Here is a 110,241-nt window from a genome sequence, read left to right on the forward strand (position 1 = left end):
CACCAAAGATTTCAATGAAGAACTGACTTAGAATACCCCTGAACGCTGTACGAATTTGTCTATCAAAATCATTGAAATTGTACGCGTCTCGATAGATGCCGAGATAAGAAGAAACAGAGCGACCGAGCTTAACTACCGTTTCTTGAAAATTGCTTTTCTCGCTAATTCGCTTTTTCAAGGAATATTCATCACGCAAACTATCTAGGATTTTCTTGATCTGACGTGAAGAGACGCGCGCGCGATAGCCATTAGTTTCTGAGTGAAAGATTTCTCTTCCCAAAAAATCCAAAGACCCCTTGGGCCCAATACGTTGCGTTTTACCATCAATTGGTATGGACAAATCATACTTAGAAAGCTGGTCTCTGATGAACTTTTCGCCTTCTTTCATCTCCGCTTCGCTTTTAAAAAATAGAATTAAATCGTCGACGTAACGCACCATTACCATGTTGCGTTTTCTAATTGCGTTATCAAATTTAGAAAGTGCAAGATTGGACAAAATTGGAGAAAGTGGCATCCCTTGGCGCAAGCCACGCTTTTTCTCCAAACCTTGTTTCGCTAATTCCTCTTTTTGGTCGCCACGCTCATAAACCTCACAGTCCACCGCCTTGCAGAGCAAGTGCGTTAAACTATGCCCACGCATCGCCGTTTTAATCTGATTTTTAAGATGCTCCCGGGAAATCCTATCAAAAAAGGATATAATGTCTGCCTTTAGACACCAGTCAAATTGACCTCGGAGTTCTACTGCTTTTTCAATCGCGCGCTTGACGCCACGCTCTTGTATGAACCCAAAAGAATACGGGTCGTAAATGGGCAGGCACTTCTTATTAGTCAGATATTGAACGATCGCGCGCTGCACTAGCCGATCGCGCACGATTGGAATGCAAATCATGCGCTTCTTGTCAGACCCATCCTTTGGAATGAACACAGGCTTAAGCCGAGAAAACCCAAATGATCCGTCTTTAATTGTTCGGACAATAATATCGAGATTGCGATCTAAGCTAGCTTCGAACTGCAACGCAGAAACGTTGTCGATTCCGGCACGCCCCGCATCAATGCTGCTATCACGGCTATTCCGCCAAGCGGTTTTCAAGGCTTGTTTGCCAAGTATTTTGGTAGGCCGACTTATACGGCTACCGGTTCGTCCGGGCTTAGGATCGAGCAATTCGGTACTCCGAAGCCCATCAGAACTGGCTCAACGGAAGCGGAAATCCGCGACCGTTTCGTCCGTGCGCATTGCAGGTGACACGCTGGCGCGCGCAACGCTCTGCTCCGGACAGATCACCTTGGTGAGGTCGCTTCGAGGACGCAAGCCCCCACTCTCGCCAAAGCTTAGTCCCCCCAAAATAGACGCCGCCACAAAGAACAAAACGTGAACAAGGTCTCGGGAAGAGGTCTTGGTGGATCGTACCGGCCCGCTCTGCCTTCCATCACAATAATCCTCTGCTCGGCTCTTTATTTTAAGTACCGCGAGCATGGATGCCTCCATTGACCTTGCTTTCCAACGGAAGCGGAAATCCGCGACCGTTTCGTCCGTGCGCATTGCAGTTGACACGCTGGCGCGCGCAACGCTCTGCTCCGGACAGATCAACTTCGTGAGGTCGCTTCGAGGTCGAAACGTCACCAATATTCCAAAATTTGAAGTCGATTCGGTCTTTTCCAAGGCAAGGGAACATGTATTGACAGGATAATGGATTAGGCTTATATTCGCATTTATATACTTTACTTAGCACTATCGCGCACATATATTCCTAACTGCGTGACAGGCCAGCAAAGTTTGTAAATGCGTCCCGGCTAAATAAGGGGACGCTCTATGAGCGAATACATTCCAGAGCCTACAGCCGCAATGATTGATGCGGGGGTGAGGGTTTTGTCGGGCTGCGTTTCCGACGAACCAACGGTTTTGTCCAAAGATGAGATTGTTCGAATGGTATATCTCGCGATGACCACCATTCAAAATCCATCGCAAAAGCTAATTGGCAAACCGCAAGCTTAGTCGCCGCGATCAGGTCTTGGCAGAGCTGGCGCGTTTCTTTGATTTTGATTGGTTTCAATTCGCGAGTTGCAAGCTCTGGCTCTTTAAAGGCCTGGGGCTTGGAAATTCTGACAATTTTCTTCTGTCTAGTCAGTCTGCCACGCGGCACCTTCCACATGGAATGAATATAAGAATTCCTTCGAGTGCGAAGATCGTTATCGATGGTGTTTAGATTGCCTACCACGGAATCGTACCAACCCGGGTGCTCCTTTCGTTTCAAGAAAGCCAGCGCCTTAACCATCTGGATTTTCTGTTTCATGTCGGCATTGCCAGTTATTGCATCGGCGACGTGCCCCTCCTGCAGGGGGGCTAACGTAGTAACTAGCTCATCAATGACATCTTCAATCCACGCCCAGTAGATGCTTATATATCCAAGCTCCAGCGCGATTTTTTCCAATCGGGGAGAATGTAGGCTTTTAGGCATGGCAAAGAACCCTGTGAAAGACCCTGTATTTCAAAAGACACTCAAGAACCTACTTAACGCGAAGCCGAAGCCGCAATCTGAAATGAAGATTGGGAAAAAGAAAGCAGCAAAGAAAAAGCCTAGTTCTGTGGTGGCCAAACGTTAAATAATTTGGCTCCGGCTTGTGGTGAGAATTCCCCAATTTCCTCGGCAATACCAAAGCTCTTTGCTTCTTCAGAAGATATCCAGACATCAGAGAACTTATGTTGCTCCCATTTAGTTGGTGGGATTTTCGTATGCTCCTTGAGGATCGACTCGGTTCTCGTATCCTCTATGGCTAAATATTCTGCGCTAGCTGCCATCCTATCGGCGTTGGCCGCAACGGGGCTTAAGTAAGAGCGATGAATCATGAAGGCGGAATGTTTGCTGGCTATTCGCCTGGTAGCCCCAAGATATGCGATGACGCCAATGGATGACACAGACCCAACGTTATAAAGATGAATTTCGACGGGCGACGACCGAAACAAATTATACAAGCTGATGCCCTCGCCAATACCGCCCCCTGTGGTTTGGAAAAGCAGATGTATCCGTTTAACGCCAGCATTTGTGGCAACGCTTATGGCGTTATGAAATCGCATAACGGCTTGCTGGTCTATGAAGCCTGCGAAAAGGCCGTAGATGTTGGGAGGCACGATGTCCTCGGCTGGCTGTGGCTCACTCATTTCGCTTCCTCCAAGCTAGGAAGCGTTTAACCGCTTGCTTCCTGTTTTTGAGTTCAGTTAGGCCGTCGATAAGTTAAACGCTTGCCTTCGATGCCTTTCAAGAGTGTTTCAGCGCGCATCGTGTCGTTGATGCCAAGGCCAATGCGGTTATTGAAGCGGAATTCAAACTCCGTGACGTAACGCTGCAAATGTTGTGCATCGCACTTGTGATAGGTGCCAACCATGCCGCGTTTGAAGATGCCAAAGAAGTTCTCGGCAGCGTTCGTAGTCTGGCCGTCCTTGCCAACCCATTCGCCGCGACCGTTCCAAGAATGGTTGACGGTTTTGTGCGACGCGAACTCTTTGCCAACCTCGTCATAGAGGCGGGAATTATCGGTGTGCAGGTCGGATTTGCGTGAGGCGTTAGTAACGAGAATTTCGCGGACTGATTTCTTGGTTGCGGACTTGACGTGAACGGCCTTGGCCTTTCCGCCGGGTTCGACCAAAGCGACGATCTGCTCTTTGTGCGAATGGCCCTTCTTGTAGCCCTTCGCGCGCTTGGATGAGTTGCCGATATAGGTTTCGTCAGCTTGGACCGACTTGCCTTCGCCACCCAGCGGACCGGCCTTCGTGTCGATCATGGCTTCGCGGATGCGATGGGCGAGGAACCAAGCCGACTTGTAGGTAATGCCCAGCATACGGTGAAGCTGATGGGCGCTCATGCCCTTCTTAGAGGCGCTCATGAGGTGGATTGCGAGCAGCCACTTATGAACCGGGATATGCGAACGCTCCATAACCGTGCCAGTGCGGCAGGTGAATTTGTCGCGGCAGTCGTTGCAGAGCCAGTAACCGGCTTGGGTAGCGCCTTCCATCTTTCGGACGGCGAACGAGCCGCAGTGAGGGCAATGAGCGCCAGCGTCGGCCCAGCGGGATTTCTCCAGATGGGCGATTGCGGCGGCTTCGTTCGTGAATTCTGGGGCGTAAATGTCGGCCATGGCTAGCTCCTATCCCCTGAATATGCAGGGAACGGGATGCTAAGTCAAGTATATAAATGCGCTTATATTCCTATTCATCCCACCTCACTTGAGGGGCGTTTCGCGATCGTCACAAACGCGAGGCGGGATGCGGTGGCTGCGCACGGTGTTCGATGCGCGGGCGATTGATCGGGCGCGGAGCAGCAATGTTCCGGGCCTTTTTTGTTGCCCGTACTGACGACAGCATCGCGCGCGGACGGCCCAAGGCGTGTCATCCCGGCGCATCGGCTTCGCGCCAGGGGCCGGACAACGTTGCCACGCCTCGTACAGAGGATGGCGAAAGAGTCCATAAGTCCCCGCATCGGTGGTGTACTCAGCACCGGCCACCGGGGGTCATCACGCAACAAGCCGTTAAAACCATTGCGTGCGGAACGCCGGATGATGCGGCGTAACCGTGGTGACTACGCTCGTGTGCTTTCACTTTTTGCACGCGAGGCTGCGGATGCGTTCGCGCATCCGGCGTTCCGCGCGCCCTCTTGAAAGAGGGTGACGGTTGAACGGTGACGGCGCCCCCGCGCCTTCAAGAACAGGGGCGATCACGCACGTCCGAAGGACCTCAACGCAGCCATGAATTTTTGCAGGGAACGACATCATGCCTCATTCGTTCGCGTCAGGTGCCCCTCCGGGCGCGAAGGAGGCGCATGCTCGTTCACATCCAGATCCTGAGATTTCTCGCCGCCGCCGCCGTGGTGGCGTTTCATGTCTGGGGCATCGCGCCGGACCACATTGATGTACCGGCGGACACGCCCTCGCTCGGCCTCTGGCATTTCGGTCATGGCGTCGATCTGTTCTTCGTCATCTCCGGCTTCATCATCTATTACGCGACGCAGACCTCCATCGCGCGCGGCAAGGAGCTTTCGCCTTCCGCCTTCCTGCGCCGCCGCGTCGAGCGCATCGTGCCGCTCTATGCGTTCGCCATCCTCGCGATGACGGCGCTTGCGGTTCTTCTCCCCGCCACGTTCGGCACGCCGGGCTGGTATAGCCCAAGCCATGTGCTGAAGTCGCTCGCCTTTATCTCCTTCACCGACGGCCAGATGCCTGTGGTGTTTGTCGGCTGGTCGCTCGAATACGAGATGTTTTTCTATCTCACGCTCGCGCTGTTGATGATGCTGACGCAGGATGCATGGCGCGCGGTCGTGGTGGCGTTCTGCGGCCTCGCGATGATCGGCCAGATTCCCGGCGTCGCGGATGCACTCGGCCATTACACCTTCTTCACCGATCCGCTGATTCTGGAATTCATCTTCGGCGTGCTTGCCGGCATCCTGTTCATGAACGGGATGAGCGGAGAGCGGCACACCGGCGCGATGCTGCTCGCTGCCGGCTGCGCCATAACCGTGCTGCTGGTGACGGACCCGGCGAACCGCGCGCTGGTCTATGGCCTGCCGTCCGTTGCGCTGGTGGCCGCGGCAGCCTGGATCAGCCGCCTGCGCACCAACGCATCATGGCCGGAGCGCGTTTGCGAGCGGCTCGGCGATGCGTCGTTCTCGATTTACCTGATACAGGCGCCGCTGGTGGTGTTCGCGGCGCAGGGCATGGCCGCACTGTTTCCGCAAATTCATCCGCTGTCGCTCGTTGCATCGGCGAGCGCGCTCGTGATCGCAGCGGGCCTTGCACTCAACATCGTGCTGGAGCGCCCGCTGCTCGCGCTGTGCCGCCGCATCGGCAGGCCACGCACGGCAAAAAAAAATCATGCGGCTTGCGCCATCCGCACGATAAGGGACCAACATGAAATTTTGTTCACGGAGCCTGCGTCGTCGTCTCGCCATGCTTGGTTCATGCAGCAGTCATCGCACATCAGAAACAATGGCCATGGTGATGATTCATATCGCGCCACGACCTTTCCTTTCATCCACCCAAGGAGATTCACTCATGAAGACGATCGCTTCCGGATTTGCCGCCGCCCTTGTCCTCGGCTTTGCCGCGCTCGCGGCTCCGGCATCCGCTGCACCGGTAGCCGTACCTGCCCCCGGCCTTTCCGCTATCGCGCACCCTGCCGTAACGAAAGCTTATGTCGAGCGCCGTGTCGTCCGCCGCGGTCCGCACTGCACCGTGCGCAAGATTGTACGGCGTGGTCCGTATGGCCGCCGCGTCATCACCACCAAGCGCGTCTGCTACTGATCGCAGCCCCAAAAAAGGAACGCCACGCATTCCGCGTGGCGTTCTTCATGGGTTACGGTCATAGACTCAATCGTCATCATCATCGTCGTCGTCGCGCTGGGGCGACGGTGGGTCATAATACCGCTTCGCCGTGCGTGCATTGTGCGCGCGCGAACTTTGCGGATAGAACACCGCATAACAGGCCGGACTGAGCCGTGGCCCCGCCTGCTGCAGGCAGTTTGCAATGCGATCCGCATCCGGGATGTAGCGCCCGCACAGCCTGAAGACATCGGGCGTGCAAGCTTCACGATCGGCCGCCGTTCCCTGTTGCGCCATAGCCCACGAGGGCGCGCATATCAGCATCGAGGCAACCGTCCATCCGGCAACACGGCGAGATCCCAGTCCGAAACCCATGGCGTTCTCCCAAAGCTTGCGACGTTGAGTGCCCTGCCCGACATCGGACCAGCTAACCATGCCGTCCGTCGTCATGAAAAGCCCCACCCTGTGCAAAGTTCCGCACGACGCAGAACTGCGGCGCATCGGTTTGGAGATGCCCTGGCTCAAAATAAATTCAGGATTGAAAATGGTAACGGCCACGAATGGGCCAGGCTGCGCGTACATCCGGCGCTCGCCCGGGGCAGATCAGCGATCCGCCTGTTTTTCGTGGCCGTCTCGGCGATGGTGCGGGAGGAGCAGCGACATCGCCGTTATGATGGAGATGGGGACTCAAACCGGATATTCAAGAGGCCCAACGGCTGCAAGGAACCGCATGGCAAAACAAGGCAGAATTTACATCGGAATCGGCGGCTGGACCTTCGCGCCCTGGCGCGGCGTGTTCTATCCGGAGAAGCTCGCCCAGTCCAAGGAGCTCGGCTACGCTGCCTCCAAACTGACCTCGATCGAAATCAACGGCACCTATTACGGTTCGCAGAAGCCGGCCAGCTTCCGCAAATGGGCCGCCGAAGTGCCGAACGGTTTCGTCTTCTCTCTCAAGGGGCCACGCTTCGCCACCAATCGCCGCGTGCTCGCGGAAGCGGGTGATTCCATCAAGCGGTTCTATGATTCCGGCGTGCTTGAACTCGGCGATAAGCTCGGCCCGGTGCTGTGGCAATTCATGCCGACCAAACAATTCGACGAGGCCGATTTCGGCGCATTCCTCGAACTGCTGCCGCGCGACATCGATGGCCGCAAGCTGCGCCATGTGGTCGAGGTTCGCCACGAGAGCTTCCAGAACGAGGCCTTCGTCGCGCTGCTCAGAAAATTCTCGACCCCGGTCGTTTATGCAGATCACGCGACTTATCCGGCGATTGCCGACATCACCGGCGATTTCGTCTATGCCCGCCTGCAAACCGGGCAGGACAGCGTGAAAACCGCATATCCGCCCAAGCAACTCTCGCAATGGGCGCAAAGGCTCCAGACATGGGCCGACGGCGGCGAGCCTGACGATCTGCCACGCATTGGCAAGAAACTCGCGAAGAAAGAGCCGCGCGACGTGTTCGCCTACATCATCCACGGCGGAAAGGTGCATGCGCCAGCCGGGGCGATGGAGTTGATCAGCCATGTGAGCGGCAAATAAGAAAACCAAAGCCATGGCAAAGACAAAAAAGATTTTCACCATCGGCTATGAACAGGTCAGCTCCCGCGCGGTTCTCGACAAGCTTGAGCAGGCCGGCGTCAAGCTGCTGGTCGATGTGCGCGCCATCACATCGTCACGCCGGGCGGGTTTTTCCAAAAACCAGTTGGCTGCGAGCCTCTATGAGCGCGGCATCGGTTACATCCACTTGCGCGGATTGGGCACGCCGAAGCAAGGCCGCGAGGCAAGACGCAAGGGCGACGCCGCGACGATGAAGATAATATACGACGCACACCTGAAAACGCTGCAGGCGGAAAGGGAAATGGACGAACTCGCTCATCTCGTCAAAACGTCCGGCCCGGTGTGCCTGCTCTGTTTCGAGCGCGACCACACCAACTGCCACCGCCATTTCATCGCCGAGATCATTGAAAAGCGCGATCACGTCACCACGGAAAATCTGGTTGCGCCGCAACTTTAGATTCTTCCATCCGTTCCGTAGACGTTCTCGCCATGCCTCTAGACGGCGGCGGCGCCTGCCGGTTTACTGGTCTCCGTATTTTCACGTAGTCAGTTTCAAAATAGCCCCAGAGTTCAGGGCATGCGTTGCGTTCGCGGCCTCACCGTTGCGTGGATTGGCGTAACCTCGGTTCTTGCAGGGCCGGTGATGGCTGGCTCTTTACCCGACGACTGGTTCGCTGCCTCGCCGCCCAGCAGCCGGGATGCGACCATTCTTTATTTCACTGGCGCCGACCTGTGGCACCAAGGCAGCTCTGCTTATGGCGGCGCAGTATGGTCACCCGCCGGACTGGACAGGGATGGCTTCACGCTGAAGACGCTCCTCGCGGGCGGAGACTACCTCTATCAGTCTGCGGGAACGGATATACGGGGCGCTGATGTGGTGGCCTCCATTCTGCCAGGCTATCGCTTCAAGCGCGGCAACCTCGAAATCAAGATGTACGCCGGTCTCGACATCCAGCATCACTGGACGCTGCCCTCCGATCCATCGAACAAGCTGCGCGGTACGCACGCAGGTGTACGCTTCAATATCGACACGTGGTGGGAGCCTCTCCCGGCCCGGATGATGGTCGCCACCACGCTGACCGGTTCGACCATCGACAACAATTACGGCGTCCGCGCCGCCACCGGATGGCGCATGTTCGAGCGCCTCTGGTTCGGCCCGGAGATCGAGACCTCGGGTGACCGTACCTACCGGCAATATCGCGCGGGCGCACATGTCACCTCGCTGCAATTCGGCGGCTTCGAATGGGTCTTCGGCGCGGGCTATGTTCGCGACAACGACAGACGCTCGGGAATGTACGGCCGCTTCAGCCTTCTGACGCGGCGATAAACCTCAGCCGCGCGCGTCGCAGGCCCAGGCGCGGATCACGCATTCCTTGCCACCATAGGCGTAACACTTCTTGCTGGCCGCATTTAGCGCACTCGAAATCCGCGGCTCCACGGCATAGCCGAACGCACCGCAAGGATTTTTCATGTCGATGGCGAGCGCCGCACAGGCGCGCCGCATCGTGATGACGGTGCAGTCGCCCTTGCACTGCTTACGGGCGGCGGCGATCGCAGCGTTCTGGTGTTTGTAACCGAAAGCCTGTCCATAGGCGCCACACTTGCCGACAGCAAGCGCGCCCGCAGCATAGGATGGCGCAGCAAATACGCCGCAGATCAGGATTGCAGCAAAAAACAATCCGGCAAGATGCCGGATCAAGGTGCAAATCATATCGCTTCCCCCAAGCGGAAGCGACGTTACCGGGAACCGGTTTCAACTTGGTGAATGAAGCCTCACCGTTTCGTCAGCAATCTCGCCAACACATCGGGGGTGTCGACATCGAGGAATGCGCTGACGCCAGTCGCCGGGATCTCAACAACCATTTCGGCATACTTCTGAATGACATGGCGCGCGCCGATGTCGCCTTCGAGCGCCAGCAACTCCTTGAATAATTTACGCGACCACAACACGGGGTTGCCACGGCGGCCATCCGCCACCGGAATTGTTATCAGACCGTCGCGCTCGGGCGCGTAAGCCTCGATCAACCGGTCAATCAACCCGCTACCAACAAGCGGCATATCGCCAAGACAGACAATGGCCGCACCGCTGGAGGCAGGGACTGCGTTAATGCCGGTCTTCAGCGACGTTGCGAGTCCGTCGGCATAATCCGGATTGTGCACGAACCTCACATCGAGGCCCTGCAAGGCCTGTTCGACACGCTCGTGCTGATGGCCGGTCACCACCACAACGGATTCCGCACGCGAGGCCAAGGCCTGTTCGACCGCGATACGCACCAGCGGCTTGCCGTCAATCTCGGCGAGCAGCTTGTTGGGCCCACCCATCCGGGTCGAGCGGCCCGCAGCGAGAATAACGGCAGTCACATCGGTTTCGATCACTGCCTTCTCCGGCTCGCGAGACTGGGGCCGCGAAATGATTTCCATTAGCAGGCCTCCCACACCCATCGCCGTGATCTCCTCGCGCGTCACCTTGAGGTTGGCGAGAAGCCGCATCAGCACCCAGTCAAAGCCGTTCTCCTTCGGCGAGCGCGCGCAGCCAGGCGCACCAAGCACCGGCACATTGCCGATCCGCGCCACCAGAAGCAGATTGCCCGGATCAACCGGCATGCCGAAATGCTCGACCTCGCCACCGGCATTCTCGACCGCCGATGGAATAATGTCGCGACGGTCCGCAATGGCGGATGCGCCGAAAATCAGGACAAGCTCCGAGCCAAGACTCAGCAACTCTTCAACCACCGCCTTGAGCGCGGGCTCGCTGTGCTGGACACGCCGCTCGGCGATGATCGAGGCGCCGGCGCGGGCGAGCCGTTCTCTTGTCACCTGCACCGTCTTGTCGATTACCTTGGGCGCGAGGCCGGGCAGCATCGTCGACACCACGCCAACCCGCTTGACCGCGAATGGCATGATCTTGATCTGGCGCTGCCGCGCGGCTTCCACTGCCTTGTCGTAAATGCCCTGCTCGATTCCAAAGGGAATAAGTTTCACAGTCGCGATCATCTCGCCTTCGGCCACGGCCTTGAACGCCGGCAGCGTGGCGAAAGTGATCGATTCATCGACACGGTTGAGCTGATCGACGGCATCACGGTCGATCACAAGGATTCCAGGATGCGCGGCGAACAGATTGCAACGGCCGGTAAATGCCTTCTCGACGTGAATACCCTCGCCCGCGATTACCCGCGCGATGCCTGCGGCAGCGATATCTTCCGATATGTCACCATCCTCAAGGCGTGCCACCACGATTTGCTTGATCCCGGCCTGTTCGAGCGCCTTGGCTTCGACAGGCGTAATCAGCGTGCCTTTCTTCAGAACAAAGGAGCTCTGCCGGATCGCATGAACGGCGACACCACCGATGGCTTCCTTGGGCGAAACGGGTCCGAATTTCATGCTGGAACACTCACACGTGCGGTATTGATACTCGATGTCGGCAAACGCAAGGCGGCAGTGATCTGCGCCATCACCGCCACGGCAATCTCGGCCGGCGAAACCGCGCCGATATCCATGCCGATCGGCGAGCGGATGCGGGACAGTGAATTGTCGGTCTCCCCCGCCGCCTTCAGACGGTCGAGCCGCCTTCCGTGGGTTTTGCGGGAGCCAAGCGCGCCGATATAGAAACAGTCTCTCTCGAGCGCATGCAGCAGCGCGAAATCGTCGATCTTGGGATCGTGCGTTACGGCCGCCACCGCGGTGTACCGGTCGATGTTCATCGGCGGCAGCACCGTCTCAGGCCAATCCGCGATCACGCGCACATCGGGAAAGCGCTCGGGCGAAGCAAACGCGGTACGCGGGTCGACGACGCAAACATCGTAGCCGAGAGATTGCGCCAGCGGCGCAAGAGTTTGGCTGATGTGAACAGCGCCGATGATGACGAGGCGCGCCGTCGGCGCATAGATGTTCAGGAACAGATTCTCGCCATCGACCTGGATCAGCTCGCTTCGGCCCATGCGCAGATGCTTGTCGAGTTCGACATGCAGCGGGTCTTTCGCAACATCGGCCGCCTTGACGAGCCGCTGTTCTCCAGTCGCGATATTTGTGATCACGACGACAGGACGGCGCGCCAGCCGCTCGGCATTCAGTTGCGCCAGGGTGTCCTGCTTCACGATCAGCCCTTCGCTTCGATCTTCTCGACGAACACACGAATGGTCCCGCCGCACGACAAGCCGACCTTCCATGCCGTCTCGTCAGCGACGCCGAATTCAAGCAGCTTCGGCGTGCCGCTCTCGATCACGTCGAGCGCCTCGGTAATCACCGCGCCTTCGACACATCCGCCCGACACCGAACCAAGAAACACGCCATCGTCCTTGATAACAAGGTTGGATCCCGCCGGACGCGGCGCCGACCCCCAGGTCTGCACCACGGTCGCCAGTGCGGCGCCATGGCCGGCATCAACCCAGCCCTCCGCTGCCTGTAACAGATCCTCATCTCGATCCAACATGATCCGTCCTGCACAAACTTCGGAATATTCCTGTATAAATCCCGCGATGGCCGATCCGGATTTCGAGCATTCGAAAGGCCCGATTATACATGCCTTAAGCCGGATTTGGCACCTCACTCTACGCCCATTTGGCCTGCGCGCTTTCGTCCTGTGAAATAAGGCTGGATTTCTATTATGCCAATGATCGACGCCGATGGCTGCCTGCTCAATGTCTCCGTCGAAGGCCGCGACGGCGGCCCCACACTGATGCTCTCCAATCCGCTCGGGACAACGCTACAGGTCTGGGAGCCGCAGATGGCAGCCCTGACCCGATTCTTTCGCGTCATCCGGTACGACCGGCGCGGTCATGGCAAATCGGGCACGCCCCCGGCCCCTACACCGTCGCGGATTTCGGCCGGGATGCGCTGGCCATCCTCGACGACCTCAACATCGCACGTACGCATTGGTGCGGCCTCTCGATCGGCGGCGCGGTCGGACAATGGCTCGCGGCGAACGCACCGGAGCGGATCGATCGTCTGGTGCTTGCCAACACCACCTGCCACGTTTCCGACCCGGCGCCCTGGCAGGCCCGCATCAAGACCGTGACTGAAAAGGGCCTCGACGCGATCGCCGATGGCGTCATGGCCGGATGGTTCACCGAGGAATTTCGCGATCGTGAACCGCAAACGGTCAACCGCATCCGTACCATGCTGACCTCCAATTCGATCGCCGGTTACACGGCAAGTTGCGGTGCGCTGATCGGGCTCGATTTGCGAGAAGCCCTGCCGCGCATCAAGGCGCAGACGCTGATCATTGCCGGGCGTTATGACGCATCATCGCCATTGCAAATGGCGGCCACGATCCGCGCGGGCATTCCGGGTGCAAGTCTTACGATCCTCGAGGCCGCACACCTGTCCAACGTCGAAGCCCCCTATGGCTTCAACGAAGCGCTGACCGGCTTTCTCACGCAGCGTTAGAGGACGAGATCACACTCGACGGCTGGCGACCGACATACGGCACGTCGGCACGTGTGCGCTCGTGCACGCCGCCCTCGACCAGCAGCACGATGCCTGCCGCAAGCAGCATCAAAAGCTCGGTGGCATGGAGCCGAATTGCGGCGGCCTCACCGACATAAGAGGCCGCAAGCATACTGCCGAAGCTGATGAGGCTGCCGAGCGTCAGCGCGAAGGCAAGCGCCTCCTCTGCACCGCGCCTGCGCCACAGCGCCTCGCGAATCACCAGAAACAGGAATGTGAGAAAAAAAGCCGCCACCAGAAATTTCGACAGCGCGAACAGCCAGGCGAAACGGACGAGCCCAAGCGCCGACCACGACAGATGATCACTCACGAACATCGCGGGCGCGATATTGGCGGGCTCATACATCCCGCGAACCGGCGACATCACGACCTTGAAGGCGGAGATCGTCCAGTTCGGAATGAAATAGCAAGCCAGCATCACACCGTTGAAAATGCCGAGCCGCCATCCCTTCATCGTCTCGCTCCTTCCGCACCCAAAAAGGGCACACCCTCGCGCAGTGCCACGCGAACTCAAGAGCGGCAATCTAAACCGTCTGTTTACGTTAACAGGCTAGGCCAATGGCCGATACCAAGAAAAAAACCCCGCCAAAAGCGGGGTTTTCCTCAAGTTTCTCAGTGAACTTGTCCACAGCCCGCTAGTGGCCGCCCTTCTGGCCACTCTGCTGCTGGCCGCCCTGCTTGGAGCCCTGCTGCTGTTGCTGCTGGCCGGGCTTCTGTCCGCCGCCCTGCTGTTGCTGACCGGGTTTCTGGTTCTGCTGCGACTGCTGGTTCTGGTTCGACATTGGTTTATGTCTCCTGTTGAACGCCCCTTCCAACAGCCGCCCCCGAACCACGTTCCGCTATATCTCCGGTTCCTTTTCAGCATCCCGTGATCCGGCCGGTTCCTCCCCAATCAGGCCGCGCAACTGTCCGCCGCAGTTGCCGCACCCGGTTCCCGCTGATAAAAATTTCCCATTCCAACGTCTTGGCTGCCGGAGCCGGGAACGCCGAACCACAACGCCAACCGCGGCAGCCGATGGATTATTTCGCACAACAGCTCATCAACGGACTGGTGCTCGGCTCGATCTACGGGCTGATCGCGATCGGCTACACGATGGTCTACGGCATCGTCGGCATGATCAATTTCGCCCACGGCGACATCTTCATGATCGGCGGCTTCATCGCCCTGATTTCATTCCTCGTGCTGGTGTCGCTTGGCATCACCGCCGTTCCCGTCGTGCTGCTGCTGGTCGTTCTCGTGGCGATGGCGACCACTGCACTGTACGGCTGGACGGTCGAGCGCATCGCCTACCGGCCGCTGCGTCATTCCTTTCGCCTCGCCCCCATGCTTTCGGCGATCGGTATGTCGTTCGTGCTGTCGAACTTTTCGCAGGTCGCGCAAGGCGCCCGCGTAAAGCCCGTGCCGCCGATCATTACCGGCGGCTATACGCTGTTCGAGCAGGACGGCTTTGTCGTCCGCCTGTCCAACATCCAGATCATCGTCGTTGTGACCACCGTAGTGCTGCTCGCGATCTTCTCGTGGATGGTGACACGCACGCGGCTCGGCCGCGACATGCGCGCCTGCGAGCAGGACCAGACCATGGCGGCGCTGCTCGGCGTCGATGTCGACCGCACGATTTCCATGACCTTCGTAATCGGCGCGTCGCTCGCCGCGGTCGCGGGCATGATGTACCTGCTCTATTACGGCGTGGTCGATTTCTACATGGGGTTTGTGGCGGGCATCAAAGCCTTCACCGCCGCCGTGCTTGGCGGCATCGGCTCGCTCCCCGGCGCCATGCTCGGCGGGCTTGCCATCGGACTCATCGAGACGCTCTGGTCCGCCTATTTCTCCTCCGAATATAAGGACGTCGCCGCCTTCTCGATCCTGATCGTCGTGCTCATCTTCCTGCCGACCGGCCTTCTCGGCCGTCCCGAAGTCGAAAAAGTCTGAGTACCGGCGTGACGGATCAGACATCCTCCACCCCAAAACCGAAACGCGCTCCACAGATGGGCGCCGCCTTCATCCTGAAGAAGTCGCTGCTCAGCGCGTTCGTCGCGCTGGTGCTGTTCTCGCTGATGATCGGCATCCGCACAGAAGCGGGACCGACCGGACAACTGATCTACTGGACGCGCTTCGGCGACCTCGCGATCATGGTCGTCCTTGTCTTTGCTGGCAGCATTCTGACCGAATTGTTCCGGCAGCGGTTCGCGGCGCGGCAGCACGCACCCCTTCTTCCGGAGAGCGCGAAACGCGGATTGTCCACGCTCGGTCGTCTCGTTGTGCCACTGCTGCTGGTGTTCGCCTTCCTCGTGCCGGTGATCTTCTACAAACAACGCTACATGCTCGATCTCGGCATTCTGGTGATGACCTATGTGATGCTCGGCTGGGGATTGAACATCGTGGTCGGCCTCGCGGGCCTGCTCGATCTCGGCTACGTCGCCTTCTATGCCGTCGGCGCCTATTCTTACGCACTATTATCGACGACGTTCGGCCTGTCGTTCTGGATCTGCCTGCCTCTCGCCGGAATCCTCGCCGCATTCTGGGGCATGTTGCTGGGCTTCCCGGTGTTGCGGCTGCGCGGTGACTATCTCGCCATCGTGACGCTGGCGTTCGGTGAGATCATTCGCCTCGTGCTGTTGAACTGGCAGCACGTCACCGGCGGCCCCAACGGCATTTCCGGAATTCCGCGCCCAAGCTTGTTCGGCATTCCGCTGACGGCAGGCCCGAACGGCCTCGCCGCCCATCTCGGCATTCCGTTCTCGCCGACGCACCGGCTCGTGTTACTGTTCTATATCATCCTTGCGCTGGCGCTGCTGACCAACTGGGTCACGTTGCGCCTGCGCCGGCTGCCGATCGGCCGCGCATGGGAAGCCTTGCGCGAAGACGAGATTGCCTGCCGCTCGCTCGGCATCAACACCACCACCACCAAACTCACCGCTTTCGCCACTGGCGCGATGTTCGGCGGATTTGCGGGCGCGTTCTTCGCCACGCGCCAGGGCTTTATTAGCCCCGAGTCGTTCTCGTTTCAGGAATCAGCGCTGGTGCTGGCCATCGTCGTGCTTGGCGGCATGGGCTCCCAGCTTGGCGTCGTGCTCTCCTCGCTCGCGCTAATCGGCGGCTTTGAACTGTTCCGCGGCTTCGAGCAATTCCGCATGCTGGCATTCGGCGGCGCGATGGTGCTCTTGATGATCTGGCGGCCACGCGGCCTGATCGCTCATCGCGAACCGTCCCTGTTTCTCGCGACGCGCACCAAGGTTTCCTCCGACCTCGTCAAGGAGGGCCGATGAACGCGCCGGGCACCATCCTCGACGTCCAGCATCTGTCGATGCGTTTCGGCGGCATCATGGCTGTCAACGATCTGTCGTTCGAGGCACAACGCGGAGACATCACCGCGCTGATCGGTCCCAACGGCGCAGGCAAGACCACGGTGTTCAACTGCATCACCGGATTTTACAAGCCGACCACGGGCATGCTGCGTTTAACCCATGAGAATGGCCGCGCATTCCTGCTGGAGCGACTGCTCGATTATCGAGTCTCGAAGATCGCAAAGGTCGCCCGCACCTTCCAGAACATCCGCCTGTTCTCGGGCATGACGGCGCTCGAGAACTTGATGGTCGCGCAACACAACCGCCTGATGCGGGCATCCGGTTTCAGCTTTCTCGGCCTCATCGGCGCGCCCACTTTTCATACGGCCGAACGGCATGCCATCGAGCTCGCGCGCCATTGGCTTGATCGCATCGGCCTCACCGCCCGCGCCGACGACGCCGCCGGAAATCTTCCCTATGGCGACCAGCGCAGGCTGGAAATCGCACGTGCGATGTGCGCGGAGCCAGCCCTCCTTTGCCTCGACGAACCCGCCGCCGGGTTGAACGCCCGCGAAGGCGAGGCATTGAGCGACCTGCTGCTGTCAATCCGCAAGGATCACGGGACATCGATCCTGCTGATCGAACACGACATGTCGGTGGTGATGGAGATTGCCGACCACATCGTCGTGCTGGACTACGGCGTCAAGATTGCCGAAGGCACGCCACGCGAGATCCGTGACGATCCGAAGGTTATCGCAGCCTATCTCGGCGCCGACGAAAAAACCGCCATCGAAGTGATGGAGCAGGACGCATGAGCGATTCCCTGCTCGAAATTCGCGGTCTGCGTGCCGCGTACGGAAATATCGAAGCACTGAAGGGCATCGATATCGACGTGAAGCGTGGCGAGATCGTCGCGCTGATCGGCGCCAACGGTGCGGGTAAATCCACCTTGATGATGACGATCTTCGGCCGCCCGCGCGCCCGCGCGGGTGAAATCCTGTTCGACGGTGATGACATCACCCATACGCCGACGCACCAACTCGCGCGGCTGCGCATCGCGCAATCGCCAGAGGGACGGCGAATTTTTCCACGCATGAGCGTTGCCGAAAACCTGCAAATGGGCGCGGATGCTGCGGAAGCCAGCGAAAGCGAATGCGCCGCCGATCTGGAGCGTGTCCTCACTTTATTTCCGCGCCTCAAGGAACGACTGACCCAGCGCGGCGGCACGCTGTCGGGCGGTGAACAGCAGATGCTCGCGATTGGCCGCGCGCTGATGAGTCGTCCACGCCTCTTGATGCTGGACGAGCCCTCGCTTGGCCTCGCGCCGCTGATTACCCGCCAGATTTTCGACGCCATCCGCACGCTGAACCAGACGGATGGTCTCACCGTGCTGATCGTCGAGCAGAACGCAAACCATGCGCTGAAGCTCGCCCATCGCGGCTATGTCATGGTCAATGGCCTCATCACCATGTCAGGAGTGGCGAGCGAATTGCTGGAGCGGCCGGAGATCCGCGCAGCCTATCTCGAAGGCGGGCGGCACTGATGCACGATCTTTACGCCAATGAAGCCTGGTGGCAGTCGGTCATTCTTACCCTCATCCTCGGGGGCGGCGGCGCATGGCTCGCCGGAAGCGCCATCGCCCGGACCTGGCGCGGCGTCCATGTCGCGGTGCTCGCTGCCATCCCGATGGCAATGGCCGTGCGCTTCGTGCACTTCGCATTGTTCGAGGAAACGTTGTTTGCAATCCTGCCCTGGATTGCGGAAACGGCAGTCATGCTCGCCGTGATCTGCCTCGCTTTCCAGCACACCCGCGCCAGGCAGATGGTGCAGCAATATTACTGGCTTTATGAAGCCAGTGGCCCGCTTGGCTGGAAGCTGCGACAAGATGCACCGCAGCATGGCTCGTCGCATTAAAACTGCCTGCAACTGTCCCTCCGGCCAACTTTCATGGATGACTCGGCGGCTAATTCGTTCGAGTATCCACTCCCATTTCAGTTCTGATCTTCACCAAGGGATGACACGCATGACCCCTATTCGCTTGCTTGCCGTAACCTGTGCGGCTGCCTTGCTCGGCTTCTCCGCGCAGGCCATGGCACAAACCATTCCGGTCGCCGTCGCCGGCCCCATGACAGGCGGCGAATCCGCCTTCGGACGGCAATTGCGCAACGGCGCCGAACAGGCAGTCGCCGACATCAACGCATCCGGCGGCGTGCTGGGCAAGAAGCTGGCACTGCAAGTCGGAGACGATGCCTGCGACCCGAAACAGGCCCGCTCGATCGCCGAAAAAATCGCCAACAATGGTTCGGTTTTCGTGGCCGGGCATTATTGCTCGTCCTCGTCGATCCCGGCCTCGGAAGTTTACGCCGACGGCAACGTCCTCCAGATCAGCCCAGCTTCGACCAATCCGGTGCTGACGGAGCGCAAATTGTGGAATGTGTTCCGGGTTTGCGGACGCGACGACCAGCAGGGCAGCGCGGCGGCGGCGTATCTGCTGAAGCACTATAAAGGCAAGAACATCGCCATCCTCAACGACAAGACCACCTACGGCAAGGGCCTCGCGGATGAGACCAAGAAAGCGCTCAATGCAGGCGGCATTCAGGAGAAAATGTTCGAGTCCTACAACAAGGGCGACAAGGACTTTAACTCCATCGTCTCTCGCCTGAAGCGCGAGAACATCGATCTCGTCTATGTCGGCGGCTACCATCAGGAAGCCGGATTGATCCTGCGCCAGATGCGCGACCAAGGCCTGAAGACCGTGATGATGGCGGGCGACGCCATGAACGATAAGGAATTCGCCTCCATTACCGGCCCGCTCGCAGCCGGCACGCTGTTTACCTTCGGCCCCGATCCGCGTAACCGGCCGGACGCGAAAGCTATCGTCGACAAGTTCAAGGCCAAGAACGTCGATCCGGAAGGCTACACGCTCTACACCTACGCTGCTTTCCAGGTCTGGTCGCAGGCGGCCGCCAAGGCCAACACCACCGACCCGCAGAAGGTCGCTACCGCCATCAAAGCCGGTGAGTGGAATACGGTGATCGGGCCGCTATCGTTCGATGCCAAGGGCGACATCAAGCAGACCGGTTACGTCGTCTATAAGTGGGACGACAAGGGTGGCTACGCCGAACTGCCAAACTAAGCGCGCAGGCTCTCTCCTTCGGGAGAGAGCCTCACCCGATGCTTTGCAGCGCCGGGAAAGCTTCCAGCAACCAGACCCCGATATTCGACACCGCGCCAGTCAGGAATGCGATGCCGACGAGAACCATTAGCCCGCCCATGACACGCTCGACGGTCGGAAGATAACGCCTCAGCCGCGCGAGTGCTGACGACGAGCGTTCGATCAGAATTGCGGCGAGCATGAACGGAATTCCCAATCCGGCCGAATACACCGCAAGCAGCAGCGCGCCCTTTTGAACGGTATTCTCCGAGGCTGCGATCGACAGGATCGCGGCCAGCACCGGCCCAATGCAGGGCGTCCAGCCGAACGCGAAGGCAAGTCCCATCACATAGGCGCCCCATAACCCGACCGGCTTCGGGATCGGTATCCGTCCCTCACGCATCAGGAAGCGAATGCGTGTCAGGCCGAGGAAGTGCAGACCCATCACGATGATGACGAGTCCGGCGACGATCGACAGTTCAGCCGACCAACGCCGCAGGGCTGAGCCGACCACACTCGCGCTGGCCCCGAGCCCGACGAATACCGTGGAAAAACCCAGCACGAACAGAAGTGCGCACAGCAGCACCGCGCGGCGCGACGCCGCAGGCTTCTCCTCGCTTGCGACATGTTCGACCGTGGCCCCCGTCAGGTACACGAGATAGGCCGGCACCAGAGGCAATACGCAGGGTGACAGGAAACTGACAAAGCCCGCGAACAAGGCTGTGGGGATGGAGATATTCTGAATCATGCGGCTAGTGTCCCGAATCCGAAGTTCGCCTCATCGTGCAGCACCTTCCGTCGCGAACTTCGAATTCGAAAGGACACTAGCAAATTTATGATTCTAGTGTGGTTTAGGTTCGAGAGGTTCACTTGAGAAGCACGCGGAGAAAACCAGCGAACCTCTCGAACCGCCACAGTAAATGCCTCCATCGCTCATCGAAGCGCAAGGCCTCACTTTTACGTGTGATCGTCTCCGCGCCCGTAACACGGGCGGATTGACCACATGCGATGGACGCGCTCATCTGGTACCGGGAGACACCATGAAAAATCTGCTCACAGATATCGAAGGCATTAAAGTCGGCCACGCGCATAACGAGATTCTGGCGTCTGGCGCAACCGCGATCCTGTTCGACACGCCTGCGGTCGCGGCAATCGACATTCGCGGCGGCGGACCCGGCACGCGGGACAGCGCGCTGCTCGATCTCGCCAACACGGTGGAGCGGATCGATGGGCTGGCGCTGTCTGGCGGTTCGGCTTTCGGGTTGGAGACCGGCGGCGGCGTACAGGCCTGCCTTGCCGAACAAGGGCGCGGCTTCGCCATCGGCGACGCGCGCGTGCCGATCGTGCCGGGTGCGGTGGTGTTCGACCTTTTGAATGGCGGCAACAAGAAATGGGGCCGCTTCTCTCCGTACCGCGATCTCGGCTTCGAGGCGGCAATGAGCGCCACGGACGGCACCTTCACGCTGGGCAATGCGGGTGCGGGATATGGCGCGACTACCGCGAATTTCAAAGGCGGCCTCGGCTCCGCGTCGGCGACTACGCTCGGCGGCATCGGCGTCGCAGCACTGGCCGTGGTCAATGCGGTCGGCACTGTCACTGTCGGCGACGGCCCCTGGTTCTGGTCCGCGCCCTTCGAGCAGAACGGCGAATTCGGCGGCCGCGGTCTGCCGCAGATCTTCACGCCTGACATGCTTGCGGCTCGCCTGAAGGGTGCCGATCGTGCCAACGCTGGCGAAAACACCACGCTTGTCGTCGTCGCAACCGATGCGGCCCTGACCAAACCGCAGGCCCGCCGGCTTGCGATCCTCGCGCAGACCGGCTTTGCGCGCGCGACCTATCCGGCCCATGCTCCGCTCGACGGCGACATTGTGTTCGCCGTCTCGCTCGGCGACAAACCGGTTGATCCACTTTACGGTCTGACGCAGCTGGGGATGGAGGCAGCCAACGTAGTTGCGCGCGCCATTGCCCGTGGCGTTTACGAAGGTCGCGCCCTGCCCTTTGCGGACGCGCTTCCCGCATGGCGAGATCGTCACGCTTGATATTTGAATCATCGATACAACACTTCGCAATATTTGTTCTAAAACATATATTTCATTTACATCTTAAATCGGAAGCCGTAAGAGACAATCCTTTTTGCGGAGTCGAACATGGCTTTCACCTTGCGTAGCATTTGCGCCGGACGGCAGCTTTATATCGCTGCCTCTGTGGCAGGCATCGGCATCGGAGCTATCGCCGCTATCGCATTGACGAGACTGCCGCCGCTCACAACCCACCGCATCACCACGCCACTCAACAGTGCCGCGACCATTGCACCCGACCCGATTGGAAGCCTGCCTGATCTACCCAAGCTCCTGACGTCCAAACCACCTCAAAAATGGACCATTCTTGGCGGCGCTCTGCTTGAAAGCGGCTTGCCTTCGCTCGCCGTCCCGGCTCTCGAACAGGCGGTTGCCGACGATCAGGCCAATACGTCTTTGCGCGCAGCCCTCGGCGAAGCTCTCGCACTCTCCGATAATGGGAAAATCAGCGAACGGGCACGAATCGAGTTTGAAGACGTCCTGCAGGCAAACCCGAACGATCTCGTGGCCCGTTTCTATATGGCGCACTGGATGCTGCAGAATGGCAAACCCAAACCTGCACTCGTCAAGTTCGTCGGACTGATGCGTACCGTCGGAAACGATCCATTATGGTACGCGCGGCTGTGGCAAATCATGCCTGAAGCCGCCGAACAGGTTGGCGTCAGTCGACTCGCTCTCGAAGCGTTGTGCGTTGCAGGAATGTGAAACGAAAAACATCGTGGCCCGAAATATTTTATCGGGAGGAATGTTAAAAGATGTATTTTAAATATTGCTTTGAAACAATAACAGTGACAGGGTGCCTCTCATCAAATTCGATTTGGGGATCGATCATGAAACATCCTTCCACATCTTCGGGGGCCTGACAGGGAGCGTCCGGCAACCCTCCTCTCCCTGCCGGACGTTTCCTGTCGCTCTCGCCACAAAACATCTATTATAAATATATCTTAAAGGCTCGCCATGACTGCCTACGGACGACGCTTGCCTATCGCTACCTTCCTCTCTGCCGTTATCGCCTCGGGACTGACGATGTTCGTCTCTCCCGCCATCGCAGAAACCCGCCATTTCTCGATGACGATCGAGGACACCGTCCTCACACTGGTGGATAAGCAGACCTTCCACACATTCTCGTTCAACGGCCAAACACCGGGACCGTTGATTCACGTCAAAGAAGGCGACGATCTCGTCATCGACGTCGAGAACCAGACCACGCTGCCGCATACGATCCATTGGCACGGCATGTTTCAGCGCGGGAGCTGGAAGAACGACGGCGTTCCGGATACGACACAACCCGCGATCGCGCCCGGCGAAACTTTCACCTATCGCTTCAAGGCCGAACCTTCCGGCACGATGTGGTACCACTGCCACGTCAACGTGAATGAACATGTCGCGATGCGCGGCATGTGGGGACCTCTGATCGTCGATCCGAAAGATCCGCCCGCGATCGAGAAGGAAGTCACCAAAGACTACATCATGATGTTCTCAAGCTGGGTCTCCCAGTGGGCGAACAAGCCCGGCCAGGGCGGCATTCCCGGCGACGAGCCAGACTTCTTCACCGTCAACGGCAAGGCATTTCCCGATACCCAGCCACTGCGCATCAAGAAAGGCGACGTCATCCGGATTCGCCTGATCGGCGCCGGCGACGAAATGCACTCCATTCACATCCACGGGCATGACTTCGAAGTCTACGCCAAGGACGGACGGCCACTCGCCAACCCCTATCTTGCCGACACCATCCTGTTCGGCCCCGGCGAACGCTACGACCTGATTCTGCGCGCCGACAATCCAGGCATCTGGATGGTTCACGATCACATCGATCGTCACACCGTAAACGGCAAGTCGCCGATGGGCGGCATCATGACCACCATCGAATACGAAGAGATCCCGGTGAAGGAACAGTCCTTCTACACCTGGAAGAACAAGCAATTCGTGCCCGACTTCTACTACGAGGAATCGCTGAAGAAGCCACTCGGCATGTACGAGAGCTCCGTGTTCAAGGGAGTACCGGCACCATAGTGCCGAACGAGGAAAATCAAGATGAAATACAAACTGCCTTGGGCAACCGCGGTGCTGACCGTGGCTCTGCTCAGCGGGGCTCATGCCGCCGACAAGCTCGACGCCAGTTGCGCCTCCTGCCACGCCCTCACCAAGCCGACCGATACGTCGCTCGAGCGGCTGATGTCCCGCAAGGGACCCGACCTCTGGTACGCCGGCAACAAATTCAATGCCGACTGGCTAGTGGCCTGGCTGCAGGATCCGAAGCCGATCCGTCCGGCGGGCTATCCTTATTTCAAGACGATCAAGGAAGGGCCTGACCACGATGTGCCGGATCCATCCAAAATCACTCCGCATCCCAAGCTCACGAAGGCCGCAGCGGAAAGTGCCGCTGCTGCGCTGATGGCGCTGAAAGCGCCCGACCTCGTACCCGCAGGCACCTTCAAGGGTGATACCGCCGGTGCGCGCATGGGCGCACTTGCCTTCACCAAGTTGCGTGGCTGCGTGACCTGCCATCAGGGCGAGAACGGGCAAGGCGGCTTCTCGGGGCCTGAACTCACCGATGCCGGCGCGCGGCTGCAGCCGGACTTCATCGCCGCCTACACCATCGATCCGCAGCGCTTCGATCCGCACATCTGGATGCCGACTCTCAGCCTGAAGGATCAGGACATCCAGCGGATCACCGCATACCTGTCGGTACAAGGCCGGGGAGACAAAAAATGAGCACCTTCGCGAACCATCCGGCTCCCGCTACACGGACATGGAAAAGCCTCGCGCTTATTCCTGCGCTTGCGGGCGCCGCCCTGCTTCTCACACCGGAAATCAGTCGCGCCGATCCGCCGATTGATCAGGTCTACAACGTCTATTGCGCACAGTGCCACGGTCTCAAGCGCAACGGCACTGGCGTCAATCTTCCCGGCCTCTCGGTTCGGCCGCGCGACCACACCGACAGTAAAGGCATGGGCGATACGCCTGACGACGAACTGTTCAAGGCGATCAAGGAAGGCGGCCTCGCGGTCAACAAGTCCGTGTTGATGCCGAGTTGGGGCGCGGTCCTCTCGGATAAGCAGATCACCGAAATGGTGAAGTACCTCAGAACGGTTTGCCATTGCGGCAAGTGATCCCGCGCGCAACGACACAACGAAATCAGTTTCATAAAGGAGCATACGATGAACAGAACTTTACGGGCCACGCTGATGGCAGGCGGCGTGGTGGCGATGGCAGCCTGTGCGAGCGCCATTGCCAGTGACGCCGAGGCCAAGACCGTCAAGGTCCATCTCACGGCCAAGGAGACCATGGTGCCGATCGACAACGAGGGCCACAAGGCGATTGGCTGGACCTATGACGGCCAGATTCCCGGCCCCGTGGTCCGCGCCACCGAAGGCGACACCATCGAGTTCACGCTGACCAACGATCCGGGCAACAAGAACTCGCATTCGATCGACTTTCACGCAGCACGCGCCGACGTGTTGACGGCCTTCGCTCCGATCAAGCCCGGCGAGACCAAGAGCTTCACCTTCACCGCTGACCATCCCGGCGCATTCTTCTACCATTGCGGCGCCGACCCGATGATCCAGCACATCGCGCGCGGCATGATCGGCGCGATCATTATCGACCCGAAAGATTCGAACGAGATGCCGAAGGCAGATCGGGAATACGTCCTGGTCGAGCACCAGACCTTCGATAATCCGGAAGACGTCAAGGGCATGATGGCCAACAACTGGCAGCACGACGCGTTCAACGCCGTTCCCTTCCAGTATGATCCGGTCCATGACGTCAATGCCACGCAAACGCTCGAGGCCAAGCCCGGCGAGCGCGTGCGCATCTACCTGATCAACGCTGGCCCGAACGAATTCTCCGGCTTCCACCCGATCGCGGGCATCTGGGATCGCGTCTATCCGTCCGGCAATCCAAAGAACGTGCTGGTCGGGATGCAAAACTACACCGTTGCTCCCGGCGATGCCGCGACCTTCGACATCATCTCACCGAAGGAAGGCGCTTATGCACTCGTGAACCACTCGATGCGTGCCGCGCTCTCCGGCTCTATTGCGGTGATCATGTTTAGCAACAAGGCCGATCCCTCGATGGGCCACGGCGACAAGATCCTTCCAAGAATGTAACTGCGTCCCTGGAAGGATCATGGCCCGGCGAGATCTCCGACCCTCCCGCCGGGCCTCTTTTTTGAACTTTCCGTTTGAACTTCGCAACACTCGGCGCGTTATCTCTCCGAGAGGAGAGCGCCAATGTCTTCGACCGCTATCCGCCGCATCATGTACGATCCGATCGATCGCGAATTGTGGGTCACATTCGTATCCGGCCGCCAGTACGTTTATTTCGATGTCCCGCCGGAGAAATTCTCTGCATTCAGTCACGCTGAGTCACGCGGTGGATTTTTCAACCGTGAAATCCGCGACCATTATGGCTGTCGCGAAATCCTCACTCCCCATCGTCAGGCGAGTTAACAAAACAGGTTCCAGATCCCTGCACGGCAGGCGGTAGCGTTCTGACGTCAAATCTGAACGGCATACGCTTCTTTCCGTAGAGTTTAAGGTTAGCTTCCTGTTTCAGTTGGCGCAGCTCTCTCGCCTCTCCACGGTGAGTTGCGTGTGCACATTGCGCACATCAACAGTGGAGCAAACGTCATGAAGAAAATCCTGATCCTCGCCATCGCCGCAACGGCTCTCGCCGTAACCCCGAGCTTTGCGAAAGGTGGCGGTATCGGCATCGGCGCGAACGTGCTGACCGGCAAAAGCGGCGTGCTTGGTCTGCTCAACGGGCGCAGCACCCTCGTCGTCAACACGGCGGTGACCACCGGCAAGGGTGGCGTGCTCGGCGCCGTGCTTGGCCGCGGCGGCATCCTCGGCGGCGGCCATGGCGGCGGTTGCGGCTGCGGTTACTGAGCGTGAGCCTACGATAACGCGGATGGGAGCTTCCCATCCGCACCTATATTTTGCGAGCAACGCTCCCCTTGCCGTCATCTGCCGCCGCGCTAACAAATGGCGAGAATTTCTTGGTGATCGACGATGACAGGATCAACGCATCGGCTTTGTCCCCGGAAATCAGAATGCCGCGCGCATAGGTCAGGTCGACCCCCAGCGCATAATCATTGCCCAGATCGTAGGAACCGCCGAACGCCACCGTCGCGGTCTGCGCATCGAACGGCGAATCGAGATAGCGCGTCGTCGCATATCCGGCAGCCGCACTCAGCGTCAGTTGAGGCGTCACCGTCCACGATAATTTGCCGGTATAGGCTGCATCGATAGTGATCGGCGAAATCGGGAACGTCGTCTCATTGGCCCGCTTCCATGCCGTCAGATCCAGCGTCCACGCATCGCGACGCCAATGCAGATTGCTTTCATAAAGCAACGTCTTCACATTGCTAAAATCGGGATCGTGCCAGGTGCCGCGTAACTGCGACAACGATCCGGTAACGCTGAAATCCTTGTCGGCATATTTAGCGAATACGAACGGCTGGATCCGTTCGTTATCGCGTCGATAACCGAACACATCAAACTCCTGCGCGTAGCGGCGCATCGACAGATTGATTGAAGCCCCCACCTCGAACTTGCCGCGAACATAAGCCATGCCAGGAATGAGTGTCCCGCGCAGATATTGCTGCGCTTCGGGCAGGAAGTCCTGAAAGATGGCGTTGGTCTGGTTCAGGCTGGAGCGCGCGCCCTCACCCGTTGCGAACAGCTTGAATGAGCCGACTTTCGCTTCGCCTTTGATAGATTGGATAAGGTCCGACGAGCGCAGATTATAGGTACTGACGTCGGCAATCGTCGTGACCGAACTGACGTTCAGATCGTCGCTCCCGAGCATGCCGCGCATGATGACCTTGCCGCTTAAGCCAGACGTCGCCTGCGGATTGGCGTATTGGGTCTGGCTCGCCTCCGCCGCAATCCCAAGACTCGTATCGCCATCCTTATGGGCCGCCGCCATGGAGGCATCGGTGCCGATGAAGGCAGAACCACCGATACCACTACCGTTGGAAAATTGAGGATTGGAATCGAACCCACCGCGCAGCCGCAAAGAGGCTGCGAAGTCATCCTCCGCCGACGCAGGATGGATTGCCGCCACAATCAGACTTCCGCACAGCAACGCATTCCGCAACATGCTGCCCCGCCACGCCAACCTCATGGCGATTACGCAGTGGCCATCGTTAGCGAGACATGAAAATCGCCCGATGTCACGTATTGCTACGTAAGCATCGGGCGCACTGGTACCGCGTGTGTGTGCGTACGGGGTGGTGAGCTAGACGCGTATTCTACGCGCTAGACTTTGACAGACGAACTCGCCGCATTGGAGACCGCCTGAGACTGCGACTGGATCAGTTTCTCGATCAGATTGTAGGACGATGCCGCGCTGGATGAGCCGGCGCTCGATGCCGCGCTGGTCGAGGTGACCTTCGAGCCATCGGCATAGGTCAGTGTCGTTGTCACCGATCCATCTGAATTGGTTGTCGTGGCGGTCGTGGCGCCGTCGATCGATTGCGACAGGGCATCGGCAAGGCCGCCGCCCCCACCGCCACCATGTCCACCGTGAGCGTGATGGCTGCCGCCGCTCTTTCTGGTCTGCAGCGCGCTTGTCAGCTCATTGATGCTGACGGAGCCATCTCCGTCCGTATCAAGTTTGGAGAACACGTTATCGGCCGCCGCGACATTGGTACCGCCTGCGCCGAGCTGCTGCTCGAATTCCGATTTGGAGATCGAACCATCGCCATTGACGTCGAGCTGCGAGAACAGGTCCTTCATCGCGTCGGACGACGACGCGGACGTGGTGCTCGCCGATGGAGATTGTGCCGCCAGCAGCGCGCTCCAGGTATCCGGCGACAACGCCCCGCTCTGCCCCCAATTCGCGGCGGTCGAGGACGCCGTCGAACCGGGCGTGCTGGACGTCAGACTGAAAGGATTCGAATTCTGGGTGACCCCGGTCGTCGGCTTCGACGCCGACGATTTCGACGACGTCAGCGACGACAACAGATCGAGCGCTGTGGACGCGGCACCCGCCAAAGCCAGATACATGGCCATACTCCCTCCGCCGCGCATGCGCGGCCCTGCAGGAGTTCCAGCAATTGTCGTGCCGGACCAAAATGCCCGAAAAATCGATATTTTTGGGTGAAACGGCACGCCTTAGTCCGGCAAAAGCTGCCGCAAGGGGCAGAAAATGCCGTGCAGACCGGCCCTTAAAGGCCATTCCCGTTTTGCGCCGAGGCCTGAGGCATGATAGCGAAACGCCATCCGCCACATCCTCCGAAGCAAGCCCTCGTGCCATGTCCCAGCCGTCCGCACACCGTCCGCTGATTATCGCACCATCGGTCCTCGCCTCCGACTATGCCCGGCTGGGTGAGGAAGTCCGCGCCGTCGATACCGCCGGGGCCGACTGGCTGCACATGGACGTGATGGACGGCCATTTCGTGCCGAACATTTCCTACGGGCCGGACGTCATCAAGGCGATGCGCCCTCACAGCAACAAGATCTTCGACGCGCATCTGATGATCGCGCCCTGCGACCCCTATCTCGAGGCCTTCGCCAAGGCGGGTTGCGACCACATCACAGTTCACGCCGAAGCAGGCCCCCATCTGCACCGCTCGCTGCAGGCGATCCGCGCACTCGGCAAAAAGGCCGGCGTCGCGCTCAACCCGGCGACGCCCGCAAATGCCATCGAATATGTGCTCGACCTCGTCGACATCGTGCTGGTGATGTCAGTCAATCCGGGCTTCGGGGGCCAGTCCTTCATTCCCGCCGTGCTGGAGAAGATCACCACCATTCGCGCGATGTGCGCCGGACGCCCGATCGACATCGAGGTGGACGGTGGTGTCACGGCAGGCAACGCCGCGCAGATCGCCGCTGCTGGCGCGAATGCGTTCGTCGCAGGCTCCTCGGTTTTCAAGGGCGGCACGTTCGACCATTACAAGGCCAACATTTCTGCGATCCGCACAGCCGCTGCCACTGCGCGGGGCGAAGCGATCTGATCGAAGCCGGGACAATCCGGCGCGATGCAGGCGCGACAACTGAAGACGATAGGACGTTTCGATGATTTCACGCTATTCCCGCCCCGAAATGACCTCCATCTGGGACCCGCAGACGCGCTTCCAGATCTGGTTCGAGATCGAGGCCCATGCCGCCGACGCGCTGGCCGAGATCGGCACGATCCCGAAGGAGGCAGCGAAGAAGGTCTGGGAAAAGGCCAAGGGCGTAACCTTCAATGTGGATCGCATCGACGAGATCGAGCGCGAGACCAAGCACGACGTCATCGCCTTCCTGACCCATCTGGCGGAAATCGTCGGCCCCGAAGCCCGCTTCGTGCATCAGGGCATGACCTCGTCGGACGTTCTCGACACCTGCCTGAACGTCCAGCTCGCGCGCGCCGCCGACTTGCTGATCGCCGATATCGACCGCGTGCTTGCGGCGCTCAAGACGCGGGCGTTCGAGCACAAGCTCACGCCGGTGATTGGCCGCTCGCACGGCATCCACGCCGAGCCGGTCACTTTCGGCCTCAAGCTCGCTTACGCTTATGCGGAATTCGATCGCAACCGCGCTCGCCTCGTCGCCGCGCGGAAGGAAATCGCAACCTGCGCCATCTCCGGCGCGGTCGGCACCTTCGCTCAAATCGATCCGCGCGTGGAGGCCCACGTCGCCAAGGCGATGGGACTGACCGTGGAGCCGATCTCGACTCAGGTCATTCCACGCGACCGCCACGCCATGTTCTTCGCAACCCTCGGCGTCGTGGCAGCATCGATGGAACGTCTCGCCATCGAAATCCGCCACATGCAGCGCACCGAAGTGCTGGAGGCCGAGGAATTCTTCTCCCAGGGGCAGAAGGGCTCCTCCGCGATGCCGCACAAGCGCAACCCGGTACTGACGGAAAACCTCACCGGCCTGTCGCGCATGGTCCGCGCCTACGTTACGCCTGCGCTGGAGAACGTCGTGCTCTGGCATGAACGCGACATCTCGCACTCCTCCGCCGAGCGGATGATGGGCCCCGACGCCACCGTGACGCTGGACTTCGGACTCAACCGCCTCGCCGGCGTGATCGAGAAGCTGCTGGTCTATCCTGAGAACATGCAGAAGAACCTCGACCGCCTCGGCGGCCTCGTCCACTCGCAGCGGCTGCTGCTGGCGCTCACCCAAAAGGGGGCCTCGCGCGAGGATGCTTACAAGCTCGTGCAGCGCAATGCGATGCCGGTCTGGCGCGGCGAAGGCGACTTCCAGTCGCTTCTGAAAAAGGATGAGGACGTTAAAAAGTACTTGTCCGACAAGGAGATCGAAGAGCAATTTGATCTCGCCTATCACTTTAAGCACGTCGACACGATCTTCAGCCGGGTGTTCGGAAAAGCCTGACGCGGCGCGCGCCATGATCCCGTCCTGCGAGGCCTTCGATTTCCTGATCCTTCCCGGCCTGACCAATTCCGGGGTCGACCACTGGCAGTCGCATTGGTCGATGGCATTCCCGAATGCTTCGCGTGTGCTGCAGGACGACTGGGACACTCCGCAACTGGCCGACTGGCTGGCGCGACTCGATCAGGCCGTCGCGCAAGGCAAGCGCCCCGCCGTCCTGATCGCTCACAGCCTCGGAGTCGCGCTCGCGGTGCACTGGCTCACCTCGCGCGCGCCGGGGCGCGTGAAGGGTGCATTCCTCGTCGCGCCCTCCGATGTGGGGTCGCCCGAGTACACGCCAGACGCGGTTCGGAATTTCGCACCGCTGCCACGCAAGTCCCTTCCCGTGCCGACCATCACGGTTGCGAGCAGCAACGATCCGTTCGTGACGTTGGAGCGTGCCCGCGCGCTCGCCTCGGACTGGCACTCGGCTTTCCATGATGCCGGGGAACTTGGCCACATCAACGGAGCATCGCGCCTGGGGCTTTGGCCGCAGGGGCTGGTGCTACTCGGACGACTGCTCAACCGGGTTTGATGGCGCCTACTGCACCCTGCCGTCGACCATCCGCTCCAGCACACCGTCCTTCTTGATGAAGCGATGGTAGAGCGCTCCGAGGACATGCAGTGCGATCAGCGCCAGCAGCACATAAGCCGCATAGATGTGCCAATGCTCGAAGTCACCCGCATTCTGCCGGTTCTCGACCGTGAACTGCGGCACCCGGAATAGGCCGAAAAAATCCGCATAATCCGGCTTGTGCGCGCCTGAATGCGCCCAGCCGAGCATCACCACAACGAAGGTCAGCACATAGAGCGACCACTGGTTGAGGCGAGCGAACGCCCGCTCCCAGACCGGCGCACCGGCAGGCAACGCAGGCGTCGGATTGAAGAACTTCCAGACCAACCGCAGCGCCGTGAACAGCAGCACGAGATAACCGATATCGGCATGGATCGAGCGATAGAAAAAACGATCCGCCCGCGCCGGAAAATTGTTCATCCACCAGCCATAGGCGATCATGCCGATGATGGCGGCGCCGAGCACCCAATGGAATACCCGCGCCACCGCGCCCCAGGATCGTGTCGTGTTCAGCATCTTGTCCACCGCCGGTTAAACCGAGGAGAAGCCATAGAAGAAAGGCAGGAACAAGCGAGCTGCCGAGTAACGGCTTGGAATTACTCTAAATAAGAGTATAGCGTTATCCTGCGCAGACTGACGCCATCTGCCTGTGCAACTCATTCCTAACCAACGACCAGCTATATTCTTTTCGTGTCGAAGTCGCCCGCCATCCTTGTATTCGATTCCGGCCTCGGCGGCCTGACGGTGCTGCGCGAAATCACCACGGCCCGCCCAGACGCCGCCTATACCTATGTGGCCGACGACGCCTTCTTCCCCTACGGCCGGCATGAGGAAAGCGCGATCATCGCGCGCGTCGTGCCGCTGATCGGCGACCTGATCGGGCGCCACACCCCCGATCTCGTCGTCATCGCCTGCAACACCGCCTCGACGCTGGTGATGGATCACCTGCGCAAGGCCTATTCCGTTCCCTTCGTCGGCACCGTGCCCGCGATCAAGCCCGCCTGCGCCTCCTCGAAGACGAAGCGGGTCTCCGTGCTCGGCACGCGCGGCACGGTGAAGCGCGAGTACACCAAGAAACTGATTGCCGATTTCGCGCACGATTGCGAGGTGACGCTCGTCGGCGCGGGAAACCTCGCCACGCTGGCGGAAGCCGCCTTGCGCGGCGAGAGCGTGAGCGACGACGCTATTCTCGCCGAGATCGCACCCTGCTTCATCGAGGGCTCTCCTCGCACCGATACCGTCGTGCTGGCCTGCACCCATTATCCGCTGCTGCTGGAGCAGATCCGGCGCATCGCGCCCTGGACGGTGGACTGGATCGATCCCGCGCCCGCCATCGCGCGGCGCGTCGAAAGTCTGCTCGACAAATCGGAGAACGAAAATATTCCAGCCCCCGCCAAATTTTTATTCACGTCGGGAAAGTCTCCCTCGCCTGCACTGATGAGAGCGCTGCAACCGTTCTTCGGCGCACAGGCCCTGGATCACGCCTAAGTTCTTTTTCTTCCTTTCACCGCGCTGCTAGCCTTCATGCATCTGCCCCAGGAGAGGGCAGCACGAGGGAGAACGTCCATGTTGAAGGGTACGATACTTTGTTTTTCGATCGCGCTGGCCGGCATGAGCGCGGCCAATGCACAGACAGCTATGGCACCGGCTCCGGCGGCCTCGGCCATCAAACGCACGCCGTTGCGGGATGTTGATCTGCAAGGCAACTATCATGTGGTCGAGGCGATCGCGGAAATTGCCGCGGGAACCGCGAGTGCAGGCCGCCACACCCATCCCGGTTACGACGTCAGCTATGTGCTGGAGGGAGAAGGCACACTCATCGTCGACGGCAAGCCGGATCAGGCGTTGAAACCCGGCATCGTCATCCAGGTGCCTCCCAATGTACCCCATGACGTCAAGGTGGCGCCCGGCAAACCCTTAAAATTGCTAGGGATTTACATTGTTGAGAAAGGCAAGCCGGTCGCTTCCCCGGCTCCCCTGAAGTAAAAATTCAGGCCGGATTTTCCCTGCCGCCAAGGCCTCAAACGTTTGACTTGGCGGCACTTTTTCCTTAAGAACACCCCTGCTCGCGGGCCGTTTCGGCCCGCGTTGTGTTTCGCGACCCGTGGTTTTCCCTGTCATGCTTATGGGGACGACCTGTCGGTATCCGGGATTTCCCGGTTACACAGGAGGGCGCGTTTCCTCAAAACTCAAACCGCGCATGATCCCGAAAAGTGGATACCGGTTTTCGGACCAGATCATGCGCAACAACGCAAAGAGGACGCGATGACTAAGCGCAGTGAGGCGAAGTATAAAATCGATCGCCGTATGGGCCAGAACATCTGGGGCCGCCCGAAGAGCCCCGTCAACAAGCGCGAATACGGTCCCGGCCAGCACGGCCAGCGCCGCAAGGGCAAGCTCTCCGACTTCGGCACGCAGCTCCGCGCCAAGCAGAAGCTCAAGGGCTATTACGCCAACATTTCCGAGCGTCAGTTCTACGCCGTCTACGTCGAGGCGACCCGCCTCAAGGGCGACTCGGGCGAGAACCTGATCGGCCTGCTCGAGCGCCGCCTCGACGCCATCGTCTACCGCGCCAAGTTCGTGCCGACGATGTTCGCCGCGCGCCAGTTCATCAACCACGGCCACATCAAGGTGAACGGCAAGCGCGTCAACATCCCGAGCTACAAGGTCAAGGTCGGCGACGTCATCGAGGTGAAGGACGCCTCCAAGCAGCTCGCCACCGTGCTGGAAGCCAATCAGCTCGCTGAGCGTGACGTGCCGGACTTCATCGAAGTCGATCACGGCAAGCAGACCGCGAAGTTCACGCGCGTTCCGAACCTGTCGGAAGTTCCGTTCCCGGTTCAGATGGAGCCGCACCTCATCATCGAATTCTATTCGCGCTAATTTCCGCACGAACTGCAAAATCAAAAGGCCGCCTCATCGGGCGGCCTTTTTCTTTGCGCCAATCGCCGGCGCGAAACATGAGTTGAGCAGAAACTAGCCCGCCGCCTGGCGTACCGAGACGCCCTTGTCGGAAAACATCTTCTGCAATTCGCCGTTCTGGAACATCTCGCGGACGATATCGCAGCCGCCAACGAATTCACCCTTCACATAAAGCTGGGGAATGGTCGGCCAGTTGGAATATTCCTTGATGCCGTTGCGCAGATCAGTCGAGTCGAGAACGTTCAGGCCCTTGTAGGGGACACCGACGTGATCGAGGATCTGGACGACCTGTCCTGAAAATCCGCACTGCGGAAACTGCGGCGTGCCCTTCATGAACAGCACGACATCGTTCGACTTCACTTCACTTTCGATAAATTGTTCGATGCTCATCGTCATATCCCTTGGCGCGGGTCCAGCCTCCGATGTCAGGATCACGGGCAGGCTGCCGCCTCGCCTATATATGTAGCCAGAATCGCATGTCCATCCAACGAAATCGCACCAAAAAAGCGGGTTTTCTGCGGTCAGAACAGCGCATTTTCCCCAAATCACGCCGAAGTGTGCCGCGCCGGATAACAATCGCCCGTCGCGGGCGTAGATAAATTCATTCCGGAACTTAACTGCCAAAGCACTGTTTCTTTCCCCAAACCGGAGATTTTCGTGACAAATCGAGCTTCTGCCGCCTCCGGCGTGTCCGTTGCGTCGGCACTTCCCGAAACCTCCCTCTCCCGTACGCTTTCAAACGCCTATCGCACGGTTCGCGATGAAACCGAGCGGCGTGCGGCGCACCTGTCCGCCGAGGATCAACTCATCCAGTCGATGCCCGACGCGAGCCCGGCGAAATGGCATCGCGCCCACACCACATGGTTCTTCGAGCAATTTGTGCTCGGCCAGCATGTGCCGGGCTACAAGGTCTTTCATCCCGACTACGCCTTCCTGTTCAACTCCTACTACGTCAGCGCTGGCCCGCGTCACGCCCGCGCGCAGCGCGGCCACCTGACCCGGCCCGGCGTCGAGGCCGTCTCAGCCTATCGGCAATATGTCGATGCGCAGATGCTCGCTTTTCTCGAAAGCGCCAGCGAGGAGAAGCTGCGCGCGATCGCGCCGCTGATGGAGGTCGGTTTCAACCACGAGCAGCAGCATCAGGAGTTGATGCACACCGACATCCTCCATGCCTTCGCGCAGAATCCGATTCCACCCGTCTATGACGAGAACTGGTCGCTTCCCGCCCCCCATCGCGGCGGTGAGCCATGGTTCATGCTCAACGAAGGCATTCACACGATCGGCCATCAGGGCGACAGCTTCCATTTCGACAACGAAAAGCCGCCGCACCGGGTTCTGGTCGGTCCGGTGAAGATCGCGCGCAGCCTCGTCACTAACAAGGAATGGCTCGCCTTCATGAATGACAGCGGCTACCGCACCGCCACGCTGTGGTTGATGGATGGCTTTGCCACTGTCGAGCGAGAGGAATGGAATGCCCCGGGCCATTGGCGCAAGATCGGGGGCGAGTGGCACATCATGACACTCGCCGGATTGAAGCCGGTCGATCCCGATGCCCCGGTGTGCCACGTCAGCTATTATGAGGCGGATGCGTTCGCCCGCTGGAGCGGCAAGCACCTGCCGACCGAAATGGAATGGGAAGTCGCGGCACGGGCCAGCCAGCTCAACGACACCTATGGCATCGTCTGGCAGTGGACACGCTCGTCCTACGCGCCCTATCCCGGCTACCGCGCCATCGAAGGCGCCCTTGGCGAATACAACGGCAAGTTCATGGTCAACCAGTACGTGCTGCGTGGCTCCTCGGTCGCAACCCCGGAGGGCCATGCACGCGTGAGCTACCGCAACTTTTTCTATCCGCATCATCGCTGGCAATTCACCGGATTGCGGCTTGCGGATTATGCCACCTGAGCGCAGCGCGCTTCACATTCAGATCTGCAAACGGGAGTAACGCATGAATATTCATGTATCCGCGCGAACTGAGCGTCGTGAACCCAGTTCTGTCGATCCGGCGTTCGCGCGGGATGCGATTTCCGGGCTGAGCCAATACCCTAAGAAAATTTCACCGAAATATTTCTACGACGAGATCGGATCGCATTTATTCGAGCGGATCACTCTGCTGCCGGAATACTACCCGACACGCACGGAGCTCCGCATTCTGCGCGAGCACGGGACGGATATCGCAGATTCGATTCCCGAAAACGCGGCGCTTGTGGAATTCGGGGCGGGCGCCACCACCAAGGTGCGATTGCTGCTGGAAACTTGCGAGTTCGGCGCTTACGTCCCGGTGGACATTTCGGGCGATTTCCTCACGGAGCAAGCCAGGATACTCCGCTCGGATTATCCGCAACTCAAGGTCTATCCCGTAGCTGCTGATTTCACCACGGCCTTCCCGCTTCCCCACGAAATCCAGAATATGCCGAAGGTCGGATTTTTCCCCGGCTCGACCATCGGCAATTTCGATCCGACAGACGCCGAAGCCTTCCTGCGCAGCGCGCGGGCGATCCTTGGCCGTGGCGCCGCGATGATCATCGGCGTCGATCTTGAAAAAGACGAGGACACGCTGCACGCCGCTTATAACGACGCAACCGGCGTAACTGCGGAATTCAATCTCAACGTGCTGGAGCGAATGAATCGCGAGTTAGGTGCAAATTTCGATCCGGCGACTTTCGATCATCATGCACTCTACAATCACCATCTGCACCGCATCGAGATGCATCTGATCAGTCGAAAAGCCCACGCCGTCCGCATGCTGGGACGCACTTTTTCGTTCGGGGCTGACGAAAGCATCCACACCGAGTCGAGTTATAAATACAGCGTCACTCGCTTTCAGAAGCTGGCGCGCCGCGCCGGGTGGATACCGGACAGAGTGTGGACTGACGCGCGGGACATGTTCTCGGTCCACGCGTTGCGCGCGGGTTAGGCTTCGGCGCGGTCCGCCCCGCCAAGCGAAATCGCTTCCCATACCCCCACAACGATCAGGACGATGGCGACTAGCGCCGCCAGCGTGAGCGGCGTGAGGTATGGCGCGACAGCGAACAGAAGCACCAGCAGCGTTATTCCGACCAAATGCGACAGTTGATAGCTGCCGCGAATGACGTGCTTGAACAAAAGCGTACCGAGAAGAAACAGCAGAGGCCCGCCAATGATGCTGAGCGAACTCTTCGCATCCATGTGCCCCTGCGGATGCGCCAGCAGCACTTCGTCTCCCACCGCCGACACCACGATGCCGAGCACGATCGGCAGATGCAGATAGGTGTAGGCGATGCGCGCAAACCGGCCACTCTCTTCGGAATGGCTGATCTGTTTCGCACCAGCCTCGACACCGAGATGGAAATAAACCCACCACATCGCGATACTGCCGATCAGGCAGACCATGAAGGCCGCAATCGTCACCCCCGACCATGAAATCTCGGAGAAAGTCGCGCCGGTCACCACGATGGATTCGCCGAGCGCGATGATGATAAAGGACGCGCAGCGCTCCGCCATGTGGCCACCTTCGACATCCCAATCCTGAAAAGACGAGGCACCGAGCTCCGGCGTGCGAAAACGCATCGCGGGGCCCGCATATTCGATCGCCAGCGCGATACACCAAAAAATGGGACGTAGCGCACCCTCAAAGAGGCCGCCCGCGATCCAGAACATGCCGCTGCAGGCGAGCCAGATCGCGATGCGCCACAGATTCCTCCGCATCGCGGTTTCCGACGCAGGCACGGCGAACGCGGAATACACCGTGCGGCCAAGCTGCATGGCAACGAAGGCCAGCGCGAAGGCAAGTCCCCTGCTCTCGAATGCTTTCGGAATCGAGGTCGAGAGCAACAGGCCCGCGATCATCATTGCGAACAGCATCAGCCGGGTCGGCGTGCGTTCGGGGTCAAGCCAGTTGGTGATCCAGGAGGTGTAAATCCACACCCACCACACCGCAAAGAACAGGATCAAAACCTGCAGGACGCCCAGCGGGGTGAAATCCGCGAGCAGCGTGTGCGAGATTTGGGTGATCGCGAACACGAAAACGAGGTCGAAGAACAGTTCGACATAGGTGACGCGGTGATGGCCGTGCGGGTTTTTCTGGCGCAGAAAAGAGCGTGGCGCGCTCATGGCCGCGAGCCCGTTCTCAGCGCGTTACTCCGGCACGCCCGTTTGCAGCGCCAGCGCATGCAGCACGCCGCCCATCTGACCCTTCAGTGACTGATAGACGATCTGGTGCTGCTGAACGCGAGACTTGCCGCGAAACGATTCCGAAATCACGGTTGCAGCGTAGTGATCGCCGTCTCCGGCGAGGTCGCGGATCGTGACTGTGGCATCGGGAATCGCCGCCTTGATCATGGTTTCGATATCCCGCGCGTCCATAGGCATTCCAGGGTCTCCTCTTCAGCCTGCAAGCTGTTCGTATCAGATATGCGTGATTCTAGCCCCATCAAGCCACCGCGTCACGCGGGCAATCGCCGCAACCGTCCCTATATCGCCAGCACCCACAGGAGAGTGCTCCATGAAAATCCCGGGTCCGGATCACCCCATCACCATCGCGCTGAACCCCCGGCGCGTGCGTATCACCGCCGGCGGCAAGGTGATCGCCGAGACGGCGAGAGCCCTTGTGCTTCAGGAAGCCTCCTATCCGGCGGTCCAGTACATTCCAAGGGCCGATGCCGACATGACGCTTCTGTCCGCCACCCATCACCACACCCATTGCCCTTACAAGGGCGACGCCGGCTATTTTACCATCCATGCCGGCGGCGAGACGCTCGACAACGCGGTCTGGACCTATGAGACGCCGCATGATGCGGTGAAAGCCATCGCCAGCCATTTGGCGTTCTATCCCGACCGGGTGAAAATCGAGGAATTACCCGCCTGAGAATTGCCCGGAACTTGCCGCGCTGCTATCGGGGACCATGTCCGGACGAAATATCGCCCTCGACTGCGCCCGCACCGCCCTGACGGTGCTCGTCGTCATTCATCACGCGATCATCCCCTACACCTATTATGGGCATGCCGACGCGCAGACATGGCTCGGTTTCGACGGCATCGTTCTCGCCAACGACAGCTTCTTCATGGCGGCATTCTTTTTCCTGTCCGGCCTGTTCGTCTGGCCGAGCCTGCGCCGCAAATCGACAAGCCAGTTTCTGGCCGACCGGGCGCTGCGGCTGGCGCTGCCGTTCGCCGTGGCGGCACTGTTGCTGATGCCGCTCGCCTACTACGCGCTCGAACTGCGCCGCCCCGATCACCTCGGCTTTGCCGCGTTCTGGTGGAAGACAGTGACAGTCGGGCCGTGGCCGAGCGGGCCGGTCTGGTTCGTCTGGGTACTGCTGATGTTCGACGTGCTGGCGGCGATGATCTATCGGGTCGCCCCCGATAGCCCCGCCCCTATCAATCGCCTGTCGCTTTCAGGATATGCGCGGCCAGTGGTGTTTTTCATCGCCTTTGCCGCAGTGACGACGCTGGCTTATGTGCCGATGCGGCTTTGCTTCGGCCCCAGCAAATGGTTCGAGTTCGGGCCGCTATCGGTTCAGGCGAGCCGCGTCCTGCTCTATGCGGCCTGCTTCATGTTCGGTGCGGGTATTGGTTATGGCCATTCCGAACGTGGGCTTCTTGGTGAGGGCAATGCCTTGTCGCGGCAATGGGGCCGCTGGGCGTTGGCCGCGCTCGCGGCCTACAGCGCAATCGTGGCGCTGGTGTATTACCGGCGCGGTATCCTTCCCGATCCCGACATGCTGCCGGAATGGTGGGAGATCGCCTATGCCTTCGCATTTCCGCTATTCAGCGCGGCGATGACCTTCGCGGTGCTCGCGTGGTTCATGGGTTCGAAAAAATCCCGCGCGCCGCTGCTCGACGCCATGCAGCCCTCCGCCTACGGCATTTTCCTGATCCACTACGTTCCGGTGCTGTGGATGCAGCACTGGCTGCTCGGCAAGGACCTCTCAGCCTTCAGCAAGGCAGGACTGTCACTCGTGTTCGGATTGGGCGTGAGCTGGCTCGCAACGCTGGTCTTGCGCAGCCTGCCGGGCGCAAAGCGCGTGCTGTAGGCAAGCTCTTAGTCGCGGCCTGCCATGTAGTTCGGCAGCCAGCTTTCAAAGCCTTCCTGGAGCTTTGAGATCTCAATCGGCGCTTCGCCTTCGATCACGAGCGCATCGCCGCCGGTCTTGCCGATCTCGGCACACGGCACGCCGACCGCCTTGAGCTTGCTCATCACAGTCAGCAGATGATCGACCGGCACGGTCACGATGTAGCGCGCCTGATCCTCACCGAACCACCACGCATGCGGTAGCGTCTGCTCGGGTGCCGCATCCAGCATCGCGCCGATGCCACTGGCCATCGCCATTTCCGCAAGCGCGACCAACAGGCCGCCGTCGGACACGTCGTGAACGGCGGTCGCGGTGCCGCTCTTGATCATGCCGCGCACTACGTCACCGTTGCGCTTCTCGGCGGCAAGATCGACCGGTGGCGGCGCGCCTTCTTCCCGGCCACAGATGTCGCGCAGATAGACCGACTGGCCGAGCCAGCCTTGGGTGTCGCCAATCAGAAGGATCGCCTCGCCCTTAGCCTTGAAGGCCAGCGTCGCCGATTTCTGGAAATCGTCGAGCAAGCCGACACCGCCAATGGACGGCGTCGGGAGGATGCCACGCCCGTTGGTTTCATTGTAAAGCGAGACGTTTCCGGACACGATCGGGAAATCGAGCGCCACGCAGGCCTGCGCAATGCCCTTCAGGCAGCCGACAAGCTGGCCCATGATCTCGGGCCGCTCCGGATTGCCGAAATTGAGGTTGTCGGTGATGGCAAGCGGCTTGCCGCCGACCGCCGTGATATTGCGCCAGGCTTCCGCCACCGCCTGCTTGCCGCCCTCAATGGGATCAGCCTCGCAATAACGCGGCGTCACGTCGACGGTGAGCGCAAGCGCCTTCGGGCCATCGAGCACGCGCACCACCGCCGCATCGCCACCTGGACGCTGCACGGTGTTGCCGCCGATGACATGATCGTATTGTTCCCACACCCAACGCTTCGAGCATAGTTCCGGCGTCGCGATCAGCTTCACCAGCGCGTCCGTCACAGGCATCGGCGCCTTCACGTCGCGCGCATGGATCATCGGCAGCGGCTCGCTCGCGACGTGCGGGCGATCGTAGAGCGGCGCTTCGGATTCCAGCTCCTTGATCGGCAGATCGGCCATCACGTCGCCACCGTGCTTGACGACAAAACGCTGGCTCGGCGTGGTGTAGCCGACGATGGCGAAGTCCAGCCCCCACTTTTTGAAGATCGCCTCGGCCTGTTTCTCCTTCTCGGGCTTGAGCACCATGAGCATGCGCTCTTGGCTCTCCGAGAGCATCATCTCGTAGGCGCTCATGCCGGTTTCGCGCGTCGGCACCGTATCAAGATCGAGATCGACGCCGAGGTCGCCCTTGGCACCCATCTCGACGGCGGAGCATGTCAGACCCGCCGCACCCATATCCTGGATCGCGACGACGCAGCCAGCTTCCATGATCTCAAGGCAGGCTTCCAGCAGCAGCTTTTCCGCGAACGGATCTCCGACCTGCACGGTCGGGCGCTTCTCGTCGCTGGCATCGTCGAACTCGGCTGACGCCATGGTCGCGCCATGGATGCCGTCGCGGCCCGTCTTCGAGCCGAGATAAACGATCGGCATGTTCACGCCGCTTGCCGCCGCATAGAAAATCTTGTCGGCTTCCGCGAGGCCGACCGCCATCGCGTTGACGAGGTTATTGCCGTCGTAGCGGGTATGGAAACGCACCTGCCCGCCGACCGTCGGCACACCAAACGAGTTGCCGTAACCGCCGACACCCGCAACCACTCCGGACACCAGATGCCGGGTCTTGGGATGCTCCGGTGCGCCAAACGACAACGCATTGAGGCAGGCAATAGGCCGCGCGCCCATCGTGAACACGTCGCGCAGGATGCCGCCGACGCCGGTGGTCGCGCCCTGATACGGCTCGATGTAGCTCGGGTGGTTGTGGCTCTCCATCTTGAAGACCACGGCGAGGCCATCACCGATATCGATCACGCCGGCGTTCTCGCCCGGTCCCTGGATCACCCACGGCGCCTTTGTCGGCAGGCCGCGCAGATGGATTCGCGAGGATTTGTATGAGCAATGCTCGTTCCACATCGCCGAGAAAATGCCGAGTTCGGTGAAGGTCGGCGTACGACCCAGCAATTTCAGGATGCGCTCGTGCTCATCCGGCTTGAGGCCGTGAGACGCAATCAGCTCAGGCGTGATGGCAGGCTCGTTACGCAAAGGCTTGGTCACGCCGCTTTCTCCAGATGCGCGGCAAGGCCGGCGAACAGCCCGCGGCCATCGGTGCAGCCCATCACATCTTCAACATGGTTCTCGGGGTGCGGCATCATGCCGAGCACGTTGCCCTTCTCGCTGACGATGCCCGCGATGGACGCCGCCGCGCCGTTGAAATTATGCAGATCTCCGACATCGCCGCTGGCCGAGCAGTAGCGATAGAGCACGCGGCCATCGCCTTCGAGACGCTTCAGCGTTTCGGTGTCGGCGGCGTAGTTGCCCTCGCCGTGCGCCACCGGCACGCGGATCACCTGCCCTGCATTGTAGCCGCGCGTGAACGGCGTATCCGAGCGCTCGACGCGCAGATGCACGTCGCGGCAGACGAATTGCAGCCGCGCATTGCGCATCAGGATGCCTGGCAGAAGCCCGCTCTCGCACAGAATTTGAAAACCGTTGCAGACGCCGAGCACGAGGCCGCCCTTGGCCGCGAAAACGCGCACCGCATCCATCACCGGCGAGCGCGCCGCGATCGCGCCGCAACGCAGATAATCGCCGTAGGAGAAGCCGCCAGGAATGACGACGAGATCGGTACCGGCTGGCAACTCAGTCTCGGCGTGCCAGACCATTTTCGGCTCATGGCCCGAGACGAGCTTCAGCGTGCGCGCCATGTCGCGCTCGCGATTGATGCCGGGAAAAACGAGAACGGCTGATTTCATCGGTCGGCTAGCCCAACACCTCGACGCGATAATTCTCGATCACCGTATTGGCGAGCAGCTTGTCGGCGGCAGCCTTCAGCGCGGCCTCGGCCTTCACCCTGTCGCCACCCTCGACCTCGATGTCGAAAACCTTGCCCTGCCGCACGCTGGCGATGCCATCGACGCCAAGCGATTTCAGCGCGCCTTCAATAGCCTTGCCCTGCGGATCGAGAATTCCGTTCTTCAGCGTAACCGTGACGCGCGCTTTCATTTTGTCCTCGTCATTCCGGACGAGCCGCGCAGCGGGTTGATCCGGAATCTCGTCAATAACTTCAGGATTCCGGGTCCGCGCGTGAAGCACGCGCGTTCCGGAATGACGTGTCTGAAATCAGCTCTTCACCAGCACCGGGCCGGAACCAGCCGGACGCTCGTTCTCGATCAGGATGCCGAGGCGCTTGGCGACTTCGGTATAGGCTTCAAGCAGTCCGCCGAGATCGCGGCGGAAGCGATCCTTGTCCATCTTCTCGTTCGACTTGATGTCCCACAGCCGGCACGAATCCGGCGAGATCTCGTCGGCGACGACGATGCGCATCATCTCGTTTTCGTAGAGGCGGCCGCATTCCATCTTGAAGTCGACGAGACGGATGCCGACGCCGAGGAATACGCCCGAGAGGAAATCGTTCACGCGAATGGCGAGCGCCATGATGTCGTCGATCTCCTGCGGCGTCGCCCAGCCGAACGCGGTGATATGTTCTTCGGACACCATCGGATCGCCGAGCTGGTCGTTCTTGTAATAGAACTCGATGATCGAGCGCGGGAGCTGCGTGCCCTCCTCGATGCCGAGGCGCTGCGACAGCGAGCCTGCGGCGACATTGCGGACCACAACCTCAAGCGGCACGATCTCGACCTCCCGGATCAACTGCTCGCGCATGTTGAGCCGCTTGATGAAATGCGTCGGCACGCCGATCTCGTTCAAATGCTGAAAAACGTATTCCGAGATCCGGTTGTTGAGGACGCCCTTGCCCTCGATGACCTGGTGTTTCTTGGCATTGAACGCGGTGGCGTCATCCTTGAAATGCTGAATCAGGGTGCCAGGCTCCGGTCCTTCATAAAGAACCTTGCCCTTGCCTTCGTAGATGCGACGCCGACGGCTCATTGGGATGTACCGAGTGTTGTTGAAATCCATGGATCGGGATGCTCCGAAACTCTACGCGACACGCGGCGGAGCTGCCGCGAAGCCCTTGATCCACGAAAACAAACCGCGAACCTAGACTCACGGGCAACCTAACCGATCGGTCCCCCTGTTACAACGCAACCCCGGCTATTTTCGGGGGTTTTACCGGCTTCTTATCGGCGTCCTGCGACCTTTCGGGACGTTGCGGGAACCACCCCCGCCTACAATATTCAAATGAGCTCCCAATTCCGGGATTCAACTGGCAGGTCAGATATATGTCGAGTTTCGATAAGCGCGAGGAAGGCTTTGAAAAGAAGTTTGCCGTCGACGAGGAACAAAAGTTCAAGGCGATCGCGCGGCGAAACAAGCTACTTGGCCTGTGGGCGGCCGAAAAGCTCGGCCTGACCGGCGACACAGCCGCCTCCTATGCCAAGGAGGTCGTAGCCGCCGATTTCGAGGTCTCCGGCGACAGCGACGTGTTGGGCAAGGTCACCCGGGACCTTGCGGACAAGGGCGTTTCGGAACAGCAGATTCGCATGAAAATGGATGAACTGGCTGCCGTCGCAGTGGCCCAGATCAAGGCCGGGACGTAGTTTCGCCGCTCATTGATTCGTTATCCTTCGAGAGCGCGAAGGCGCGAGGGCAAAGCCCGAGCCTCGAAGGGTGACGAATCGGCCACCGCTCATTCCTCCTTGTAGCCGAGCGGCGCGTTATTACCGGTCGCGCCGTAATACTTGTACGGCAGGAACTTGCCAGACATCCCGATGCTGACTCGGTCGCCCTTCGGATCGGCCACGCGCTGCATCGTCATGTCGAAATCGATCGCCGACATGATGCCGTCGCCGAACTCCTCCTCGATCAGCGCCTTCCACGCGGGGCCGTTGATCATTACCAGTTCATAGAAGCGATAGATCAGCGGATCGGTCGGCGGCATCGGCACGCCTTCGCCGCGCATCGGCACTTCGTTGAGCAGCGCCTGCTCGACCTTCGAGAGACCGAACAGCTTCGCCGCGACCGCCGCCTGCGGCTTGGTCAGCTTCATCTGCCCGAGAATGGCGCCCACAATCAGCACGTCCGAGTGACCGCCGATCTCGGAGCAGATGTGCTTCCAGCTCCATCCATTCTCGCGCTTGATGTCGAGCAGTTTCTCGGTGAGATCGGATCGCTTCATGAGGCCTCCTGAAAATGTGGATGCCTCATTAAGAGCAACAGTCGTGCCAGCCGCTTTTCGCGGCAGGGAATGCGATTTCACGCGCCAAACGGGTCGCCTTGCTCAACGCCTGCGCCTGCCGCCGCAAAATTGGGCAATGAGAACGCCGCGCAGGAGGCGATCGCATCAGGCGCTTTCGAGACGTTTCAACTCCGCCTCAAGATCGCGCTCTATATCGGCAGCCCGCAGTGCGACCACGCGATAGCCCCGCTCGGCGAGCCATGCGCCCCGGGCAGCACGCTCGCGGACAACAGCGTCACCTTCCTCCGGGTGAACAATCTCAACCGCCATCCGCCGGGGAAACGAGACAAAATCGGGAATGTGGCGGCCGACCGGCGTTTGCCGCTTGAACTGCGCGGCGAAGCGGCGGTCCTTGGTCAGCGCCTGCCACAGGATGCGCTCGGCATCGGTCGGATTGCGGCGTAGGAGCCGCGCCAGTCCTCGCACGGAACTCGATCTACCCTCCGTTGCAGGGGAACCCTGCTCCGCCAACAGCGCCCGTAGCTGCGTGGCCTGAGTTCCATCGAGCACCCCACCCTTGGCCGGACCCTTGCGGCCCTCGGCAATCGCCATGACCACCCCATGCAGAGTGTGCATGTCCTGTTTACTCGGCTCCATCCTACTGAAAATATTACGTAAATTAACCAGCATCACATCGCGCTTCTCGGCCGGACGCAGAAATTCCACCTTGTCGAGTTCCGCGACCAGATTGTCGAAAAACGCCTGCATCTGATGCTGGGAAGCCGGCTCGGAGCGTTCTGGCATTGAAAATGGTATCATGCCACCGGACGCGAGCTTGAACCACTCGTATCCCATCAAAAGCACGGCCTGGGCCAGATTGAGCGAGGCAAATCCGGGATTGACCGGGAAGGTCACGATCCGGTTGGCGAGCGCGACCTCCTCGTTGGTCAAGCCTGAACGCTCTCGTCCGAACAGGATGCCCGCTGTTATGTCCTGCGCGGTCCCCTCGACGATCTCTCGGGCAGCAGCGTCCGGCGCGACCACTGGCTTAGCCTGATCATGTGCGCGGGCGGTAGTGGCGAACAGCAGCGCGCAATCCGCCACCGCCGCCTCGACCGTCTCGAACAACTCCACCCGTTCCAGAATGTGATCGGCGCCCGCCGCCGCCCGCTGGGCCGCCATATTCGGCCAGCCGTCACGCGGCTTCACCAAACGTAAACGTGTCAGTCCGAAATTGCCCATGGCGCGCGCGGCCATGCCGATGTTCTCGCCAAGCTGCGGCTCCACCAGCACCACCACGGGGCCCGGCAGATCGGTGCGCGGCTTGGTCTTGTCGGTCCCCGACATGTCTTCGCTTTCCGATTCAATGGCTGAAGCGTCTGCATCAACCATCGAAGGTGGTGATTCAAGCCCTCAAGGTGCTGAATCAAGCCGTGAAGGCATTGAATCAACCCAATAAGATTTTGATTCAGAAGGCGAACAATCGGAATCAACGTCTGAAGACGATGATTCAAGCGCTTAAGAAGTTGAATCAACTTCTGAAGAAAGCGATTCAACGCCCGCTGGCGGCGGAAAATCGCCGCAAAACGGCGCCCGCTAGGCCTCAAATTCGATTGTAATCGGAATGGGTTACGGAACCCTTTTGAATCGCTGATTCCGCCCCGGCAAAGGCACGCTCCGGCACGACCTATCGCCTCCTGATACCGCCTCGAAAATCCCGTCCGGCATGCTGCTTTGAGCTGCCTTCCGCCGCCGTTCCGCGGGTGCTAAGAGGCGCGCATTCCTCGGTACCACACTCCAAAAACCTCAAAAAAGGCACGCATCCTCATGGCCAAAATTAAGGTAGCCAACCCGGTCGTCGAACTCGACGGCGATGAGATGACCCGGATCATCTGGCAGTACATCAAGGACAAGCTCATCAACCCCTTCCTCGATGTGAAGCTCGAATATTACGACCTCGGGATGGAATACCGCGACAAGACCAACGATCAGGTCACCATCGACGCGGCCAACGCGATCAAGAAGCACGGCGTCGGCGTCAAGTGCGCGACCATCACCCCGGACGAGGCCCGCGTGAAGGAATTCGGCCTCAAGGAGATGTGGAAGTCGCCGAACGGCACCATCCGCAACATCCTCGGCGGCGTCATCTTCCGTGAACCGATCATCTGCAAGAACGTGCCGCGCCTCGTGCCGGGCTGGACCAAGCCGATCATCATCGGCCGCCATGCCTTCGGCGATCAGTATCGCGCCACCGACATCAAATTCCCCGGCAAGGGCGTTCTGACGATGAAGTTCGTCGGCGAGGACGGCTCCGTGATCGAGCGCGAAGTCTTCAAGGCCCCGGGCGCCGGCGTCGCCATGAGCATGTACAATTTGGACGACTCTATCCGCGATTTCGCCCGCGCCTCGATGAATTATGGCCTGTCACGCGGCTATCCGGTGTACCTGTCGACCAAGAACACCATCCTCAAGGTGTATGACGGCCGCTTCAAGGACATCTTCCAGGAGATCTACGACGCCGAGTTCAAGTCGAAGTTCGAGGCCAAGGGTCTGACCTACGAGCACCGCCTGATCGATGACATGGTAGCCTCGGCGCTGAAATGGTCCGGCGGCTATGTCTGGGCCTGCAAGAACTACGACGGCGACGTTCAGTCCGACACCGTGGCGCAGGGCTACGGTTCGCTCGGCCTGATGACCTCGGTGCTGCTGACGCCAGACGGCAGCGTGGTGGAAGCCGAAGCCGCTCACGGCACGGTAACTCGCCACTACCGCGAGCACCAGAAGGGCAAGGAAACCTCGACCAACTCGATCGCGTCGATCTTTGCGTGGACGCAAGGGTTGGCCCACCGCGCCAAGCTCGACAACAACGCCGAACTGGCGAAGTTCGCCAAGACGCTGGAGAAGGTTTGCGTCGATACCGTCGAAAGCGGTTTCATGACCAAGGATCTGGCGCTGCTGGTCGGCCCCGACCAGAAGTGGCTTTCCACCACGGGCTTCCTCGACAAGGTCGCAGAGAACCTCACCAAGGCGATGGCCACCGCCTAACGCGGTTCAGGTACCCAAGGCAGGCTCACAAAATAAAAGGCGCGGATCACTCCGCGCCTTTTCCGTCATGAAAAAGTTTCGTGAATGAAATTGCTGAAACTCGCCGCCCGACCGGCGGTAACCGCGCGCTGCCGCAGCGCCGCATTGATTTCCGGTTTCCTCGACTCATAGAAAGGCATAAACGGTCCATAGGTATCTGGCGCGGTCACAAACGCGCCCTATTCTCCGGCCCCGGGCGAGATCATTGCGGCAAGACAACATCTCACTGGCCCCCGCCGACGCTGACCCGAACGATTCGCTACTGGCAGAAGCCGCCCAGTTACGCGCCTCGCCTACCTTCGCCACCGCCATGCGCGAATACACGGTCGCAATCGCCCGGTTTCGCGAGGCACCGCGCCTGATCAACAAGCTGATGGCTTCGGAAACACGCTTCCGTCTGACCGCTTATGTGTTCTGTTTTGCTGCCTATTATGAAAGACATGGCCCGCATGGCGGCGTCACCTACACCCAGTTGCTCGAACTATGTGCGCAGCGGGAGGAGCTCAGCCCACGTCTCCTCAAGACAACGCTGACCCTGCTGAAGCTGGCAGGCTTCATCAAAACATTGCGACACCCATCCGACCGCCGCTCGAAATCCTATCATCCGACGCCGCGCATGGTGGATTTCGTCAAGAGCTGGATGCCCCATGCGGTGAACGCGCTCGACGCCGTACAGCCGGACATGTGCCGCGCGCAGATGCTTGCGGAAGATCCGGATTTCATCCGGCGTTTCGCCGCCGCCGCCGGACACGAACATGCGACAGGCATCCCGCTGATCGACCGCATGCCCGAATTCACCTGCTTCTTCGGAAAGCGTGAGGGCGCCATCCCTGTCGTGCTAGCGGTCATGCTGTCCGATATTAACGGCACGCCGCTGCCGAGCCGGGCGCAGATCGCCAAACGTTTCGGGCTGTCGAAGACGCAAGTATCGAACATGATCGCCGAGGGCAGCCGCCTCGGCTTTTTCGCCACCGACGAGACAGGAGCTCCACGCGCAACCACCTATCTGCGCGACAGCTACGGACGCTTTATTTCGATCGAACTCGCATTTTACGCACGGCACATGCGGCCGGCCTAAACAAGCCCGCCCTGCTTTACCTTTTTGAACAGAGGCAATTCAGGACGCCAGCGATGGCGCGTCCGCCGCACCGATTTGTGCGATCATCGCCTTGGCGATCTCATGCTCGCCCATGATGACCGAATTCGCACCGTGGTGCTTGAGGTGGGCGATCTCCTCTTCCGAATGCGCCCGCGCGATAATCGGCAATGTCGTGCTGATCGTGCGCGCCTTGGCGACGATCTGGCCTCCCTCGAACGCATCCGGGATCGCGACAAGCAGGCCGTGGGCGACATCCAGATTGGCCGCCTGCAGCATACCTGGCGCAGCCGCGTTGCCGCTAATGACCTCGACGCCCTCCTGCCGCAATCGCTCGACCGCGCCGGGATTATCCTCGATCACCAGGAAGGGCGTATTCGCCGCACGCAACGCCTTGCCGACCACGCTGCCAACCCGGCCGTACCCCACCAGAACGACATGGTTCGAGAGCCTGGTAACCGGCAATTCGACACGCGGCACTGCGGGTTTCTCGTCCGGCGGCAATGGTGGCGTATCCTTCTTCTCCGCCAGGATGCGATCGAGCACCGCGAACCAGAACGGATTAAGCATGATGCTGATGATCGACCCGGCGAGCACGAGGTCGCGCCCGCGCTCGGTCATCAGCGACAGACTGACGCCGAGACCGACGAGGATGAACGAGAATTCGCCGATCTGCGCGAGACTCGCCGAGATCGTCAGCGCCGTGGACTTGGAATATCCGAACACGCGCACGATGCCGTAAGCCGCGAACGACTTGCCGAACAGAATGATGAACAGCGTCGCCAGAAGCGGCAGCGGCTCCTTCACAATGATCGAGGGATCGAACAGCATGCCGACGGAGACGAAGAATAGCACCGCGAACGCATCGCGTAGCGGCAGCGTTTCGCTGGCGGCGCGCTGGCTGAGTTCGGATTCGCTCAGGATCATGCCCGCGAAGAAAGCCCCCAGCGCGAACGACACATCGAACAGGATCGCCGCGCCGAAGGCTACGCCAAGTGAGATCGCGAACACCGCAAGACGGAACAATTCGCGCGAACCCGTATGCGCGACGTAATGCAGAAGCGCCGGAATGACGCGGCGGCCGACCACCAGCATCAGCGCCACGAACGCCGCGACCTTGCCGAGCGTCAGCGCGAGCGGCCACGCCAGCGAGACGATATCCATATCGCCTGCCGCATGGCCTTTCATGAATCCGGCCAGCGGCGGCAACATCACTAGCGTCAGAACGCAGGCGATATCCTCGACGATCAGCCAGCCCACCGCAATACGGCCACGCTCAGTATCGATCAGCCGCCGCTCCTGCATCGCGCGCAACAGCACGACGGTCGAAGCCGTCGAAAGCGCGATGCCGAACATGATGCCCTTGTCGCTGCTCCAGCCGAGAAGCCAGCCAAGGCCCCAGCCCATCACCGTGGCGGCCGAAATCTGGACAACCGCACCAGGCAGCGCGATCGCACGCACCGACCACAAATCCTTCAGGGAGAAATGCAGCCCGACGCCGAACATCAGGAGAATGATGCCGATTTCGGCAAGCTCATTAGCGATGTTCTGATCCGCAACATACCCAGGTGTGAAGGGCCCCATCACCACGCCCGCAAGCAGATAGCCCACGAGCGGCGAGATGCGGACGCGCTGGACCAGCGCGCCGAACACAAAAGCCAGTACAAGGCCAACGACAATTGTAGAGATCAGAGGAGTGTTATGATTCATGCGGCATTTTGCGGCATTCCCGAATGAGAGGCCAGAGCGTTGTCCGGCTACTCATCGCCGCAGTTTCGGCCGGATGAGCATGTGACAGCAACACGTCAACCGGCCTACAAAGCATACTGTTGATATGCCTCAACGCGTTATCATCCCGCCGCGCGATGATCTCTCATCATTTTACCAGCCGATTGGAGGTATTCATGATCAAGGATATCACCCTCAAGCTCGAAACCAACCCGGACCGCGACCGTTCGCTCGATTATGCAGTGTCGATAGCCAAGGCTTTTAACGCGCATATCATCGCGATGGCATCCTGCGATCCGATCAGCTTTTCACAATACCCCATTCCATCAATGCCCGACTCGGTGCTCTCGAACATCAGAGCGGAGAAGGAACGCGATGCACGCGCAGCCCTCGCGCGTTTCGAGGAAATCGCGAAGAGCCATGGCATTTCCTACGAACACGAAATCATCACCCACCGCCTGCCTCAATTGGCACAGGCATTCGCGGTGAAGGCTCGCCGCTCCGATCTCAGCGTCGTTCAGCAGACAGAACACGCCGACGACGACAACGAGATTATCATCGAGACCGCACTGTTCGATTCTGGCCGGCCTGTCCTGATTGTGCCGTACATCCAGAAAGAGGGGCTGAAACTCGACCATGTCGTATGTTGCTGGGACGGCAGCTCCACCGCCGCACGAGCGGTCAACGACGCCCTACCGCTCCTGACTCGGGCCAAAAATATCGACATCCTGATTATCGCCAACGAAAAAACGGAGGATTCCCGTCACCAGGCGAGCGGCGAAGGCATCGTGAATCACCTCACCCGTCATGGCCTGAACACCCGGCTGAAGATGCAGCACGCCCCCGATGTCAGCGTCGCCAACACGATCCTGTCCTACGTCGGCGAACACGGCAGCGATCTCATCGTCATGGGAGGCTACGGACATTCTCGCCTGCGCGAATTCGTCCTCGGCGGCGCGACGCGCAGCATTCTCACTTCGATGACGGCGCCCGTCTTCATGTCACACTGAGGGAAATGACCGGCCACCCATCAGCACTACGCGCGGCCTCCGAGCCATCAGGCCTTTCGGCCTGCGCCATATAGGCGCCGGCGCTCTCAAACGCCCTGCTCGATTACGGGCTTCGGCTTTGAAAGCGCCAGTGCGACCCCGGCCAGCGTAAGTACAATTGCACATATTTCGCGCCAGCCGATGCCATCACCCAGAAAGAGAGCTCCCGCGAGAATGCCGATCACAGGCACGGACAGCATCCCCACCGCCGCGGTCGTTGCGGGAAGACGGCGAATGGTCGCGAACCACGTCAGGTAACATGTCCCCATCGGCACAAGTGTCATGTAGGCCAGCATAAGGCCGCTGTCGATCCTGAGCGCTCCCATGTCCGGATGTTCGAATGCGAGGCCCAGTACGACCATTGGGAGAGATCCCAATCCTATCTGCCAGGCTACAAAGGAAATCGGTGCCACTGGCACAGGCCGGGCATTCAGAAGGCTGCCGAGTGCAAACAGAATAGCGGCGCCGAGTGCCAGAGCGACGCCGACGATCTTGTCGGATGCAAACCCAAGTGGGTGGTCTGAAAAGAGAACGAAGAGTCCTGCGAATCCCAAAATGAGTCCCGCCACGTCTCGCGGTTTCGGGCGCGAACCGAGAACGGGCCACGCAAGAAGCGTCGCCCAGATCGGCATTGTATAAACGAGAAGTGAAGCCTCGCTGATCGACAGCGTCGTCATCGAGATGGTGGTAAAACCCATCCAGGCAAAAACATTGGTGAATGAAGCAAGGAGCAGCGCCCCCCACGTCTTTCGCGGCACAGCCGAGCGTTCGCGGTTCGCCGCCGCAATCGCGAATAAGATGAGCGTCGCTACAACACCGGAAATCCCGCGCGCAAACAAAGGCGGCCAGTCACGCAGGAGAATCTTCATGGCCGGCCAATTCAGTCCCCAGCCAATCGCCGTACAGGCGAGAAAAAGAAGTCCGCCCAATCGGGCCTGATGGGTGGATGCCTCTTTGTCCATTGATAGTTCCGAACGCGCCTGAAACGTCAGGCGCCCATCGCGGCCTCGATCGCCTTCAGCGCCGCATCGGCCTTCGAGCCGTCCGGCCCACCCGCCTGCGCCATGTCCGGCTTGCCGCCGCCGCCCTTGCCGCCCAGCACTTCGCTGGCCTTGCGCACGAGATCGACGGCGCTGAAGCGTGACGTCAAGTCAGGCGTCACGCCGACAACGACGCTGGCCTTGCCATCTTCACTGGTCGCCACCAGCGCGACGACACCGGAGCCGATCTGCTTCTTGCCCTGATCGGCGAGGCTCTTGAGATCCTTAACCTCGACACCCTGCACCGCGCGGGCAAGCAGTTTGACATCGCCGACACTGCGCACGTCCGAAGCAGCTGCCGCCCCGCCGGCGCTGCCTCCCCCGCCCATCGCGAGCTTCTTGCGCGCCTCAGAGAGATCGCGTTCGAGCTTCTTGCGCTCCTCGATCAGCGCCGCGATACGCACCGGCATGTCTTCGAGCGTGGTCTTCAATTCCGCGGCCGCTGTCTTCGCGGTCTGGATGCTGTGGTTGGCGGCCTGACGCGCGGCTCGGCCGGTCAGCGCCTCGATGCGGCGCACCCCGGAGGCCACCGCGCTTTCGCCGGTGATCGAAACAAGACCGATGTCGCCGGTGCGCCTCACATGCGTGCCGCCGCACAGTTCGACCGACCAGCCGAGCGCGTTGCCGCTCCCTTGCCCCATCGACACGACGCGCACTTCGTCGCCGTATTTCTCGCCGAACAGCGCCCGCGCGCCCGAGCTGCGGGCATCCTCGATGCCCATCAGCCGCGTCGTCACTTCGCCGTTCTCGAGCACGATATCGTTGGCGATGTCCTCAATGCGGCTCAATTCGTCCGGCGTGATCGGCTTGGTGTGCGCGAAGTCGAAGCGCAATCGCTCCGGCGATACCAGCGAGCCGCGCTGGGCGATATGGTCGCCGAGCACCTGACGCAGCGCTTCGTGCAGAAGATGCGTTGCCGAGTGGTTGGCACGGATCGCACCGCGACGCGCGTGATCGACTTCGAGCTGCAGCGGCGCGCCCTTCTTCAGGGTGCCCTGCTCAAGCTGGCCGATGTGAACGAACAGATCGCCAGCCTTCTTCTGCGTGTCGGTCACGCGGAAGCGCACACCGCCGTCGCCGGTGAGAACGCCGGTGTCGCCAACCTGACCGCCGGATTCGCCGTAGAACGGTGTCTGGTTCAGTACCACGGAGGCTGCATCGCCCGCCTTCAGGCTCTCGACGCTTGCGCCATCCTTCACCAGTGCCGTCACGACGCCCTCGGCGATCTCGGTGTCGTAGCCGAGGAATTCAGTCGCGCCGAGTTCCTCGCGCAGCGGGAACCAGATCTTCTCCGCCGCGGTGTCGCCCGAGCCCGCCCACGACGCGCGCGCCTTCGCCTTCTGGCGTTCCATCGCGTCGGTAAAGGATGCGAGATCGACACCGATGCCGCGATTGCGCAGCGCGTCCTGCGTCAGATCGAGCGGGAAGCCGTAAGTATCGTACAGCGTGAACGCCGTCTCGCCATCGAACATATCGCCCTTGTGCAGGGCCGCGCTCTTTTCATCGAGAATAGCAAGACCACGATCCAGCGTCTTGCGGAAGCGGGTCTCTTCGAGCTTCAGCGTTTCCTCGATCAGCGCTTCGGCACGCACCAGTTCGGGATACGCCTGCCCCATCTCGCGCACTAGCGCCCAGACGAGGCGATGCATCAGCGGATCCTTTGCGCCGAGCAACTGCGCATGACGCATCGCGCGGCGCATGATCCGGCGCAGCACGTAACCGCGGCCTTCGTTCGAGGGCAGCACACCGTCCGCAATCAGGAACGACGAGGCGCGCAGATGATCGGCGATTACACGCAGCGACGCCTTCTGCGCGCCATGCGGGTCGGCACCGGTGAGATCGGAGATGGCGCGGATCAGCGCCACGAACAGGTCGATGTCGTAATTGTCGTGCTTGCCCTGCAGCACGGCAGCGATGCGCTCGAGGCCCATGCCGGTATCGATCGAAGGGTGCGGCAGCGGGTTGCGATTCCCCGGCGCGATCTGATCGAACTGCATGAAGACGAGATTCCAGATCTCGATGAAGCGGTCGCCATCTTCATCCGGCGATCCGGGAGGGCCGCCCGGCACCTTGTCGCCATGGTCGAAGAAGATTTCCGAGCACGGTCCGCAGGGGCCGGTGTCGCCCATCTGCCAGAAATTGTCGGAGGTCCCGATGCGAACAATCCTGGATTCGGGCAGCCCTGCGATCTTCTTCCACAGCCCGAATGCCTCGTCGTCCTCGGCATAGACCGTCACCAGAAGGCGATCCTTGGGAAGCGCAAAATCCTTGGTAATCAGCGTCCACGCCAGTTCGATCGCTCGATCCTTGAAATAGTTGCCGAACGAGAAGTTGCCCAGCATCTCGAAAAAGGTGTGGTGGCGAGCGGTGTAGCCGACATTGTCGAGGTCGTTGTGCTTGCCGCCGGCGCGGACGCATTTCTGCGAGGTGGTGGCGCGCTGGTAAGGGCGCTTCTCCAGACCCGTGAACACGTTCTTGAACTGCACCATGCCCGCATTGGTGAACATCAATGTCGGATCGTTGCGGGGAACCAGCGGCGAGGACGGGACGATCTCGTGCCCGTTTTTCGCGAAAAAATTGAGAAACCCAGACCTGATCTCGTTAACGCCGCTCATAACCGTCCAATCGACCTTGCGAATCCGTGCCGGACCATGCCGGGCAAAATGCAGATTTTCCAGCCGCTTTTAGACGGGGGATGCCATCCTTGTCCACAAAACGGGCGAAACCAGGCAAACTGTCATTTAACGGAGGGATGACGGCAGACAGCCGCGTTGACAGTCCCAGAATCCCGTGTTTTGCTTTGCAGCATAACGACCCGCACACCGGGAGAGACTGGCCGCTTTTGAAATGGAAAGCAGCCGGCGCCGAAGGAGCAACCGCCCCGGAAACTCTCAGGCAAAAGGACCGTGTGAGGGACGATACATCTGGAAAGAGATACGGCCGGAAACGGTGCGGTATCCGCCGACGGGATAATACTCTCAGGCACAGCGACAGGTGGGGCTTCGGCAGGGTTTCGGGACTTTTCCCGCAAACCCACAGGAGCAACCCATGCTGGCGCAACCCAACACCCCTTCCGAGCTGAAAAACGTACCCCTGCACGCGCTGCACGTCTCTTGCGGCGGCAAAATGGTGCCATTCGCCGGCTATGAGATGCCGGTGCAATACGCGGCTGGGGTATTGAAAGAACACCTCCATACTCGCACTTCCGCCGGCCTGTTCGACGTCTCACACATGGGCCAGATCAGGCTCCGGCCGAAATCGGGCCGGATCGAGGATGCTGCAACCGCGCTGGAGCGTATCGTTCCGCAGGACATTCTTGGCATCGCACCGGGGCGCCAGCGCTATGCGCTATTCACCAATGATGAGGGCGGTATCCTTGATGACCTGATGGTCGCTAATTTCGGCGACGAGTTGTTTCTGGTGGTGAACGCCGCCTGCAAGGCTGCCGACGAGGCGCATCTGCGCGACCATCTGGCCCGCGATTGCGAGATCATCCCCCTGCCCGACCGCGCACTGATCGCCCTGCAGGGCCCGAAGGCCGTGGACGTGCTGGCGAAGTTCGATGCCGCTATCGCATCGATGCGCTTCATGGACAGCGGCCCGCGCACCCTGATGGGCATCCCCTGCTTCGTCTCGCGCTCGGGCTACACCGGCGAGGACGGTTTTGAGATTTCGGTTCCCGCCGCGGACGCGGAGCGGCTGGTGACGACGTTGCTCGCGGACGCCGCGGTGCTTCCCGTGGGTCTTGGCGCGCGCGACAGTCTGCGGCTCGAAGCTGGTCTCTGTCTTTACGGCCACGACATCGACACAACCACGACGCCGATTGAAGCGGCGCTTGAATGGTCGATCCAGAAAGCCCGCCGCAAGGGCGGCGCGCGCGAGGGCAGATTTCCCGGTGCAACCACCATCCTGCGCCAATTGGAAGAAGGCGCCCCGCGCCGTCGCGTCGGCCTGAAGGTGGAAGGACGTGCCCCGGTGCGTGAAGGCGCGCCTTTATTCGCCGACGCATCCTCCACCAACAAGATCGGCCGCGTCACATCCGGCGGTTTCGGCCCGAGCGTCAACGGGCCCGTCGCCATAGGCTATGTGCCCACTCCGCTCGCCACGCCGGGTACCGGACTGTTCACCGAACTACGCGGAAGCCGCCTGCCGATGCAGACCGCCAAACTGCCTTTCGTCGCTCCCACCTATCAACGCTAAGGAAATCCATGACCACGCTTTTCACTTCCGATCATGAATGGCTCCAGATCGACGGCGATACCGCAACCATCGGCATCACCGACTTCGCACAGAACCAGCTCGGCGACGTGGTATTCGTCGAGCTGCCCAAGGCAGGCCGCACCCTGAAGAAGGCCGAAACCGCCGCGACCGTGGAGAGCGTGAAGGCGGCATCGGACGTCTACGCACCGGTGTCCGGCGAAGTCATCGAGTCCAACGACGCGCTCGCCGCCGATCCCTCGCTCATCAATTCCGACCCGCAGGGCAAGGCGTGGTTCTTCAAGCTTAAGCTCGCCGACAAGAGCGAACTGGACGGGCTAATGGATGAAGCGGCCTACAAGGCGCAGACGGAGTGACCCTTTTCGTCATGTCGGGACGCGCTCTGCATGACGAGACCAGACAGATTTCCTTCGAGGATATCCCATGACGATGCATCGCCCATCCAACGAGCCCGCCACCACCTTCGCCCGGCGCCATATCGGCCCTTCGCCGCGTGACATCGATGCGATGCTGAAGACGATTGGCGCATCGAGCCTCGACGCACTGATGGATGAGACATTGCCAGCCAATATCCGGCTCAACCGTCCGCTCGATCTTCCGCCTGCCCTGAGCGAAGCCGACGCGCTCGCGCACATGCGCGAACTCGCGGGGCAGAACCGGGTTTTCACCTCGCTGATCGGACAAGGTTATTACGGCACGCAACTGCCCACGGTGATCCTGCGCAACATTCTGGAAAATCCGGCCTGGTATACTGCTTACACGCCGTATCAGCCGGAAATCAGCCAGGGCCGGCTGGAGGCATTGTTCAATTTCCAGACCATGATCTGCGACCTCACGGGGCTTGATGTCGCCAATGCTTCGCTGCTCGATGAGGCAACCGCGGCAGCCGAAGCGATGGCGCTGGCCGAACGCTCGAGCACCACAAAGAATCGCGCGTTCTTCGTTGACCACAACGTGCTCCCGCAAACGCTCGCGGTGCTGCGCACGCGCGCCGAGCCGCTCGGCTGGACGCTCATCGTCGGCGATCCCGCGCATGACCTCGAGGGCGCGGACGTGTTTGGCGCGCTGTTGCAGTATCCCGGCATGGACGGCGCAATCCGCGATCTCCGCCCCGCCATTGCGGCGCTGCATGCCAAGGGCGGCATCGCCATCGTCGCCGCCGATATTCTGGCGCTGACGTTGCTCGCCTCGCCCGGCGAACTCGGCGCCGATATTGCAATCGGCTCGACCCAGCGTTTCGGCGTGCCGATGGGCTATGGCGGCCCGCATGCCGCCTACATGGCGGCGAAGGATGCGCTCAAGCGCGCCCTGCCCGGCCGCCTCGTCGGGCTGTCGGTGGATTCGCGCGGGCAGCCCGCCTATCGCCTCGCATTGCAGACGCGCGAGCAGCACATCCGCCGCGAGAAGGCGACCTCCAACATCTGCACCGCGCAGGTGCTGCTCGCGATCATCTCCTCGATGTATGCGGTCTATCACGGCCCCGAAGGCCTTATCGACATCGCGCGGACCGTGCATCGCCGCGCGGCGACACTCGCCGGCGGACTGCGGCAGCTTGGCTTCACGCTAGCCAGCGACACCTTCTTCGACACCGTAACGGTAAAGGCGGAAGGCGCCCAGCGGGCCGAGATTCTATCCCTCGCAAAAGCCGAGCGGCTCAATCTGAGGATCGGAAAGAACGAAATCGGCATCGCGCTGGATGAAACCACGACGCCTGCGATCGTCGAGGCGGTGTGGCGCGCGTTCGGCGGCGCGCTCGACTACGCACAGGTCGAGCGTGAGACGCATGACGCACTTCCCTCCGCGCTCTTGCGCACCGCCCCGTTCCTCACCCATCCGGTGTTCCATGCCTATCGCTCGGAAACGGAACTGCTGCGCTACATGCGCAAGCTGTCCGACCGCGACCTCGCGCTCGACCGCGCGATGATCCCGCTCGGCTCCTGCACCATGAAGCTGAACGCGACCACAGAGATGATTCCGCTGACGTGGTCCGAATTCGGCAACGTCCATCCCTTTGCCCCGAAAGAACAGGCCGCCGGCTATCATGCACTGTTCGCACGGCTGGAGACGTGGCTTGCGGAAATCACCGGCTATGACGCGGTGTCTCTACAGCCGAACTCCGGCGCCCAAGGCGAATATGCGGGCCTGCTCGCGATCCGCGCCTATCATGTCTCGCGCAATGAGCCACAGCGCGATGTCTGCCTGATTCCCGCGTCCGCGCACGGCACCAACCCGGCGTCGGCCAGCATGGCGGGTATGAAGGTGGTGGTTGTGGCCTGCGACACGCACGGCAATGTTGATGTCGCCGATTTGCGCAAGAAGGCGGAGGCGCATGCCGACACGCTCGCCGCGATCATGATCACATATCCCTCGACGCATGGCGTGTTCGAGGAAGCGATCCGCGAGATCTGCGATATCGTCCATGCCCATGGCGGGCAGGTCTATCTCGATGGCGCCAACCTCAACGCCCAGGTCGGCCTCGCCCGCCCCGGCGATTACGGCGCCGACGTGAGCCATCTCAACCTGCACAAGACCTTCTGCATTCCGCATGGCGGCGGCGGCCCCGGCATGGGGCCCATCGGCGTGAAGAAGCATCTCGCGCCGTTCCTGCCGCCGGTCAGTCTTGAGACAGGCGCGGTCAGCGCCGCGCCCTACGGCTCGGCCTCGATCCTCACCATTTCCTATCTGTACATCCTGATGATGGGTGCGGACGGGCTGCGCCGAGCCACCGAAGTGGCGATCCTCAACGCCAACTACATAGCAAAGCGCCTGGATGCGCATTTCCCGGTGCTGTATCGCAACCACAACGACCGCGTCGCGCACGAATGCATCATCGATCCTCGCCCGCTGAAAGCCGCGTGCGGCGTCACCGTCGATGACATCGCCAAGCGGCTGATCGATTACGGCTTCCATGCGCCGACCATGAGCTTTCCGGTCCCCGGCACACTGATGATCGAACCGACCGAATCCGAATCGAAGGCGGAGCTGGATCGATTCTGCGAGGCGATGATTGCGATCCGCCGCGAGATCGCCGAGGTGGAAGACGGCAAGTTTCCGATCGATGCCTCGCCGCTGCGCTACGCGCCGCACACCGTTCACGACATCGCCGACGACAACTGGCAGCGGCCTTACTCACGCGTGCAAGGCTGCTTCCCCGACGGCAGCCCGCAGCAGGACAAATACTGGTCGCCGGTCGGCCGCGTCGATAACGTCTATGGCGATCGTAACCTTGTCTGCTCCTGCCCGCCGATCAGCAATTACGCGCAGGCGGCGGAGTAACCGGTTTCCAAAACAAAACGGGCCCTGAGGATGTCGGCAACTCAACATCCGCAGCGCCCGCTTTGCCTTCCAAAGGACGATGGTGTCCGGGCAAGGATTCCCGTCTTGCCCGCATCGCCCGGACCTGAGCAGTTCCCAAGCCCCGGAATTTGTCTGTTCATGCGAGGCGCGCCAAGCGTGATCCCGCACGAGAAGGACGATCAGTCCTCCGCTTCCTCGTCGTCATCGCTCTCCGGCTTGCCGGCTAGAATCTGCTCGGCGATCAGGCCGGAATTCTGCCGGATCGCGGCTTCGATCTTGGCGGTCATGTCCGGGTTGTCGCGCAGAAACGCCTTGGAATTCTCGCGGCCCTGACCGAGGCGCTGGCTGTCATAGGAAAACCAGGCGCCGGACTTCTCGACGATGCCGGCCTTGACGCCAAGATCGAGGATCTCGCCCATCTTGGAGACACCCTCGCCGTACATGATGTCGAATTCGACCTGCTTGAACGGCGGCGCAAGCTTGTTCTTCACCACCTTGACGCGGGTGGAGTTGCCGATCACCTCGTCGCGCTCCTTGATCGCGCCGATGCGGCGAATGTCGAGGCGGACGGAGGCATAGAATTTCAGGGCATTGCCGCCCGTCGTGGTTTCCGGCGAGCCGTACATCACCCCGATCTTCATGCGGATCTGGTTGATGAAGATCACCATGGTGTGGGACTTGTTGATCGAAGCCGTCAGCTTGCGCAGCGCCTGGCTCATCAAGCGCGCCTGCAAACCCGGCAGCGCGTCGCCCATCTCACCCTCGAGTTCGGCGCGCGGCACAAGAGCTGCGACCGAATCGACGATCAGCACGTCCACCGCGCCGGAGCGCACCAGCGTATCGGCGATCTCAAGCGCCTGTTCGCCATGGTCGGGCTGGGAAATCAGCAGTTCATCGACATTGACGCCGAGCTTGCGGGCATAGACCGGGTCCAGTGCATGTTCGGCGTCGATGAAGGCACAGGTGCCGCCCTTCTTCTGGGCCTCGGCCACCGTATGCAGCGCCAGCGTGGTCTTGCCGGAGGATTCAGGACCGTAAATCTCGACCACCCGGCCCTTCGGCAGCCCGCCGACGCCGAGCGCGATGTCGAGCCCGAGGGAGCCCGAGGAGATCACCTCGATGTCCATGGAGCGGTCGGCCTTGCCGAGCCGCATCACCGAGCCTTTACCGAACTGGCGTTCGATCTGCGACAGGGCGGCCGTGAGGGCCTTGGTCTTGTCCATCGACGTTCCTTCAACGATACGCAGGGCGGCTGGGGCCATAGGGGTCACTCCTTATGTACGGGATTCGCCGGCCGGACAAACGGGCTTCCCTGAAGCGGCGGACCGGAATCGCTGAAAACGTCCGATTGAATAAATGTACCCTATTTGTTCCTTGTTCGCAATATGTTCTTGCAGCGAGCGGCCCAAATTTTACAAAACCTGATGGCGCAACAACCGCAGCCGAGGTTCAATTTCGAATGATGATCCTTATACTTATCTCATGAGCGGATGTTGTAGTTCAGATCATTGCTGTGCTCCCGATCCTCACCAAGGAAATCCGGGATACCGCAAAGCCCTGTGGGCTGTTCTGGCAATCAATGGGGCGATGTTCGCCGTTGAGGTCATCGCCGGACTCGCTGCCGGTTCTGCATCGCTCCAAGCAGACGCCCTCGACTTTCTCGGCGATACGGCAAACTACGCGATCAGCCTGATCGTCGTCGGCATGGCTCTCCGCTATCGCGCGCTCGCCGCCACGGCCAAGGGCGCGACCATGGCCATATTCGGGCTATGGGTGATCGCAACCCTCATCTGGCATGTTGTTCAGGGAACGCTTCCCAACGCCTACACCATGGGCGTGGTTGGCTTCACCGCGCTGCTCGCCAACGTAGCCTCGTTCGCATTGCTCTGGGCCTATCGCGATGGCGACGCCAACATGCGCTCGGCGTGGATATGCACACGAAATGACGTACTAGGAAATCTTGCAGTTCTTGCAGCCGCCGCCGGTGTGTTCGGCACCGGAACGGGCTGGCCGGATGTGATTGTGGCGTCGATCATGGCCATGCTTGCATTGCAGGGGGCCTTCATCGTCCTGCGACGATCGTCAGCAGAGTTGCGAGCCAACCCTGCTTAAGACCACCCCAATCCTCCATCCTCTGCTCACGCCATCGTCCGCACCAGATGCATCGCACCGATCAGAGCGCCGAGTGACAGCAGCGCCGAAGCCACCATGTAGGCGGCGGTCGCGGCGAATTCACCGCGCTCGATCAGATAAAAAGAATCAAGCGAGAAGGTCGAGAACGTAGTGTAGCCGCCGCAAAAGCCAACGATGAGAAAGATCCGCACCGCCTGCGGCAGATTCCATCGCATCGCGAACAGGCTCGCAAAGAGCCCAATCACGAACGAGCCGGTGATGTTGATGATGAGCGTCCCCCAAGGAAAATCCGTGCCAAACAGCCTGCCCGCGCCGATGCCGACCAGATAGCGCGTCACCGAACCCAATGCTCCACCGAGCGCCACTGCCAGAATAAAAATCCAGTTCACTTGTCTCGTCCTATCATCATCCATTCAGCCATGCCTGTCAGCAGGCCGAGCATCATCAACGGCACGATCAACTCCGTATCCGCATCGAGCAGATACGCAGCAACCGTCACGGCCCAGATCGAGCCTGTGATCCAAAGTGCGATGGCAAGAGAATGAGGAAGTCTTGAACGAGAAGATCTCTCACGAGGCGACCCAGCCATTGTCATGCACCCTTTCCTGGGCGCATCGCTGGGAGAAATCGCTCCTACCGACGCGAAAGCGCCTGGTAGGAGTCATCAGCCTTGCGGCGGTTATCGGGGGAACTCCATCCCCATCATGGTTCAAGAAGGTTAGCGGCTGCAATCCGCCGAGGCAAGCGCGGCGGCTTCGTTACTGTACGGCGGCGCGGATCATCTCGTACTTGCCGTTCAGCGCCGAGCCAATCCCATTGACCGCCACGAGGATAACGATCGAAAGCCCCGCAGCGATGATGGCATACTCGATCGAGGTCGCGCCGGACTGATCCAGGAAGAAGCGTTTCAAGGTTTTCATGGGGAGGCACCGTACCGGCGAACCCTCAAGGCCCCGTAAATGAAACCGGGCGATTTTACCAGTTTCCGCGAATAAAGTGCCCCCGGGGCAAGCTTTCCCGAACCCAAATCATCCTGATGTTGTGATGCGATATAATGAGCTGCCACCCGGAAGGGCTGGCCGGCCTTGCTAAAATGGCGGAACCGCGCGGGCCACACGCCCCGCCTGCGCTCCTATCTCGTAGATGTCACCGAACAGATAGATTGCGCCTCCGAGCGCAACCATGACCGCAACGATGGCCAGAAGCTGCAGATCGACTGCATCAAAACCGCCCTTGAAGTGAAGATGCATAAGCCGCCTCCACTGGATACGATTTCTGTCTTGCAACGCTCCCTAGTTTATCACCATTCCCTTTAACGGACGATGGTGATGATGTGCCTCAGCACACTTTCCACCCCGTGGATGCCATGGCGGTGGTGGCGCCGCCCGCGCGACCTGCGCTGCGCGGGCTGATCCTCCGCATCCTCGTTACTGGCCTGCTGGCTGCCGGAGCGATCCGGGCCAATGGCTTCGAACTGTGCCTTCTGCTCGTCGCTCAGCGTGCCGTAGAAGTCGTCCAGCGCTGCATGCACCGATTTCACCGCGCCGAGCAGCGCATCGAGGCGCTCGCTCGCCGCCGCAAGCCGAGCGGGCGGGGTCAGCGCGGTGGACGGGCGGCAGGTCGCTTTCAGCGAATCCGCGGCCTTGAAGGTCGCATCCTGCAGTGCGGTCAGCTTCACCTTCTGCGCGTCACTGGGTTGCAGGCGCTTGTTGATCTCATCGGTCGGCCAGGCCACCGCATCCGAGAGCGAGGTGATGCCACAGCTTCCATCGGACGAAGTCGTCCCCTTGCCGCCCTGCTTCTCGCGCGGCGACATCGCAACAAGCCTCGCCTTCTGGTCGTCATTGAGCAGGCCGTAGAACTTCTCCATCGCTGGCTGGATGATACCAATCGCCGACTTCATCGCCTCGATCCGCCGCTCCATCGCCGCAAGCCTTGCGGGCGCGGTGAGCGGAAGCGTCGTCGGACAGGCCTCACGGATGGTCTGCGCCGCCTTCACGGACGCATTGCCAAGCTCATCGAGCGCCGCGCGCTGCGCGTCATCCGGCGAGATTGCCTGCTGGATCTTGTCGATCGGCAGACCGGCGATGTCGCCACTGTCGGCTCCGCACATCTGGGCCAACTGGTCCTCGTCGGACGGTGGCGTCTGCGCGGCCTGACTGCCGGAGCCAGCGGAAGGTGCGCTTCGACGTGACGGCAAATAACCGCTCAGCGAATCGTAGCCGTAGGGTGAGAACAGCCCGGCATAGATGTCGCCATAGCCGTAATCCCAGAAGGCCGGACCGTAATCATAGCCCCACAGACCGTAGTCATAGAGGTCGTAATAAGCGAACGGCCAGAACAGCGGTCCGACCCAGCCATAGCCGCCATGGCCATGGCGCCACCAGCCGTGACGATGCCCCTGCCAGCCGGCCGTCGCCGCGGCTGCGACCAGCGCCGTGCGCGCGACCGGACTGCGCAGCGCGTTGCGATTACGCAGCGCGCCATTGACCGAACGCGAACGCAATCCCTGACGCACCGCAGCCGCCCGGGGCGAATTCACTCGTGCCGCACGGTTCGTCGCAGCGATCCCGGTGCGCTGCGATGCCGTGCGCGCCGCATTCCGGGGCCTGCGGTTGACGGCGCGGCCGGCATTGCGCGTCCCGCTTGGCCTTGCGAACGAACGGGAAGCCCCGACATGACGGTTTCCATGGAATTGGCGCACACCGCCAAAATGGCGTGCGCCTCCAACATGCGCTCCGCCGAAATGACGGGCCCCGCCGCTGAAACGGGCGCCGCCTCCGTGGAAAGCTCGTCCACCACCGATATGGCCGCCGCCAAAATGCGCGCCGCCACCGCGGCCGCCGCCCATATGAACGCCGCCGCCATGTCCTCCGCCTCCGCCACGCGGACGCGCGTCGGTCGTTCCGGACAAGGCTGCTAGGAGAGCAAATGCCACAACGGCGATTTTGAAAAAGTATCGCATGGCTTCACGCCTCGCGTAAAAATAATCATGTGCAAACACATCAATGTTGAATCAAGCTGAAGGTTCCGCCGAATCTGTGCGCTGTTGTCGCAGCCGCACGCTTTACGCTGGGATGCCAGCCATTATCCCGAAATCGTGAGAACGGATTCCAGATGTTTTGCGTGACTGATGTTTTTAGGACTCGCGTTTTGAAAGCACGACGCTCATACTCTTGACATCACCGCTTAGCCTCCAGGCAATTCGCGGTGACTGAGAGACCGTTGAGCTCCCGTCTGTCGTTAGACGTTTTACGGAGACGCTCGCATGAACGACCGTATCTCCATCGCTCCATTAAACTGGAAGACTCTTGTCGCGCAGGCACGCGCGGAAGCGGACGCCGCTCCCGAAGGGCGCGACCGCGACAAAATCCTGGAGCGTGCAGAACTGCTCGAAATGTCGGCGCATATCGAAGGCTGGCTGAATGCTTCCGACTTGCGTCCTCCGATCGGACGCTGACGCCGCATCGAACAGAATGAAAATTAAAAAAGCTGAGCGCTAGTGCGCAGCCTTCGCGGCGCTCTTGCTTGAGCTCTTGGCTTTATGACCGCTCTTTGGCGCGGACGTTTCGGCTGAACGCACGTTCGCCCAGGGATCGTTGCTCGCCTTTTGATCCGGAATCTTGGACTGGGCATCGCGGGCCGCTTTCTCAAGCTTATCCTGCCGCGCCTTTTCCTCTGGCGACATCTGGTTGCCGCCGCCGAGTTGGAAGCCCGGCATCGGCATTCCCTGCGCCATTGCGGCCCCGCCCGGCAAAGCGATCAGTGCGGCGGCCAGACAGGCCGCGAAATAACCCTGTCTTTTCATGGACAAACTCTCCAATCCGGAGCGGCTTATAGCAAAATCGGCAGCGGCGGTCCAAGCCGATCTCGACCTGCATCAAGCCCTTGCAGGATAACGGTTTCCCGCACCATCCGCCTATTCGTGGTTAAAAAGCGGCTAAACCGAGGGCTCGAATTTGGAGCATTGCTCCAAGCCTATCTTGAAATCTCCCCGCTAGGTTCCACCCACCGTCCGCGCACCGTATTGCCGTGCGAGGCGGCTGGGGACTTCGGACGTGACCGACACCATGCATGCCGCCTCTGTTGCAGGCCAGGCCCGCTCGCCGGATTCGGCGAACGCCGCTGCGCAGCCACGTCATGGCGTCCGCGCAATTTCCCTGACCGGCATTTCCCTTCCCGCGTGGCGGTCTCTTGCCGAACGCGCCGCCGAACCGAACGCCTGCTACCTGCCCGAATGGGAATTGGCGGTGAACGCCTTTTCCCCAGGCCGCACCAATGCCAGGGCGCTGAGTTGCCATGCTGACAATGGCGAACTGATCGGCCTGATGCCTACGGTCTCCGCGCTGCGCGCCTACCAGTTGCCGCTGCCCGCTTTTGTAACAGCGGATGCCTTTCCGCCGCTCGGCACCATCCTGATCGACCGCGACAAGGCCGATGAAGCCGTCAGCGGATTGATGCAGCAGGCCCGCGAGAACGGTGCCCGTGCCTTGATCCTGCGCGATACACCGATTGAGGGCGGGGTGATGCAGGCCTTCACCCGCGTGCTCGGCTGGAGCGGCCTGCGCCCGATCGTTCTGAAAGCCCACAAGCGCGCGCTGCTCGACGCGACGCTCGACGCCGACGAATTGCTGCACGAGGCGCTCGGCTCCAAGAAGCTGAAGGAGCTGCGACGCCAGCGCAACCGGCTCGGCGAATCCGGCGAGGTGACGTATCGCATCGCCTCCACCTCCGACGAGGTCATTCCCGCGCTGGAGGTCTTCCTCAAGCTCGAAGCCAGCGGCTGGAAGGGCAAGCGCGGCACCGCGCTGCTGCAGAACGAAGGACACCTCGCCTTCATCCGCCGTGCCGTGCGCGACATGGCGGCGCGCGGGCATGGTCAGGTCATCTCGCTGTATGCCGGCAACACCCCGGTGGCGGCGGCGGTCGTCCTGCGCCACCTCGACCGCGCGATCTATTTCAAGCTCGGCGTCAATGAGCGCTTCGCCAAATACTCACCGGGCGTGCAGATGACGCTCGAACTGACCCGGCAGATGTGCGCCGATCCCGCGATTGCTTCTGTCGACTCCACCGCCGACGCCAACCACTCCATGATCGATCCGATCTGGCGCGAACGCCTCGCCGTCGGTGACATCCTGATTCCGCTCCACCGCAACGATCCGTTCGTGCCGCTGATCCGCGGCGCACTGGCGCTGCGCCGCGCCGCGATGGTGCCTGCGCGCAAGGCCGTGCATCTCATTCGACGCATAAAGGAAAAACGCTCATGAACGCCGCCTCTCATGTCGCTCCCGTGATCATGGCATCGAACGATTCACTGAACCGCGACTTCCCGCTGAAGCCGTTCGCGATCCGTCACATGCTGGCCGGGCATCCGCTGCTGACGCTGCCGCGCATCGCCAAGCTCGCCTCGGATCTTCCGCGCGACCTGATCGAATACAATTCCGGCGCCGCCAATATCAGCCAGGACCCCGACAAGGTGCAGTCGGTCAATCTCGATCCGGTCGAGGTCGTCAACCGCATCGAGACGGCGGGCGCATGGATGGTGCTCAAGCGCATCGAGAAGTCGCCGGAATACCGCGCGCTGCTCGAAGACACCCTGCTGTCGGTCGCCCGCGCCCGCGGCTTCAACAGCCTCGCCGAGGCCGGCTTCTCGCAGATCGAGGGCTTCCTGTTCGTGTCCTCGCCGAATTCCACCACGCCGTTCCATCTCGATGGCGAGGATAATTTCTTCGTCCAGATCCATGGCGACAAGACCTTCGCCATTTTCGACAACCGCGACGGCGCTATCGCCGACAACGCACAGGTCGAATACTGTACAACCAAGCATCGCAACGTGCCCTATAACGACAGCTTCAAGTCGCGCGGCGTGGAATATCATCTGGTCGGCGGCGATGGGTGCTACGTGCCCTACCAGTGGCCGCACTGGGTCAGGACGGCGGACTCTTACTCGATCTCGATGGCGGTGACCTGGAAGACGCCCGAAGTCCGCCGCCTGAACGACCTTCACACTTTCAATTCGATGCTGCGCGGCCTTGGCCTGCCGCAGGCTGCGCCCGGACAAAATCCGGGCTGGGATGCCGTGAAGCTCGCGGTATTCCGCACAAGCCGCAGCATCATCGAGCCGCTGCGCAAATCGGAGACGATGCGCCGTGTGCTTCGTCGCATCGCGCTGGGCAAGAACGCAAATTATTACCTGAAGGCCTGATATCCTTCAGGCTTGGCGGCTTGTCTCCGTCGCAAGTTGACGGATTGCCGCCGCCAGTTGCTCGGGCGGCTGCGCGCCGGAGACGGCGTATTGTTGTGCGAAAACATAGGTCGGCACGCCGCTGATGCCTTTGTTTGAGGCTTCAGTTGCCTGTGCCGAGACGAGATCGATATCGGCATCGGAGCCAAGGCGCTCACGCATCTCGTTGGCATCGAGGCCGATATCGGCCGCAGCCTGCACCAGCACATCCAGTTTCGTGAGATCCCCGCCGTCGCGGAAATAAAGCTCCATCAGCCGTTGCTTCATGGCCGCCGCCGCGCCAGAGGCGCCCGCCCAATGGATCAGCCGATGGCAGTCGATGGTATTGGGCTGGCGCTGCATGCGCTCGGAGTTGTACTGCAACCCCTCCTCCGCCGCCGCTTCCTTGACGCGGCTGGCAATGCCTTTGTAGGCCTCGACTGATCCGAATTTGGTGACGAGATAATCCTCGCGCGACATGCCTTCGCGGGGCACCCACGGATTGAGGAAGAACGGCCGCCAGTTCACCTCGACGGGAATATCCTGCACGAGCGCCAACGCGCGCTCGAAACGGTGCTTACCGATGTAGCACCATGGGCAAACGACATCGGAGACGACATCGATCTGAAGCGGATGGGAAGAAGCCATGACAAACTCTCGCGCGGGAATGATCCCGAGATAAGCGCAAGAGGAGAATAAGCAAGCCTCAGGCGGTGACGCCGCCGCTGCGCAACGCCGTGCCGCGAGATGCGCGCACGGCACCTTCCGCCTGCGGGCCGGGACGCGCGCCGCTGCTGGCCGCCCGCGCGTATTCCGCCGTCCTGCGGCTCGAGGCACGAGCCGTCGTGGAGGCCTTCACACTCTTGCTCTTGGCGTTCTTGGTCTTGGTTGGCTTGGCCTTCGTGGATTTGGCCGCCTTCTTCTGCGCCTTCAGCTTCTCTTTCGCCTTTTCGGCGCGGGCCTCGGCGCGCTGCTTCGCCCGCTTCTTCTCGCAGGCCGCGCACTTGCACCCGATCGGCTTGAGGTATTCCTTGAAATACTCGGTGCCGTAATCGTAGTTGATCTCCTCGCCTGGTGCGATGTTCTTGATGGCGCGGATATAGACCGTGCGCTTGCGGGAATTGACGTCGGATTCCGCATTCGGCCGGCAGGCGTGGTTGATGTAGCGGGCAGTATTCTTGCGGACCGACCCGTCGATGGTCCAGCGGCTGTTGATCTGGAACAGGTACTTGTTCTCGACCGCGTCATCCTCCTTCTTCCGGCAATCCAGCATGGGGCCGAAATAGCGGATGATCTTGGTGCCTTTCTTGATCGGCTTGGTGGCAAACAGACCGAGGCCGGTCTTGGAGCGTCCGATACGATAGGGCTTATTCGACGAGATAACAGGCATGACCGACCACAGGATAGAGTACGCCGCTTAGTAGAGCGATTCCGGCCAGCATGTCATGCCTTTCAGGAAATTACATATGACATTGGCATGACCGTCCCCAATCTATTGAGGCTGTCCACGGGTTCCGGGGAAAGCGCCTATTCTGCAGGCTGCGGCGCAAGAGCGTCACGCCGCAGCGTCACCAAGCTGAGACACAAAGCGCAGCAGGCGCAAGCGGCGATGATCGCCACCATCGGCAGCGGATGGCCATCGAAAAACAGGCTCGCCAGCGCGATCACCGCGCCACCAGCCACCATCTGCAGCGTCCCGGCCAGCGACGAGGCGATTCCCGCAATCGGACCATGCTCCTCCAGGGTCAGCACCATGGTGGTCGGAATGACGAGGCCGAGGAAGGCGAAGCTCATGAACAGCAGCGCGATCAGCACGGCGAGGCTGTCCACCCCGGCCAGCGTCACGCCGAGCAGCAACAGCGCGAAAAACGTGTAGATCGCGGCCGCGGTCATCACCACCCGCGACAGGCCGAACCGCCTGCCGAGCGTGGCGGCGAACTGCGAAGCGCCGATGAAGCCGAACGCGTTGATGGAGAAGCCGAAACTGTATTGCGTCGGCGTCAGGCCGTAATGGCCGATATAGATGAACGAGGAACTGGCGAGAAAGGCGAAGAAGCTCGCCATGCCGAACCCGCCGATGAAGGTCAGGCCGAGAAAACGCGGATCGGCCAGCAAATGGCCGAACCCGCGCAGCACGCTACGCACGTTCGCCTCGAGCCGCTGATGATGCAGCCGCGTCTCCGGCAGAAAGACAAGGATCAGCGCGAACGCCAGCACCGCCGCGATGGTGACGGCGACGAACACCGCGCGCCAGCCGAACGGCACGATCAGCGCGCTGCCGGTCACCGGCGCCAGAATCGGCGAGACGCTGAACACCAGCATCACCAGCGACATCAGCCGCGTCGCCTCATTGCCGGTGTGCAGGTCGCGAATGATGGCGCGCGGAATGACCATCCCCGCCGCAGCGCCGATGCCCTGCACCACGCGCGCCGCGATCAGCCACTCGACACTCGGCGCGAATGCGCAGCCGATCGAACCCACGATGAACAGCGTCAGTCCGGCATAGAGCGGCGGCTTGCGGCCGACCACATCCGACAGAGGCCCGTAAATGAGCTGGCACACGCCGAACGCCATGAAGAACGCCATCAGCGTCATCTGCGTCGCGGCCGTGGAGGCCTTCAGGTCGGCCGCAATCGAGGGCAGCGCCGGCAGATACATGTCGATCGCGAACGGACCGACAGCCGACAACAGGCCCAGGACGATGGCGTTTCTGGCGTAGCTTCGCGCGGACACGGACAAATCTTTCTTGGTGGTTTCCATCAGGGCGGAAATCACGACATGCTTGATACAAAGGATGGATGCTGACCGGCCCCGCTTCTGCGGGGCGATGCACAGCATCTACCTCAAATCGGCACTATTCCCAAATATTCCCAAGGGCGATGACGATTTATTGACCGTCAAAGGCTTTTTGCAGACCGGCGATGTCAAGTTTGACCATCTTCATCATCGCCGTCATCACGCGGTCGGTGGAGGCCTGATCGCCGCTCCACAGCTTCGGGAAAATACGCGGCGCGATTTGCCACGCGACACCGTATTTGTCCGTCAGCCAGCCGCAGGCCATGGTCTGGCCGCCCGCGCCGAGCTTGTCCCAATAGTCGTCGATCTCCGCCTGCGTATCGCACAACGCCACCAGCGAGGTCGCCGGACTGAACTGGAATTGCGGATTGCCGTTCAGCGCAAGCACGCGCTGGCCGTCGAGCAAGGCGGTAACGGAAATCACCGCACCTTTCGAGAACGGTCCTACCTCACCCGCGCGATGGACATTTTCCATGCTCGAATTGCGGATGATGGAAACGTAATACCGCAGCGCCTCTTCGGCTTCCGACTTGAACCACAGACAGGGAAACAGATTCGACATCACTGAACTCCGCTATGCGCCACTTGCAGACATCTGCCGGGCGTATTCTTCGAAACGATCGAAGGTACCAGTCCAGCCGACGCCATGGCCGTCGCGATCGGCGATCGAATGAAAGCCGATCTGACGCAATGTCACCAGCGTGCCTTCGCTGCGCTCCTCGAACGTGATCGCTACCATCATGTCCGCATTTGGAAATTCAACGTATTTGTTGTTGTCCCAGGTGAAGGTGAACACCAGCCGTTCCGGCGGCACGATCTCCTTGAACACGCCGTGCTGCCAGAGATGCGAGCCGTCCTCCGCCGACTGAAGGCAGTGACGCCATTTCCCGCCGACGCGCAGATCCATGTACATCTCGATGGCGGGGCACATCGGCGGGCCCCACCAGTGCTTGGCGTGATACGGATCGGTCCACGCCTTCCAGACAAGCTCGCGCGGCGCTTTGAAGATGCGCGAGACGACAAGCTCCTGCTCGGCGAGCGGCAACGGGCTGGCGGATGCTGACATGTGTCGGGACATGAAAGGCTCTGTCTGCGGCGATTACATCGGCTTGCTGCAGTTGATCATCCAGTTGGTGCCGAACTTGTCCACGAACGCACCGAACCGCTGCGCCCAGAACGTTTCGCCAAGCGGCATGCCGATGGATTGAGCGCCTTCCGACAGCCCTTTGAAAATCCGCTCGGCCTCCTCCACCGTATCGACATTCAGACTGACGTCGAAACCCTGCGGCTTGTTGTAGCGGCCCGGCCCGGCATCGGAGGCCATGATGGCCTGATCGCCGACCGATAGGCGAGCATGCATGATGTGATTGGCGAATTCCGCCGGAACCTTTTCATCGCCCGGCATGTCCTTGTAGGGCATCATCATCTCGATCTTGCCGCCGAGCACCTTTGCATAGAATTTGATTGCTTCTTCGCACTGGCCGTTGAAAAACAAATAGGGATTGATCTTCATGGGTGTGTCCTCCGATTGTGATTGATTGCACTGTGCAGACGCGATGCGTCACTTTTGTGTCGCAAGATAATCGTCGAGTTGGTCGAACGTGCCGCCGAAGCCCTGCTGCATTGAGCCGAACATGCTCTCGAACATCGCCTGCTCTTCCGCGGAGACATTGATCGGCCGGCCGCGCAATTCGAGCCGCGTCTTGCCGCCCTCCTCATGGAAGGTTACGACGTTGCGGATTTCCTTCGGCCAGTTGTCGCTGAACGGCGCGCGGACGATGTCGCCCGATTCATTCGAGAACGAATTGACGAACACGATGCGTTGAGGCTTCACCACCTCCACGTAATGGAAGATGCCCCACCATTTGCTGCCGTCCGGCATGCCCATCGAATAGTGAAATATACCGCCGGGAGACACATCGAGTTGCTCGACTTCGATGGCGCAGCCTTTCGGCCCCCACCATTCTTCCAGCGCCTCGCGCTCCGTCCATGCCTTCCACACCGCATCGCGCGGCGCATTGAATGTGCGCGTGACGGTGAATTCCTGAGCAGTCGTTTCACTTGCGGCCATCGCTCTTTCCTTTCGCTTTCGGCTTTTTCGGTTTTGATCCCTTGCCATCGTCGTCGCCCGCCTGCAGGCGCTGCAGATAGGCGTCGAGGCGATCGAAGCTCGCCTCCCAGAACTTGCGATAGAAATCGATCCAGCCCGCCGCCTCTTTCAACGGCGCGGCTTCGAGCTTGCACGGCCGCCATTGCGCGTTGCGCCCGCGCGTAATCAGCCCTGCCCCTTCCAGCACCTTCAAATGCTTGGAGACTGCGGGAAGGCTCATGTCGAACGGCTCCGCGAGTTCGTTGACCGAGGTTTCGCCGAGCGCGAGCCGTGCCAGAATGGCGCGCCGCGTCGGGTCGGCAAGGGCTGCAAACGTGCTGGAAAGCCGGTCCATTGGGGTATTCTCTTATTTAACTTATGAGTTAAATACGATACAGGAGCCATGACGTCAACCCAACATTTTGCCGGGAGCAGCTTCACCATGACCGTCATCATCACCGCCTTCGAGAAATCGCCGGATGGCGGCAAGGGGCTGGCGCGCGACACCCGCGTTCGCTGGGCGCTTGAGGAGGTCGGACAGCCTTATGAGGTTCGCGCTGTTTCGTTCCGCGCGATGAAGGAGCCCGCGCATCTCGCGCTGCATCCGTTCGGCCAGATTCCGACCTATCAGGACGGCGATCTCACCCTGTTCGAGACAGGATCGATCGTCTTCCACATCGCCGAACGCCATGCGGGGCTGCTGCCGAACGATCCCAATGCGCGGGCACGCGCGATCACATGGATGTTCGCCGCGATCAACACGGTCGAGCCGCCAATCCTTGAACTCGTCACCGCCAAAATTCTGGAGGGTGACAAGCCATGGGCCAAGGAGCGCATGACTCTGGTCGTGGACCGCATCCACACCCGGCTGAAACAGCTATCCACTCGTTTGGGCGATGCCGACTGGCTCGACGGCGCATTCAGCGCCGGCGATCTGATGATGGTGTCGGTGCTGCTCCGGTTGAGACCATCAGGCATTCTGGACGAGCACCGGACTCTCGCCGCCTATGTGGCGCGCGGCGAGGCGCGGCCCGCCTACCAGCGGGCCTTCGACGCCCAGTTCGCGTTTAACAACGGGACCACCTAGCCCAGATTCAATTCCTTGAAGAAGTCGCTGCCCTTGTCATCGATGATGATGAAGGCCGGGAAATCGACAACCTCGATGCGCCAGATCGCTTCCATGCCGAGTTCGGGATATTCCACGACCTCGACCTTCTTGATGCAATGCTCGGCGAGATTCGCAGCCGAACCGCCGACCGAACCGAGATAGAAGCCGCCGTATTTCTTGCACGCATCGCGCACCACAGGCGCGCGGTTGCCCTTGGCGAGCATCACCATCGAACCGCCCGCCGCCTGGAACTGATCGACGAACGAATCCATGCGCCCTGCTGTCGTGGGACCGAACGAACCCGACGCATAGCCTTCCGGCGTCTTGGCGGGGCCTGCGTAATAGATCGGATGGTTCTTGAAGTAATCCGGCAACGGTTCGCCCTTCTCCAGCCGCTCGCGTAGCTTGGCGTGAGCGAGGTCGCGCGCGACGATGATGGTGCCGGTGAGCGCAAGGCGCGTCTTCACCGGATATTGCGACAGCGTCGCCAGAATGTCCTTCATCGGCTTGTTGAGGTCGATCTTCACCGGCTCGCCGCCGAGCGAACCTTCGACCTCCGGCAGATACTGCGCCGGATTGTGCTCAAGCTCCTCGAGATAAACACCGTCCTTGGTGATCTTGCCGAGCACCTGACGGTCCGCCGCGCACGACACGCCAAGCCCGATGGGAAGTGATGCGCCGTGGCGCGGCAGCCGGATCACGCGCACGTCGTGGCAGAAATACTTGCCGCCGAACTGCGCGCCGACGCCCATCGACTGCGTCATCTTCCAGATTTCCTGCTCCATCTCGAGATCCCGGAAGGCATGTGCATCCTCGCTGCCTTGGGTCGGCAGCGCATCGAGATAACGGGCGGAAGCGAGCTTCACCGTCTTCATCGTCAACTCTGCGGAGGTGCCGCCGATGACGATGGCGAGGTGATAGGGCGGACACGCCGCGGTGCCGAGCGTGAGAATCTTTTCTTTCAGGAACGCCAGTAGGCGGTCGCGCGTCAGAAGCGACGGCGTGCCCTGAAACAGGAAGCTCTTGTTGGCCGAGCCGCCGCCCTTGGCCATGAACATGAATTTGTAGGCGTCGTCACCCTCGGCATAAATCTCGCACTGCGCGGGCATGTTGTTGCGCGTGTTCTTTTCCTCGAACATCGAAATCGGCGCGAGTTGCGAGTAGCGCAGGTTGCGCTTGAGATACGCATCGCGCGCGCCTTCCGAGAGCGCGGCCTCATCGTCGCCCTCGGTGAGGACGCGGTTGCCCTTCTTGCCCATGATGATCGCGGTGCCGGTGTCCTGGCACATCGGCAGCACGCCGCCGGCCGCGATGTTAGCGTTCTTCAGAAAGTCGAAGGCCACGAACCTGTCGTTGTCGCTCGCCTCGGGGTCAGCGAGAATTTTCCGCAACTGCGCGAGGTGGCCGGGACGCAGATAATGGTTGATATCGACGAAGGCAGCTTCCGCCAGCGCCTTGAGCGCCTCGCGCGAGACCACCAGCATCTCCCTGCCCAGCACCGTTTCGACCCGCACGCCATCGGCGGAAATCTTCCTGTAGGGCGTCTCGTCCTTGCCGAGCGGAAACAGCGGGGTGTGCTTGTAAGGCGGCACGGCGGGAGCAGCGAAAGGTGCGTTCATCGGAGCCTCTCAGGGCGGCAGGATAATTTCGAAGCGTTCTAATCGCTTTCCCCTGCCCGGCAAAGACCCCGAAAGTCGCGGTACCGGGCGGGACGAAGAACGGCTTGCCGAACAACAGTTCCCACGCTTCAATACCGCCATGGACCTTGTACCCGCGCGCCTGCACCTTGCTACCGCCGCCACGATCCTTTTCGTGTCCGGCGTAGCGTCTCCCGCCATGGCCGACCCCTGCGACGAGCTTGCCCGCTCGCTCTCCCAGCAGATCGACAACCTCAAGGTCGGAAAAACGCGCGGCGGCATCATCTATCTGCAGCACCCCGCCGCCACGCAGGCGTCGCTTGGTTGCCCTAGCCGCAACCGGCAGGGCGATTTCTACGCGGCGACCAACCAGAAGAAGCCATCGGCGGAATTCACCTCATTCGTCGCGAGTGCCGTGGCACAGGTTTTCACCATTCCGAAAAAAGACGCCTTGCGCGGCATCAACCGGTGCCTGGGCCGCATCGGCCTGTTGCGCGGCAAGGACATCAAGACCCGCTACCGCAAGCTCGACGTCCATTGCATCGGTACGAAGACCGGCACCAACATCACGGTGTCGCGGGAACGCGACGACGACTGAGCGCCTTTATTTATACTTCTCGTCCCGTTCCAATATCTCGATCGAGATGCCCTCCGGCCCCTCGATGAATGCGATGCGTATGCCGGGGCGCGGGGTATGAGCCTCCGCCGTGAAGCGAACGCCCTTCGCCTTCAAATGCTCCGCGACCTGATCGACGTCCTTCACCCTGAGACCGAAATGATCGAGCCCGCGGTGCGGATGGGCCGGCGACGGCATGTCGGTGCCGGGTGCTTTCAGCAGAAAGATTTTCTGGCCGCCGAGAACGACATCGACGCGGCCGGGCGCGCGCACCGGCTCCGCCCCGAGCATGGCTTCGAACCATGCAGCCACGGCATCCGGATCGCTGACGCGCAAATGGACGTGGTCCCATAACGCATTGAGCGGCACATTCAGATTCTGCATCGCAACCTCATCACGCCGCCAAGAAAAAGGCCGGGCTCATCACCCGGCCTTATCACAAACTCTTTGTATTTGCTCAGGATGCCACGCAGCTTCGCACGAACAGGCGGCGCTGGCTCGGATGCACATGCCGGTCGATCGCCTGCTTGAGGCATTCGACGCGGGCCTCCGCCACGCACAATTGCATCTTGTCGCGCGCCTCGCGGTGCTTGAGATGCCTGGCGGCGATTTTCTGGCGGCAGGCATCTCGCTTGCTGACGCGAACCGCAGGCTTGGCGGATTTTTGCGCGCCGTCGTTCGGCGCGGCGTAAGCGAGCTTGGTGGGGGCCTGCGCCTCCGGCGCCGGGGGCGTGTACTGGATCGGCGAAGTCTGGGCCAGCGCGGCGTAAATCGAAACCGCGAGCAGTCCGGCATAGACCACAGGGGTAATGATGCGCATGGTGTCTCCGTCCTGAGGGCCGCGTGCTGGAACACGCATTGCGGTGTCGGGCGAATCCATTCACCTGACATTCACAATGAGTCAGGATTGGGGCGCTTGGCAAGAGTTCCAGAGCCCCCGCCCGGTTCACGATCGGTTTATGCGGTGCGCCCCGCATATTCCTCGTCGGTGACCTTCTCGAGCCAGTCGGCGGCGACCCCGTTCTGCAACTCCTGCATCGCCAGATGCACCATGCTGTTGGTCGGCGAAGCGCCATGCCAGTGCTTCTCGCCGGGCGGGATCCAGATCACGTCGCCGGGCTTGATGGTGCGGATGCGATCGCCCTCGCACTGGATCAGCCCGCAACCGGACAGCACATAGAGCGTCTGCCCAAGCGGATGGGTGTGCCACGCCGTCCGCGCGCCGGGCTCGAAGCTCACCTTCGCCACCTGCAGCCGCGCCGGAGCCGGCGCCTGGATCATCGGGTCCATCCAGACCGTGCCGGTGAAATACTCCTCCGGCGGCCGCCGCGAGGGCACGTCTCCGGGATGCGTGATCTTCATGCGCTTCTCCTCATCTCTCGAAGTCAGCCTAGCAAACAACTTCGCCCGGTAAAGCCACTCCCGCCCGGCTATCGGTCGAGCGCGGGATAGTGACGGAAAATACCATCGGTGTTGAACGGAATACGCCGCTCACTTCGCAGATAGGCGGCGATATTCGGCCGCGCGCCGACGCGCTCATGCAACGCGACAAGGCACGGAATATTCCGCTCGAAGCGCTTCATGCGTTTCGGGAAAGCATAGCGCAGCCCCTCCACGATCTGAAATAGGGACAAATCAACATAAGTCACCCGGCGTCCGTCGAGATAAGGCCCGCCGCCGCGCGCCGCGATGTCCTCGAAGTAGCCTAAAAATTTCGGCACGCGCGATTTCCAGAATTCGTCCGAACGCTTCACCGCCTGTGGCCGCTGGTCCTCATAATAGAGCGTCGGCCCGAGCGGATGGTGGGCGTCGTGAATCTCGACCACGAAATCGGTGATCGTGAGTTGCAACTGATGCAGGCGCAGCTGCCCCGCCTCGGACTTCGGCGCAAGGCCGTGACGCGTACCGAGATAAAGCAGGATGTTGGCGACCTGCGCGATGACCTGCTTGTTCGCTTTCAGAAATGGCGGCGCGAACGGCGGCGGATCGAGCCGCCGGTTGTTCATCATCGCCATCATCCGCTTTTCGCCACCCTTGCGGCGGGCGGCATCGACATATTCCGCGCCCGCCTCCTCCAGCGCGAGCCGCACATATTCGCCCCGCCCCTGAATGGTCGGCCAGTAAAACAGTTCGTATTTCATTGCGGGCTCCGTTCCGTTGGCAGTCAACGATACGGAACCGGGATTGTTTCGCCAGCGCGCGCCAATAAAAAAGACGCCGCGCGAACGCGGCGTCTTTCGGTTTCGTCAGGCTGCGATCCTTAGCTGGTCTGCTGGATCGCCGACAATTCCCAGTCAGCACCGGGGCGGCGCACGAAGGTCCAGATTTCGGTGACCTCCTGCGGCGTGTCGCTGCCCTCAATCATGCGGCCGCTGGAACGCTCCATCGTCTTGTCGACCAGCGAGAAGTGCATCGCCACCGTGGCGTAGTCCGTCGAGCCCTCGCGCCAGGCTTCCGCAAGATCGCCCTGCAACAGCTTGACGTTCGTGACCTTGTTGATCACGCCACGCGAGGAATTCGACGCCAGATCCTGCGACATGTACGACACCATCTCGGGGGTCGCGATCGCATGCAGGCGGTTCATGTCCTCGTTCGACCACGCCTCCTGCACCTCGTTCAGGCGGCGCTCGAACACTTCGTAATCGGCGGGCGTGATCTCAAGCGGCGCGCTGCCGCTGCCCGCCCCGAAACCGAAGCCGGTGCGGGCATAGCTCTGCCCCGCATTCGGATTCGGCGGCGGCGCGTTATTGGCATAGGACGGCGCGTTGCGGTTCGCCCACCACGACATCGCGAGCCGCACCACGAAGTAGATCAGCGCGAGCTGGATGACGAGGCCGAGGATCGACGACAGCCCGCCGAGCCCACCGAACAACCCATTGCCGAACAGCATGCCGAACAGGCCCGCGCCGAGGAAGCCGGCGGCGAGACCGCCGAGCAGGCCGCCACGGTTGAAGAAGCCGCCACGGTTCGCCGTGTTGACCGGCGCTGTCGTGTTCGGGGTGATGGTCCGCTGCATCGGCTGAGCCGCGTTCGGCGCGGTCCGCGTCGTCGGCGGCGGCGCGAACGTCCGGCTGCCGCGCGAGCCCGAGCTGAAGCCGCCGCCCACCCGCGCATCCGCGGCGGTCACGGTCAACGTCAGCGGCATCGCCACGGACAGAATAACAACAAGGGTCTTGAGCAAGGCGCGAGCGCGCTGCGAGACGATCATGAACAATCCTCCATCCCCGCCATGGGGACGTAGCACCAAAATGGTGAATTCGGGACAAAAGGGAAGATGGGAACGAGTGCATTCCCTGCGTCGGTCGGTCGCGGCGGGGGCCCTTGCAGCGTCAAATCGTCAGCCGTTCATCGTCTCTTTGACCGCGCCGACAAGCTGACTCAGCGTGAAAGGCTTGGGCAGGAAGGCGAACTGCTCCCCGTCCGGCAGGCTCTTTTCAAAGGCATCCTCGGCATAGCCGGACACGAAGATGATCTTCAGCGCCGGGTTGGTCTTGCGCATCGCCGCCAGCATGGTCGGCCCGTCCATTTCCGGCATCACCACGTCGGAAACGACGAGATCGACAGTGCCGCCCTCGGCCTCGAGGGCTTCCAGCGCATCCAGCCCATTCTCCGCCTCGATCACGGTGTAGCCGCGCGAACGCAGGCCGCGCGCGTTCAGCGAGCGCAGGCCATCCTCGTCCTCGACCAGGAGGATGGTGCCCTGCCCGGTGAGATCGGCAGGCTTGGCCTTCGCCGCTGCTGCCTCGGCCACCGGCGCTTGCGGCTCCGCATCCTTCTCGACGATGTGGCGCGGCAGATAGATGCTGAACATCGTGCCCTGTCCGGGCGTCGAGTCCACATAGATGAAGCCGCCGGTCTGCTTGACGATGCCATAGACGGTCGAAAGGCCAAGGCCGGTGCCCTTGCCGACTTCCTTGGTGGAGAAGAACGGCTCGAAGATCTTGTCCACGATCTCCGCCGTCATGCCGGTGCCGGTGTCGCTGACCTCGATGCGAACGTAATCCGCAGCCGGCATGCCCTTGGCCTGCAGCCGCGCCACGTCCTGCGCCGAAACATTGCTGGTCTTGACCGCGAGCTTGCCGCCTTCGGGCATCGCGTCGCGCGCATTGACCGCGAGATTGACGATCACCTGCTCGAATTGCGAGACGTCCACCTTCACCGGCCACAGATCGCGGCCGTGGACGACATCGAGCTTCACCTTCTCGCCGATCAGGCGCTTCAGCAGCATGGTGAGATCGGACAGCGCGTCGCCAAGATCGAGCACCTGCGGGCGCAACGTCTGGCGGCGAGAGAACGCAAGCAACTGCCGCACCAGCGTCGCCGCGCGCGTGGCGTTCTGCTTGATCTGCATGATGTCCTGGAACGACGGATCGGTCGGCTTGTGCGCGTTCAGCAGGAAATCGTTCGCCATCATGATGGCGGACAGCACGTTGTTGAAGTCGTGGGCGATGCCGCCCGCGAGCTGGCCCACCGCCTGCATCTTCTGCGACTGGGCGAACTGGTTCTCCAGTTGCCGCTTCTCTGTCGTCTCCAGCAGGTAGACGATCGCGACTTCCGCATCGCGCTCGTCATGCTCGACCGACGTGACGAAGAACTGGCCCCAGCGGTCCTTGTCGCCGTCGAGCATCGCCTCGACCGGCGGAATATCGCCCTGCCCTTCGGTGGCGCGGCCGAGGATGGCCGTGACCTCGCCACGGTCGCGTTCGTGCACCACAGCGAAGATCGATTTGTTGGCGCTCGCCTGCGCCGACAGGCCCTGCGTCAGCTTGGCGAAGCGTGCATTGGCGCGAACGATCTGGCCGTCGCGATCCACCGTGGCGATCGCCATCGGCGTGTGATCGAAGAAGCGCATGAAGCGCACTTCGGCCGCGCGCTGCGGATCGGCATGCTCGTCGCGGGCACGGTTGATGACCAGCGTGCGCGAGGCGCCCGGCACGCCGTCGGCGCCGAAGGCGAGCTTGTGGTAGAGCCGCGCGGGCATGGTCTTGCCGCTGCGCATCCGCAGATCGACATCGAACACTTCCGTTTTGACTTCGCCGGGCTCCGGCGTGATCGAGGTGAGCAGCGCCGCGCCGTCGCCCGACAGAATGTCGGTGAGCCTCAACCCGCCGGACCCGATTTCCGCCAGATCGTAGTCGAGCCAGTTCGACAGCGTGGCGTTGACATAGGCAAGGTCGCCGCCCGGCGTCACCGAGAAGAACCCGCACGGCGCATGGTCGAGATATTCGATGGCGTGCTGAAGTTCCTGGAATACGTCCTCCTGCCGCTCGCGGTCGCGGGTGATGTCGGCGACCGACCACACCGCGTAGCGGGATTCACGGCGGCTGTGACCGAGCGGCTGCACCCGCATCCGTAGCCAGCGCGCGCCGCGCTCGGCATCGGTGACGCGGACCTCCTCCTGCTGGCGCTTGCCTTCCTTGGCCGCCTTCAAAAGCCGGAACACCGCCTCTGAAACATCGGGGTTGCCGATGAACACCCGCTCGACCGGACGCACCTCCTGCACGTTCGCGGCGCCCGTGAGGGCCAGATAGGCGTTGTTGTAATAAACGATGTGACCGCGCGCGTCGGTCACCGCGAGCCCGTCGAAGGCGTTATCCGCCATCGGCTTCATGAGCGGGTTTTCTGCGCCCCGGTCAGCGAACCGCACGATCCCGGCGGCGAAGGCAAACAGCGTGAACAGGCCGACCATCGCCAGCAGGGAAATCAGTCCGAGGATGAACGGCTGTGCATGGCTGCGCCCGAGCACCATGAAGGCCACCGCTGCCGCGACCACCGCGACCGCGATGATGAGGACGAGCGCGATGCTGCCGCCCCGCCTCGCGGGCTCGGCAGAGACGAGATGATCCGGCTTGCCGGGGGTCAGGTCTGCCTTCATCGGGTGCCGCCAAAGCGGGTTGAAGCGGGTTGCGACACGAAAAGTCCTGGTCCGAAGTCCTTGAGTCCATGCCGCGAGGTCCGGAAAACCAGCGCAGAATAGGCCCTCAGTGCCTGAATCGGGGTCTGCAATGCAAGCGCCACGTCAGTCCGGTCCTCAGTTTCGCCGCAGGCTTCGCTTCAGCTTCATGACATAGCCGATGACTTCGGCGACCGCATGGTAATGCTCCACCGGAATCTCGTCGTCGATCTCGACGGACGCATGGAGCGCACGCGCCAGCGGCACGTTCTCCACCACCGGAATATCGTGGGCCGCCGCAACTTCGCGGATCTTGAACGCGATCAGGTCGACGCCCTTGGCAACGCAGATCGGCGCGGGCATGCCGCGCTCGTATTTCAGCGCCACCGCGTAGTGGGTCGGGTTGGTGATGACCACAGAGGCGGTCGGCACCGCGGCCATCATGCGCTTGCGCATCCGCGCCACGCGCAGGGCGCGAATGCGGCCCTTGATGTGGGGGTCGCCTTCGGACTGCTTGTATTCGTCCTTCACTTCCTGAAGCGACATCTTCTGCCGCTCGAACCAGCTCCGGTACTGGAACAGATAGTCCAGCGTGGCGACGATCGCGAGCATCGCCACCACCGTGCCCATCAGCTTCAGCGCCATCGAGCGCGTCAGGTCGAGCATCAGGCTGGGATCGATCCGCACCATCACGTCGGCGCGTTCGTGCTCGGGCCACATCACCATCGCCATCACGACGCCGAGGACGATGACCTTGAACAGCCCCTTGGCGAAATTCGCCGCCGCCTGCTTGCCGAACAGCCGCTTCGCGCCCGACATTGGCGACAGTTTGCTGAATTTCGGAGTGATCGGGTCGACCGACCAGACCGGCCGGTGCTGGATGAGATGGCTGCCGACCGCAGCGACGATCAGCAGCGCGAACGGAATGCCGAGCGCCGTCAGCATCACGGTCTCGAGCCGCCCTACCAGAAGCAGCAGGCTTGGCCCGTCGGTTTTCATCCGCCCCGCATGTTCCAGCAGGTTCTTCAACGGCACCGTAAGTTTGTTGGCGATCGATCCGGAGAACGACGACATGATGAAGGTCGCGCCCGCGATCATGAACCATGTGTTGACCTCGATGCTCTTGGCGACGTCGCCGCGTTTGTGAGCATCTTCCAGCCGTTTGGCTGTGGGGTCCTGTGTTTTGTCCTCGTCGCCTTCCTCTGCCACGGCCTACCCTCCGCCGCTCACCGGCGCGAGCTGGTGCATCACGCCGCTGAAATAAGTGAGGAAGGTGCCCATCACGGCGACGAGAACGACGCCGAGCAGCAGGAAGCCCGCAAGAATCGAGAGCGGGACGCCGACGAAATAGACCTGCATCTGCGGCATCATCCGCGCCAGCATGCCGAGGCCGAGGTTGAAGACGAGACCGAAAATGATGAACGGCGCCGACAACTGCACGCCGATCTTGAACGCGACAGTGAACGCCTTCGTTGCCAGCGCCGCGACATCGCCGCTCGGCATCAGTTCACCGGGCGAGAACAGCGTGTAGCTGTCGCTCAGCGCCGCCAGAACGAGATAGTGCGTGTCGGTGGCGAAGATCAGCGCAATGCCGAGGATGGTGAGAAAATTCGCCACGATCACGGATTGCTGGTCCTGCGTGGGATCGACCGCGGTGACGAACCCGAGCCCCACCTGCTGGGCGATGATGGAGCCCGCGACCGACAGGGCCGCGAGCGTAAAGCGCGCGGTCGCGCCAAGCACCACGCCGACGATGATCTCATGGACCATCAGCACCATCACGGACGTCATGGACGACAGATCGACGTGATAGGCCGCGCGATGCAGCGGCAGCATGATGAGCGTGAGCATCAGCGCAATGCCAAGGCGCAGGCGGACCGGGACGTTGGCTTCGCCAAATCCCGGCAACAGCATCATCATCGCGCCGATACGGGCGAAGACCAGCATGAAGGTCGCCGCCAGTGCCGGCAGGAATGAGATGTCGATGCGCATGGCTGCCGCATAATCTGTCTTATCCGCCGATGATTCGCGACGAAATCCGCATCATGTGGCTGTGCATCGCATCCGCCATGAAGGGCAGCGCGACCAGGAGCGTGATGAACACCGCCAGAATTTTCGGCACGAACACCAGTGTCTGTTCCTGGATCTGCGTCAGCGCCTGCACCAGCGAGATCGCGACGCCGACCACGAGGCCGACCAGCAGGACCGGCGCCGAGACCAATACGATGGTCCAGATCGAATCGCGCGCCACTTCGAGAACTTCAGGGCCGGTCATGTCTGTCTTCCTTGGGTAAGAGCGAAACGATCGATCAGATCGGCATCTTCATGATGTCTTCGTAAGACTGGATGACCTTGTCGCGCACGGAAACGAGCGTGGACACCGCGACATCGGTTTCGGCGACCGCCGTGACCACGTCCATCACGTTGGCCTTGCCGGACGCCATCGCCACCGTCTGCGCATCGGATTTGCGCCCGGCGTCGAGTACGCCGTTCATCGCTTCCTTCACCAGAGAACTGAATGAGGGACCACCGCTGGTACCGGCGATCTTCCCTGCCCCGCCGGAGCTCGTGGCGGAGTCCATGATGCGTGACAGGCTTGCATAGGCGTTGGCTGCGACTGAAGGCGTTGCCATGATTGAATCCCTTCCGATCAGGCCTTGAGGATGTCGAGAGTGCGCTGGATCATCCGGCGCGTCGCGCTGATGATGTTGAGGTTGGCCTCGTAGGACCGCTGCGCCTCGCGCATGTCGGTCATTTCGACCAGCGAATTGACGTTTGGATATTTGACATTGCCGTTGGCGTCCGCCGCCGGGTTGCCCGGCTCATGCTTGATGCGGAAGCTCGACGTGGTGTCAGTCTTGACCCGGCCGAGCGACACCACCTGCGCGTCGAGCGTGCGGTCGAGTGTCGAGGAGAAGGTCGGCACCTTGCGCCGGTACGGATCGCCGCCCGCGGTGCTCGCGGTCGAATCGGCGTTGGCGATGTTTTCGGAGATCACCCGCATCCGCCCCGCCTGCGCGCGCAGGCCGGAGGTGGCGATGCTCATCGATTTGAGGAAGTCCATGCTTTCAGCCATGACGCATCTCCCTAGCGCTTGCCGATGGCGGTTTTGATGAGATCGAGGCTCTTGGTGTAGAGCGAGGTGGCGGCGGCGTAGTCCATCTGGTTGGACGCCACCTTCAGCATTTCGTCCTCAATATTGACGGCGTTGCCCGCGGGCCGCGTCTCGTAGCCGCCGGTGTTGGAGCCGAATGTCTCGCTGACGCCCGCCGCCTGGATGTGGTTGGCGCTGGTGCGAACCATCGAGATTTCATGCATGCCGTTGATGCCGGTCTTGTCGAAAGTCGGCTCGACCAGATCGCGCGGACGGAAGTTCGGGGTATCGGAATTGGAGACGTTTTCGGCCAGAACGCGCTGGCGCTCCTGATGCCATTGCATCTTGGTCCGCAGCATCGACAACATCGGAAGATCGGTGATCGCCATGACGGCCTCCGCCGGATGCGCTTCGGCCTCACGCCGCAGCTAGGCAGAATTTGCCGCCTGTATGGTTAACGGAGAGTTAAAATGACCCCTGCCGTTAACCTGTTGTGACGTGGCGATGGCGGCCCAGCCCATTCATTTTCAACAGGATTGCGTGATAAGGCCCGCTAAGTGCCTGATATCGCGGCCTTGAGGGTTGGGTTTGGCCGATTCCTGGTTTATGAAGAGGGCCAGTCTCCGGTATTTTTCGGCCGGAACAGATTAACGGATGGCACGAAACTCCTCCCCGATCGGGTGGTTGTTTCGATGCCGGTCCCAAAACTCGAAGCCATCGGATTCCAACGAGGACACACCGGATGTCGCAGATAGTATGGATTTTCTTCGCCATCCTGATCGTACTGGCGCTGATCGGCGCGGCCGCCTACCTCGTGCGCCGCTTCGCCGGACGCGGAATCGGATCGAGCAACAGCCGTGGCCGGATGCCCCGCCTCGCCGTGATCGACGCCGCCGCCGTCGATGGCCGCCGCCGCCTCGTGCTGGTGCGCCGGGACAATGTCGAACACCTTTTGATGATCGGCGGCCCGAGCGATATCGTCGTCGAGCCGAACATCGTGCGCAGCGGCGCAACGCGGGATGCCGCCGCCCCGCGCACCCCCGCAGGCACCGAACTGCCGCCGCGCGTTCCTCTGCCGGATACCAGCTGGCCGGAGCCTGCAAGCGACCGCGCCGAATCTTTCGATTTCCCTGAGCCGACCATGGCGCCGCCCGCACCGCGCCCGGCGCGGCCGTCGCTGAGCGACGATCTGCGTCGCGGTCCTTCGCTCGCACCCGAACGCCCGCGCGACGACACCCTTGCCGGGCCTGCACCGGAGCCGGTCGTCCGCCCCGAACCGGCGTTGCGCGCCGAACGCCCAGCGTCACGTCCGTTGCCGCGCAGCGAACGGCTGGAGCCTTCCCTGTCGCGGTCACCGCGCCTCGACACCGCTGCGCCCGTACGCCCCGCGCCGCGCGCGTCCGACCCGGTTTCGGCCGCCGACCAGAACCTCGCCGAAATGGCGCAGCGGCTGGAGGCAGCCTTGCGCCGCCCAGGCACGCGCATCGAAGCGACCGAGACGCGCACCGTCAGCGTGAATTCATCGGAACGGATCGGCGCGCCTCCGGTCGCGCCGGAAGCACCCGCGCCCCGCGCGGCTTCGCTCGATGCCCCCGATGAAGCCGAACCGGCCCGCCCCGCCTTCGAGAACCTCGAAGACGAGATGGCGAGCCTGCTCGGCCGCCCAAAGAACCCGACGTGAGGTCGGCAAAACTTCCGCGTAGAGTTCTTTTCCTTTCCGTCCTGATCGCCGCAACGCTGGCCACACCTGCGTTCGCGCAGGATATCAGCATCAATTTCGGCCAGGGCGCGGATGGCGGCGGCGTCACCGCGCGCGCGATTCAGCTCATCGCGCTTTTGACGGTGCTTTCGGTCGCGCCGTCAATCCTCGTGATGATGACGTCATTCACCCGGATCGTGGTGGTGCTGTCATTGCTGCGCACCGCGATGGGCACCGCGACCGCGCCGCCGAATTCGGTGATGATCGCGCTGGCGCTGTTCCTCACTGGCTTCGTGATGGGCCCGGTGCTGCAAAAATCCTATGACGACGGCGTCAAGCCGGTGATCGCCAACCAGCTGACCGTCGAGCAAGGCCTGCCGCTCGCGATCGCGCCGCTGCGCGGCTTCATGCAGAAGAACGTCCGCGAAAAAGACCTCAAGCTGTTCATGGACCTGTCCCGCGAGCCGCCACCGGCCACGCCCGACGAGATGTCGCTGCGGATTCTTATCCCCGCCTTCATGATCTCCGAACTCAAGCGCGCGTTCGAGATCGGCTTCCTCTTGTTCCTGCCGTTCCTCATCATCGACCTCGTGGTGTCGTCGGTGCTGATGTCGATGGGCATGATGATGCTGCCGCCGGTGGTGGTGTCGCTGCCGTTCAAGCTGATCTTCTTCGTGCTGGTGGACGGCTGGTCGCTGGTCGCTGGCAGTCTGGTGCAGAGCTACGGCGGCGGCTGACGCGCAGCGTTACTTCGCAGACGAGACTTTTCCGACGATCGCGGGCAATGCGCCCGTGGTTTCCGCATCGCTGGGTATATGCGGGATCTTCGCGCGCGCCACGGCATCGGGGAAGCGCTTGCGCATCTCGCGCAGGAATCCGTCCAGCGTATCGACCGTCGCCGCCATTTTCGCGATGCGTTCCAGCGCCGCCGGATCGGCCGAACCCGGCTTTGACGCGATGTCGAAGGCGTGGCGATCGGCATCGGTCGTCATCTTCGGCCCGTACTTCTCACGCCAGCGCGACAGGCCGAGCGCGTCGTTGGCAAGCGCGTAGCCGATCGCCGCACGAATGACGTCGCTCTTTTCGCTATCGGTCAGCGGCTGGAAATCGCGCCAGCGCTGGCCGTACAGAACCTCGATCTGCTCGGCCGATTCCCGCCACCGCCGCGCGGCCCAATAGATATCCGAACGCAGCCGGATCGCTTCGCGGCCCTGCACGTTCGCGATCAACTCCAAAGCGAGATCGTAACGCCCGACATCGCTCTGCGCGCGGCTCTCGAGCAGCAGACGCTGCTGGCGCACCTCGCCCGCAAGATCGCCGATGCGCGTGGAGCGCAACGCGGCGATGGCGCGCGCCGGCTTGCGGTTCATCAGATAGATCATCGAAAGGCGTGCCGCGACCTGCGCTCGCGCCGCGCCCTCGAGGCGATGATCGATCTGATATTGCAGAAGCTCGCCCGCCTGATCGAGCAAGTCGACCGCCACGAGGCGATCCGCGAGCCTGCGGATCATCTCGTCACCCCGACGGCCGATCGGCGTGAGGTCGCGATACTGGTAGAACAGGCCGAGCGCCTTGATCGGCGGCAGGCTGTCGCCCTTGTCGCTCAGGAACAATTGCGCGAACAGCGCCGATGCCTCATCCTGCATCTGGCGGGAGACTTCCGAATTGGGCCGCAGCCGTGTCGCGGTCATCGCCGCCGCGAACGCCTCGGCATAGCGATCCTTTTCGGCATAGAGATGCGCGAGCATCTGCAGATTCTTAATCTCGGTCTCGTCGCCGCGCCACAGCACGGACAGCGTTTCGAGATCGTTCAGCGCCGCGTCCGGCTCGATCTTGTTGTTTCGCTGCAAGAGCGCGATCTCGTCCAGCGCCGCCTCCGCCGCCGAAGGCCGGTCGCTTGAGGCGCGCACCGCGCGATAATCGGCCAGCGCATCGCGGTCGCGCCCGAGCGCCTCGGCGAGACGGCCGCGCAGCAGCCGCAGGCGCATCGCCTGTTCCGGCATCGGACCGATCGTCTGAAGATCGTTGCTGCGCGCGGCGGCGCCATCATAGTCGCGCACCTCCAGCGAGGCCTGCATCGCCTCGATCAGGATGATGCGCTGCAGATCGAGCGGCAAAGAGATGATCGCGGACCCGACGTTCTTGAACTTCTCCCGTGCGTCGGCCCATTTCTCCTGACGCGCCGCCGCCAGCCCCTTCCACAATTCCGAATCGAAGGAGCCTGCGATCACCGGATTGTTGAGATCCTTCATGGCGGGCTCGATGCGGCCCACCAGAATCTCTGCGACCGCGCGCGCCATCAGCGCCGGCTGCATGTTGTCCTGCGCCTGCGGCTTCAACAGCGCGAGATCGAATGCGCCCTTGGCCTCCTGATAGAAGCCACGCGCCAGATAGAATTTTCCAAGAGCGAGATTGGCCGCAAGACGCTTGTCGTCCGGCGCATTGGAAGCCGCGTCGATCAGTTCGTCGAGGCGCGGCAGGAAGCTTGCCTTCTGGTTCTTGCTCCACTCGGCCGGATCGAACACCGCACCGCCCGGCGTGCCCGTGCGATCAGGGGATGCCGTCGCCGCAGACAGCGTCAACCCACCGGGCTTGCTGATGACGATCTTGTCCGGCCGGGCTTCGACACTGACATCGTCCGAATTCGTCGAGACGGCGACGCCCTGCACCGATTCCAGCAACGAGAATTCCACAAAATTCTGCGGACGCAGGAAGCCGCGCACAGGCAGCGGCATGGTCACCACTGACAGCGTGTCGCCGACTTCCGGATCGTGGAAACGCAGCAACGGACCGGGCTGTGAAATCGCGATGCTGATATTGGCGCGGGTCGGGTCGCCGACATTGCGCTCCGCGACCAGCGGCTGCGAAGCCGCGATGTCCTGATCGGCGAGCGTCAGCACGAGTCCTTGCTGGTCGCCCGAAAGCGACGCCAGTTGCGGCCGGTTGAGCTTGATGCGGATCGCCTGCCCGCCTTGTACTGGCACGCTCTCCGCCGCCGCGATCAGCGCTCCGCCTTCGGTCTTGATCGGCTGCAGATCGAGCGGGCCGTTATCCGCTACGATCATCCAGATCGAGTCCGCGCGCTTGAATAAAGCCGTCGGCACGCTGCTCCCAAACGGAAACGTCACCTTGAAATTGGCGCTGGTCCGCTTGGCGACGACACCCTGCGGGGGATGGTCCGCCGCCACATCCTTGGGCGCGGGTGCTTGCGGCGCAGGTGCCTGCGGCACGGCCTTGGCCGCCGCCGCGTCGGACACTCTGGGAAGGTCCGCGGGCTTGGACGCCTCGGCCTCCTTGGGCTTGCGTGGCAGGTCGGAGTGATCGTCGGCTGCCTTTGGCGCGGCTGGTGCCGGCGGCGGCGCCGTGGTCGCGGTAGAAGCTGCGGGCGCAGCCGCGGGAGCGGCGGATGCCGCCGGTGCCGTTGCAGCGGGCGTTGCAGGCGCAGCAGGTTTCGCAGGCGGCGCGGTAGCTTCCTGCTTCGCCGCCGGTTGCACCGCTGCCGGGCGCGAGAGCGCCGGGTTCAAGGCCATGCCCGCCTTGCCGGTGTCGAAGCCGATATCGACGATATAATTGCGCTCCTCGCGGAAGCCGTGAACATCGACCTCGCCGATCAGCGCGATCTCCACCGCGGAATTGTCGCCCGAGATCGACTGCTTCATGCTCTTGATGTTCGAAGGCGCCGCGACCTGGGCGTCGGCAAGATCGAACGTCAGCGGCGCCGAGAATGACAGCGTGTACTTGTCCGCATTGAGCGACGACGAGACGCTGACGCCTTCCGGCAGTTCAAAAACAAAACGCACGAATGTCGGCTGCACCGCCGTACGCACCCGCACCGGCGGGCGCTTCTCGGCGGCTTCGACCTTCTTCTGCATCCGCAGAATGCGCTCGGCGGCGAGCGCGCGTTCGGACAATTCCTTCACCACCTCGGCAGGCAGCGGCGGCGGCAGGCCGACCCATTTCGCCGGCAGCAGGTCGATATAGACCCGCTCGCCCGCCGTCATCTGATTGACGCGGACCTTCTGGTTGAGCGCGAGACGGATCGCAGCGCCATCGGGATCGCGCCGCGCGGTGCCGACATAGGCAGGCACCGCATCGTTGAGCGCATCGACCGGCATATCGACCGGCTTGGCGAAGCGGATGACCATGATCGCGCCCGCCATCGACACTTCGGTCGGCACTTCCTCCGTGAAACGCAGCAGCAGGCGCGCGTAACCGTTCTCTTGAGTGAGCGTCGCCTCGCCCTTCACCGGATCGGCAACCGCCCGGCCCGGCCACGCCAGCACGACAGCCAGCAGGGCAACCGAGAAGGCCGCACGCATGACAGCGCGCGCCCGGACCAGCCGTCCGAACGCTCCCCGCTTGCTTATGGATTCCAACGCCGCCTGCCCGGCCATGTGGTCCGTCTCTTTGGCTCTCCCGAACGCCGGGGTCCGGATAACCGGACCACCCTAGAATCCTGCGTTTAACGCGCTGTTAATCATGGCGCTTCCGATTGCCTTTAATTGACCGGACGTCCCTCAATCTTCGGCAGATCGGACAGCGATGCCGACTTCTCGCCGCCCGCCCGGCGCGCAATCTCGACCGTCAGCCGCTCGGCGTTTTCCGGCTGCATCTGGCCGACGATATCGGACAGCTTGCGCGGCGCGATCTGCGAGGCGATCTGGTAGAGAACGGCGATGTCGAGGCGGTCGAACACCTTGGCGGCATCCTTCGGCTTCATGTTCTCGTACATCGTCACGAGGTCTTTCAGCTTCGCCGCCTCGGCCTTGGCTTTCTGACCCTCGGCCGCCGTGATGCGGGCTTCGGTCGCCTTCAATTCCTGCAGCTTGCCCTCAAGCTTCTGCTCGGCGGTCTTGACGAGATTTTCGCGAATATCGATCTCGCGGGCGCGGGTTTCGATCTCCTGTCGTCGCGCCTGCAGCCGCTCCAGCACCGCGCGTTCCGAAGGCGACACCGCCGTCGCCGGATCGGGCTGCGCCGCGACGTCTTCGGGCCGGGTCGTCGAAACAGGGCTTGTTTCGGCAGGCTTCGACTCCGGAGCCTTCTCGACCGATCCGGTGATGTCGGACATATCGAGCGTATGGGTACGGCCCGTCGGGAAGTTCAGGGCGCTCTCCGCCCAGGACTTCGGCCGCTGCGGGTCATCCCGGAAAATATATCCGCCATCCAGAAGCAGGCCCGAGATCTTGAGCACGGCCAGACAACTGGCCGCGATCAAGAGCAGCGGGACGACCCGGAATTCGCGGAGCAGACTCTTCATGCAGCAAGACCACGCCGGCGTTCGGAGAAGGCCTGTGCCGCAGCGACCACCGACTTCGCATCGGTGCGTGCGGATGCGCCGCCCTCAGCCGAGGCACGGGCCGCCACCGCAATGTCGCAGAGCCGCTTGAGGATTTCGCTGCCGACCGCGATCTGCTTGCCGAGCGAGCCGGACAGATCGGAGGCCTCGGACAATTGCGCGCCGAGATTCTCATCGCATTCGCGCACGGTGACCTTGAGGCCGCCGATCGCGCGCTCGGCGATTTCGGTCGCGGTGATCAATTCGGAGATCGTCGCCTTCAGCGATTGCTCGTCCGCCTTCAATATCTTGAGGCGCTTGTTGAGGATACGGCAATAGGCGATCGTCCATATCAGCAGGAGAGCAACGAGGCTCTCGATGGCCATTCCCATCATGTGGTTCATTGTGCCTCCATCAGTTTGGTTTGTTCGTCCTGCTTTTCGAACATCGCGTAGGTCGTGTGCGGCTTGTGCAGCGGCTTCGACACACGGATGGCGACGCGGTCGCCGACCCGGCCCATCCGGCCCTCGCTCAATGTCACGTCGCCGCAACGCACCGACACCATCGCATCGGGACGGATATCGAGCGGCAGCGTGTCGCCCACTTTCAGCGACATCAATTGCTTCAGCGGCATGTCGGCTTCATAGAGCACCGCATCGACATACATTTCCGCCTTCGCGATCTCGGTGGCGAGATGGCCTTCCCAGATCGGGTCGCGGCCGAATTTTTCACCCATGAACATCTGCAACAGCACGTTGCGGATCGGTTCGATGGTGGCGTAAGGCAGCAGCAGTTCGACGTTACCGCCGCGATCTTCCATATCGACGCGCAGCCGCACCAGAATGGCGGCGTTGGCGGGACGGCTGATGGCGGCGAAGCGCGGGTTGGTCTCAAGGCGGTCGATGGTAAAGGTCACCGGCGACAGCGGCCGGAATGCCTGCTCGGCATCGGCCAGCACCACTTCGACGAGACGCTTGACGAGATTGGTCTCGATGGTGGTGTAGGGCCGGCCTTCGATGCGCAGCGAGGTCTGGCCGCGCCGGCCGCCGAGCAGCACGTCGATCATCGAATAGATCAGACTAGAATCGACGGTGAACAGCCCGAAGTTCTCCCACTCCTCCGCCTTGAACACGGTGAGAACGCAAGGCAGCGGGATTGAATTCAGATAGTCGGCGAAACGCACCGAGGTGATGCGGTCGAGAGAAACTTCGACGTTGTCGGAAGTGAAATTGCGCAGGCTCGTCGTCATCAACCGCACCAGACGGTCGAACACGATTTCGAGCATCGGCAGGCGCTCGTAGGAGACCATCGCCGAGTCGATGATGGCGCGAATGCCGGAATGGTCTTCGAGATGGACTTCGCCGTCGCTGAAACCGAGGAGGTTGTCGATTTCTTCCTGCGACAGCACCCGCTCGCCGCTGGACTTGCCACCGCTGATGCCGCGGCTGCCGCCATCGACCATGGCGGCCCATTGTTCCGCCATCGACTCCGTGAGTTCATTGGCGGCGGCTTCGGCAGCCGCCTCCTCCGGATCCTCCGAGTCGAGCGCGCCCTCCCATTGGGCGGCAAGGGCGTCCTGGTCGACGTCACCCGGCGTCATTGGATCACCACTTCCTTGAACAGCACGGCGTTGACATGCTCCGGCGCGATCGCGGCATTGACGCGCTTGGTCAGTTCTTCCTTCATCCGGAACAGACCGATCGAGCCATTCAGATCATTGGCGCGCAGCTCGCGCAGATAGGTCTGGAACAGATCGGTGACGCGCGGCATCGCCGGCTTCACCTTCTCGACCAGCGGAGCCTCCTTCAGCTCCAGCACGGCCTTCACCTTAAGATATTGGATGCGCTCGCCCGGATTGCTGGCGAGGTTCACCAGCACATCGGGAACGTCGAGGAAGACCGGCGGCGCGGCCTTGGCTTCCTCCTTGGCATGCTGCCCGTCATGGCCGCCGCGCAGGAACACGTACCAGCCCAGCGCGCTCACCGCGAGAGTCAGCACCACCGCGCCTGCAATCATGAAGATCTTGCGCTTGCCGCTCGGCGCAGCCTCAGCCGCGACCTCCTCGGTGCCTTCTACGACCTGATCCTCGTCTGCCATCGCCCGTCCCGTCAGGATGAGCCCGATGTGCCGAACTGGCTTGAATACGCGAGACAAAGGCCGCCGGCGCATGAGCGCCTTGATCGCTCGACGCTAGGTGCCAATGGTTAACGGTTTCTTTCTTTTGGTCCCGAACTGGGAAAATTTTGCCGGGCAAACATGGTCAACAAGACCTTATTGCCGCCCGCCCCGCGCCCCTCTCCTTCACTTATCGATTTGAAATCAAACAGTTTTCGAAACTGGCACGACCCTCGCATTACTCAACCCGAACCGGCCGCTTGGGAGAGCAGACGGTTTAACGAACCGCCATCGGCTTTGGGAGAGGCCAATCGCGGTTTTGCAAGGGGAGAACTGCGATGGAGAACACGACTCTCATCGCGCTATCGCGCCAAATGACGCTTGAGCGGCAGCTCGACGTGGTCGCCAACAACGTGGCGAACGTCGGCACCAATGGCTACAAGTCCGATTCCTCGCTGTTCGAGGAATATCTGCGCAGCGGCGCTCATGAAGACAATTTCGCTCCCGGCAGCGACCGGCGCGTCAGCTTCGTGCAGGATCGCGCGACGGTCCGCGACTTTTCGCAAGGCCCGCTCGAGAACACCAAGAGCCCGCTCGATGTCGCCATCAGCGGCAAGGGCTTCTTCACGGTCCAGACGCCGGGCGGCGAGCGCTACACCCGCGACGGCCGCTTCCAGATCAATTCGCAGGGCCAGCTCGTCAACTCCAGCGGCTATCCGGTCCTTGGCACCAATGGCGTCATCACCTTCCAGCCGACCGACCACGACATCAAGATCACGGACGACGGCACCATCACGGTTCTGGAAGGCACGATCACCCAGACCGACTCCCTGCGCGGCAAGCTGAAGCTCACCTCCTTCGCCAACCGGCAGCAATTGCAGAAGGAAGGCTCGAACCTATTCGCGGCGCCCGCGAACGTCACCGGGCAGGCCGACACTGTGTCCACCGTCAAGGAAGGCTTCATCGAGCGGTCGAACGTCAATGCGATCGCCGAGATGAGCCGGATGCTGGAAATCACCCGCACCTACCAGAACATCTCGAACCTGATGCAACAGCAGGCGGATCTGCGGAAGAACGCGATCCAGTCCCTCGCCGACGTCCCGGCCTAAGGAGATTGAACAATGCGCGCTCTCTACACCGCCGCGACGGGAATGGCCGCTCAGGAATTGAGCGTCCAGGTTATCTCCAACAACATCGCAAACCTGCGCACCACCGGCTACAAGAAGCAGATGGCGAGCTTTCAGGACCTGCTCTACGAGCACGTCCAGCGCGTCGGCGCCCAAGCCTCCGATCAGGGCACGGTACTGCCGGTCGGTATCGACATCGGCGGCGGCGTCAAGACCGTCGGCACGCCGCGCCTGATGACGCAGGGCACGCTGTCCCCGGTCGGCGGCGATCTCAACGTCGCAGTCCGCGGCGAAGGCTATTTCAAGATCCAGTTGCCGGACTCGACCTACGCCTACACGCGCGACGGCTCTTTCACGACTGACGGACAGGGCCGCATCGTCAACGCGCAAGGCAATCTGGTGCAGCCGACCATCTCGATTCCGCAGAATGCCTCGCAGCTCACGATCAACGCGCAGGGCCAGGTGTCGGTGATCCTGCCGGGATCGACCACGCCTTCGGTGCTCGGCCAGATCACCCTCACCCGCTTCATCAACAAGGCCGGCCTGCAGTCGATCGGCGACAACCTCTTTACCGATACGCCGGCCTCCGGCCCGCCGCAGGACGGCCTCGCCAACGCCGACGGCTTCGGTGACATCCAGCAAGGCAACCTCGAACAGGCCAACGTCGAGGTGGTGTCCGAAATCTCCGACCTGATCGCGGCCCAGCGCGCCTACGAGATGAACGCCAAGGTCGTCAGCGCCGCCGACCAGATGATGCAATCCACCACCGGCATGCTGCGCTAAGCCATGAGCACGATCATGACAAACACCATCGTGAAGACCGGCCTCGCCTTCGCCGCACTCCTGCTCGCCGCTTCGCCCGCTCTCGCGGACCCCGTGCAGGACGTGATCCACGGCCCCTCGCTGCGCGCCAGTGTCGTGATCTCGAGCGACGTGGTGCGGATCGGCGATCTCGTCGACAACGCAGGCACCGCCGCGCAGATCGCGATCTATCGCGCGCCCGACCTCGGCACCACCGGCATGGTGCGCACCGCGCAGTTGATCGAGACGCTGCGTGCCAATCAGGTGGTCGGCGTCGATACCCATAGCCTCAAGGAAGTCGCGATCACCCGCGCCTCGCGTCCGCTGCCCGCCAAGGACATCGAGCAGCAGGTGGCGAAGGCGCTCGCACATCGCGGTGGCCTTGGCGATCCCGAAAACCTGTCGCTCACCTTCGACCGCGAACTGCGCGACATCCAGCTCGATCCGGCGCTCACCGGCGAAATGATCGCGGTGGCCACCTATTACGACCCGCGCAGCGGCCGCTTCGACGTGCTGTTCGACATCGCCAGCGACACCTCGTCCTCGCCCGCGAAGCTGCGCTTCACCGGTACCGCGGTCGAGACCGTGCAGGCCGCCGTGCTGATGCGGCCGATGGAGCGCAACGACATCATCAAGGCATCCGACGTCAGCATCGAGCGCCGTCCCAAATCCGAAGTGGGCTCCGATGGAGTTTCGCTCGACCGCGCGATCGGCATGCAGATGCGCCGCGCGATGCGCGCCGGACAGGCGCTGCGGACCCTCGATCTCGCCAAGGCCGATCTGGTGACGCGCGATCAGGGGATCACGCTGATCTACGAGGCACCCGGCATCTATCTCACCGGCCGCGGCAAGGCGCTCGAGGCCGGCACCAAGGGCGACACTGTCAACGTCCTCAATCTGCAATCGAAACGTACCGTGCAGGGCATTGTGGTCGGACCGGGTCAGGTCGCCATCATCGCCGCCCAGCCGCGCGTCATGCGGCCCGCGACTCTCGCCGCCAACTCCGTCGCAACCGGAAAGATCGAGTAATGTACAGGCATCGAAAGCGTCATCTTCTCTGCACCGCTGCCGCACTCGCGATGATCGGATGCCTCGCCGGTGGCTGCTCCTCGCTCGAGCGCCTCGCCAATGTCGGCGAGCAACCGAAGCTGTCGTCGATCGACAACCCGACGACAAAGGCAGGCTACAAGCCGGTATCGATGCCGATGCCGACGCCGCAGCCCGCATCCTACAACCCCAACTCGCTGTGGCGGAACGGCTCGCGCGCCTTCTTCAAGGATCAGCGCGCCCATCAGGTCGGCGACATTCTCACCATCACCGTCAACATCACCGACAAGGCCAACATCGCCAACGAAACCCAGCGCAGCAGGTCCGGTACGGAAGATTCCAACATCACAAGCTTCTTCGGCGTGAAGAAGGTGCCCGGCACCAACACCTCGGGCAACATGCTGACGACGGATTCCACCTCCTCCACCGACGGCAAGGGTTCGATCACGCGGCAGGAAGCGTTGCAGACCAACGTCGCCGCCGTGGTCACGCAGCTTTTGCCGAACGGCAACCTCGTGGTCGAAGGCAAGCAGGAGATTCGCGTCAATTATGAAATCCGCGAACTGGTGGTCGCGGGCATCGTGCGGCCCGAGGACATCCAGAGCGACAACACCATCGACTCCAGCAAGATCGCGCAGGCCCGCATCGCCTATGGCGGGCGCGGCCAGATCACCGACGTCCAGCAGGCACGCTACGGACAACAGGTGATGGACATCCTGCTTCCGTTCTGATCGCGAACTCTCCCTTCGCGATCTTCCGAGCTCCCACGCCGATCCGTGAACCTAGGCATGGAAAGGCGTCTACGACGCGGCCTTCGCTAGCTCCCCTGGCGAAGGCCGCGGCCGTTTTACTGATGCGAGGAAACAGCGTTGTTATGGGCTTTTATGATTGCAGCCTTGCAAGTTCATGGACCGGAGACGCGGAACCTTCGGCGTCCTCGCTGATTTCAGTCCTCACAGAGGAGGAAATCATGAAAAAGCTATTGTTAGCCGTAGGATTCATTTCAGTGATGACGGTGCCGTCCATAGCAGCGCCGCAGGACTATTCAATCGTTCCAAACGCGCCCCGTTCAGCATCCTCAATGGATCGGTCGCGCGATCCAGCGGGCGTTACGACGGGATCGTATTATGAGGGGCTGCGGTCGGGCCGCTATCGCCACTCGCGAGCGTATTACCGCAGGCACCATCATCACCATCATTATCGCTACTGGTAATAAGAAAAAGCCCGCCGCTCCGAGCATTGAGGGCGGGCTTAATGCTGGACTCCGGCTCTCATTGAGCGCAGCGTGGCGCCACCGTCCCCCGCCCAGGAGGCTGCGATGGAAGAGTTCCTCCATACGGAGAATCTCAAGCTTTACCGAAAGGTGCTTGATGAGACGACCGACGAGGTCAAGCGCAAATCCGTTGCCGAATTGATCCGCAACGAACTCGCAAAAGAGCCGAAACCGACAAATCCAAAAGATAATTGAAACGCGCCAGATGATGGACGCGGAAGGTGCGGCCACGCCGAGCCATAGAAAAAAGCCCGCCGCCGGAGGCATCCGGGGCGGGCCTGAGTCCGGGAGGTGTGGACGTAACCCGGTGCACGGCGGGAAGTTCAATTCGGCATGAAGCCGAATGCGGCCAGCATCAACAGCACCCCGGCAATCGCGATGCGCGCCTGGGGCCACCTGCCGTCTGATTATTGCTTTGGGCAATCTTGAGCGCACCAAGATCCGGCCTGTGTTTTTCTATCACGAACGGTCGGTTGGTATTCCGCGCATGGAAAGCCGCGATCGAGAAAGCTGGCATTTCCTATTTGGCTTTCCAGCTGTCGCCACGGATTCACAACAGCGATGCTTCATGCGGGCGTCGATCCGGTTACGACAGCCAAGCGCGGCGGCTGGAAAAGCGTTCGGGGGCACGTCTTTGACACATACGGACATGCAGCCGAAGACGCCACGATCACTGGCATCATGGCTGACACAAATTCGACACAGCGAAAATCTCAGCAGCCAAGAAGCAAGCTAAAGAAACGCGCTTCTTGAATTAGCATCGCCCCCCCTGGCGAAGGCCGCGACCGTTTCGTGGGGCATAGACATAATTCAACGGCGGGATGGAACGTGATCGCCGTTGTCGCCTTGGTTAGCGATAACCGAAGGAGAGCGCGTGATGTCGGGCTACAATCAAGAAAGCCAAGGCAGGCAGACTCCCAGGGGTCATGAAACCCACCCTCAGAGTACCGGACACCCTCCGCCAATGTCAGGCCAGAAGGAAAGCAAAGATCATTTGGATAGCAAGACGCAAGAACAACTGCGGAAGGATAATGTTCTGAACGAGGAGAAGGGCCTCATACACCAGCTTCCGGGTGGCGAAAGCGGTTAGGCCTGACCCGACATAAACCCATCGCCAGCGTCATCAGCCACGGAACGCAAGGCGCGCCGTAGCGCGCGAGTTCCTAAGCAAAGAACATCAACAAAAAGGCGCGCCCGGCATTCCGCCGCGCGCGCCTGTTTCGGGATCGGGCTTTCAGCCCTATTCGTCGCGATAGACTTTTTCGCGCTTCTCGTGGCGTTCCTGCGCCTCGACCGACAGCGTCGCGATCGGCCGCGCTTCGAGCCGCTTCAAGGAGATCGGCTCGCCGGTCTCCTCGCAATAACCGTAGGTATTGTCCTCGATGCGCTGGATCGCGGCATCGATCTTGGAAATCAGCTTGCGCTGGCGATCGCGGGCACGCAGTTCGATGGCGCGATCGGTTTCCGACGATGCACGATCGGCAAGATCGGGGTGATTGACGTTTTCTTCCTGCAACTGCTGAAGCGTGGTCTTTGCCTCGCGCAGGATTTCTTCCTTCCAGGCGAGAAGTTTGGCGCGGAAGTATTCGCGCTGCCGTTCATTCATGAACGGCTCCTTCTCCGACGGTTTATAGGCCTTCACTTTTTCCAACACCGATTCTCATCCCCAGCCAGGGCGATCCGGGTCGCCGGGCGGTGCTTATATAGCGGCGATCCATGACAGACAATACAGGGAAATGCCCCGGCCTGGGCTATGCCCCCGTTAACTGCGGAACTGGGGATAGAATTGCCAAAAATGCCTGCAGAACAGGTATTTTGGCGAAAAAACAGGAACTCTCGCCGGGTGCCGCCAGAGCGTTTCCGCCGCCTTTTGGAGCCTGCCGCGCTATTTCACCGCGCAGCTTTAGCGATCTCGACCTCGACGCGCAGTTCGATCTCCGACAGGACCTGATCGAGCCCCGCATCTCCCGAGCTCATCTTCAAGTCGGTCGCCGCTCCGCGCAGCCGGTTGACCATGGCGGAGTCCAGCGTCCCCGACAGCATCCCGATCTTGAGGTCGTCGAGCAGATCGAGCGCGCTCTTGCCGCGCGCGACGGAGCGCCTACGGCGCTGGGTCGGGTCTTCCTCGATGCCCTGAAGCGCCAGCAGCGCATCGATGCCGGTGGCCGCGCGCGGCGCGGTTGCGGCGCGTGTCTCGGTCGCCGTCGTCAGTTCGTCGAGCGTAAAGCCGCCCGTGCTTGTCCGCCGCGCGCCCGAGGCGGGCGCTCCGAAAGTGGTGCCGTTGGGTCCGTTGATTCGCATGATCGTCTCGCTCGGCCGGTGGCCTAGTTGCTGTGCAACTTCTCAGCCCGACGAAGGGACACACGAGCTATGGCGGCAGAGTTGCGCCCTCATGGTTAAGAATTCCTAAACGACCCGGCAGAATTTGCCGGTCCGGCAAGTTCGGAGCACCCGCACCGGGCCCGAAACTCGTACCCGGCTGGAAAAACCAAGCAATTTCAAAGCGCCATATTCGCCGGAAACTGGCACGGCTCTCGCAAGACACTTCCCGGTTCTCCTGTGGGAGCGGGCGGACCAGTGAGACAGAACCTCAGCGGGGAGCGAGGATGGTTCGGCTATTTCAGGCGCTGTGCGGAGCGGCCATCGCGGTCTTGATCGCGATCGCGCCAGCCTATGCGACATCGCGCATCAAGGATCTCGCCAATATCGAAGGCGTGCGCCAGAACCAGTTGATCGGTTACGGCCTCGTCGTCGGCCTGAACGGCACCGGCGACACCCTCAACAACATCCCCTTCACCAAGCAATCGCTGCAGGCGATGCTGGAACGCATGGGCGTCAACATTCGCGGCGCCACGATCCGCACCGGCAACGTCGCCGCCGTGATGGTGACCGGCAACCTGCCCGCCTTCGCGACGCAAGGCACGCGGATGGACGTCACCGTCTCGGCGATGGGCGACGCCAAGAGCCTGCAAGGCGGCACCCTGCTCGTCACCCCCCTGCTCGGCGCCGACGGCAACGTCTACGCGGTCGCGCAAGGCTCGCTTGCGATCGGCGGCTTCCAGGCGGAAGGCCAGGCGGCCAGCGTCACCAAGGGCGTGCCCACCAACGGGCGTATCGCCAATGGCGCGCTGGTCGAGCGCGAGATCGAGTTCGCGCTCAACAAGCTTCCCAACGTCCGCCTTGCGTTGCGCAACAGCGATTTCACCACAGCCAAGCGCATCGCCGCCGCCGTCAATGACTATCTCGGCGACAAGATCGCGGAGCCTGTCGATCCCTCCACGGTGCAGCTCAGCATCCCCGCGGAGTTCAAGGGCAACGTCGTCGCACTCCTGACAGAGATCGAGCAGTTGCAGGTCGAGCCGGACATGGGCGCCAAGATCGTGATCGACGAACGCTCGGGCATCATCGTCATGGGCCGCGACGTGCGGGTGAACACCGTCGCCGTGGCGCAAGGCAACCTCACCGTGACGATTTCGGAAAGCCCGCAGGTCAGCCAGCCCAATGCGTTCGCCAACGGGCGAACCGTGGTCACGCCCAACACCAGTGTCGGTGTTCGGGAAGACGGCAAGAAGCTCGCGCTCGTGAAGGACGGCGTCTCGTTGCAGCAACTCGTCGATGGCCTCAACGGATTGGGCATCGGGCCGCGCGACATGATCAGCATCCTGCAGGCGATCAAGGCCGCAGGCGCGATCCAGGCCGACATCGAGGTGATGTGATGAACGCATCATCCTCCATCCCGCTCGTCAACGGCCGCCCCGATCCGGTATTCGCCCAGGCGCTGGCAAAAGTCTCGCCGGAAAATCAGGCCAAGGCCAAAACCAAGGCGGAAGATTTCGAGGCGGTGTTCCTCAACTCGATGTTCTCGCAGATGATGTCGGGCGTGAAAGGCGAAGGCCCGTTCGGCGACACGCAGAGCACCGGGGTCTGGCGCTCGATGATGGTCGATCAGTACGCCCGCTCATTCGCAAAAGCCGGCGGCATCGGCATCGGCAATGAAGTCTACCGCATGTTGATCACGCAACAGGCCAACAAGGCGGCTTAGCGCCGGGAGTTTCAGATGAACGCCGAGCTTTCCCAAACCCCCGCTCCCGCACCGATCGTCCCGGCATCGACACCGGCCGACGCGCGGCGGCTCGCGGACGGATTGATGAACATCATGGCGAGCCTGCTCGACATCGTCGAGCGGGAAACGGAACTGGTGCGCGCGGGCAAGGTTCGCGAGGCGATAATGCTCGAGGCCAAGAAGGGCGAAGCCTCGCGCGATTACATGCGCGCCGTGTCCGAGATCAAGCACAGCGCCGCCTATCTCAAGCGCTCGACGCCGGACCTGCTGGCGGCGCTGCATCGCCACCACGATACGTTCCGCGCCATGTTGCAGATCAACCTCACCGTGCTCGCCACCGCGCACGCGGTCTCGGAAGGCATCATTCGCGGCGTGAACGGCGAAATCCAGCGCCGCCGCAATCCGCAAGGTTATACCGCCGCCGGTCAGCGCGCCGCGCCGAACCATCGCTACGCCGCGCCGCTCACGGTCAGCCGCTCGCTCTAATCCCCTCCCCGTCATTCCCGCACAAGCGGGAATCCGCAATGCCGCTCTCGTTTTACGCGCGAACGAGACAATTCGATTTAAATTGCGACGCGCGTCCTAGCGCTGCCTTCAGACTTCCTGTTCCAAAGTGCTCCGCAAAGGAAAGCACTTTGACTCACAGGAGGCCAGGAGGCTGCCATGAGCACGGATTTCAGCATCAGGCCGGTGGGAGCATCGGTTGTGACGCCTGCTGTCGTGCAGCAGGTGCCTGACGCTGCGAAGTCGGCCGTTCCGACGCAACTCAATTCGGACAAGGCCGTGATCGCGGCGTCGAACGTCCAGACCAACAGTTCGGACCCGCGCGCCAACACCAGTCTCGGCCATCAGATCATGATCGATCGGGCGGCCGCCGAAGTCGTTTATCAGGTGGTGGACAACCGCACCAACGTCGTCGTCAATCAGTACCCTGATGAGACGCGGTTGCGGGCGCGGGCTTATCTGCGCGCGCAGGACGAAGCCAAGGAAGAAAAAAAAGCTCAACGCCACGCCGACCGCCAGGCATAAAGGCGGAGATCCATCCAAACAAAACAGGCCGCAGGATTTCCTGCGGCCTGTTTTTTGTCTCTGCTTTCAAACCCAATAAAGGCTTCAGCTCATCGTGGCGTAGGCCGTCTCGAGCGTCTGCGCGCCGGTCGCGGCATTGGTCATTACGGTCTTGACCTGGGCCTTGCCCGTGTCAGTCAGGGTGAACTTCGAATCCCCGAACTTGAACGAGTTGTCCTTGATCAAAACGTCCTGATATTTCAGCGTTGCACCGCTCTGGTAGCGGACCTTAGCGCGGAAACCATCCACGTTCGAAATCTGGATCGTGAATTTGGTGTTGTCCGCATAGGCTCCAGTCCATGAGCCTTGATACAGGCTCGCATCGACCGGAACGTAAGGCGTGCTCGAATTCGCCAGACCCGCGATGTTGCTGCCGACGGTGACGTAGTTTGACGAGATGATGCTGTAGATGTCGGCCACAGGCGTCTCTCTCGCTGCGATCAGGCGCGGCCGGACAGGCCGGCGGCGAGGTTGCAGTTGATCTCGATCAGCGGCTTGAGCAATTCCGGCTTCGGTGCGATCTGCATTTCCGCCGTCTGCGACAGAACGAACGTGCCGATATTGGCGATGTTCTGACGGATCTCGATGCTCTGCGGGCTCTCGTCGCTGGTGACCGCGCTGAGCAGGATCGACCAGAGCTTGCGGTTGAACAGCAATGCGCCGGAAACGTCCGTGCCCGCCTTGCCCCAATTGCTCATCACGTCCTGAAGCTGGCGCGCGGCCTTGAGCAGCGCCTGAGCCTCGATTTCGCGCGGAGAAGACGTGGTTTGAGCAACACGGGCGTAAGCGTTGGCGGCGTTCGACATCGAGGATCCCAACCTTGGTTATCTCTGTTAAAATGTGTAAACTTAATGGCTTAAAATAAGATTACTGGTGCTCTGACACTCTTCCGTTTTCGCTTGAAATGAAGGCTTCGGAAACGAAGGAATCCTCTGCAGGGCAACACGTACGTTATCGATCACAGCAGACCAATCTCGCGCTGCATCCTGCCGGAATAACCGCGCGCTTGGATACCAGGGAGAGTCCTGCCGATCGAGCAGCCAGCGCCAGTCGGGCGTATAGGGCAACAACACCCATACCGGACAGCCGAGTGCACCGGCGAGATGCACGACGCTGGTATCGACGCTCACCACCACATCAAGACACGACAGCAACGCTGCTGTATCCGTGAAATTTTCGACTTCGCTGCCGAGATCGAGCACCTGCGGATGTTGCGCCATCGCAAGGCGGTCTACTGGGCGGATATCCTTTTGCAGGCTGACAAAAGTCATCGGCAGACCAAGCAATGGAGCAAGCTGCGCGAATGCGATCGAACGGCGGTGATCGTTGGCATGATTGGGATTACCCGACCACACCAGCCCGACGCGCGGCGTATGCGTTCCGGCAAGCCGCTCCCGCCATCGTTCATGGTCAAGCTCGGGGCGGAGATATGGAACATCGGAGGGAATGTTGTCGGCAGTCGTCCTGAACGCGAGCGGCAGACTCGACAGCGGACAATGCATGTCGAAGGCAGGCAGCGGTTCGTCCTTTCCGAGGCACTGCGCGACTCCTTCGATATCCTTCAGCACGTCCTTGAGCAGCGGCTCGACATACAGGATCACACGCGCGCCCTTGGCCGCCACCATCGTCGCATAGCGCGAGAAGTGAATCGCGTCACCGAGTCCCTGATCACTGTGCAGCAGGATGGTTTTGCCCGCGATTGGTTCCTCACCGAGCCACAGCGGCTCGCTGTATCCCGGATCACGCAACTTCAGCGCCGGGCATTTCCAGCGCCATTCGTTCTTTTGCCAGCCCAAGGCATAATCGCCGAGCAGCAACCGATGGAGGCCTTCGTTCCAATGCGCTTCGGCATACTGCGGGTTGATCGTCAGCGCGGCATCGAGATCGAGCGCCGCTTCCTCAAAACGATGCAACTCGTCGAACGTCGCGGATCGATTGAGCAGCACTTCGGGGCGCTCGGAATCGAGCGACAGCGCATGCGCGAAACTTGCAAGCGCTTCATCGAAGCGGTCAAGACGATGCAGCGTGCTCCCGCAGATATTGAACGCCTCGACGTAAGTCGGGTCCACCCTCTTGGCCTGCTCGACGCTTGCGAGCGCTTCGTCGAAGCGCTTCAGCGCGAACAACACCGTGCTCCGGCGGCATAGCGCCTCGACATTGTCCGGCTTGATCGCAAGCGCCTCATTGAAAGCCGCAAGAGCCTCGGCGTGGCGCTCGAATGTCTGCAAGACTTTCGCGCGCTGGTGATGGGCGCTCGCATAGAACGGGTCGATCCCGATCGCGCGTGTGTAACAGGTGAGCGCCTCATCAGGCTTTCCCTGCCCGAGCAGCACATTACCGTAGTCATGGAAGGCCGCCGCGAAACCCGGATTGAGCGCAATCGCCCGGCGATAGGCATCGGCGGCGCCATCGAGATCCCCGAGGCGACTCAAGCCTGTGCCGAAATTCCCGAAATATTCGGCATTGGTGCCATTGAGGGCGATGGCGCGGCGGATCAGCTCGACCCCCTGCGCCAACCGGCCGGTCTGCATGAAAACCACACCGATCAGATGCAGGGCATCGGGCTGCTGGCGCTGCCCGCCAAGTGCCTGACGATAATAACCTTCGGCCTCGGCCAGACGGCCGATCTGATGACTTGCGATGCCGAGTTGCAATGCGGCCGCGGGTTGAAGAGCGCCCGACGTATTCGATTTGGCGGCGGCTCGGCGCTGCTGGCGGTTCATCGGCGCGGTTTCGCTCGCGATCCTCAAGGGGCTGTCGAAACCGAAACTGCGGCCTTTATGGTTAATGGTGGGTTAAAAAAAGAAGGCGGGGTTTCCCCCGCCTTCGATTCTGTTTGGCTGTTCGCTTCGCTTAGCGGAGCAGCTGCAGCACGCTCTGCTGCGACTGGTTGGCGAGAGCGAGCGCGGACACCGCGATCGACTGGCGGGTCGACAGCGCCTGGCTGTTCGCCGCTTCCTCGTTGGTGTCGGCCAGAGTGAGGTTCGACGAACCGGTCTGCAGCACGTTGATCAGGTTCTTCGAGAAGTCCTGACGGATCTGCACGATCGAGAGGTTCGAACCCAAAGCCGAAGCTTCGGTGCGCAGCGTGGAGCTGGCCTTGTCGAGGCTCGAGATCACGGAGTTCGCCGACGAGTTGTCGAGGAAGTCCGTGCCCGCGGTCAGCGACGAGAGGCCAAGGCCGGCGGCGTTGAAGGTCACGCCCTGGATCTTCAGGGTGGACTTGCCCGTCTCGTTGAAGGTCAACTTGAGCTGATCGCCATTGAGCAGGTTGACGCCGTTGAACGACGAGTCCTGGGAGGTCGAGGTGATCTGATCCAGGATGTTGTTGTACTGCGACACCAGGTTCGCACGGACCGCGAGGGCCGAAGCGTCCTGGATCGGAGCGCCACCGGTAGCAGCGGTGCCGCCGGTGGAAGCGTTCTCAAACGCCTTGCCAGCGCCAGCCGCAGTGCCGGTCACGGTGCCGATGGCGGACGAAGCCGCATCGTTCGTGGTCGTGATCGTCAGCTTGCCGCTGGAGTCGATCGTGGCGAGCAGGTTGTCAGCCGACAGCTTGGCGTTCAAGTCGTTGAGGGACTTGACCGTACCGCCGGTGCCGTCACCAAAGGTGATGGTGGTCGCGGTGCCGGTGCCGACGGCGCCGAACGACAACGTCAAGCCGCCGACCGGGGTCGTCGTTCCACGAGGGGTCGTTGCGGTGCTAAGACCGAACGCGCTCAGTGCGGTGCCGCCGAGTTGGAGATCGGCGTCCGTGCCGGTGCTGACCTGCAACTGGCCACCCGCGATCGAGGACGCGGTGGCCGCTCCGGTGATGGTGTCGATCGAGGACAGAACGTCACCGACGGTGAGCGTGCTGCCGGCGCCGACGCCGATCGTCACGTTGCCGCTGCCATCCGTGGTCTTGGTGGTCTGCGCCGTCGAGAAGGTGATGGTCTTGCCGTTGACGGTGATCGTGCTGCCGTCGGCAGGTGTCGTCGCCAGGGTATCCGAGGTCGCCGCGCTGACCAGCTTGGTCGCGGTGGTGATCGCAGCCGGCGTGGCGAGGTTGTTGTTCACAACCGAACCGGTCACCTGGGCGTTCACGTAGGAAGACGTGCCGCGCAGATCGTCAGCAGTCGCGCCGGTGATCGTCGCCGAGATGCTCGACTTGGTCGAGTAGCCGACGGTCGCCTGCAGCGCCTGGTTGGCGACGGACTTCGCGGAATCGACCAGCTTCTGCAGCGAGGTGATGCCGGTGTTGGCGGCCTGAAGGACCTGCACGCCGTTGCCGATGCCGTCGAGGAGGTTGCTGATGTCGCTCGCGCGGTTGTCGAGAGAAGCAGCGGTGAAATAGTTGGTCGGGTTGTCGAGCGCAGTGTTGACCTTCTTGCCGGTGGCAAGGCGGTTCTGCGTCGTGGACAACAGGTCTGCGGTCGACTGAAGCGACAGCAGGTTCTGGCGGACTGACGCCGAGAGAACGATATCTGACATTGTACTAACCTTTCTGGTAAGAGCACGTCGTGTGTGAGCGTGACGCCACCCCTTCTAAGGGCGGCGTTCCCGACAGACTGAAACCAACAGTCTAAAAAAACGTGAATGAAGCGCGGCCAATTGCGCGAAAAGTCATTGGTAAATGGGCATTAAACATTGGCGACCCGTTGCTTTCACAAACAGAAACCGGCGCCTTTGCTCAAATTGGCTCCGCGCAATGCGGTATCGTTTACGCCCCGTTA

The 110,241-nt window shown here is 61.4% G+C and carries 119 protein-coding genes, 2 pseudogenes and 3 riboswitches; of the genes and pseudogenes, 55 read left to right on the forward strand and 66 right to left on the reverse strand.

The genetic code is table 11. The features are described from left to right. From AFIDRAFT_RS00005 to AFIDRAFT_RS00025, 4 genes are all read right to left on the reverse strand, one after another. The coding region (locus tag AFIDRAFT_RS00005) for a reverse transcriptase domain-containing protein (RefSeq protein ID WP_009336847.1) at positions 1-1,162 on the reverse strand (1,162 nt) is incomplete at its 3' end. 670 nt (positions 1,163-1,832) lie between these two features. Then, on the reverse strand, positions 1,833-2,456 hold the full coding sequence (locus AFIDRAFT_RS00015; RefSeq protein WP_009336849.1) for a hypothetical protein: 624 nt from the start codon (positions 2,454-2,456) through the stop codon (positions 1,833-1,835). A gap of 119 nt (positions 2,457-2,575) precedes the next feature. After that, a complete protein-coding gene (locus tag AFIDRAFT_RS19060; protein WP_009336850.1) occupies positions 2,576-3,157 on the reverse strand; it encodes an ATP-dependent Clp protease proteolytic subunit in 582 nt (193 codons plus the stop codon). A gap of 53 nt (positions 3,158-3,210) precedes the next feature. Then, positions 3,211-4,131, reverse strand: coding sequence for an IS1595 family transposase (locus tag AFIDRAFT_RS00025; RefSeq protein WP_009336851.1), 921 nt, complete (start codon positions 4,129-4,131; stop codon positions 3,211-3,213). A 680-nt stretch (positions 4,132-4,811) separates the two neighbouring features. Here AFIDRAFT_RS00025 and AFIDRAFT_RS00030 point away from each other — a divergent pair. After that, a pseudogene (locus tag AFIDRAFT_RS00030) lies at positions 4,812-5,774 on the forward strand (acyltransferase family protein); the annotation flags it as partial. Positions 5,775-6,354: 580 nt separating this feature from the next. Here AFIDRAFT_RS00030 and AFIDRAFT_RS20090 read toward each other — a convergent pair. Continuing rightward, entirely contained in the window at positions 6,355-6,681 is a 327-nt protein-coding gene (locus tag AFIDRAFT_RS20090) for a hypothetical protein (RefSeq protein ID WP_083801630.1), read from the reverse strand. Positions 6,682-7,036: 355 nt separating this feature from the next. On the opposite strand from AFIDRAFT_RS20090, the gene AFIDRAFT_RS00035 reads away from it, so the two are divergent. From AFIDRAFT_RS00035 to bcsS, 3 genes are all read left to right on the forward strand, one after another. Next, positions 7,037-7,843, forward strand: coding sequence for a DUF72 domain-containing protein (locus AFIDRAFT_RS00035; protein WP_009336854.1), 807 nt, complete (start codon positions 7,037-7,039; stop codon positions 7,841-7,843). Positions 7,844-7,856: 13 nt separating this feature from the next. Next, positions 7,857-8,318, forward strand: a complete 462-nt coding sequence (locus AFIDRAFT_RS00040; protein WP_009336855.1) for a DUF488 domain-containing protein — start codon at positions 7,857-7,859, stop codon at positions 8,316-8,318. Positions 8,319-8,438: 120 nt separating this feature from the next. Further along, entirely contained in the window at positions 8,439-9,188 is a 750-nt protein-coding gene (gene bcsS, locus AFIDRAFT_RS00045) for a cellulose biosynthesis protein BcsS (protein WP_009336856.1), read from the forward strand. 3 nt (positions 9,189-9,191) lie between these two features. Here the strand turns inward: bcsS and AFIDRAFT_RS00050 are convergent, their stop codons facing one another. The 4 genes from AFIDRAFT_RS00050 to AFIDRAFT_RS00065 all read right to left on the reverse strand — a co-directional run bounded on the left by AFIDRAFT_RS00050 (position 9,192) and on the right by AFIDRAFT_RS00065 (position 12,290). Then, complete coding sequence (locus tag AFIDRAFT_RS00050) at positions 9,192-9,572, reverse strand: DUF4189 domain-containing protein (protein ID WP_009336857.1); 381 nt, start codon at positions 9,570-9,572, stop codon at positions 9,192-9,194. 62 nt (positions 9,573-9,634) lie between these two features. Then, positions 9,635-11,242, reverse strand: a complete 1,608-nt coding sequence (locus tag AFIDRAFT_RS00055; RefSeq protein ID WP_009336858.1) for an NTP transferase domain-containing protein — start codon at positions 11,240-11,242, stop codon at positions 9,635-9,637. After that, positions 11,239-11,955, reverse strand: coding sequence for an XdhC family protein (locus AFIDRAFT_RS00060; protein ID WP_009336859.1), 717 nt, complete (start codon positions 11,953-11,955; stop codon positions 11,239-11,241). The genes AFIDRAFT_RS00055 and AFIDRAFT_RS00060 overlap by 4 nt, the downstream gene beginning before the upstream one ends. Before the next feature lie 2 nt (positions 11,956-11,957). Then, positions 11,958-12,290 (reverse strand): XdhC family protein, encoded by a 333-nt coding sequence (locus tag AFIDRAFT_RS00065; protein ID WP_009336860.1) that lies wholly within the window; start codon positions 12,288-12,290, stop codon positions 11,958-11,960. A 174-nt stretch (positions 12,291-12,464) separates the two neighbouring features. Between AFIDRAFT_RS00065 and pcaD the strand changes: the two are divergent. Then, positions 12,465-13,246 (forward strand): annotated as a pseudogene (pcaD, locus tag AFIDRAFT_RS00070) (3-oxoadipate enol-lactonase). Here the strand turns inward: pcaD and AFIDRAFT_RS00075 are convergent. Next, positions 13,233-13,760: a hypothetical protein gene (locus AFIDRAFT_RS00075; protein ID WP_009336865.1), complete on the reverse strand. Its 528-nt coding sequence runs from the start codon at positions 13,758-13,760 to the stop codon at positions 13,233-13,235. The pseudogene pcaD and the gene AFIDRAFT_RS00075 overlap by 14 nt on opposite strands. Positions 13,761-13,941: 181 nt before the next feature. Beyond that, complete coding sequence (locus AFIDRAFT_RS19915; protein WP_009336867.1) at positions 13,942-14,088, reverse strand: hypothetical protein; 147 nt, start codon at positions 14,086-14,088, stop codon at positions 13,942-13,944. A 233-nt stretch (positions 14,089-14,321) separates the two neighbouring features. Between AFIDRAFT_RS19915 and AFIDRAFT_RS00080 the strand changes: the two genes are divergently transcribed. From AFIDRAFT_RS00080 to AFIDRAFT_RS00105, 6 genes are all read left to right on the forward strand, one after another. After that, entirely contained in the window at positions 14,322-15,236 is a 915-nt protein-coding gene (locus AFIDRAFT_RS00080) for an ABC transporter permease subunit (protein WP_009336868.1), read from the forward strand. A gap of 56 nt (positions 15,237-15,292) precedes the next feature. Next, a complete protein-coding gene (gene livM, locus AFIDRAFT_RS00085) occupies positions 15,293-16,573 on the forward strand; it encodes a high-affinity branched-chain amino acid ABC transporter permease LivM (RefSeq protein WP_009336869.1) in 1,281 nt (426 codons plus the stop codon). After that, positions 16,570-17,406: an ABC transporter ATP-binding protein gene (locus AFIDRAFT_RS00090; RefSeq protein WP_009336872.1), complete on the forward strand. Its 837-nt coding sequence runs from the start codon at positions 16,570-16,572 to the stop codon at positions 17,404-17,406. The genes livM and AFIDRAFT_RS00090 overlap by 4 nt, the downstream gene beginning before the upstream one ends. Further along, complete coding sequence (locus AFIDRAFT_RS00095) at positions 17,403-18,134, forward strand: ABC transporter ATP-binding protein (protein WP_009336873.1); 732 nt, start codon at positions 17,403-17,405, stop codon at positions 18,132-18,134. Before AFIDRAFT_RS00090 ends, AFIDRAFT_RS00095 begins: the two co-directional genes overlap by 4 nt. Continuing rightward, positions 18,134-18,505 (forward strand): DUF6867 family protein, encoded by a 372-nt coding sequence (locus tag AFIDRAFT_RS00100; protein ID WP_009336874.1) that lies wholly within the window; start codon positions 18,134-18,136, stop codon positions 18,503-18,505. Before AFIDRAFT_RS00095 ends, AFIDRAFT_RS00100 begins: the two co-directional genes overlap by 1 nt. A gap of 109 nt (positions 18,506-18,614) precedes the next feature. Further along, positions 18,615-19,727, forward strand: coding sequence for a branched-chain amino acid ABC transporter substrate-binding protein (locus tag AFIDRAFT_RS00105; RefSeq protein WP_009336875.1), 1,113 nt, complete (start codon positions 18,615-18,617; stop codon positions 19,725-19,727). A gap of 31 nt (positions 19,728-19,758) precedes the next feature. Here the strand turns inward: AFIDRAFT_RS00105 and AFIDRAFT_RS00110 are convergent, their stop codons facing one another. Then, positions 19,759-20,493, reverse strand: a complete 735-nt coding sequence (locus AFIDRAFT_RS00110; protein ID WP_009336876.1) for a cytochrome c biogenesis CcdA family protein — start codon at positions 20,491-20,493, stop codon at positions 19,759-19,761. A 292-nt stretch (positions 20,494-20,785) separates the two neighbouring features. Here AFIDRAFT_RS00110 and AFIDRAFT_RS00115 point away from each other — a divergent pair, with 292 nt between their 5' ends. The 8 genes from AFIDRAFT_RS00115 to AFIDRAFT_RS00150 all read left to right on the forward strand — a co-directional run bounded on the left by AFIDRAFT_RS00115 (position 20,786) and on the right by AFIDRAFT_RS00150 (position 26,715). Then, positions 20,786-21,784, forward strand: a complete 999-nt coding sequence (locus AFIDRAFT_RS00115; protein WP_009336877.1) for a P1 family peptidase — start codon at positions 20,786-20,788, stop codon at positions 21,782-21,784. Positions 21,785-21,892: 108 nt separating this feature from the next. Continuing rightward, positions 21,893-22,528, forward strand: coding sequence for a tetratricopeptide repeat protein (locus AFIDRAFT_RS00120; protein ID WP_009336878.1), 636 nt, complete (start codon positions 21,893-21,895; stop codon positions 22,526-22,528). A gap of 252 nt (positions 22,529-22,780) precedes the next feature. After that, a complete protein-coding gene (locus AFIDRAFT_RS00125) occupies positions 22,781-23,836 on the forward strand; it encodes a multicopper oxidase domain-containing protein (RefSeq protein ID WP_009336879.1) in 1,056 nt (351 codons plus the stop codon). 21 nt (positions 23,837-23,857) lie between these two features. Further along, the gene (locus AFIDRAFT_RS00130) at positions 23,858-24,538 is read left to right on the forward strand and encodes a c-type cytochrome (RefSeq protein WP_009336880.1); all 681 of its coding nucleotides are present in this window, start codon (positions 23,858-23,860) and stop codon (positions 24,536-24,538) included. Then, positions 24,535-24,936 (forward strand): c-type cytochrome, encoded by a 402-nt coding sequence (locus AFIDRAFT_RS00135; RefSeq protein ID WP_009336881.1) that lies wholly within the window; start codon positions 24,535-24,537, stop codon positions 24,934-24,936. The genes AFIDRAFT_RS00130 and AFIDRAFT_RS00135 overlap by 4 nt, the downstream gene beginning before the upstream one ends. 75 nt (positions 24,937-25,011) lie before the next feature. Then, positions 25,012-25,935, forward strand: a complete 924-nt coding sequence (locus AFIDRAFT_RS00140; RefSeq protein ID WP_433994108.1) for a multicopper oxidase domain-containing protein — start codon at positions 25,012-25,014, stop codon at positions 25,933-25,935. 123 nt (positions 25,936-26,058) lie between these two features. Next, positions 26,059-26,277, forward strand: coding sequence for a KTSC domain-containing protein (locus AFIDRAFT_RS00145; RefSeq protein ID WP_009336883.1), 219 nt, complete (start codon positions 26,059-26,061; stop codon positions 26,275-26,277). Positions 26,278-26,457: 180 nt separating this feature from the next. Continuing rightward, complete coding sequence (locus AFIDRAFT_RS00150; protein WP_009336884.1) at positions 26,458-26,715, forward strand: hypothetical protein; 258 nt, start codon at positions 26,458-26,460, stop codon at positions 26,713-26,715. Between the two features lie 43 nt (positions 26,716-26,758). Here the strand turns inward: AFIDRAFT_RS00150 and AFIDRAFT_RS00155 are convergent, their stop codons facing one another. Beyond that, complete coding sequence (locus tag AFIDRAFT_RS00155; protein WP_009336885.1) at positions 26,759-27,931, reverse strand: outer membrane beta-barrel protein; 1,173 nt, start codon at positions 27,929-27,931, stop codon at positions 26,759-26,761. A gap of 158 nt (positions 27,932-28,089) precedes the next feature. Further along, positions 28,090-28,839 carry an EF-hand domain-containing protein gene (locus AFIDRAFT_RS00160; protein WP_009336886.1) on the reverse strand — a complete coding sequence of 250 codons (750 nt, stop codon included), beginning with the start codon at positions 28,837-28,839 and terminating at the stop codon, positions 28,090-28,092. Between the two features lie 248 nt (positions 28,840-29,087). Here AFIDRAFT_RS00160 and rpe point away from each other — a divergent pair, with 248 nt between their 5' ends. From rpe to AFIDRAFT_RS00175, 3 genes are all read left to right on the forward strand, one after another. Continuing rightward, positions 29,088-29,789, forward strand: coding sequence for a ribulose-phosphate 3-epimerase (gene rpe, locus AFIDRAFT_RS00165; protein ID WP_009336887.1), 702 nt, complete (start codon positions 29,088-29,090; stop codon positions 29,787-29,789). A gap of 61 nt (positions 29,790-29,850) precedes the next feature. Further along, complete coding sequence (purB, locus tag AFIDRAFT_RS00170; protein ID WP_009336888.1) at positions 29,851-31,158, forward strand: adenylosuccinate lyase; 1,308 nt, start codon at positions 29,851-29,853, stop codon at positions 31,156-31,158. Between the two features lie 13 nt (positions 31,159-31,171). Next, entirely contained in the window at positions 31,172-31,729 is a 558-nt protein-coding gene (locus AFIDRAFT_RS00175) for an RBBP9/YdeN family alpha/beta hydrolase (RefSeq protein ID WP_009336889.1), read from the forward strand. Positions 31,730-31,735: 6 nt separating this feature from the next. Here the strand turns inward: AFIDRAFT_RS00175 and AFIDRAFT_RS00180 are convergent, their stop codons facing one another. Next, positions 31,736-32,284 (reverse strand): cytochrome b, encoded by a 549-nt coding sequence (locus AFIDRAFT_RS00180; protein ID WP_009336890.1) that lies wholly within the window; start codon positions 32,282-32,284, stop codon positions 31,736-31,738. Between the two features lie 174 nt (positions 32,285-32,458). Here AFIDRAFT_RS00180 and murI point away from each other — a divergent pair, with 174 nt between their 5' ends. From murI to rpsD, 3 genes are all read left to right on the forward strand, one after another. Next, complete coding sequence (gene murI / locus AFIDRAFT_RS00185) at positions 32,459-33,256, forward strand: glutamate racemase (protein WP_009336891.1); 798 nt, start codon at positions 32,459-32,461, stop codon at positions 33,254-33,256. Between the two features lie 78 nt (positions 33,257-33,334). Continuing rightward, positions 33,335-33,754, forward strand: a complete 420-nt coding sequence (locus AFIDRAFT_RS00190) for a cupin domain-containing protein (protein WP_009336892.1) — start codon at positions 33,335-33,337, stop codon at positions 33,752-33,754. A 279-nt stretch (positions 33,755-34,033) separates the two neighbouring features. Then, positions 34,034-34,651: a 30S ribosomal protein S4 gene (rpsD, locus tag AFIDRAFT_RS00195; protein ID WP_009336893.1), complete on the forward strand. Its 618-nt coding sequence runs from the start codon at positions 34,034-34,036 to the stop codon at positions 34,649-34,651. A gap of 93 nt (positions 34,652-34,744) precedes the next feature. On the opposite strand, the gene grxD is transcribed toward rpsD, so the two are convergent. Further along, entirely contained in the window at positions 34,745-35,080 is a 336-nt protein-coding gene (grxD, locus tag AFIDRAFT_RS00200; protein WP_082157021.1) for a Grx4 family monothiol glutaredoxin, read from the reverse strand. Between the two features lie 267 nt (positions 35,081-35,347). On the opposite strand from grxD, the gene egtB reads away from it, so the two are divergent. Beyond that, positions 35,348-36,595, forward strand: coding sequence for an ergothioneine biosynthesis protein EgtB (egtB, locus tag AFIDRAFT_RS00205; protein ID WP_009336895.1), 1,248 nt, complete (start codon positions 35,348-35,350; stop codon positions 36,593-36,595). A 43-nt stretch (positions 36,596-36,638) separates the two neighbouring features. Then, positions 36,639-37,607, forward strand: a complete 969-nt coding sequence (gene egtD / locus AFIDRAFT_RS00210; RefSeq protein WP_009336898.1) for an L-histidine N(alpha)-methyltransferase — start codon at positions 36,639-36,641, stop codon at positions 37,605-37,607. On the opposite strand, the gene AFIDRAFT_RS00215 is transcribed toward egtD, so the two are convergent. Both AFIDRAFT_RS00215 and AFIDRAFT_RS00220 read right to left on the reverse strand, forming a co-directional pair. Beyond that, complete coding sequence (locus AFIDRAFT_RS00215; protein WP_009336899.1) at positions 37,604-38,782, reverse strand: low temperature requirement protein A; 1,179 nt, start codon at positions 38,780-38,782, stop codon at positions 37,604-37,606. The genes egtD and AFIDRAFT_RS00215 overlap by 4 nt on opposite strands. Before the next feature lie 24 nt (positions 38,783-38,806). Further along, entirely contained in the window at positions 38,807-39,040 is a 234-nt protein-coding gene (locus AFIDRAFT_RS00220; protein ID WP_002715225.1) for a BolA family protein, read from the reverse strand. A 133-nt stretch (positions 39,041-39,173) separates the two neighbouring features. Here AFIDRAFT_RS00220 and AFIDRAFT_RS00225 point away from each other — a divergent pair, with 133 nt between their 5' ends. After that, on the forward strand, positions 39,174-39,536 hold the full coding sequence (locus tag AFIDRAFT_RS00225) for a DUF427 domain-containing protein (protein ID WP_009336901.1): 363 nt from the start codon (positions 39,174-39,176) through the stop codon (positions 39,534-39,536). Positions 39,537-39,573: 37 nt separating this feature from the next. Further along, positions 39,574-40,704, forward strand: a complete 1,131-nt coding sequence (locus AFIDRAFT_RS00230; protein ID WP_009336902.1) for an acyltransferase family protein — start codon at positions 39,574-39,576, stop codon at positions 40,702-40,704. Positions 40,705-40,712: 8 nt separating this feature from the next. On the opposite strand, the gene purL is transcribed toward AFIDRAFT_RS00230, so the two are convergent. From purL to purC, 4 genes are all read right to left on the reverse strand, one after another. After that, positions 40,713-42,932 (reverse strand): phosphoribosylformylglycinamidine synthase subunit PurL, encoded by a 2,220-nt coding sequence (purL, locus tag AFIDRAFT_RS00235; protein ID WP_009336904.1) that lies wholly within the window; start codon positions 42,930-42,932, stop codon positions 40,713-40,715. Continuing rightward, the gene (gene purQ, locus AFIDRAFT_RS00240; RefSeq protein WP_040297665.1) at positions 42,929-43,630 is read right to left on the reverse strand and encodes a phosphoribosylformylglycinamidine synthase subunit PurQ; all 702 of its coding nucleotides are present in this window, start codon (positions 43,628-43,630) and stop codon (positions 42,929-42,931) included. Before purQ ends, purL begins: the two co-directional genes overlap by 4 nt. 7 nt (positions 43,631-43,637) lie before the next feature. Beyond that, positions 43,638-43,880 (reverse strand): phosphoribosylformylglycinamidine synthase subunit PurS, encoded by a 243-nt coding sequence (purS, locus tag AFIDRAFT_RS00245; protein ID WP_009336908.1) that lies wholly within the window; start codon positions 43,878-43,880, stop codon positions 43,638-43,640. A gap of 117 nt (positions 43,881-43,997) precedes the next feature. Next, on the reverse strand, positions 43,998-44,765 hold the full coding sequence (purC, locus tag AFIDRAFT_RS00250; RefSeq protein ID WP_156186818.1) for a phosphoribosylaminoimidazolesuccinocarboxamide synthase: 768 nt from the start codon (positions 44,763-44,765) through the stop codon (positions 43,998-44,000). 293 nt (positions 44,766-45,058) lie between these two features. On the opposite strand from purC, the gene AFIDRAFT_RS00255 reads away from it, so the two are divergent. Further along, complete coding sequence (locus AFIDRAFT_RS00255) at positions 45,059-45,376, forward strand: DUF1476 domain-containing protein (protein WP_009336913.1); 318 nt, start codon at positions 45,059-45,061, stop codon at positions 45,374-45,376. A gap of 89 nt (positions 45,377-45,465) precedes the next feature. Here the strand turns inward: AFIDRAFT_RS00255 and cynS are convergent, their stop codons facing one another. Both cynS and AFIDRAFT_RS00265 read right to left on the reverse strand, forming a co-directional pair. Next, positions 45,466-45,954 carry a cyanase gene (gene cynS / locus AFIDRAFT_RS00260; protein WP_009336914.1) on the reverse strand — a complete coding sequence of 163 codons (489 nt, stop codon included), beginning with the start codon at positions 45,952-45,954 and terminating at the stop codon, positions 45,466-45,468. Between the two features lie 165 nt (positions 45,955-46,119). Beyond that, the gene (locus tag AFIDRAFT_RS00265) at positions 46,120-47,301 is read right to left on the reverse strand and encodes a TrmJ/YjtD family RNA methyltransferase (protein WP_009336915.1); all 1,182 of its coding nucleotides are present in this window, start codon (positions 47,299-47,301) and stop codon (positions 46,120-46,122) included. Between the two features lie 53 nt (positions 47,302-47,354). On the opposite strand from AFIDRAFT_RS00265, the gene AFIDRAFT_RS00270 reads away from it, so the two are divergent. The 3 genes from AFIDRAFT_RS00270 to AFIDRAFT_RS00280 all read left to right on the forward strand — a co-directional run bounded on the left by AFIDRAFT_RS00270 (position 47,355) and on the right by AFIDRAFT_RS00280 (position 50,116). Further along, the gene (locus AFIDRAFT_RS00270; protein ID WP_156786825.1) at positions 47,355-47,573 is read left to right on the forward strand and encodes a hypothetical protein; all 219 of its coding nucleotides are present in this window, start codon (positions 47,355-47,357) and stop codon (positions 47,571-47,573) included. A gap of 208 nt (positions 47,574-47,781) precedes the next feature. After that, complete coding sequence (locus AFIDRAFT_RS00275; RefSeq protein ID WP_009336916.1) at positions 47,782-48,999, forward strand: NADP-dependent isocitrate dehydrogenase; 1,218 nt, start codon at positions 47,782-47,784, stop codon at positions 48,997-48,999. Between the two features lie 259 nt (positions 49,000-49,258). Next, complete coding sequence (locus tag AFIDRAFT_RS00280; protein WP_040297939.1) at positions 49,259-50,116, forward strand: hypothetical protein; 858 nt, start codon at positions 49,259-49,261, stop codon at positions 50,114-50,116. A 39-nt stretch (positions 50,117-50,155) separates the two neighbouring features. Here the strand turns inward: AFIDRAFT_RS00280 and ybaL are convergent, their stop codons facing one another. Beyond that, positions 50,156-51,844, reverse strand: coding sequence for a YbaL family putative K(+) efflux transporter (gene ybaL, locus AFIDRAFT_RS00285; RefSeq protein ID WP_009336918.1), 1,689 nt, complete (start codon positions 51,842-51,844; stop codon positions 50,156-50,158). Positions 51,845-52,038: 194 nt separating this feature from the next. Here ybaL and AFIDRAFT_RS00290 point away from each other — a divergent pair, with 194 nt between their 5' ends. Beyond that, entirely contained in the window at positions 52,039-52,872 is an 834-nt protein-coding gene (locus AFIDRAFT_RS00290; RefSeq protein ID WP_009336919.1) for a universal stress protein, read from the forward strand. Positions 52,873-52,958: 86 nt separating this feature from the next. On the opposite strand, the gene AFIDRAFT_RS00295 is transcribed toward AFIDRAFT_RS00290, so the two are convergent. After that, complete coding sequence (locus AFIDRAFT_RS00295) at positions 52,959-53,873, reverse strand: DMT family transporter (protein ID WP_009336920.1); 915 nt, start codon at positions 53,871-53,873, stop codon at positions 52,959-52,961. Between the two features lie 26 nt (positions 53,874-53,899). Further along, entirely contained in the window at positions 53,900-56,566 is a 2,667-nt protein-coding gene (gene alaS, locus AFIDRAFT_RS00300) for an alanine--tRNA ligase (RefSeq protein WP_009336921.1), read from the reverse strand. Between the two features lie 198 nt (positions 56,567-56,764). Continuing rightward, positions 56,765-56,867, forward strand: a riboswitch (glycine riboswitch). Positions 56,868-56,869: 2 nt separating this feature from the next. Continuing rightward, positions 56,870-56,955, forward strand: a riboswitch (glycine riboswitch). Positions 56,956-56,999: 44 nt separating this feature from the next. Between alaS and gcvT the strand changes: the two genes are divergently transcribed. The 3 genes from gcvT to gcvP all read left to right on the forward strand — a co-directional run bounded on the left by gcvT (position 57,000) and on the right by gcvP (position 61,445). Further along, the gene (gene gcvT / locus AFIDRAFT_RS00305; RefSeq protein WP_009336922.1) at positions 57,000-58,151 is read left to right on the forward strand and encodes a glycine cleavage system aminomethyltransferase GcvT; all 1,152 of its coding nucleotides are present in this window, start codon (positions 57,000-57,002) and stop codon (positions 58,149-58,151) included. Between the two features lie 8 nt (positions 58,152-58,159). Continuing rightward, positions 58,160-58,525 (forward strand): glycine cleavage system protein GcvH, encoded by a 366-nt coding sequence (gene gcvH, locus AFIDRAFT_RS00310; RefSeq protein WP_009336923.1) that lies wholly within the window; start codon positions 58,160-58,162, stop codon positions 58,523-58,525. 67 nt (positions 58,526-58,592) lie between these two features. Continuing rightward, positions 58,593-61,445, forward strand: a complete 2,853-nt coding sequence (gene gcvP, locus AFIDRAFT_RS00315) for an aminomethyl-transferring glycine dehydrogenase (RefSeq protein ID WP_009336924.1) — start codon at positions 58,593-58,595, stop codon at positions 61,443-61,445. 200 nt (positions 61,446-61,645) lie between these two features. On the opposite strand, the gene recA is transcribed toward gcvP, so the two are convergent. Beyond that, complete coding sequence (recA, locus tag AFIDRAFT_RS00320) at positions 61,646-62,728, reverse strand: recombinase RecA (protein ID WP_009336925.1); 1,083 nt, start codon at positions 62,726-62,728, stop codon at positions 61,646-61,648. Between the two features lie 220 nt (positions 62,729-62,948). On the opposite strand from recA, the gene AFIDRAFT_RS00325 reads away from it, so the two are divergent. Then, complete coding sequence (locus tag AFIDRAFT_RS00325) at positions 62,949-63,578, forward strand: cation efflux transmembrane domain-containing protein (protein ID WP_083801604.1); 630 nt, start codon at positions 62,949-62,951, stop codon at positions 63,576-63,578. A 26-nt stretch (positions 63,579-63,604) separates the two neighbouring features. On the opposite strand, the gene crcB is transcribed toward AFIDRAFT_RS00325, so the two are convergent. The 5 genes from crcB to AFIDRAFT_RS00345 all read right to left on the reverse strand — a co-directional run bounded on the left by crcB (position 63,605) and on the right by AFIDRAFT_RS00345 (position 66,141). Further along, entirely contained in the window at positions 63,605-63,988 is a 384-nt protein-coding gene (gene crcB, locus AFIDRAFT_RS00330; RefSeq protein WP_009336927.1) for a fluoride efflux transporter CrcB, read from the reverse strand. Beyond that, entirely contained in the window at positions 63,985-64,194 is a 210-nt protein-coding gene (locus AFIDRAFT_RS00335) for a hypothetical protein (RefSeq protein ID WP_009336928.1), read from the reverse strand. Before AFIDRAFT_RS00335 ends, crcB begins: the two co-directional genes overlap by 4 nt. A gap of 53 nt (positions 64,195-64,247) precedes the next feature. Then, positions 64,248-64,309, reverse strand: a riboswitch (Fluoride riboswitch). A gap of 48 nt (positions 64,310-64,357) precedes the next feature. Then, on the reverse strand, positions 64,358-64,519 hold the full coding sequence (locus AFIDRAFT_RS00340; protein ID WP_009336929.1) for a Flp family type IVb pilin: 162 nt from the start codon (positions 64,517-64,519) through the stop codon (positions 64,358-64,360). 168 nt (positions 64,520-64,687) lie between these two features. Beyond that, a complete protein-coding gene (locus tag AFIDRAFT_RS19920; protein ID WP_009336930.1) occupies positions 64,688-64,849 on the reverse strand; it encodes a hypothetical protein in 162 nt (53 codons plus the stop codon). Positions 64,850-64,911: 62 nt separating this feature from the next. Then, positions 64,912-66,141: a Spy/CpxP family protein refolding chaperone gene (locus AFIDRAFT_RS00345; protein ID WP_349509545.1), complete on the reverse strand. Its 1,230-nt coding sequence runs from the start codon at positions 66,139-66,141 to the stop codon at positions 64,912-64,914. A 135-nt stretch (positions 66,142-66,276) separates the two neighbouring features. Between AFIDRAFT_RS00345 and AFIDRAFT_RS20395 the strand changes: the two genes are divergently transcribed. Further along, complete coding sequence (locus tag AFIDRAFT_RS20395; protein ID WP_349509546.1) at positions 66,277-66,522, forward strand: hypothetical protein; 246 nt, start codon at positions 66,277-66,279, stop codon at positions 66,520-66,522. Between the two features lie 345 nt (positions 66,523-66,867). After that, complete coding sequence (locus tag AFIDRAFT_RS00350) at positions 66,868-67,059, forward strand: hypothetical protein (RefSeq protein ID WP_009336932.1); 192 nt, start codon at positions 66,868-66,870, stop codon at positions 67,057-67,059. Between the two features lie 39 nt (positions 67,060-67,098). On the opposite strand, the gene AFIDRAFT_RS00355 is transcribed toward AFIDRAFT_RS00350, so the two are convergent. Next, positions 67,099-67,407 (reverse strand): hypothetical protein, encoded by a 309-nt coding sequence (locus AFIDRAFT_RS00355; RefSeq protein WP_009336933.1) that lies wholly within the window; start codon positions 67,405-67,407, stop codon positions 67,099-67,101. A 250-nt stretch (positions 67,408-67,657) separates the two neighbouring features. Here AFIDRAFT_RS00355 and AFIDRAFT_RS00360 point away from each other — a divergent pair, with 250 nt between their 5' ends. Both AFIDRAFT_RS00360 and AFIDRAFT_RS00365 read left to right on the forward strand, forming a co-directional pair. Beyond that, positions 67,658-68,866 (forward strand): GNAT family N-acetyltransferase, encoded by a 1,209-nt coding sequence (locus AFIDRAFT_RS00360; protein WP_040297669.1) that lies wholly within the window; start codon positions 67,658-67,660, stop codon positions 68,864-68,866. After that, positions 68,863-69,804, forward strand: coding sequence for a JmjC domain-containing protein (locus tag AFIDRAFT_RS00365; protein WP_009336935.1), 942 nt, complete (start codon positions 68,863-68,865; stop codon positions 69,802-69,804). The genes AFIDRAFT_RS00360 and AFIDRAFT_RS00365 overlap by 4 nt, the downstream gene beginning before the upstream one ends. A gap of 6 nt (positions 69,805-69,810) precedes the next feature. Here the strand turns inward: AFIDRAFT_RS00365 and AFIDRAFT_RS00370 are convergent, their stop codons facing one another. The 8 genes from AFIDRAFT_RS00370 to AFIDRAFT_RS00405 form a co-directional block, all read right to left on the reverse strand. Beyond that, positions 69,811-70,470, reverse strand: a complete 660-nt coding sequence (locus AFIDRAFT_RS00370; RefSeq protein WP_009336936.1) for a DsbA family oxidoreductase — start codon at positions 70,468-70,470, stop codon at positions 69,811-69,813. A gap of 58 nt (positions 70,471-70,528) precedes the next feature. Further along, positions 70,529-71,212 (reverse strand): SET domain-containing protein, encoded by a 684-nt coding sequence (locus AFIDRAFT_RS00375; protein ID WP_009336937.1) that lies wholly within the window; start codon positions 71,210-71,212, stop codon positions 70,529-70,531. Positions 71,213-71,349: 137 nt separating this feature from the next. Beyond that, on the reverse strand, positions 71,350-72,582 hold the full coding sequence (locus tag AFIDRAFT_RS00380; protein ID WP_040297941.1) for a multidrug effflux MFS transporter: 1,233 nt from the start codon (positions 72,580-72,582) through the stop codon (positions 71,350-71,352). 127 nt (positions 72,583-72,709) lie between these two features. Further along, a complete protein-coding gene (locus tag AFIDRAFT_RS00385; protein WP_009336939.1) occupies positions 72,710-73,180 on the reverse strand; it encodes a VOC family protein in 471 nt (156 codons plus the stop codon). A 12-nt stretch (positions 73,181-73,192) separates the two neighbouring features. Next, the gene (locus tag AFIDRAFT_RS00390) at positions 73,193-73,696 is read right to left on the reverse strand and encodes an SRPBCC family protein (RefSeq protein WP_009336940.1); all 504 of its coding nucleotides are present in this window, start codon (positions 73,694-73,696) and stop codon (positions 73,193-73,195) included. A 21-nt stretch (positions 73,697-73,717) separates the two neighbouring features. Further along, positions 73,718-74,131 carry a VOC family protein gene (locus AFIDRAFT_RS00395; RefSeq protein WP_009336941.1) on the reverse strand — a complete coding sequence of 138 codons (414 nt, stop codon included), beginning with the start codon at positions 74,129-74,131 and terminating at the stop codon, positions 73,718-73,720. Between the two features lie 48 nt (positions 74,132-74,179). Next, positions 74,180-74,689 (reverse strand): SRPBCC family protein, encoded by a 510-nt coding sequence (locus AFIDRAFT_RS00400; protein WP_009336942.1) that lies wholly within the window; start codon positions 74,687-74,689, stop codon positions 74,180-74,182. Beyond that, a complete protein-coding gene (locus AFIDRAFT_RS00405; RefSeq protein ID WP_009336943.1) occupies positions 74,676-75,062 on the reverse strand; it encodes an ArsR/SmtB family transcription factor in 387 nt (128 codons plus the stop codon). Before AFIDRAFT_RS00405 ends, AFIDRAFT_RS00400 begins: the two co-directional genes overlap by 14 nt. Positions 75,063-75,149: 87 nt before the next feature. Between AFIDRAFT_RS00405 and AFIDRAFT_RS00410 the strand changes: the two genes are divergently transcribed. After that, complete coding sequence (locus AFIDRAFT_RS00410) at positions 75,150-75,794, forward strand: glutathione S-transferase family protein (protein WP_009336944.1); 645 nt, start codon at positions 75,150-75,152, stop codon at positions 75,792-75,794. Here the strand turns inward: AFIDRAFT_RS00410 and AFIDRAFT_RS00415 are convergent. Next, entirely contained in the window at positions 75,791-77,434 is a 1,644-nt protein-coding gene (locus AFIDRAFT_RS00415; RefSeq protein ID WP_009336945.1) for a fumarate hydratase, read from the reverse strand. The genes AFIDRAFT_RS00410 and AFIDRAFT_RS00415 overlap by 4 nt on opposite strands. 139 nt (positions 77,435-77,573) lie before the next feature. Here AFIDRAFT_RS00415 and AFIDRAFT_RS00420 point away from each other — a divergent pair, with 139 nt between their 5' ends. Beyond that, positions 77,574-78,050 carry a hypothetical protein gene (locus AFIDRAFT_RS00420; RefSeq protein WP_009336946.1) on the forward strand — a complete coding sequence of 159 codons (477 nt, stop codon included), beginning with the start codon at positions 77,574-77,576 and terminating at the stop codon, positions 78,048-78,050. A 6-nt stretch (positions 78,051-78,056) separates the two neighbouring features. Here the strand turns inward: AFIDRAFT_RS00420 and AFIDRAFT_RS00425 are convergent, their stop codons facing one another. From AFIDRAFT_RS00425 to flgB, 12 genes are all read right to left on the reverse strand, one after another. Beyond that, the gene (locus tag AFIDRAFT_RS00425; protein ID WP_009336947.1) at positions 78,057-78,452 is read right to left on the reverse strand and encodes a VOC family protein; all 396 of its coding nucleotides are present in this window, start codon (positions 78,450-78,452) and stop codon (positions 78,057-78,059) included. Positions 78,453-78,525: 73 nt separating this feature from the next. Next, positions 78,526-78,888, reverse strand: coding sequence for a hypothetical protein (locus tag AFIDRAFT_RS00430; protein WP_009336948.1), 363 nt, complete (start codon positions 78,886-78,888; stop codon positions 78,526-78,528). Between the two features lie 137 nt (positions 78,889-79,025). Further along, entirely contained in the window at positions 79,026-79,430 is a 405-nt protein-coding gene (locus tag AFIDRAFT_RS00435; RefSeq protein WP_009336949.1) for a (R)-mandelonitrile lyase, read from the reverse strand. A 68-nt stretch (positions 79,431-79,498) separates the two neighbouring features. Further along, positions 79,499-80,209: a glutathione S-transferase gene (locus tag AFIDRAFT_RS00440; RefSeq protein ID WP_009336950.1), complete on the reverse strand. Its 711-nt coding sequence runs from the start codon at positions 80,207-80,209 to the stop codon at positions 79,499-79,501. A 119-nt stretch (positions 80,210-80,328) separates the two neighbouring features. Next, complete coding sequence (locus AFIDRAFT_RS00445; RefSeq protein WP_009336951.1) at positions 80,329-81,276, reverse strand: Tim44 domain-containing protein; 948 nt, start codon at positions 81,274-81,276, stop codon at positions 80,329-80,331. Positions 81,277-81,405: 129 nt separating this feature from the next. Continuing rightward, positions 81,406-83,943, reverse strand: coding sequence for a cell cycle histidine kinase CckA (gene cckA, locus AFIDRAFT_RS00450; protein ID WP_009336952.1), 2,538 nt, complete (start codon positions 83,941-83,943; stop codon positions 81,406-81,408). 156 nt (positions 83,944-84,099) lie between these two features. Next, positions 84,100-85,170 carry a flagellar biosynthesis protein FlhB gene (gene flhB, locus AFIDRAFT_RS00455; RefSeq protein WP_009336953.1) on the reverse strand — a complete coding sequence of 357 codons (1,071 nt, stop codon included), beginning with the start codon at positions 85,168-85,170 and terminating at the stop codon, positions 84,100-84,102. A gap of 3 nt (positions 85,171-85,173) precedes the next feature. After that, positions 85,174-85,953 carry a flagellar biosynthetic protein FliR gene (gene fliR, locus AFIDRAFT_RS00460; RefSeq protein ID WP_009336954.1) on the reverse strand — a complete coding sequence of 260 codons (780 nt, stop codon included), beginning with the start codon at positions 85,951-85,953 and terminating at the stop codon, positions 85,174-85,176. A 19-nt stretch (positions 85,954-85,972) separates the two neighbouring features. Further along, entirely contained in the window at positions 85,973-86,236 is a 264-nt protein-coding gene (gene fliQ, locus AFIDRAFT_RS00465; protein ID WP_009336955.1) for a flagellar biosynthesis protein FliQ, read from the reverse strand. 34 nt (positions 86,237-86,270) lie between these two features. Then, a complete protein-coding gene (gene fliE / locus AFIDRAFT_RS00470; protein ID WP_009336956.1) occupies positions 86,271-86,594 on the reverse strand; it encodes a flagellar hook-basal body complex protein FliE in 324 nt (107 codons plus the stop codon). Positions 86,595-86,611: 17 nt separating this feature from the next. Beyond that, the gene (gene flgC / locus AFIDRAFT_RS00475; RefSeq protein WP_009336957.1) at positions 86,612-87,037 is read right to left on the reverse strand and encodes a flagellar basal body rod protein FlgC; all 426 of its coding nucleotides are present in this window, start codon (positions 87,035-87,037) and stop codon (positions 86,612-86,614) included. A gap of 11 nt (positions 87,038-87,048) precedes the next feature. Beyond that, the gene (gene flgB / locus AFIDRAFT_RS00480; RefSeq protein WP_009336958.1) at positions 87,049-87,444 is read right to left on the reverse strand and encodes a flagellar basal body rod protein FlgB; all 396 of its coding nucleotides are present in this window, start codon (positions 87,442-87,444) and stop codon (positions 87,049-87,051) included. Positions 87,445-87,797: 353 nt separating this feature from the next. On the opposite strand from flgB, the gene AFIDRAFT_RS00485 reads away from it, so the two are divergent. Beyond that, complete coding sequence (locus AFIDRAFT_RS00485; RefSeq protein ID WP_009336959.1) at positions 87,798-88,736, forward strand: flagellar biosynthetic protein FliO; 939 nt, start codon at positions 87,798-87,800, stop codon at positions 88,734-88,736. Continuing rightward, positions 88,733-89,491, forward strand: a complete 759-nt coding sequence (fliP, locus tag AFIDRAFT_RS00490; RefSeq protein WP_009336960.1) for a flagellar type III secretion system pore protein FliP — start codon at positions 88,733-88,735, stop codon at positions 89,489-89,491. The genes AFIDRAFT_RS00485 and fliP overlap by 4 nt, the downstream gene beginning before the upstream one ends. Before the next feature lie 9 nt (positions 89,492-89,500). On the opposite strand, the gene AFIDRAFT_RS00495 is transcribed toward fliP, so the two are convergent. The 5 genes from AFIDRAFT_RS00495 to fliL form a co-directional block, all read right to left on the reverse strand. Beyond that, a complete protein-coding gene (locus AFIDRAFT_RS00495; protein WP_009336961.1) occupies positions 89,501-93,148 on the reverse strand; it encodes a hypothetical protein in 3,648 nt (1,215 codons plus the stop codon). A gap of 104 nt (positions 93,149-93,252) precedes the next feature. Next, complete coding sequence (locus tag AFIDRAFT_RS00500; RefSeq protein WP_009336962.1) at positions 93,253-94,014, reverse strand: MotE family protein; 762 nt, start codon at positions 94,012-94,014, stop codon at positions 93,253-93,255. After that, the gene (locus tag AFIDRAFT_RS00505; protein ID WP_009336963.1) at positions 94,011-94,436 is read right to left on the reverse strand and encodes a DUF6468 domain-containing protein; all 426 of its coding nucleotides are present in this window, start codon (positions 94,434-94,436) and stop codon (positions 94,011-94,013) included. The genes AFIDRAFT_RS00500 and AFIDRAFT_RS00505 overlap by 4 nt, the downstream gene beginning before the upstream one ends. Beyond that, positions 94,433-95,632 (reverse strand): flagellar motor switch protein FliM, encoded by a 1,200-nt coding sequence (gene fliM / locus AFIDRAFT_RS00510; RefSeq protein WP_009336964.1) that lies wholly within the window; start codon positions 95,630-95,632, stop codon positions 94,433-94,435. The genes AFIDRAFT_RS00505 and fliM overlap by 4 nt, the downstream gene beginning before the upstream one ends. Then, a complete protein-coding gene (gene fliL, locus AFIDRAFT_RS00515; RefSeq protein ID WP_009336965.1) occupies positions 95,629-96,129 on the reverse strand; it encodes a flagellar basal body-associated protein FliL in 501 nt (166 codons plus the stop codon). The genes fliM and fliL overlap by 4 nt, the downstream gene beginning before the upstream one ends. A 356-nt stretch (positions 96,130-96,485) precedes the next feature. Here fliL and flgF point away from each other — a divergent pair, with 356 nt between their 5' ends. The 5 genes from flgF to AFIDRAFT_RS19925 all read left to right on the forward strand — a co-directional run bounded on the left by flgF (position 96,486) and on the right by AFIDRAFT_RS19925 (position 100,590). Continuing rightward, positions 96,486-97,256 (forward strand): flagellar basal-body rod protein FlgF, encoded by a 771-nt coding sequence (gene flgF, locus AFIDRAFT_RS00520; RefSeq protein WP_009336966.1) that lies wholly within the window; start codon positions 96,486-96,488, stop codon positions 97,254-97,256. Between the two features lie 12 nt (positions 97,257-97,268). Further along, positions 97,269-98,057 (forward strand): flagellar basal-body rod protein FlgG, encoded by a 789-nt coding sequence (gene flgG, locus AFIDRAFT_RS00525; protein ID WP_009336967.1) that lies wholly within the window; start codon positions 97,269-97,271, stop codon positions 98,055-98,057. A 15-nt stretch (positions 98,058-98,072) separates the two neighbouring features. Then, the gene (flgA, locus tag AFIDRAFT_RS00530) at positions 98,073-99,104 is read left to right on the forward strand and encodes a flagellar basal body P-ring formation chaperone FlgA (RefSeq protein ID WP_009336968.1); all 1,032 of its coding nucleotides are present in this window, start codon (positions 98,073-98,075) and stop codon (positions 99,102-99,104) included. After that, complete coding sequence (gene flgH / locus AFIDRAFT_RS00535) at positions 99,104-99,853, forward strand: flagellar basal body L-ring protein FlgH (RefSeq protein ID WP_009336969.1); 750 nt, start codon at positions 99,104-99,106, stop codon at positions 99,851-99,853. Before flgA ends, flgH begins: the two co-directional genes overlap by 1 nt. A 587-nt stretch (positions 99,854-100,440) precedes the next feature. After that, complete coding sequence (locus AFIDRAFT_RS19925) at positions 100,441-100,590, forward strand: hypothetical protein (protein ID WP_009336971.1); 150 nt, start codon at positions 100,441-100,443, stop codon at positions 100,588-100,590. A gap of 1,045 nt (positions 100,591-101,635) precedes the next feature. Here AFIDRAFT_RS19925 and dksA read toward each other — a convergent pair. Together dksA and AFIDRAFT_RS00550 are read right to left on the reverse strand one after the other, a co-directional pair. After that, a complete protein-coding gene (gene dksA, locus AFIDRAFT_RS00545; protein ID WP_002715155.1) occupies positions 101,636-102,001 on the reverse strand; it encodes an RNA polymerase-binding protein DksA in 366 nt (121 codons plus the stop codon). Between the two features lie 284 nt (positions 102,002-102,285). Then, on the reverse strand, positions 102,286-102,696 hold the full coding sequence (locus tag AFIDRAFT_RS00550) for a flagellar assembly protein FliX (protein ID WP_009336973.1): 411 nt from the start codon (positions 102,694-102,696) through the stop codon (positions 102,286-102,288). 305 nt (positions 102,697-103,001) lie between these two features. Between AFIDRAFT_RS00550 and AFIDRAFT_RS00555 the strand changes: the two genes are divergently transcribed. The 4 genes from AFIDRAFT_RS00555 to AFIDRAFT_RS00570 all read left to right on the forward strand — a co-directional run bounded on the left by AFIDRAFT_RS00555 (position 103,002) and on the right by AFIDRAFT_RS00570 (position 105,487). Beyond that, positions 103,002-104,111: a flagellar basal body P-ring protein FlgI gene (locus AFIDRAFT_RS00555; RefSeq protein ID WP_009336974.1), complete on the forward strand. Its 1,110-nt coding sequence runs from the start codon at positions 103,002-103,004 to the stop codon at positions 104,109-104,111. Beyond that, positions 104,111-104,437: a flagellar assembly peptidoglycan hydrolase FlgJ gene (flgJ, locus tag AFIDRAFT_RS00560; protein WP_009336975.1), complete on the forward strand. Its 327-nt coding sequence runs from the start codon at positions 104,111-104,113 to the stop codon at positions 104,435-104,437. Before AFIDRAFT_RS00555 ends, flgJ begins: the two co-directional genes overlap by 1 nt. 15 nt (positions 104,438-104,452) lie before the next feature. After that, entirely contained in the window at positions 104,453-104,944 is a 492-nt protein-coding gene (locus AFIDRAFT_RS00565; RefSeq protein ID WP_009336976.1) for a hypothetical protein, read from the forward strand. A 177-nt stretch (positions 104,945-105,121) separates the two neighbouring features. After that, complete coding sequence (locus AFIDRAFT_RS00570; protein ID WP_009336977.1) at positions 105,122-105,487, forward strand: hypothetical protein; 366 nt, start codon at positions 105,122-105,124, stop codon at positions 105,485-105,487. Between the two features lie 84 nt (positions 105,488-105,571). Here the strand turns inward: AFIDRAFT_RS00570 and AFIDRAFT_RS00575 are convergent, their stop codons facing one another. From AFIDRAFT_RS00575 to AFIDRAFT_RS00590, 4 genes are all read right to left on the reverse strand, one after another. Beyond that, the gene (locus tag AFIDRAFT_RS00575) at positions 105,572-105,946 is read right to left on the reverse strand and encodes a hypothetical protein (protein WP_009336978.1); all 375 of its coding nucleotides are present in this window, start codon (positions 105,944-105,946) and stop codon (positions 105,572-105,574) included. Positions 105,947-105,966: 20 nt separating this feature from the next. Next, on the reverse strand, positions 105,967-106,332 hold the full coding sequence (gene flaF, locus AFIDRAFT_RS00580) for a flagellar biosynthesis regulator FlaF (RefSeq protein ID WP_009336980.1): 366 nt from the start codon (positions 106,330-106,332) through the stop codon (positions 105,967-105,969). A gap of 42 nt (positions 106,333-106,374) precedes the next feature. Continuing rightward, the gene (locus AFIDRAFT_RS00585) at positions 106,375-108,276 is read right to left on the reverse strand and encodes a tetratricopeptide repeat protein (protein ID WP_245258095.1); all 1,902 of its coding nucleotides are present in this window, start codon (positions 108,274-108,276) and stop codon (positions 106,375-106,377) included. 103 nt (positions 108,277-108,379) lie between these two features. Then, positions 108,380-109,999: a flagellin N-terminal helical domain-containing protein gene (locus AFIDRAFT_RS00590; RefSeq protein ID WP_009336984.1), complete on the reverse strand. Its 1,620-nt coding sequence runs from the start codon at positions 109,997-109,999 to the stop codon at positions 108,380-108,382. Positions 110,000-110,241 lie beyond the last annotated feature (242 nt).

Origin of the sequence: Afipia sp. 1NLS2 (genome assembly GCF_000178995.1) — a bacterium.
Taxonomy (GTDB): Bacteria; Pseudomonadota; Alphaproteobacteria; order Rhizobiales; family Xanthobacteraceae; genus Afipia.

Coding starts and splice junctions, on each gene's coding strand:
- recA (WP_009336925.1), bottom strand. CDS start 62,728: ATGGCCCCAGCCGCCCTGCGTATCGTTGAAGGAACGTCGATGGACAAG.
- flaF (WP_009336980.1), bottom strand. CDS start 106,332: ATGTCGAACGCCGCCAACGCTTACGCCCGTGTTGCTCAAACCACGTCT.
- AFIDRAFT_RS00275 (WP_009336916.1), top strand. CDS start 47,782: ATGGCCAAAATTAAGGTAGCCAACCCGGTCGTCGAACTCGACGGCGAT.
- AFIDRAFT_RS00565 (WP_009336976.1), top strand. CDS start 104,453: ATGAACGCCGAGCTTTCCCAAACCCCCGCTCCCGCACCGATCGTCCCG.
- AFIDRAFT_RS00445 (WP_009336951.1), bottom strand. CDS start 81,276: ATGATCGTCTCGCAGCGCGCTCGCGCCTTGCTCAAGACCCTTGTTGTT.
- AFIDRAFT_RS00075 (WP_009336865.1), bottom strand. CDS start 13,760: ATGAAGGGATGGCGGCTCGGCATTTTCAACGGTGTGATGCTGGCTTGC.
- AFIDRAFT_RS19060 (WP_009336850.1), bottom strand. CDS start 3,157: ATGAGTGAGCCACAGCCAGCCGAGGACATCGTGCCTCCCAACATCTAC.
- AFIDRAFT_RS19915 (WP_009336867.1), bottom strand. CDS start 14,088: ATGTCGAACCAGAACCAGCAGTCGCAGCAGAACCAGAAACCCGGTCAG.
- AFIDRAFT_RS00090 (WP_009336872.1), top strand. CDS start 16,570: ATGAACGCGCCGGGCACCATCCTCGACGTCCAGCATCTGTCGATGCGT.
- AFIDRAFT_RS20090 (WP_083801630.1), bottom strand. CDS start 6,681: ATGGGTTTCGGACTGGGATCTCGCCGTGTTGCCGGATGGACGGTTGCC.
- AFIDRAFT_RS00120 (WP_009336878.1), top strand. CDS start 21,893: ATGGCTTTCACCTTGCGTAGCATTTGCGCCGGACGGCAGCTTTATATC.
- AFIDRAFT_RS00230 (WP_009336902.1), top strand. CDS start 39,574: ATGTCCGGACGAAATATCGCCCTCGACTGCGCCCGCACCGCCCTGACG.
- AFIDRAFT_RS20395 (WP_349509546.1), top strand. CDS start 66,277: ATGACGGTTTCCATGGAATTGGCGCACACCGCCAAAATGGCGTGCGCC.
- AFIDRAFT_RS00375 (WP_009336937.1), bottom strand. CDS start 71,212: ATGCCTGTTATCTCGTCGAATAAGCCCTATCGTATCGGACGCTCCAAG.
- flgJ (WP_009336975.1), top strand. CDS start 104,111: ATGAACGCATCATCCTCCATCCCGCTCGTCAACGGCCGCCCCGATCCG.
- AFIDRAFT_RS00160 (WP_009336886.1), bottom strand. CDS start 28,839: ATGTATCTGGCTTTGGCGGGTGCCGCGTCCACAGCGCTCGATCTGTTG.
- AFIDRAFT_RS00590 (WP_009336984.1), bottom strand. CDS start 109,999: ATGTCAGATATCGTTCTCTCGGCGTCAGTCCGCCAGAACCTGCTGTCG.
- rpsD (WP_009336893.1), top strand. CDS start 34,034: ATGACTAAGCGCAGTGAGGCGAAGTATAAAATCGATCGCCGTATGGGC.
- AFIDRAFT_RS00400 (WP_009336942.1), bottom strand. CDS start 74,689: ATGGCCGCAAGTGAAACGACTGCTCAGGAATTCACCGTCACGCGCACA.
- AFIDRAFT_RS00265 (WP_009336915.1), bottom strand. CDS start 47,301: ATGTCGGGGACCGACAAGACCAAGCCGCGCACCGATCTGCCGGGCCCC.
- AFIDRAFT_RS00225 (WP_009336901.1), top strand. CDS start 39,174: ATGAAAATCCCGGGTCCGGATCACCCCATCACCATCGCGCTGAACCCC.
- AFIDRAFT_RS00050 (WP_009336857.1), bottom strand. CDS start 9,572: ATGATTTGCACCTTGATCCGGCATCTTGCCGGATTGTTTTTTGCTGCA.
- AFIDRAFT_RS00065 (WP_009336860.1), bottom strand. CDS start 12,290: ATGTTGGATCGAGATGAGGATCTGTTACAGGCAGCGGAGGGCTGGGTT.
- AFIDRAFT_RS00485 (WP_009336959.1), top strand. CDS start 87,798: ATGTCGCAGATAGTATGGATTTTCTTCGCCATCCTGATCGTACTGGCG.
- AFIDRAFT_RS00125 (WP_009336879.1), top strand. CDS start 22,781: ATGACTGCCTACGGACGACGCTTGCCTATCGCTACCTTCCTCTCTGCC.
- flgH (WP_009336969.1), top strand. CDS start 99,104: ATGTACAGGCATCGAAAGCGTCATCTTCTCTGCACCGCTGCCGCACTC.
- AFIDRAFT_RS00145 (WP_009336883.1), top strand. CDS start 26,059: ATGTCTTCGACCGCTATCCGCCGCATCATGTACGATCCGATCGATCGC.
- alaS (WP_009336921.1), bottom strand. CDS start 56,566: ATGAGCGGCGTTAACGAGATCAGGTCTGGGTTTCTCAATTTTTTCGCG.
- AFIDRAFT_RS00500 (WP_009336962.1), bottom strand. CDS start 94,014: ATGAAGAGTCTGCTCCGCGAATTCCGGGTCGTCCCGCTGCTCTTGATC.
- AFIDRAFT_RS00105 (WP_009336875.1), top strand. CDS start 18,615: ATGACCCCTATTCGCTTGCTTGCCGTAACCTGTGCGGCTGCCTTGCTC.
- AFIDRAFT_RS00190 (WP_009336892.1), top strand. CDS start 33,335: ATGTTGAAGGGTACGATACTTTGTTTTTCGATCGCGCTGGCCGGCATG.
- flgA (WP_009336968.1), top strand. CDS start 98,073: ATGACAAACACCATCGTGAAGACCGGCCTCGCCTTCGCCGCACTCCTG.
- AFIDRAFT_RS00095 (WP_009336873.1), top strand. CDS start 17,403: ATGAGCGATTCCCTGCTCGAAATTCGCGGTCTGCGTGCCGCGTACGGA.
- flgC (WP_009336957.1), bottom strand. CDS start 87,037: ATGGCTGAAAGCATGGACTTCCTCAAATCGATGAGCATCGCCACCTCC.
- AFIDRAFT_RS00410 (WP_009336944.1), top strand. CDS start 75,150: ATGACCGTCATCATCACCGCCTTCGAGAAATCGCCGGATGGCGGCAAG.
- AFIDRAFT_RS00055 (WP_009336858.1), bottom strand. CDS start 11,242: ATGAAATTCGGACCCGTTTCGCCCAAGGAAGCCATCGGTGGTGTCGCC.
- AFIDRAFT_RS00110 (WP_009336876.1), bottom strand. CDS start 20,493: ATGATTCAGAATATCTCCATCCCCACAGCCTTGTTCGCGGGCTTTGTC.
- fliQ (WP_009336955.1), bottom strand. CDS start 86,236: ATGACCGGCCCTGAAGTTCTCGAAGTGGCGCGCGATTCGATCTGGACC.
- AFIDRAFT_RS00380 (WP_040297941.1), bottom strand. CDS start 72,582: ATGGAAACCACCAAGAAAGATTTGTCCGTGTCCGCGCGAAGCTACGCC.
- bcsS (WP_009336856.1), top strand. CDS start 8,439: ATGCGTTGCGTTCGCGGCCTCACCGTTGCGTGGATTGGCGTAACCTCG.
- AFIDRAFT_RS00340 (WP_009336929.1), bottom strand. CDS start 64,519: ATGAAAACCTTGAAACGCTTCTTCCTGGATCAGTCCGGCGCGACCTCG.
- livM (WP_009336869.1), top strand. CDS start 15,293: ATGGGCGCCGCCTTCATCCTGAAGAAGTCGCTGCTCAGCGCGTTCGTC.
- AFIDRAFT_RS00495 (WP_009336961.1), bottom strand. CDS start 93,148: ATGGCCGGGCAGGCGGCGTTGGAATCCATAAGCAAGCGGGGAGCGTTC.
- AFIDRAFT_RS00415 (WP_009336945.1), bottom strand. CDS start 77,434: ATGAACGCACCTTTCGCTGCTCCCGCCGTGCCGCCTTACAAGCACACC.
- AFIDRAFT_RS00555 (WP_009336974.1), top strand. CDS start 103,002: ATGGTTCGGCTATTTCAGGCGCTGTGCGGAGCGGCCATCGCGGTCTTG.
- ybaL (WP_009336918.1), bottom strand. CDS start 51,844: ATGAATCATAACACTCCTCTGATCTCTACAATTGTCGTTGGCCTTGTA.
- AFIDRAFT_RS00115 (WP_009336877.1), top strand. CDS start 20,786: ATGAAAAATCTGCTCACAGATATCGAAGGCATTAAAGTCGGCCACGCG.
- AFIDRAFT_RS00025 (WP_009336851.1), bottom strand. CDS start 4,131: ATGGCCGACATTTACGCCCCAGAATTCACGAACGAAGCCGCCGCAATC.
- cynS (WP_009336914.1), bottom strand. CDS start 45,954: ATGAAGCGATCCGATCTCACCGAGAAACTGCTCGACATCAAGCGCGAG.
- AFIDRAFT_RS00325 (WP_083801604.1), top strand. CDS start 62,949: ATGAGCGGATGTTGTAGTTCAGATCATTGCTGTGCTCCCGATCCTCAC.
- AFIDRAFT_RS00405 (WP_009336943.1), bottom strand. CDS start 75,062: ATGGACCGGCTTTCCAGCACGTTTGCAGCCCTTGCCGACCCGACGCGG.
- AFIDRAFT_RS00155 (WP_009336885.1), bottom strand. CDS start 27,931: ATGTTGCGGAATGCGTTGCTGTGCGGAAGTCTGATTGTGGCGGCAATC.
- gcvH (WP_009336923.1), top strand. CDS start 58,160: ATGACCACGCTTTTCACTTCCGATCATGAATGGCTCCAGATCGACGGC.
- cckA (WP_009336952.1), bottom strand. CDS start 83,943: ATGAAGGCAGACCTGACCCCCGGCAAGCCGGATCATCTCGTCTCTGCC.
- AFIDRAFT_RS00015 (WP_009336849.1), bottom strand. CDS start 2,456: ATGCCTAAAAGCCTACATTCTCCCCGATTGGAAAAAATCGCGCTGGAG.
- AFIDRAFT_RS00080 (WP_009336868.1), top strand. CDS start 14,322: ATGGATTATTTCGCACAACAGCTCATCAACGGACTGGTGCTCGGCTCG.
- purC (WP_156186818.1), bottom strand. CDS start 44,765: ATGAGCCGTCGGCGTCGCATCTACGAAGGCAAGGGCAAGGTTCTTTAT.
- AFIDRAFT_RS00395 (WP_009336941.1), bottom strand. CDS start 74,131: ATGAAGATCAATCCCTATTTGTTTTTCAACGGCCAGTGCGAAGAAGCA.
- AFIDRAFT_RS00505 (WP_009336963.1), bottom strand. CDS start 94,436: ATGAACCACATGATGGGAATGGCCATCGAGAGCCTCGTTGCTCTCCTG.
- dksA (WP_002715155.1), bottom strand. CDS start 102,001: ATGAATGAACGGCAGCGCGAATACTTCCGCGCCAAACTTCTCGCCTGG.
- fliR (WP_009336954.1), bottom strand. CDS start 85,953: ATGCGCATCGACATCTCATTCCTGCCGGCACTGGCGGCGACCTTCATG.
- purQ (WP_040297665.1), bottom strand. CDS start 43,630: ATGAAATCAGCCGTTCTCGTTTTTCCCGGCATCAATCGCGAGCGCGAC.
- egtD (WP_009336898.1), top strand. CDS start 36,639: ATGAATATTCATGTATCCGCGCGAACTGAGCGTCGTGAACCCAGTTCT.
- AFIDRAFT_RS00140 (WP_433994108.1), top strand. CDS start 25,012: ATGGCAGGCGGCGTGGTGGCGATGGCAGCCTGTGCGAGCGCCATTGCC.
- AFIDRAFT_RS00220 (WP_002715225.1), bottom strand. CDS start 39,040: ATGCCTATGGACGCGCGGGATATCGAAACCATGATCAAGGCGGCGATT.
- AFIDRAFT_RS00435 (WP_009336949.1), bottom strand. CDS start 79,430: ATGAAGATCACGCATCCCGGAGACGTGCCCTCGCGGCGGCCGCCGGAG.
- AFIDRAFT_RS00255 (WP_009336913.1), top strand. CDS start 45,059: ATGTCGAGTTTCGATAAGCGCGAGGAAGGCTTTGAAAAGAAGTTTGCC.
- AFIDRAFT_RS00355 (WP_009336933.1), bottom strand. CDS start 67,407: ATGAAAAGACAGGGTTATTTCGCGGCCTGTCTGGCCGCCGCACTGATC.
- AFIDRAFT_RS00175 (WP_009336889.1), top strand. CDS start 31,172: ATGATCCCGTCCTGCGAGGCCTTCGATTTCCTGATCCTTCCCGGCCTG.
- flgB (WP_009336958.1), bottom strand. CDS start 87,444: ATGGCGATCACCGATCTTCCGATGTTGTCGATGCTGCGGACCAAGATG.
- AFIDRAFT_RS00390 (WP_009336940.1), bottom strand. CDS start 73,696: ATGTCCCGACACATGTCAGCATCCGCCAGCCCGTTGCCGCTCGCCGAG.
- AFIDRAFT_RS00150 (WP_009336884.1), top strand. CDS start 26,458: ATGAAGAAAATCCTGATCCTCGCCATCGCCGCAACGGCTCTCGCCGTA.
- AFIDRAFT_RS00290 (WP_009336919.1), top strand. CDS start 52,039: ATGATCAAGGATATCACCCTCAAGCTCGAAACCAACCCGGACCGCGAC.
- AFIDRAFT_RS19925 (WP_009336971.1), top strand. CDS start 100,441: ATGGAAGAGTTCCTCCATACGGAGAATCTCAAGCTTTACCGAAAGGTG.
- AFIDRAFT_RS19920 (WP_009336930.1), bottom strand. CDS start 64,849: ATGCATCTTCACTTCAAGGGCGGTTTTGATGCAGTCGATCTGCAGCTT.
- AFIDRAFT_RS00040 (WP_009336855.1), top strand. CDS start 7,857: ATGGCAAAGACAAAAAAGATTTTCACCATCGGCTATGAACAGGTCAGC.
- fliE (WP_009336956.1), bottom strand. CDS start 86,594: ATGGCAACGCCTTCAGTCGCAGCCAACGCCTATGCAAGCCTGTCACGC.
- AFIDRAFT_RS00570 (WP_009336977.1), top strand. CDS start 105,122: ATGAGCACGGATTTCAGCATCAGGCCGGTGGGAGCATCGGTTGTGACG.
- grxD (WP_082157021.1), bottom strand. CDS start 35,080: ATGAGCATCGAACAATTTATCGAAAGTGAAGTGAAGTCGAACGATGTC.
- AFIDRAFT_RS00430 (WP_009336948.1), bottom strand. CDS start 78,888: ATGCGCATCATTACCCCTGTGGTCTATGCCGGACTGCTCGCGGTTTCG.
- AFIDRAFT_RS00370 (WP_009336936.1), bottom strand. CDS start 70,470: ATGGCTTCTTCCCATCCGCTTCAGATCGATGTCGTCTCCGATGTCGTT.
- AFIDRAFT_RS00295 (WP_009336920.1), bottom strand. CDS start 53,873: ATGGACAAAGAGGCATCCACCCATCAGGCCCGATTGGGCGGACTTCTT.
- AFIDRAFT_RS00135 (WP_009336881.1), top strand. CDS start 24,535: ATGAGCACCTTCGCGAACCATCCGGCTCCCGCTACACGGACATGGAAA.
- AFIDRAFT_RS00385 (WP_009336939.1), bottom strand. CDS start 73,180: ATGTCGAATCTGTTTCCCTGTCTGTGGTTCAAGTCGGAAGCCGAAGAG.
- AFIDRAFT_RS00440 (WP_009336950.1), bottom strand. CDS start 80,209: ATGAAATACGAACTGTTTTACTGGCCGACCATTCAGGGGCGGGGCGAA.
- rpe (WP_009336887.1), top strand. CDS start 29,088: ATGTCCCAGCCGTCCGCACACCGTCCGCTGATTATCGCACCATCGGTC.
- purS (WP_009336908.1), bottom strand. CDS start 43,880: ATGAAAGCGCGCGTCACGGTTACGCTGAAGAACGGAATTCTCGATCCG.
- AFIDRAFT_RS00035 (WP_009336854.1), top strand. CDS start 7,037: ATGGCAAAACAAGGCAGAATTTACATCGGAATCGGCGGCTGGACCTTC.
- AFIDRAFT_RS00425 (WP_009336947.1), bottom strand. CDS start 78,452: ATGCAGAATCTGAATGTGCCGCTCAATGCGTTATGGGACCACGTCCAT.
- AFIDRAFT_RS00215 (WP_009336899.1), bottom strand. CDS start 38,782: ATGAGCGCGCCACGCTCTTTTCTGCGCCAGAAAAACCCGCACGGCCAT.
- AFIDRAFT_RS00100 (WP_009336874.1), top strand. CDS start 18,134: ATGCACGATCTTTACGCCAATGAAGCCTGGTGGCAGTCGGTCATTCTT.
- flgG (WP_009336967.1), top strand. CDS start 97,269: ATGCGCGCTCTCTACACCGCCGCGACGGGAATGGCCGCTCAGGAATTG.
- gcvP (WP_009336924.1), top strand. CDS start 58,593: ATGACGATGCATCGCCCATCCAACGAGCCCGCCACCACCTTCGCCCGG.
- AFIDRAFT_RS00365 (WP_009336935.1), top strand. CDS start 68,863: ATGAACGCCGCCTCTCATGTCGCTCCCGTGATCATGGCATCGAACGAT.
- AFIDRAFT_RS00335 (WP_009336928.1), bottom strand. CDS start 64,194: ATGACAATGGCTGGGTCGCCTCGTGAGAGATCTTCTCGTTCAAGACTT.
- AFIDRAFT_RS00350 (WP_009336932.1), top strand. CDS start 66,868: ATGAACGACCGTATCTCCATCGCTCCATTAAACTGGAAGACTCTTGTC.
- fliL (WP_009336965.1), bottom strand. CDS start 96,129: ATGGCAGACGAGGATCAGGTCGTAGAAGGCACCGAGGAGGTCGCGGCT.
- AFIDRAFT_RS00130 (WP_009336880.1), top strand. CDS start 23,858: ATGAAATACAAACTGCCTTGGGCAACCGCGGTGCTGACCGTGGCTCTG.
- AFIDRAFT_RS00550 (WP_009336973.1), bottom strand. CDS start 102,696: ATGCGAATCAACGGACCCAACGGCACCACTTTCGGAGCGCCCGCCTCG.
- fliM (WP_009336964.1), bottom strand. CDS start 95,632: ATGACGCCGGGTGACGTCGACCAGGACGCCCTTGCCGCCCAATGGGAG.
- flgF (WP_009336966.1), top strand. CDS start 96,486: ATGGAGAACACGACTCTCATCGCGCTATCGCGCCAAATGACGCTTGAG.
- purB (WP_009336888.1), top strand. CDS start 29,851: ATGATTTCACGCTATTCCCGCCCCGAAATGACCTCCATCTGGGACCCG.
- AFIDRAFT_RS00180 (WP_009336890.1), bottom strand. CDS start 32,284: ATGCTGAACACGACACGATCCTGGGGCGCGGTGGCGCGGGTATTCCAT.
- AFIDRAFT_RS00420 (WP_009336946.1), top strand. CDS start 77,574: ATGGACCTTGTACCCGCGCGCCTGCACCTTGCTACCGCCGCCACGATC.
- gcvT (WP_009336922.1), top strand. CDS start 57,000: ATGCTGGCGCAACCCAACACCCCTTCCGAGCTGAAAAACGTACCCCTG.